Origin of the sequence: Natronomonas sp., assembly GCF_046483325.1 — an archaeon.
Lineage (GTDB): Archaea > Halobacteriota > Halobacteria > Halobacteriales > Haloarculaceae > Natronomonas.
The window spans coordinates 1-111,770 of record NZ_JAWODL010000016.1; the positions used below are offsets into that span (position 1 = coordinate 1).

117 protein-coding genes and 3 tRNA genes (1 of these 120 running past the window's edge) are annotated in these 111,770 nt (G+C 64.6%); 68 read left to right on the top strand and 52 right to left on the bottom strand.

The window, feature by feature from the left end; all coding sequences use genetic code 11:
- The 6 genes from R6U53_RS05415 to R6U53_RS05440 form a co-directional block, all read left to right on the top strand.
- The coding region (locus R6U53_RS05415) for a pyridoxal-phosphate-dependent aminotransferase family protein (RefSeq protein ID WP_410321343.1) at positions 1–764 on the top strand (764 nt) is incomplete at its 5' end.
- An 82-nt stretch (positions 765–846) separates the two neighbouring features.
- Positions 847–2,919, top strand: coding sequence for an NAD-dependent DNA ligase LigA (gene ligA / locus R6U53_RS05420; protein ID WP_410321344.1), 2,073 nt, complete (start codon positions 847–849; stop codon positions 2,917–2,919).
- Between the two features lie 218 nt (positions 2,920–3,137).
- Positions 3,138–3,740 carry a PspA-associated protein PspAB gene (gene pspAB / locus R6U53_RS05425; protein ID WP_410321345.1) on the top strand — a complete coding sequence of 201 codons (603 nt, stop codon included), beginning with the start codon at positions 3,138–3,140 and terminating at the stop codon, positions 3,738–3,740.
- A gap of 133 nt (positions 3,741–3,873) precedes the next feature.
- Positions 3,874–4,911 carry a DNA repair and recombination protein RadA gene (radA, locus tag R6U53_RS05430; RefSeq protein WP_410321346.1) on the top strand — a complete coding sequence of 346 codons (1,038 nt, stop codon included), beginning with the start codon at positions 3,874–3,876 and terminating at the stop codon, positions 4,909–4,911.
- A gap of 99 nt (positions 4,912–5,010) precedes the next feature.
- Positions 5,011–5,083: transfer RNA gene (locus tag R6U53_RS05435), tRNA-Asp, on the top strand.
- Between the two features lie 274 nt (positions 5,084–5,357).
- On the top strand, positions 5,358–5,726 hold the full coding sequence (locus R6U53_RS05440; protein ID WP_410321347.1) for a hypothetical protein: 369 nt from the start codon (positions 5,358–5,360) through the stop codon (positions 5,724–5,726).
- A 381-nt stretch (positions 5,727–6,107) separates the two neighbouring features.
- Here R6U53_RS05440 and R6U53_RS05445 read toward each other — a convergent pair whose 3' ends face one another.
- The 3 genes from R6U53_RS05445 to R6U53_RS05455 form a co-directional block, all read right to left on the bottom strand.
- Positions 6,108–7,154, bottom strand: a complete 1,047-nt coding sequence (locus R6U53_RS05445; protein WP_410321348.1) for a sensor histidine kinase — start codon at positions 7,152–7,154, stop codon at positions 6,108–6,110.
- A gap of 128 nt (positions 7,155–7,282) precedes the next feature.
- Positions 7,283–8,104 carry a YihY/virulence factor BrkB family protein gene (locus R6U53_RS05450; protein WP_410321349.1) on the bottom strand — a complete coding sequence of 274 codons (822 nt, stop codon included), beginning with the start codon at positions 8,102–8,104 and terminating at the stop codon, positions 7,283–7,285.
- A gap of 324 nt (positions 8,105–8,428) precedes the next feature.
- Positions 8,429–9,595, bottom strand: a complete 1,167-nt coding sequence (locus tag R6U53_RS05455; RefSeq protein ID WP_410321350.1) for a Gfo/Idh/MocA family protein — start codon at positions 9,593–9,595, stop codon at positions 8,429–8,431.
- Positions 9,596–9,728: 133 nt separating this feature from the next.
- On the opposite strand from R6U53_RS05455, the gene R6U53_RS05460 reads away from it, so the two are divergent.
- Entirely contained in the window at positions 9,729–10,178 is a 450-nt protein-coding gene (locus R6U53_RS05460) for a pyridoxamine 5'-phosphate oxidase family protein (RefSeq protein WP_410321351.1), read from the top strand.
- A 19-nt stretch (positions 10,179–10,197) separates the two neighbouring features.
- Here R6U53_RS05460 and R6U53_RS05465 read toward each other — a convergent pair whose 3' ends face one another.
- Positions 10,198–11,502, bottom strand: a complete 1,305-nt coding sequence (locus R6U53_RS05465) for a ribonuclease catalytic domain-containing protein (RefSeq protein WP_410321352.1) — start codon at positions 11,500–11,502, stop codon at positions 10,198–10,200.
- Positions 11,503–11,559: 57 nt separating this feature from the next.
- On the bottom strand, positions 11,560–11,865 hold the full coding sequence (locus tag R6U53_RS05470; RefSeq protein ID WP_410321353.1) for a hypothetical protein: 306 nt from the start codon (positions 11,863–11,865) through the stop codon (positions 11,560–11,562).
- Between the two features lie 109 nt (positions 11,866–11,974).
- Between R6U53_RS05470 and R6U53_RS05475 the strand changes: the two genes are divergently transcribed.
- On the top strand, positions 11,975–13,066 hold the full coding sequence (locus tag R6U53_RS05475) for an aminopeptidase (protein WP_410321354.1): 1,092 nt from the start codon (positions 11,975–11,977) through the stop codon (positions 13,064–13,066).
- A gap of 583 nt (positions 13,067–13,649) precedes the next feature.
- Here R6U53_RS05475 and R6U53_RS05480 read toward each other — a convergent pair.
- From R6U53_RS05480 to R6U53_RS05490, 3 genes are all read right to left on the bottom strand, one after another.
- Positions 13,650–14,204: a DedA family protein gene (locus tag R6U53_RS05480; RefSeq protein ID WP_410321355.1), complete on the bottom strand. Its 555-nt coding sequence runs from the start codon at positions 14,202–14,204 to the stop codon at positions 13,650–13,652.
- Positions 14,205–14,348: 144 nt separating this feature from the next.
- Positions 14,349–15,092 carry an SDR family oxidoreductase gene (locus R6U53_RS05485; protein WP_410321356.1) on the bottom strand — a complete coding sequence of 248 codons (744 nt, stop codon included), beginning with the start codon at positions 15,090–15,092 and terminating at the stop codon, positions 14,349–14,351.
- 51 nt (positions 15,093–15,143) lie between these two features.
- A complete protein-coding gene (locus tag R6U53_RS05490; RefSeq protein WP_410321357.1) occupies positions 15,144–16,010 on the bottom strand; it encodes an alpha/beta fold hydrolase in 867 nt (288 codons plus the stop codon).
- Between the two features lie 233 nt (positions 16,011–16,243).
- Here R6U53_RS05490 and R6U53_RS05495 point away from each other — a divergent pair, with 233 nt between their 5' ends.
- The 6 genes from R6U53_RS05495 (at position 16,244) to R6U53_RS05520 (ending at position 23,914) form a co-directional block, all read left to right on the top strand.
- Positions 16,244–17,317, top strand: a complete 1,074-nt coding sequence (locus R6U53_RS05495; RefSeq protein WP_410321358.1) for a phytoene/squalene synthase family protein — start codon at positions 16,244–16,246, stop codon at positions 17,315–17,317.
- An 83-nt stretch (positions 17,318–17,400) separates the two neighbouring features.
- The gene (locus tag R6U53_RS05500) at positions 17,401–18,255 is read left to right on the top strand and encodes an MOSC domain-containing protein (RefSeq protein ID WP_410321359.1); all 855 of its coding nucleotides are present in this window, start codon (positions 17,401–17,403) and stop codon (positions 18,253–18,255) included.
- Between the two features lie 105 nt (positions 18,256–18,360).
- Positions 18,361–19,014 carry an HVO_2922 family protein gene (locus R6U53_RS05505; protein ID WP_410321360.1) on the top strand — a complete coding sequence of 218 codons (654 nt, stop codon included), beginning with the start codon at positions 18,361–18,363 and terminating at the stop codon, positions 19,012–19,014.
- Positions 19,015–19,166: 152 nt separating this feature from the next.
- Positions 19,167–19,640 carry an Lrp/AsnC family transcriptional regulator gene (locus R6U53_RS05510; protein WP_410321361.1) on the top strand — a complete coding sequence of 158 codons (474 nt, stop codon included), beginning with the start codon at positions 19,167–19,169 and terminating at the stop codon, positions 19,638–19,640.
- 388 nt (positions 19,641–20,028) lie between these two features.
- Positions 20,029–21,516, top strand: a complete 1,488-nt coding sequence (locus R6U53_RS05515) for a proton-conducting transporter membrane subunit (protein ID WP_410321362.1) — start codon at positions 20,029–20,031, stop codon at positions 21,514–21,516.
- Positions 21,506–23,914, top strand: coding sequence for a DUF2309 domain-containing protein (locus R6U53_RS05520; protein WP_410321363.1), 2,409 nt, complete (start codon positions 21,506–21,508; stop codon positions 23,912–23,914). The genes R6U53_RS05515 and R6U53_RS05520 overlap by 11 nt, the downstream gene beginning before the upstream one ends.
- Positions 23,915–23,960: 46 nt before the next feature.
- On the opposite strand, the gene R6U53_RS05525 is transcribed toward R6U53_RS05520, so the two are convergent.
- A tRNA-Arg gene (locus R6U53_RS05525) sits at positions 23,961–24,064 on the bottom strand.
- A gap of 105 nt (positions 24,065–24,169) precedes the next feature.
- Between R6U53_RS05525 and R6U53_RS05530 the strand changes: the two genes are divergently transcribed.
- The 4 genes from R6U53_RS05530 to R6U53_RS05545 all read left to right on the top strand — a co-directional run bounded on the left by R6U53_RS05530 (position 24,170) and on the right by R6U53_RS05545 (position 26,994).
- Positions 24,170–24,706, top strand: coding sequence for an AAA family ATPase (locus R6U53_RS05530; RefSeq protein ID WP_410321364.1), 537 nt, complete (start codon positions 24,170–24,172; stop codon positions 24,704–24,706).
- A complete protein-coding gene (locus R6U53_RS05535) occupies positions 24,703–25,107 on the top strand; it encodes an RNA-binding domain-containing protein (RefSeq protein WP_410321365.1) in 405 nt (134 codons plus the stop codon). Before R6U53_RS05530 ends, R6U53_RS05535 begins: the two co-directional genes overlap by 4 nt.
- Positions 25,108–25,170: 63 nt before the next feature.
- Positions 25,171–26,328, top strand: coding sequence for an SPFH domain-containing protein (locus R6U53_RS05540; RefSeq protein WP_410321366.1), 1,158 nt, complete (start codon positions 25,171–25,173; stop codon positions 26,326–26,328).
- Between the two features lie 66 nt (positions 26,329–26,394).
- Complete coding sequence (locus R6U53_RS05545; protein ID WP_410321367.1) at positions 26,395–26,994, top strand: winged helix-turn-helix transcriptional regulator; 600 nt, start codon at positions 26,395–26,397, stop codon at positions 26,992–26,994.
- Here the strand turns inward: R6U53_RS05545 and R6U53_RS05550 are convergent.
- Together R6U53_RS05550 and R6U53_RS05555 are read right to left on the bottom strand one after the other, a co-directional pair.
- A complete protein-coding gene (locus R6U53_RS05550; protein WP_410321368.1) occupies positions 26,991–27,233 on the bottom strand; it encodes a hypothetical protein in 243 nt (80 codons plus the stop codon). The two genes, R6U53_RS05545 and R6U53_RS05550, sit on opposite strands and share 4 nt — an antisense overlap.
- Positions 27,234–27,385: 152 nt before the next feature.
- Entirely contained in the window at positions 27,386–27,799 is a 414-nt protein-coding gene (locus tag R6U53_RS05555; RefSeq protein ID WP_410321369.1) for a hypothetical protein, read from the bottom strand.
- Between the two features lie 184 nt (positions 27,800–27,983).
- Between R6U53_RS05555 and R6U53_RS05560 the strand changes: the two genes are divergently transcribed.
- Positions 27,984–29,009 (top strand): helix-turn-helix transcriptional regulator, encoded by a 1,026-nt coding sequence (locus tag R6U53_RS05560; protein WP_410321370.1) that lies wholly within the window; start codon positions 27,984–27,986, stop codon positions 29,007–29,009.
- Between the two features lie 42 nt (positions 29,010–29,051).
- Here R6U53_RS05560 and R6U53_RS05565 read toward each other — a convergent pair whose 3' ends face one another.
- The 3 genes from R6U53_RS05565 to R6U53_RS05575 all read right to left on the bottom strand — a co-directional run bounded on the left by R6U53_RS05565 (position 29,052) and on the right by R6U53_RS05575 (position 31,203).
- Positions 29,052–29,714: a hypothetical protein gene (locus R6U53_RS05565; protein ID WP_410321371.1), complete on the bottom strand. Its 663-nt coding sequence runs from the start codon at positions 29,712–29,714 to the stop codon at positions 29,052–29,054.
- 217 nt (positions 29,715–29,931) lie between these two features.
- Entirely contained in the window at positions 29,932–30,324 is a 393-nt protein-coding gene (locus R6U53_RS05570; RefSeq protein ID WP_410321372.1) for a TRAM domain-containing protein, read from the bottom strand.
- A 165-nt stretch (positions 30,325–30,489) separates the two neighbouring features.
- Complete coding sequence (locus R6U53_RS05575; protein ID WP_410321373.1) at positions 30,490–31,203, bottom strand: YkgJ family cysteine cluster protein; 714 nt, start codon at positions 31,201–31,203, stop codon at positions 30,490–30,492.
- Positions 31,204–31,343: 140 nt separating this feature from the next.
- On the opposite strand from R6U53_RS05575, the gene R6U53_RS05580 reads away from it, so the two are divergent.
- The 4 genes from R6U53_RS05580 (at position 31,344) to R6U53_RS05595 (ending at position 35,045) form a co-directional block, all read left to right on the top strand.
- The gene (locus R6U53_RS05580; RefSeq protein ID WP_410321374.1) at positions 31,344–32,003 is read left to right on the top strand and encodes a helix-hairpin-helix domain-containing protein; all 660 of its coding nucleotides are present in this window, start codon (positions 31,344–31,346) and stop codon (positions 32,001–32,003) included.
- A gap of 81 nt (positions 32,004–32,084) precedes the next feature.
- Positions 32,085–33,602 (top strand): anthranilate synthase component I family protein, encoded by a 1,518-nt coding sequence (locus R6U53_RS05585; RefSeq protein WP_410321375.1) that lies wholly within the window; start codon positions 32,085–32,087, stop codon positions 33,600–33,602.
- Positions 33,599–34,180, top strand: a complete 582-nt coding sequence (locus R6U53_RS05590) for an anthranilate synthase component II (protein ID WP_410321376.1) — start codon at positions 33,599–33,601, stop codon at positions 34,178–34,180. Before R6U53_RS05585 ends, R6U53_RS05590 begins: the two co-directional genes overlap by 4 nt.
- A gap of 1 nt (position 34,181) precedes the next feature.
- Positions 34,182–35,045: an aminotransferase class IV gene (locus tag R6U53_RS05595; RefSeq protein ID WP_410321377.1), complete on the top strand. Its 864-nt coding sequence runs from the start codon at positions 34,182–34,184 to the stop codon at positions 35,043–35,045.
- Between the two features lie 30 nt (positions 35,046–35,075).
- Here the strand turns inward: R6U53_RS05595 and R6U53_RS05600 are convergent, their stop codons facing one another.
- Both R6U53_RS05600 and R6U53_RS05605 read right to left on the bottom strand, forming a co-directional pair.
- A complete protein-coding gene (locus R6U53_RS05600; protein ID WP_410321378.1) occupies positions 35,076–35,558 on the bottom strand; it encodes a nuclear transport factor 2 family protein in 483 nt (160 codons plus the stop codon).
- 60 nt (positions 35,559–35,618) lie between these two features.
- Complete coding sequence (locus R6U53_RS05605) at positions 35,619–36,038, bottom strand: Rieske (2Fe-2S) protein (RefSeq protein ID WP_410321379.1); 420 nt, start codon at positions 36,036–36,038, stop codon at positions 35,619–35,621.
- A gap of 121 nt (positions 36,039–36,159) precedes the next feature.
- On the opposite strand from R6U53_RS05605, the gene R6U53_RS05610 reads away from it, so the two are divergent.
- Entirely contained in the window at positions 36,160–36,531 is a 372-nt protein-coding gene (locus R6U53_RS05610) for a cyclophilin-like family protein (RefSeq protein WP_410321380.1), read from the top strand.
- Positions 36,532–36,659: 128 nt separating this feature from the next.
- Here the strand turns inward: R6U53_RS05610 and R6U53_RS05615 are convergent, their stop codons facing one another.
- Positions 36,660–38,249, bottom strand: a complete 1,590-nt coding sequence (locus tag R6U53_RS05615; protein ID WP_410321381.1) for a bacterio-opsin activator domain-containing protein — start codon at positions 38,247–38,249, stop codon at positions 36,660–36,662.
- Between the two features lie 225 nt (positions 38,250–38,474).
- On the bottom strand, positions 38,475–39,173 hold the full coding sequence (locus R6U53_RS05620; protein ID WP_410321382.1) for an AMP-binding protein: 699 nt from the start codon (positions 39,171–39,173) through the stop codon (positions 38,475–38,477).
- Positions 39,174–39,267: 94 nt separating this feature from the next.
- Here R6U53_RS05620 and R6U53_RS05625 point away from each other — a divergent pair, with 94 nt between their 5' ends.
- Both R6U53_RS05625 and prs read left to right on the top strand, forming a co-directional pair.
- Positions 39,268–40,161, top strand: a complete 894-nt coding sequence (locus R6U53_RS05625; protein ID WP_410321383.1) for a polyprenyl synthetase family protein — start codon at positions 39,268–39,270, stop codon at positions 40,159–40,161.
- 69 nt (positions 40,162–40,230) lie between these two features.
- The gene (gene prs, locus R6U53_RS05630; protein WP_410321384.1) at positions 40,231–41,064 is read left to right on the top strand and encodes a ribose-phosphate diphosphokinase; all 834 of its coding nucleotides are present in this window, start codon (positions 40,231–40,233) and stop codon (positions 41,062–41,064) included.
- A gap of 16 nt (positions 41,065–41,080) precedes the next feature.
- Here prs and R6U53_RS05635 read toward each other — a convergent pair whose 3' ends face one another.
- Positions 41,081–42,994, bottom strand: a complete 1,914-nt coding sequence (locus tag R6U53_RS05635; RefSeq protein WP_410321385.1) for a hypothetical protein — start codon at positions 42,992–42,994, stop codon at positions 41,081–41,083.
- Positions 42,994–46,242, bottom strand: coding sequence for an isoleucine--tRNA ligase (ileS, locus tag R6U53_RS05640; protein WP_410321386.1), 3,249 nt, complete (start codon positions 46,240–46,242; stop codon positions 42,994–42,996). The genes R6U53_RS05635 and ileS overlap by 1 nt, the downstream gene beginning before the upstream one ends.
- 203 nt (positions 46,243–46,445) lie before the next feature.
- On the opposite strand from ileS, the gene R6U53_RS05645 reads away from it, so the two are divergent.
- The 9 genes from R6U53_RS05645 to R6U53_RS05685 all read left to right on the top strand — a co-directional run bounded on the left by R6U53_RS05645 (position 46,446) and on the right by R6U53_RS05685 (position 53,590).
- Positions 46,446–46,814 (top strand): hypothetical protein, encoded by a 369-nt coding sequence (locus tag R6U53_RS05645; protein WP_410321387.1) that lies wholly within the window; start codon positions 46,446–46,448, stop codon positions 46,812–46,814.
- 108 nt (positions 46,815–46,922) lie between these two features.
- Entirely contained in the window at positions 46,923–47,327 is a 405-nt protein-coding gene (locus tag R6U53_RS05650; protein ID WP_410321388.1) for a prefoldin subunit beta, read from the top strand.
- Positions 47,328–47,340: 13 nt separating this feature from the next.
- Positions 47,341–47,595 (top strand): DUF3194 domain-containing protein, encoded by a 255-nt coding sequence (locus R6U53_RS05655; RefSeq protein ID WP_410321389.1) that lies wholly within the window; start codon positions 47,341–47,343, stop codon positions 47,593–47,595.
- Between the two features lie 381 nt (positions 47,596–47,976).
- Positions 47,977–49,059 carry a PstS family phosphate ABC transporter substrate-binding protein gene (locus R6U53_RS05660; protein WP_410321390.1) on the top strand — a complete coding sequence of 361 codons (1,083 nt, stop codon included), beginning with the start codon at positions 47,977–47,979 and terminating at the stop codon, positions 49,057–49,059.
- Positions 49,060–49,104: 45 nt separating this feature from the next.
- Complete coding sequence (pstC, locus tag R6U53_RS05665) at positions 49,105–50,061, top strand: phosphate ABC transporter permease subunit PstC (RefSeq protein WP_410321391.1); 957 nt, start codon at positions 49,105–49,107, stop codon at positions 50,059–50,061.
- 44 nt (positions 50,062–50,105) lie between these two features.
- A complete protein-coding gene (gene pstA / locus R6U53_RS05670; RefSeq protein ID WP_410321392.1) occupies positions 50,106–51,770 on the top strand; it encodes a phosphate ABC transporter permease PstA in 1,665 nt (554 codons plus the stop codon).
- A gap of 2 nt (positions 51,771–51,772) precedes the next feature.
- Entirely contained in the window at positions 51,773–52,648 is an 876-nt protein-coding gene (gene pstB / locus R6U53_RS05675) for a phosphate ABC transporter ATP-binding protein PstB (RefSeq protein ID WP_410321393.1), read from the top strand.
- 319 nt (positions 52,649–52,967) lie between these two features.
- Positions 52,968–53,249, top strand: coding sequence for a DUF433 domain-containing protein (locus tag R6U53_RS05680; RefSeq protein ID WP_410321394.1), 282 nt, complete (start codon positions 52,968–52,970; stop codon positions 53,247–53,249).
- Entirely contained in the window at positions 53,249–53,590 is a 342-nt protein-coding gene (locus tag R6U53_RS05685) for a DUF5615 family PIN-like protein (protein ID WP_410321395.1), read from the top strand. The genes R6U53_RS05680 and R6U53_RS05685 overlap by 1 nt, the downstream gene beginning before the upstream one ends.
- A gap of 131 nt (positions 53,591–53,721) precedes the next feature.
- Here R6U53_RS05685 and fer read toward each other — a convergent pair whose 3' ends face one another.
- Positions 53,722–54,111, bottom strand: coding sequence for a ferredoxin Fer (fer, locus tag R6U53_RS05690; protein ID WP_410321396.1), 390 nt, complete (start codon positions 54,109–54,111; stop codon positions 53,722–53,724).
- A 171-nt stretch (positions 54,112–54,282) separates the two neighbouring features.
- On the opposite strand from fer, the gene hisA reads away from it, so the two are divergent.
- Positions 54,283–54,999: a 1-(5-phosphoribosyl)-5-[(5-phosphoribosylamino)methylideneamino]imidazole-4-carboxamide isomerase gene (gene hisA, locus R6U53_RS05695; protein ID WP_410321397.1), complete on the top strand. Its 717-nt coding sequence runs from the start codon at positions 54,283–54,285 to the stop codon at positions 54,997–54,999.
- A 35-nt stretch (positions 55,000–55,034) separates the two neighbouring features.
- Here hisA and R6U53_RS05700 read toward each other — a convergent pair whose 3' ends face one another.
- The 8 genes from R6U53_RS05700 to R6U53_RS05735 all read right to left on the bottom strand — a co-directional run bounded on the left by R6U53_RS05700 (position 55,035) and on the right by R6U53_RS05735 (position 59,735).
- A complete protein-coding gene (locus R6U53_RS05700) occupies positions 55,035–55,421 on the bottom strand; it encodes an OsmC family protein (RefSeq protein ID WP_410321398.1) in 387 nt (128 codons plus the stop codon).
- A gap of 6 nt (positions 55,422–55,427) precedes the next feature.
- The gene (locus tag R6U53_RS05705) at positions 55,428–55,637 is read right to left on the bottom strand and encodes a hypothetical protein (RefSeq protein ID WP_410321399.1); all 210 of its coding nucleotides are present in this window, start codon (positions 55,635–55,637) and stop codon (positions 55,428–55,430) included.
- A 201-nt stretch (positions 55,638–55,838) separates the two neighbouring features.
- Complete coding sequence (locus tag R6U53_RS05710) at positions 55,839–56,021, bottom strand: hypothetical protein (protein WP_410321400.1); 183 nt, start codon at positions 56,019–56,021, stop codon at positions 55,839–55,841.
- 208 nt (positions 56,022–56,229) lie between these two features.
- A complete protein-coding gene (locus R6U53_RS05715) occupies positions 56,230–56,640 on the bottom strand; it encodes a hypothetical protein (protein WP_410321401.1) in 411 nt (136 codons plus the stop codon).
- A gap of 79 nt (positions 56,641–56,719) precedes the next feature.
- The gene (locus R6U53_RS05720; protein WP_410321402.1) at positions 56,720–56,968 is read right to left on the bottom strand and encodes a hypothetical protein; all 249 of its coding nucleotides are present in this window, start codon (positions 56,966–56,968) and stop codon (positions 56,720–56,722) included.
- A 73-nt stretch (positions 56,969–57,041) separates the two neighbouring features.
- The gene (locus tag R6U53_RS05725) at positions 57,042–57,215 is read right to left on the bottom strand and encodes a hypothetical protein (protein ID WP_410321403.1); all 174 of its coding nucleotides are present in this window, start codon (positions 57,213–57,215) and stop codon (positions 57,042–57,044) included.
- A gap of 178 nt (positions 57,216–57,393) precedes the next feature.
- Complete coding sequence (locus R6U53_RS05730; RefSeq protein WP_410321404.1) at positions 57,394–58,689, bottom strand: cobyrinic acid a,c-diamide synthase; 1,296 nt, start codon at positions 58,687–58,689, stop codon at positions 57,394–57,396.
- Positions 58,686–59,735, bottom strand: coding sequence for a nicotinate-nucleotide--dimethylbenzimidazole phosphoribosyltransferase (locus tag R6U53_RS05735; RefSeq protein ID WP_410321405.1), 1,050 nt, complete (start codon positions 59,733–59,735; stop codon positions 58,686–58,688). The genes R6U53_RS05730 and R6U53_RS05735 overlap by 4 nt, the downstream gene beginning before the upstream one ends.
- Before the next feature lie 123 nt (positions 59,736–59,858).
- Between R6U53_RS05735 and R6U53_RS05740 the strand changes: the two genes are divergently transcribed.
- The gene (locus R6U53_RS05740) at positions 59,859–60,596 is read left to right on the top strand and encodes a CbiX/SirB N-terminal domain-containing protein (RefSeq protein ID WP_410321406.1); all 738 of its coding nucleotides are present in this window, start codon (positions 59,859–59,861) and stop codon (positions 60,594–60,596) included.
- A 7-nt stretch (positions 60,597–60,603) separates the two neighbouring features.
- On the opposite strand, the gene R6U53_RS05745 is transcribed toward R6U53_RS05740, so the two are convergent.
- The 5 genes from R6U53_RS05745 to cobN all read right to left on the bottom strand — a co-directional run bounded on the left by R6U53_RS05745 (position 60,604) and on the right by cobN (position 66,672).
- Positions 60,604–61,023 (bottom strand): hypothetical protein, encoded by a 420-nt coding sequence (locus R6U53_RS05745; protein ID WP_410321407.1) that lies wholly within the window; start codon positions 61,021–61,023, stop codon positions 60,604–60,606.
- A 100-nt stretch (positions 61,024–61,123) separates the two neighbouring features.
- On the bottom strand, positions 61,124–61,264 hold the full coding sequence (locus R6U53_RS05750; protein ID WP_410321408.1) for a hypothetical protein: 141 nt from the start codon (positions 61,262–61,264) through the stop codon (positions 61,124–61,126).
- A gap of 77 nt (positions 61,265–61,341) precedes the next feature.
- On the bottom strand, positions 61,342–62,082 hold the full coding sequence (locus R6U53_RS05755; RefSeq protein ID WP_410321409.1) for a cobalt-precorrin-7 (C(5))-methyltransferase: 741 nt from the start codon (positions 62,080–62,082) through the stop codon (positions 61,342–61,344).
- Positions 62,079–62,804: a precorrin-8X methylmutase gene (locus R6U53_RS05760; RefSeq protein ID WP_410321410.1), complete on the bottom strand. Its 726-nt coding sequence runs from the start codon at positions 62,802–62,804 to the stop codon at positions 62,079–62,081. The genes R6U53_RS05755 and R6U53_RS05760 overlap by 4 nt, the downstream gene beginning before the upstream one ends.
- Positions 62,797–66,672: a cobaltochelatase subunit CobN gene (gene cobN / locus R6U53_RS05765; protein WP_410321411.1), complete on the bottom strand. Its 3,876-nt coding sequence runs from the start codon at positions 66,670–66,672 to the stop codon at positions 62,797–62,799. The genes R6U53_RS05760 and cobN overlap by 8 nt, the downstream gene beginning before the upstream one ends.
- 31 nt (positions 66,673–66,703) lie before the next feature.
- On the opposite strand from cobN, the gene R6U53_RS05770 reads away from it, so the two are divergent.
- From R6U53_RS05770 to R6U53_RS05785, 4 genes are all read left to right on the top strand, one after another.
- Complete coding sequence (locus R6U53_RS05770; RefSeq protein ID WP_410321585.1) at positions 66,704–68,755, top strand: VWA domain-containing protein; 2,052 nt, start codon at positions 66,704–66,706, stop codon at positions 68,753–68,755.
- Positions 68,756–68,819: 64 nt separating this feature from the next.
- Complete coding sequence (locus R6U53_RS05775) at positions 68,820–69,005, top strand: CbtB domain-containing protein (protein ID WP_410321412.1); 186 nt, start codon at positions 68,820–68,822, stop codon at positions 69,003–69,005.
- A gap of 3 nt (positions 69,006–69,008) precedes the next feature.
- On the top strand, positions 69,009–69,731 hold the full coding sequence (locus R6U53_RS05780) for a CbtA family protein (RefSeq protein WP_410321413.1): 723 nt from the start codon (positions 69,009–69,011) through the stop codon (positions 69,729–69,731).
- 3 nt (positions 69,732–69,734) lie between these two features.
- Complete coding sequence (locus tag R6U53_RS05785; RefSeq protein ID WP_410321414.1) at positions 69,735–70,061, top strand: (2Fe-2S) ferredoxin domain-containing protein; 327 nt, start codon at positions 69,735–69,737, stop codon at positions 70,059–70,061.
- Here R6U53_RS05785 and R6U53_RS05790 read toward each other — a convergent pair.
- The 12 genes from R6U53_RS05790 to cbiT form a co-directional block, all read right to left on the bottom strand.
- Positions 70,058–70,870: a hypothetical protein gene (locus R6U53_RS05790; protein ID WP_410321415.1), complete on the bottom strand. Its 813-nt coding sequence runs from the start codon at positions 70,868–70,870 to the stop codon at positions 70,058–70,060. The two genes, R6U53_RS05785 and R6U53_RS05790, sit on opposite strands and share 4 nt — an antisense overlap.
- A 66-nt stretch (positions 70,871–70,936) precedes the next feature.
- Positions 70,937–72,139: a PQQ-binding-like beta-propeller repeat protein gene (locus tag R6U53_RS05795; RefSeq protein ID WP_410321416.1), complete on the bottom strand. Its 1,203-nt coding sequence runs from the start codon at positions 72,137–72,139 to the stop codon at positions 70,937–70,939.
- Positions 72,132–72,503, bottom strand: coding sequence for a DUF3209 family protein (locus R6U53_RS05800; RefSeq protein WP_410321417.1), 372 nt, complete (start codon positions 72,501–72,503; stop codon positions 72,132–72,134). Before R6U53_RS05800 ends, R6U53_RS05795 begins: the two co-directional genes overlap by 8 nt.
- A gap of 23 nt (positions 72,504–72,526) precedes the next feature.
- Positions 72,527–73,714 (bottom strand): CbiX/SirB N-terminal domain-containing protein, encoded by a 1,188-nt coding sequence (locus tag R6U53_RS05805; protein WP_410321418.1) that lies wholly within the window; start codon positions 73,712–73,714, stop codon positions 72,527–72,529.
- Positions 73,714–74,487: a cobalamin biosynthesis protein gene (locus tag R6U53_RS05810; protein ID WP_410321419.1), complete on the bottom strand. Its 774-nt coding sequence runs from the start codon at positions 74,485–74,487 to the stop codon at positions 73,714–73,716. The genes R6U53_RS05805 and R6U53_RS05810 overlap by 1 nt, the downstream gene beginning before the upstream one ends.
- Complete coding sequence (locus tag R6U53_RS05815; RefSeq protein WP_410321420.1) at positions 74,484–74,717, bottom strand: ferredoxin; 234 nt, start codon at positions 74,715–74,717, stop codon at positions 74,484–74,486. The genes R6U53_RS05810 and R6U53_RS05815 overlap by 4 nt, the downstream gene beginning before the upstream one ends.
- Before the next feature lies 1 nt (position 74,718).
- Positions 74,719–75,687, bottom strand: coding sequence for a precorrin-3B C(17)-methyltransferase (gene cobJ, locus R6U53_RS05820; RefSeq protein WP_410321421.1), 969 nt, complete (start codon positions 75,685–75,687; stop codon positions 74,719–74,721).
- 1 nt (position 75,688) lies between these two features.
- Complete coding sequence (locus R6U53_RS05825; RefSeq protein ID WP_410321422.1) at positions 75,689–76,654, bottom strand: precorrin-3B C(17)-methyltransferase; 966 nt, start codon at positions 76,652–76,654, stop codon at positions 75,689–75,691.
- Positions 76,651–77,634, bottom strand: a complete 984-nt coding sequence (gene cbiG, locus R6U53_RS05830) for a cobalt-precorrin 5A hydrolase (protein WP_410321423.1) — start codon at positions 77,632–77,634, stop codon at positions 76,651–76,653. Before cbiG ends, R6U53_RS05825 begins: the two co-directional genes overlap by 4 nt.
- Positions 77,635–77,636: 2 nt before the next feature.
- Positions 77,637–78,524 carry a cobalt-precorrin-4/precorrin-4 C(11)-methyltransferase gene (locus R6U53_RS05835; RefSeq protein ID WP_410321424.1) on the bottom strand — a complete coding sequence of 296 codons (888 nt, stop codon included), beginning with the start codon at positions 78,522–78,524 and terminating at the stop codon, positions 77,637–77,639.
- Positions 78,521–79,402 (bottom strand): cobalt-factor II C(20)-methyltransferase, encoded by an 882-nt coding sequence (locus R6U53_RS05840; RefSeq protein WP_410321425.1) that lies wholly within the window; start codon positions 79,400–79,402, stop codon positions 78,521–78,523. The genes R6U53_RS05835 and R6U53_RS05840 overlap by 4 nt, the downstream gene beginning before the upstream one ends.
- Positions 79,399–79,938: a precorrin-6Y C5,15-methyltransferase (decarboxylating) subunit CbiT gene (gene cbiT / locus R6U53_RS05845; RefSeq protein WP_410321426.1), complete on the bottom strand. Its 540-nt coding sequence runs from the start codon at positions 79,936–79,938 to the stop codon at positions 79,399–79,401. The genes R6U53_RS05840 and cbiT overlap by 4 nt, the downstream gene beginning before the upstream one ends.
- A gap of 220 nt (positions 79,939–80,158) precedes the next feature.
- On the opposite strand from cbiT, the gene R6U53_RS05850 reads away from it, so the two are divergent.
- From R6U53_RS05850 to R6U53_RS05870, 5 genes are all read left to right on the top strand, one after another.
- The gene (locus tag R6U53_RS05850) at positions 80,159–80,947 is read left to right on the top strand and encodes a DUF4397 domain-containing protein (protein ID WP_410321427.1); all 789 of its coding nucleotides are present in this window, start codon (positions 80,159–80,161) and stop codon (positions 80,945–80,947) included.
- A 93-nt stretch (positions 80,948–81,040) separates the two neighbouring features.
- The gene (locus R6U53_RS05855; RefSeq protein WP_410321428.1) at positions 81,041–81,319 is read left to right on the top strand and encodes a winged helix-turn-helix domain-containing protein; all 279 of its coding nucleotides are present in this window, start codon (positions 81,041–81,043) and stop codon (positions 81,317–81,319) included.
- A gap of 31 nt (positions 81,320–81,350) precedes the next feature.
- Complete coding sequence (locus R6U53_RS05860) at positions 81,351–81,662, top strand: hypothetical protein (RefSeq protein ID WP_410321429.1); 312 nt, start codon at positions 81,351–81,353, stop codon at positions 81,660–81,662.
- Between the two features lie 121 nt (positions 81,663–81,783).
- Positions 81,784–82,557, top strand: a complete 774-nt coding sequence (locus R6U53_RS05865; RefSeq protein ID WP_410321430.1) for a hypothetical protein — start codon at positions 81,784–81,786, stop codon at positions 82,555–82,557.
- Positions 82,558–82,639: 82 nt separating this feature from the next.
- A complete protein-coding gene (locus tag R6U53_RS05870; RefSeq protein ID WP_410321431.1) occupies positions 82,640–83,095 on the top strand; it encodes a hypothetical protein in 456 nt (151 codons plus the stop codon).
- Here the strand turns inward: R6U53_RS05870 and R6U53_RS05875 are convergent.
- Positions 83,002–84,150, bottom strand: a complete 1,149-nt coding sequence (locus R6U53_RS05875) for a pyridoxal phosphate-dependent aminotransferase (RefSeq protein WP_410321432.1) — start codon at positions 84,148–84,150, stop codon at positions 83,002–83,004. The genes R6U53_RS05870 and R6U53_RS05875 overlap by 94 nt on opposite strands.
- Positions 84,151–84,249: 99 nt before the next feature.
- Between R6U53_RS05875 and R6U53_RS05880 the strand changes: the two genes are divergently transcribed.
- From R6U53_RS05880 to R6U53_RS05915, 8 genes are all read left to right on the top strand, one after another.
- Positions 84,250–84,522, top strand: a complete 273-nt coding sequence (locus tag R6U53_RS05880) for a hypothetical protein (protein ID WP_410321433.1) — start codon at positions 84,250–84,252, stop codon at positions 84,520–84,522.
- Positions 84,523–84,569: 47 nt separating this feature from the next.
- Positions 84,570–84,764 (top strand): hypothetical protein, encoded by a 195-nt coding sequence (locus R6U53_RS05885; protein ID WP_410321434.1) that lies wholly within the window; start codon positions 84,570–84,572, stop codon positions 84,762–84,764.
- A gap of 29 nt (positions 84,765–84,793) precedes the next feature.
- Complete coding sequence (locus R6U53_RS05890) at positions 84,794–86,101, top strand: glycosyltransferase (RefSeq protein ID WP_410321435.1); 1,308 nt, start codon at positions 84,794–84,796, stop codon at positions 86,099–86,101.
- Positions 86,102–86,146: 45 nt separating this feature from the next.
- Entirely contained in the window at positions 86,147–87,175 is a 1,029-nt protein-coding gene (locus tag R6U53_RS05895; protein ID WP_410321436.1) for a YbhN family protein, read from the top strand.
- 72 nt (positions 87,176–87,247) lie between these two features.
- A complete protein-coding gene (locus tag R6U53_RS05900; protein WP_410321437.1) occupies positions 87,248–88,201 on the top strand; it encodes an ATP-binding cassette domain-containing protein in 954 nt (317 codons plus the stop codon).
- Between the two features lie 77 nt (positions 88,202–88,278).
- On the top strand, positions 88,279–89,040 hold the full coding sequence (locus R6U53_RS05905) for an ABC transporter permease (protein WP_410321586.1): 762 nt from the start codon (positions 88,279–88,281) through the stop codon (positions 89,038–89,040).
- 84 nt (positions 89,041–89,124) lie between these two features.
- Complete coding sequence (locus tag R6U53_RS05910) at positions 89,125–89,793, top strand: MFS transporter (RefSeq protein WP_410321438.1); 669 nt, start codon at positions 89,125–89,127, stop codon at positions 89,791–89,793.
- Entirely contained in the window at positions 89,790–90,398 is a 609-nt protein-coding gene (locus tag R6U53_RS05915) for an MFS transporter (protein ID WP_410321439.1), read from the top strand. The genes R6U53_RS05910 and R6U53_RS05915 overlap by 4 nt, the downstream gene beginning before the upstream one ends.
- Positions 90,399–90,476: 78 nt before the next feature.
- Here R6U53_RS05915 and R6U53_RS05920 read toward each other — a convergent pair whose 3' ends face one another.
- Both R6U53_RS05920 and R6U53_RS05925 read right to left on the bottom strand, forming a co-directional pair.
- Entirely contained in the window at positions 90,477–91,061 is a 585-nt protein-coding gene (locus R6U53_RS05920) for a hypothetical protein (protein WP_410321440.1), read from the bottom strand.
- On the bottom strand, positions 91,058–92,314 hold the full coding sequence (locus tag R6U53_RS05925) for an NRAMP family divalent metal transporter (protein ID WP_410321587.1): 1,257 nt from the start codon (positions 92,312–92,314) through the stop codon (positions 91,058–91,060). The genes R6U53_RS05920 and R6U53_RS05925 overlap by 4 nt, the downstream gene beginning before the upstream one ends.
- Before the next feature lie 343 nt (positions 92,315–92,657).
- On the opposite strand from R6U53_RS05925, the gene thiD reads away from it, so the two are divergent.
- The 5 genes from thiD (at position 92,658) to R6U53_RS05950 (ending at position 99,880) form a co-directional block, all read left to right on the top strand.
- On the top strand, positions 92,658–94,025 hold the full coding sequence (gene thiD / locus R6U53_RS05930; RefSeq protein ID WP_410321441.1) for a bifunctional hydroxymethylpyrimidine kinase/phosphomethylpyrimidine kinase: 1,368 nt from the start codon (positions 92,658–92,660) through the stop codon (positions 94,023–94,025).
- Between the two features lie 110 nt (positions 94,026–94,135).
- Positions 94,136–94,867, top strand: coding sequence for an SDR family NAD(P)-dependent oxidoreductase (locus R6U53_RS05935; protein WP_410321442.1), 732 nt, complete (start codon positions 94,136–94,138; stop codon positions 94,865–94,867).
- 74 nt (positions 94,868–94,941) lie between these two features.
- A complete protein-coding gene (gene uvrB / locus R6U53_RS05940; protein ID WP_410321443.1) occupies positions 94,942–96,993 on the top strand; it encodes an excinuclease ABC subunit UvrB in 2,052 nt (683 codons plus the stop codon).
- Positions 96,994–97,028: 35 nt separating this feature from the next.
- Positions 97,029–97,775 (top strand): hypothetical protein, encoded by a 747-nt coding sequence (locus R6U53_RS05945; protein WP_410321444.1) that lies wholly within the window; start codon positions 97,029–97,031, stop codon positions 97,773–97,775.
- A 74-nt stretch (positions 97,776–97,849) separates the two neighbouring features.
- Positions 97,850–99,880, top strand: a complete 2,031-nt coding sequence (locus R6U53_RS05950; RefSeq protein ID WP_410321446.1) for a DEAD/DEAH box helicase — start codon at positions 97,850–97,852, stop codon at positions 99,878–99,880.
- 33 nt (positions 99,881–99,913) lie between these two features.
- Here R6U53_RS05950 and R6U53_RS05955 read toward each other — a convergent pair whose 3' ends face one another.
- Positions 99,914–100,201 (bottom strand): pro-sigmaK processing inhibitor BofA family protein, encoded by a 288-nt coding sequence (locus R6U53_RS05955; protein ID WP_410321447.1) that lies wholly within the window; start codon positions 100,199–100,201, stop codon positions 99,914–99,916.
- An 84-nt stretch (positions 100,202–100,285) separates the two neighbouring features.
- Between R6U53_RS05955 and R6U53_RS05960 the strand changes: the two genes are divergently transcribed.
- From R6U53_RS05960 to R6U53_RS05990, 7 genes are all read left to right on the top strand, one after another.
- Positions 100,286–100,358 (top strand) — tRNA-Pro (locus R6U53_RS05960).
- A 79-nt stretch (positions 100,359–100,437) separates the two neighbouring features.
- Entirely contained in the window at positions 100,438–102,951 is a 2,514-nt protein-coding gene (locus tag R6U53_RS05965; RefSeq protein ID WP_410321448.1) for a heavy metal translocating P-type ATPase, read from the top strand.
- A gap of 120 nt (positions 102,952–103,071) precedes the next feature.
- On the top strand, positions 103,072–106,755 hold the full coding sequence (locus R6U53_RS05970) for an LAGLIDADG family homing endonuclease (RefSeq protein WP_410321449.1): 3,684 nt from the start codon (positions 103,072–103,074) through the stop codon (positions 106,753–106,755).
- Positions 106,756–107,010 (top strand): hypothetical protein, encoded by a 255-nt coding sequence (locus tag R6U53_RS05975; protein WP_410321450.1) that lies wholly within the window; start codon positions 106,756–106,758, stop codon positions 107,008–107,010.
- A gap of 40 nt (positions 107,011–107,050) precedes the next feature.
- Complete coding sequence (locus R6U53_RS05980) at positions 107,051–107,389, top strand: hypothetical protein (protein WP_410321451.1); 339 nt, start codon at positions 107,051–107,053, stop codon at positions 107,387–107,389.
- Positions 107,386–108,123 (top strand): hypothetical protein, encoded by a 738-nt coding sequence (locus R6U53_RS05985; protein ID WP_410321452.1) that lies wholly within the window; start codon positions 107,386–107,388, stop codon positions 108,121–108,123. Before R6U53_RS05980 ends, R6U53_RS05985 begins: the two co-directional genes overlap by 4 nt.
- Positions 108,089–108,640: a hypothetical protein gene (locus R6U53_RS05990; RefSeq protein WP_410321453.1), complete on the top strand. Its 552-nt coding sequence runs from the start codon at positions 108,089–108,091 to the stop codon at positions 108,638–108,640. Before R6U53_RS05985 ends, R6U53_RS05990 begins: the two co-directional genes overlap by 35 nt.
- 64 nt (positions 108,641–108,704) lie before the next feature.
- On the opposite strand, the gene R6U53_RS05995 is transcribed toward R6U53_RS05990, so the two are convergent.
- Both R6U53_RS05995 and R6U53_RS06000 read right to left on the bottom strand, forming a co-directional pair.
- A complete protein-coding gene (locus R6U53_RS05995) occupies positions 108,705–110,261 on the bottom strand; it encodes a flippase (protein WP_410321454.1) in 1,557 nt (518 codons plus the stop codon).
- A gap of 1 nt (position 110,262) precedes the next feature.
- Positions 110,263–110,664 carry a hypothetical protein gene (locus R6U53_RS06000; protein ID WP_410321455.1) on the bottom strand — a complete coding sequence of 134 codons (402 nt, stop codon included), beginning with the start codon at positions 110,662–110,664 and terminating at the stop codon, positions 110,263–110,265.
- A 128-nt stretch (positions 110,665–110,792) separates the two neighbouring features.
- Between R6U53_RS06000 and R6U53_RS06005 the strand changes: the two genes are divergently transcribed.
- Together R6U53_RS06005 and R6U53_RS06010 are read left to right on the top strand one after the other, a co-directional pair.
- On the top strand, positions 110,793–111,275 hold the full coding sequence (locus R6U53_RS06005) for a metal-dependent hydrolase (protein WP_410321456.1): 483 nt from the start codon (positions 110,793–110,795) through the stop codon (positions 111,273–111,275).
- Between the two features lie 120 nt (positions 111,276–111,395).
- Positions 111,396–111,770, top strand: the 5' end (the start) of a protein-coding gene (locus R6U53_RS06010) for a sulfide-dependent adenosine diphosphate thiazole synthase (protein WP_410321457.1). Its footprint extends 555 nt past the window's final position; only the first 375 of its 930 coding nucleotides appear in the window; its start codon is at positions 111,396–111,398; its stop codon lies beyond the right edge, outside the window.

Sequence of the window (111,770 nt, forward strand, 5' to 3'; positions counted from 1 at the left end):
AATGGGGGCGGGCGGTCAAGCCCGAGGATATCCGCGACGCGCTAGAGACGAGCGACAACCACTACGACGTCGTCGCGTGCGTGATGAACGAGAGTTCGACTGGCGTCCGGAATCCGGTCGAAGAGATCGGTGACGTCATTGCCGAGTACCCGGACACCTACTTCGTCGTCGACGCGGTGTCGGCGCTGGGCGGCGACTACGTCGACATCGACCAACACGACATCGACGTCATCTTCGCGTCCTCCCAGAAGGCCTTCGCTATGCCGCCGGGACTGGCGATCTGCGTCGTTAGCGACGACGCCTACGAGCGCGAAGTCGACAAGGAGTCCGCGTCGTGGTACGGCGGCTTCCAGCGCTGTCTGGACTACTACGACCGGAAGGGGCAGACTCACTCGACGCCGGCGATTCCCATCATGTTGGCCTACCGAAAGCAAATGAAGTACATGCTCGAGGAGAGTCACGAGGCGCGTTCGGAACGCCACCGCGAGATGGCCGAGTACACCCGTGAGTGGGCCGACGAACACTTCGATATGTTCCCGGAAACGGGCTACGAGTCCCAGACCGTGGCCTGTATCGAGAACACGCAAGGGATCGACGTCGCCGGGACCATCGAAACCGTCAACGAGCGATACGACATGGCCTTCTCGAACGGCTACGGCTCCCAACTCGGTGAGAAGACGTTCCGCATCGGCCACATGGGCGAACACACCGTCGAGAGTGTCAAGGCTTTGACCGACGCGATCGAAGACGTCGCGGGGCTGTAATCGACGTTCCGGCTGACTCGGCGGGTCCAATCGACGATCGAATTGCCGCTGGTTTTTCAACACCGCTTTCGAATCACCACCAATGGACGAACTCGAGGGGAACCCCTACACTCGTGATCCGCCGCGTTCGTTCGATCCCGTGGCAGATCTCGACCGCGAGACCGCCGAACGGCAGGTCGAACAGCTCAGAGAGGCGATCCGGTATCACGACTACCGCTATTACCAACTCGCGGATCCCGTGATCTCCGACCGAACATACGATGCGCTGTTTACCCGCCTCCTCGAACTCGAAGACGCGTTCGACCTGCGCTCGGAGACGAGTCCTACACAGCGGGTGGGTGGGCAACCGCTCGACGAACTCGAAACAGTCGAGCACGTCGCCCCAATGTTGTCGATCGATTCGTCGGTCGAGGAATCCGACGTTCGGGAGTTCGATCGGCGCGTTCGGGGTCGATTGGCCGACATCGGCTACGGGGGACCGATCGAGTACCTCTGTGAGCCGAAGTTCGACGGGCTGTCGATCGAACTCGTCTACGAGAACGGTCGGCTGGAGCGGGCCGCAACGCGTGGAGACGGATTCGAAGGCGATGACGTGACCCAGAACGTCCGAACCATTCGGTCAGTCCCGCTGGAGCTTCAGGGCGATCCACCGGATTTCCTTGCCGTCAGGGGCGAGGTGTTGATGCCGAAGGCGGCGTTCCAGGCGCACAACCGCGAACGGATCGAGCGCGGCGACGATCCGTTCGCCAACCCGCGAAACGCCGCCGCGGGGACGATCAGGCAGCTCGATCCGTCAGTTACCGCCGAGCGACCGTTGACGTGTTTCGTCTTCGATATTCTCGACGACGGCCGGCGCGAGTTCGGAACGCGTCTCGGGGAACGCAAGGCCATCGGTCGATGGGGATTTCTGACCGACGACCACACGCGGTTGGTCGAGAACATCGACGAAGCGGTCTCGTTCCGCGAGGAGATGCTCGATCGTCGCAACGAACTCGGCTACGAGATCGATGGGACGGTAATCAAACTCGATCGAACCGAAGCCTGCGAGTTGCTTGGTGCGACCGCCAGAGCGCCCCGATGGGCGTACGCGTACAAGTTCCCGGCCAGGACCGAGGTGACGACGGTTCGGGATATCGTCGTTCAGGTCGGTCGGACAGGACGCCTGACACCGGTCGCCCTGCTCGATCCCGTCGAAGTGGCGGGGGTCGAGGTGTCCCGGGCGACGCTTCACAACCCGAAACAGATCGCCGAGTTAGGCGTCGATATCGGGGATACCGTTCGGATCAAGCGGGCAGGCGACGTTATCCCGTACGTCGAGGAGGTCGTCGACGGTGACGACGAGGGATTCGAGTTTCCAGAGACCTGTCCGGTTTGTGGGAGTCCGGTCGAGCGGGACGGCCCGATCGCGTTCTGTACGGGCGGCGTTAGCTGTCCGGCACAGCTCCGACGCGCGGTCCAGCACTACGCCTCCCGGTCGGGGCTCGATATCGAGGGGCTCGGAGCGAAGGCGGTCGATCAACTGATCGACGAGGGGTTGGTCGAGCGTCTACCGGATCTCCATTCGCTGTCTGTCGACGATCTCGCGTCGCTCGATGGCTGGGGGCGAACGAGCGCCGAGAACCTCCGTCGAGAGCTCGAGGCGAGTCGAGAGCCGACGCTGGCCGAGTTTCTCTCCGCGCTCGGACTGCCGGGCGTGGGGCAGACGACGGCGGCCGACATCGCCCGCCACTTCGGAACGCTGGACGCGGTGCTGGCGGCCTCCGAAGAAGAACTCCAGGCGGTCGATGGGGTCGGATCGACCGTTGCGCGCGACGTCGCTGAGTTCTTCGAGAACGAACGGAACCGCGCGGTCATCGACGATCTACGCGCGGCGGGCGTCGAACCGCAGCCGACCGAAACCGCGGGCGACGAACTCGAGGGATTGACGTTCGTATTCACCGGGTCGCTCGACGGGATGACCCGTGAGGAGGCCCAGGAGTTGATCGAACGACACGGCGGATCGGCGACGTCCAGCGTATCGGGCAACACGGAATATCTCGTCGTCGGTGATAATCCCGGCCGAAATAAACGCGACGCAGCGGACGAACACGGAGTCGATACGCTGGATCAATCAGCGTTCGAGACGTTGCTCGCCGATCGTGGCGTCGAACGGTAGGTGGCGAACAGGCGGAACACGTCGATCAGTGATCCGTGCTCCGCGATAGCGCTTCGCGCTCTCCCGCCTCGGCGGATCATCGGCAGTCACTCAGGACATACGGGCGCTGGCTTCGTGTTCGTATATAAATTGCCGGGCGTCGGCTTTCGTCGCGTGCGGAAGTCATCCCCGGGTGGTGACAATAACGCCTATGCGGTTCGCGCCCCCGGTACTCGACGATGGGGCTCTTCGATGCGGTTCGACAGGCGCTCGGACTGAGTGCGGAGGCGGACGCAACCCGTGATGCGGATCCGGAGGATCTCTTCGGGATGTCGACGGCGTACGTGACGATGGAAGCGGATTTAGATTTCGTTCCGACCGGTGACGCCGCACTCTGCTTTGCGAACGTCGATAGCACCGCGTTCCGCGCCGCGCGCCGGGAGGTCGAAGCGGTGCTCGAACTCGGCGAGGAGGAAACGGGGACGACCGCGTCATTTATCGAGGACAGCCACGGGTACAACTGGGTCGTACTCAGGGATTCGGACTTCGAGAACCTCGTCACGAGCATCCACTTCGCCGCCGATACGCTCATCGAGGAGGGGTTTGGCTCCCGACTGCTTGCGGCGCTGTTTTCCTTCGCGCGAGACGAAAAAACGGCGTACTGGATCTACTCGTTCCGGCGCGGGTCGTACTATCCGTTCGTACCGACGGGCGGACGCGAGCGGGACGGCACGCTCGAGTTCAAACTCGAGAGCAATCTCGACGGCGAACTCGACGTCGAGGACGACACGTCGTACTGGTATCCCATGTGGCCCGAAGGGGACAATCATCCCTGGGGTTGAGTTTCGTTCCGGCTCGCGGAATCGTATCTAAACGTTCGCACGTCGAATCGAACTGACCTGCCGTCTCCTCGGGTTTTCACTTACACTTAGCTGTTAACGAGACTTTATGTATCGGGCGGTCCCAGGACCGAGTATGGCAGCAAGCACGGAAAATCTAGAGGAACTTCCGGGTGTCGGTCCCGCAACGGCGGACAAACTGCGCGAGAACGGATACGACTCCTATCAGAGCATCGCCGTCGCCGGACCGGCGGAGCTTTCGAACACCGCGGACATCGGCGAATCGAACGCGAACGACATCATCCAAGCAGCCAGAAGCGCGGCCGACATCGGCGGCTTCGAGACGGGAACGGACGTGCTCGAACGTCGTGAGCAGATCGGGAAGCTCGAGTGGCTCGTCCCGGAGATCGACGAGATGCTCGGCGGCGGTGTCGAGACCCAATCGATCACCGAGGTGTACGGCGAGTTCGGGGCCGGTAAATCCCAGATCACCCACCAGCTCGCGATCAACGTCCAACTGCCGAACGATGCCGGTGGCCTCCACGGACGCTGTATCTTCATCGATAGCGAAGACACGTTCCGTCCGGAGCGAATCGAGGAGATGGTTCGCGGACTCTCCGACGAGGTCATCGAGGCCGCAATGGAGGATCAAGAGATCGAGGGCGGCCCGAACGATGACGACGCGATGGACGAACTGATCCAAGCGTTCCTCGACAAGATCCACGTCGCCAAGGCGTTCAACTCGAACCACCAGATCCTGCTCGCCGAGAAGGCCAAAGAGATCGCCGCGGAGTACGAGGACGACGAGTATCCCGTTCGGCTCGTCTGTATCGACTCGCTGACCGCTCACTTCCGCGCAGAGTACGTCGGCCGCGGCGAGCTCGCGAACCGACAGCAGAAGCTCAACAAACACCTCCACGACATCGACCGCGTCGGCAACCTCTATAACGCCGCGACGGTCGTCACGAACCAGGTACAGTCGAACCCCGACGCCTTCTTCGGCGACCCGACGAAGCCGATCGGTGGCAACATCCTCGGACACAAGTCGACGTTCCGGATGTACCTGAAGAAGTCCAAGGGGAACAAGCGGATCGTCAAACTCGTCGACGCACCGAACCTCCCGGACGGGGAAGCGGTCATGCGCGTCGAAGGCGCAGGGCTCAAACCCGAGTAATCGGGGCCACCCGACGGCCGTCAGTGTGTGAGAACGAACCGCGGCGCCGCCCTTTGGAAAGTCTTAAGGTACAAACCCGGCTACCTGGGAGTGCAGGGAGCCCGGGTGGTGTAGTGGCCCATCATACGACCCTGTCACGGTCGTGACGCGGGTTCAAATCCCGCCTCGGGCGCTTAGGCGTTTCACGCCTTCTACCGCTATTTTACTGGTGCTTATAGGTGTGAAAGAACGTATGCACCCTGTCGTGCGATCCAGCATCATAGAAGCGGTGATCGACAACGGACATCCCAACAGGGGACGCCGACATCTCCTATATTTTTTCAGCTGACGCGTCAATTTCCGACTCGTTTACTGGTCCGACGCGCGATCAACCCAAGACGATCAGTCCACACCATCTGCGAGATTACGAAGCCTGCAAAACGGACTACGTCTGCTGGTTCCGGAGCGTGGCGAAAACCCCAAACAAGCGAGAGGGATACGCCGATTCCACCGTCCAGCGGATCAGTATGAAAACCGGTCGGCTGTTTCGCCACTCCTGGAAGGTCGAAGGCAACTACGTGCCCCCGATCCACAAAGACGACGCTGACGAACTAGCGGGATCAATCGAGCGTGGCGATTGGAGCAACGCTAATACTCCGATCTTCAAAAAGACGGTCAAGCGGTACTTCGAGTGGCTCGAAGATGAGAAAGTGACGGACTACACCGATGGGACTGGCCGATCAAAGTCTCTGAAAAGGAGCGCACACGACGGGACTACTTCCGTCGCCATGAGTTCTGTAGACGCTACAACGCGACTCTCCCCTACTGATCTGTGACACCGACGAGCCGTATACACTCGCGGTATCGTATGGATTTGCTAACGAAACGGATCGATGGTTCTACGGCTTTTCTTCGGCCGAGAGCGTCAAGGAGCGAGATCGTGTTGAAAGGAGTGATGCGGTTTCGTTAGTTCTTTACAGGCGGTTCGAAGCGAATGCCACGGAGCTTGACCCCGAGACGATTTAAGAGTGGAATGCTGTAATTGACTGGCGTCTTTTCAGCACCGTTAGGAAATGTAGAAATTAAATGGTACGAATCAGAGATCACGTCCCTCGCCGGAGGAGCTCCGTCGGTGGATATGCTTTGACCAAATCAAATCGAGTATGTGCTGTGTATCGTCGTCGAGGCCGTTCCGCTGAAGAGAGAACACGTGATAATTACTGGCTGAATTTGACATTCGTGATTTCGAATCGGGTCCCACCGTCAGATCCGTCCGTGATACAGATACGCCAGTCATGGGCTTCGACGACCTGTTTGACGATACTCAATCCCAGTCCAGTCCCTTCGTGTGTCGTTGAGTTGCCCGTTTTGAATACCAGTTCGCGTTCGTTTGTCGGGATACCGGACCCATCGTCTTCAACGTAGAACCCCGTGTCGACCTCTCCAATCGTTACAGTCACATTCTCTCCCGCATGTTCCACGGCGTTTCGAAGGAGGTTCTCCAAGAGCTGTCGAAGACGATTCCGGTCCGCCAGTAGGCGCCGGTCGGTGCCGGTGTCGGTCACGAGGGTTGCATTAGCTGTCGGAACCGTTTGCCAGCAGATTTTGCTGAAATTTCCGAGGGAAACTGGTTCTGCTTCAGACACGTGGTTACCGATTCGTGCAAGCGTCAAGAGGTCCTGTATCAGTGTTTCCATCCGATCATGGGCGTTTCCCACGTCGGCGAGATGTTTGCTAGTACATTCTTCTTTTGCCAGTTGCAACCGTCCCTGAGCAATGCTGAGGGGATTTCGAAGATCGTGGCTGACGATACTGACGAACTCTTCGAGATGTTCGTTCATCTCCTCCAGTTTTTGTTCGCGCTCTTGACGGTCCGAAATATCGCGCGTGTTGACGACGTAATTTCCGTTTGGCGTGGGGTTTGCTGAGGCGATGGATTCGACCCACAGGTACGTCCCGTCAGCCTGTTTATGTCGGTAATCGACCGCCTCAACGGTGTGCTCTTCGCTGGTGACAACGGTCTGAAATGCGGTGATAACTTCTTTACGATCCTCCGGATGAAAGTACTCAGCAACCTGTTCACCCACAAGTTCGTCCGGTTCATATCCGTAGACGCGTTCGATTGAGGGGCTCTCGTACTGGATAATACCGTTCTCATCGAGGACGGTCAGAAGGTTCGTCGAGTGTAGTGGCAAAATATCAAGCGGTACTTCGGTTTCGGAACTGGTATCCGTCGGTGGTTCCGACCGCTTGTTGCTTTCCATATAGTATTGTTCAAGTAACCGTATATGGGTTTTACTCCGGTTTTTATCCGACACCCTGTACTCTAACCAAGGTGGCCTTGTCGAACTCCTCGATCAGTGGTCGTTCTTCGAACACCGAGAGGGATCCCTTAGATCGAATCGGATCCGTGATCGTCTTCGATCCCTTCGTGATAATCGCTCAACTCATCCGTATCGGCAAACACGGTGTTCACGATTGCTCCGATCATGAGCACAGTAGCGCCCAGATAAAAGCCCGTAAGGATGATAATGATCCCACTGAGAACGCCATAGAGCGCATATTGAGCGGCATCAGCGGCGTAAGAGGTGATGGCTGTCAGCAAGACGGTCCACCCAACCGCGGCTGTCAGAGCACCCGGAAGCGCCCCTGTAAGTGAAGTCACCACTCGCGATGGGGCATAATAGAGTGGAACGAACGCGATCGTCAGCGTCCCAAATTGAACGAAAGGCTCGCTGTAGGAAAGAACTCGACCGATCGGTAGGAGGGTAAAGATCAAGTTGGTGAGGATAATCGCGACAATGACCAGACCGAAGGAACCGATAATGCTACTCGCATCATGAAGCTGCGTGCGAAGTGATTCTCGAGGAGTGTGTTCAACCCGGTTAACGACAGTCTGAAAGCCGATCACGATGTTTGCCGCGCTCCAAGCAAGCACGCCGACTGCGAGCAATGCCGCCCAAGCTCGCCCCGATGCAGTAATCAATGCCTCGGAGAGTAGCCTCTGAGCACCAGGGGTGAGAAAATCGGGTGTGATTGTTTGAACCTGTCTGACGAGTTGGTCGCTGATGAGGGCCAATACCAATATCAAAAGCGGGATTTGGGAGACAAAGGCATAATACGCGAGCGCGGCCGCCGGATACTTGACGTCATGTTCCTTGGCGATCTGACCGACGGTCAACGCGAGTTCAAAGGCGTGGCTCAGGCGTTTCATACCTCGTCTACGGAACGCAAACAAAAAGTGCTGTCTTGCTCGTGCATTTCGGGAGAACCTCCTCGTGGAAGGAAACCAACCACTCAGAGAGAGTTGCTGAAGTCTTCAATCTCCCAGACGGTGGTGAACGGGCGTGTTCTATTCAGCACGGGAGTCCTGTCAGGTTTTGAGGGTTTCAACGAGGCCGGAGATATTCGATAGCAGAACACGAGTTTGATCGAATCCGCACTCTTAGTTGGCACGTCAATTCACCGACGAGCGGGCAGCGAATCGCTTCAACGTAGTGTTGAGTTTCCCCCACGGTGGCCGGGGAACGGTCGTTCGTCACGACGTACTCGAACGACCGCTATCGAGCGGTTGCAGGGGTAGCGGAGACGAAGCGATGGCTGAAGAACCACGTTCAACGATAGCCTCGAGCGGATTGTCGTCGATCACGAGCGGCAGTTCGACTCGTTCGCCTCGCCGAGCGGATTCCCAGCAGGCGAAGATGATCTCAGTCGTCTGGAGGGCGTGGTCGGCGGCGAGTGCGGACGGACGGTTCGTGTCGAGGGACTCGACGACATCCGCGATCGCACGGTCGACGTACGTAGGATCGCTGAACCATCGATCGTCACCGACAGGTACCCATCGCAATACCTTATCGAGCGGATGGAGACGCGAGCGCCAGATGCCGTCCATGCCCGTCCGTACCGACATCCACGCGGAACCACTGTCTCGAACCCGAAGCGTAGGACCGCCTTCCGAACCGACTTCGATAGCGCCGTCGTCGCCGACGAGCCGTAGTTCGCAGTCGATAAACCCGTCGTCGCCGGTCGAAGCGAGTCCCTCGACGCCCGACTCGTAGCGCCACCTCGCCAACGCCTGCGTCTCCTGATACAGGCCGTAGACGACCGCCGGATCGCGGGGATCGATCTGTCCGAAGACCCACTCGACTGGACACTGATCGGTCAAATAACCGCACATATCGAACAGGTGTGTGCCGTAGTCGTAGAGGTCGTGCCCGCCAAGTTCGATGCGTCGGAGTTCACCGATCAATCCCACGTCGAGCGCCGCTTTCGCCTTCCGGTACGGCGTCGCGAACCGCCGTTGATGATTGAACGTCAGTTGGACCCCGTGTTCTTCGCAGGCCGCGACCATCTCGCGGCACTCCTTCCACGTTGCGGCCATCGGCTTTTCGCAGTGAACAGCCCCCACGGCGTCGCTCGCGGCACACTCCATGACGATCTCCGCGTGCGTATTCGTCGGTGTACAGACGCTCACGATATCCGGCTGTGTCTCTACGACCATCCGCTCGTACTCCTCGTAGACGCCGGTTTGCTCGATATCGAACGTGCGTGAGAATTTGCGGGCCTTCGTTCCGGTCGTGTCGACACAGGCGATCAGTTCACAATCGTCGCGTCGCTCGTAGCCCCGGGCGTGCCGGTACGCCATCGCGTATCCGTCCGATTGCTCGGGATCACCGGTTCCGACGACAGCGACCGAGTAGCTCATCTGGGGGAGAAAGACAGCGTTGCCCCATGAGTATGCTCTCGGTTCTCGCCGACAACGAAAGATTGTAACGGAGCACATGGACGCCCGTTGTGGTATCCGCCACCTAATTAGCGCCCCGCCACGTATCCAGCGTATGCCAACGTGGACTGGAGCGTGGTCGGAGGACGAAGCGGAATCGTATTTGGCGGAGGCGACGGTCCCGATCCGACTCGCCTGTCGGACGCCGTCCGGTGGGCCGTGGATGCTGTCGCTTTGGTATCGGTACGACGACGGGGCGTTCCACTGTGCGACGGGAGCGAACGCGGACGTCGTCGAGTATCTGCGCGCCGACTCGAAGGTCGCCTTCGAAGTATCGGATAACGAGCCACCGTATCGCGGCGTTCGGGGTGCGGGCACGGCGACCATCGAACTGGACGACGACAAAGCGCTGTTAGCGGAGTTACTGGTTCGGTATCTCGGCGGGACGGACAACGATCTCGCGACACGACTCCTGAATTCGGATCGACAAGAGGTCCGCATCCGAATCGAGCCGTCGAAGCTCTACACGTGGGATTTCTCCGAGCGGATGGCCGATATTACGTGATCGGGCCGAAGAACCGAGATCAGGCCGTATACTGCGCGTCTTCGGGGTCCTCGACGATCTCGGTGCCGCGGTTGTTGACCGCGTGTGGATCGAGACCGACCTCCTCTAGGAAGTCCTTGTAGATGCGTTCGCACGTCTCCGCATCCTTTTGTTTGTCGCTGGCGTGATCGCACAGATCCGCGACCCCTTCTGGAACGTCGTTCGTGTAGATTATCCAGTGATTGACGAGATCCGAAAGTCGGCGAATAGGTGAGGTGAAGTGGCCGTAGATCTCGAAGTTCAGTGCGTGGTGCCCGCCGAACGGATCGGACATGTACTTCGCGCGCGGCATCACTTTCATCACGGCCCACTGGATCTTGTTGAGCTGTCGGCCGGGCGCTTCCTCCAGGGTGGCGTTGACGGCCTTTCGCGGGTCGTCCCACGCGTCGCCGGGGATCGAAACGCCGTCCAGTTCCTGAATCTCCTTGAGCGCCTCGTCCCACTCTTGGGGCGTCGGCTGGGGGTGAACGCGGAACATCGCCTCGAGGCCGCGATTCCACTGGAGTTCGTGCGTGACGGCCTTGTTCGCTTTAAGCATGCACTCCTCGATGATCGTGTGGGCGCGGTCCCGCTTGGGATTGAGCACGAGCGAGCCGTCCTCTTTGCGCTGTTCGTGCAGCTTTTCGGCGAATTCGTACGCCAAGGTGTTCTCAGCGTGTAACGGGGCGTCGGGATCGTCGAGGCGTTCCTCGCAGTCGTTGTATGTCTGGCGAGCGTCGGAGTGGATAACCGATTTGTAGATATCGATCGACTCGTGAGAGAGCGTCTCGCCGTTGATGTGCATCTCCACGGTGTGGGCGAGCCGGTCCTGGTTGGGGACGAGAGAACAGACGGTTTCGGCGAGCACGGGCGGCAGCATGTGGATCGTGTAGTCGGGGAGATAGACGGTGTTCCCCCGCTTCGTCGCCTCCTCCCACATGGCCGTCTCCGGCGTCACGTAGTGGGTCACGTCGGCGATGTGAACCCACAACCGATACCCTTGCTCGGTACGTTCGATCGAGATAGCGTCGTCGAAGTCCTGTGCATCGGCGGGATCCGTCGTCCACGTCGTCAACTCGCGGAGGTCGCGGCGCTCGTCGAGTTCGGATTCGATGTCACCTTCGGGGTCGGCAGCCCGAGTGTCAGCTTCCTCGATCACCTCGTTCGGAAACTCGTCGCGGATCTCGAACTCCTCGAAGAGTTCCTCGCGTTTGTTCGCGAGGTGGCGGGCGAGTTCCTCGTCGATTCGGACGGGACCTTGGCCCTCCGCGGTGCCGGCGTACGCCTGTTCGTCGCGGTCGGTCATACCGAACCTTGAGCGGTCGGACAGTTAGGCGTTGCGAGGCCGTCGACGGGAGCCACGTCAGGAGTTTCGCTCGCGTTCGTCGCCCCCGTCGGCGTCGAGCGACCGATCGAGAGCGTCGTAGTAGCGCTCGACGAAGCGTCGGGCGGAACTGGATTCCCCGTCGAGCTCGACGAGGAGGGACTCGAGGCCGCGCCGGGGGTGGTGGCAAAGGTCGCGGTGACAGGGCTTACAGAGGTACTCGAACTCCTTGTCGATGCGGTCCCATCGGTCGCCGTGTTTGTCGTACTCGCGGGCGTCAGTGCGGTCGAGCGTGTCGCCGCACGCGATACAGACGATTTCGGTTCGGTCGCGCCGACCCCACATACGATCGGCTTCGTACAGCAATCACTTAGGCGTAGCTCTCACCCTTCGAAAATCGAGAACGTCATTCGTTATCACAAGCGTATAGATGTATGCGTGACGACGATAGTGTATGGACCCGCGAATCAGAGAACACGCCGAGATCGTCGTCGACCACTCGACGAACGTCGAATCGGGCGACAACGTCGTCATCAGCGCGCCGACCGTCGCCGAAGACTTGGCTGTAGCCCTCCACGAGGTCGTCGGGGACCGGGGCGCGACGCCGATCTACCTCGCGAGCGACAGCCGCGCCCAGCGAGGGTACCTCCAGTCAGTCGACGCCGAGAATCTCGAGACGCCCACTCACACAAAGGCGCTCTACGAGGAAAGCGACGTGCTCATCCGCATCCGCGCGGAGGCGAACGCGACCGAACAGAGCGACGTTCCACCCGAAAAACAGGCCGTACACGCGAAGGCCCGCCAACCGGTTCAGGAGGTCGCCCTCTCGAAGCGGTGGTGTCTCACGCAGTTTCCCTCACAGGCGAACGCCCAGTTGGCCGGGATGAGCACGGAGGGCTACGAGAACTTCGTCTGGGACGCGATCAACAAAGACTGGGACGCCCAACGAGAGCATCAAGCGCGGATGGTCGACGTCCTCGATCCGGCGAGCGAGGTTCGGATCAAAAGCGGCGAAACGACCGACGTGACGATGTCCGTCGATGGGATGAAAACGCTCAACGATTACGCGGAAAAGAACCTCCCCGGTGGCGAGGTGTTCACCGCCCCGGTTCCCGACAGCGTCGAGGGCGAAGTGCTGTTCGATATGCCGCTGTATCACCAGGGACGCGAGATCACGGGGGCACATCTCGTCTTCGAGGACGGGGAGGTCGTCGAGCACGCGGCTGACCAGAACGAGGACCTCCTGACGGAGGTGTTGAACACCGATCCGGGCGCGCGACGACTCGGCGAGTTGGGGATCGGGATGAACCGGGACATCGACCGATTCACGTACAACATGCTCTTCGACGAGAAGATGGGTGACACGGTTCATATGGCCATCGGTCGTGCCTACGACGAGTGCGTCGGCGAAGGACGGGAAGCCAACGAATCGGCGGTGCACGTCGACATGATCGTCGATATGTCCGAGGAATCGTTCATCGAGATCGACGGCGAGATCGTCCAACGAGACGGGACGTTCCGGTTCGAAGACGGGTTCGAACCGTAGTTTTCGTGAGTGGTTTCGGCAGGTGAGTGTAGCGAGACCGTCCGAAACGGTTCCTACAGGTGGACCGACGGGAGACGGCACGTTCCGATTCGTGGACGGAGTAGACCGACAGCGTGGCTGACGGGCGAAAAGCGCGGTGGACCGCCCAAACGGGGCGGTCCGGCCGATCCGAATGACAGAGTCGTGAGACCCCAACGCCCGGGTATGTCTGAGCCGGGGGCGTCGGCGTTCACCGTCGAAAAAGCTCGCGGCCGGCACACATGCCAATGGATGCCGGTTCGGTACGGAGCCGGCCGCGAAGTCGCAGTGTCTGAGTCGATTCTGTGTTAGGCGCTGTGATTGAACCCCCCCTTTCGACCGGCAGTTGCGGGAATCGTCCGCGCGCCGTACCGTCCAGTTTTCTTTGGACGGAGTGAACGCGCGTCATTGGTTCCGGACATTACAACCGCAGGTATAGTTCGGAGGGTTATAAAACCTTCTTATGTTGAAATATATGCCTGGTGGGTCGGACGGATGATCAGATGTGGGTCGTGCTACTGGTCGTTCGTCCACTGTCGTGGCCGAAGTGGCCGTCACGAGTCGTTTAGAGCCACGGCAGAATCCGAGCGACGTCGACGATACCCCACGCGACCGCAGTCAACAAGGCGACATACAGCGCGTTACCGACCGTCGAGACGACGAGGAATCGCCGGGGGGGATACTGACTCAGCCCCGCGGGGATACTCATTAGCGACCGAATCCCGGGCATCGCGTTCGTAACGGCGAGTGCGGTCCCGCCGAACCGATCGAACAGCCGGTTGGTGATCTGCATCCGGCGTCTTCCGATCCGAGCGCGGATGAACGGCGGGAGCCGATCGACGTACGGGAGTCTCCGTCGAATGCCGATGAATTCGGGACTGTCGGTGTTGAAGCCACGATACAACGTGAACTGCCCGAGCGTGGATGCGAGCGTCGAGCAGATCGCGACCACGATCAGGACCGTCAGTTCGGGACTGAGAAACGCGACGTAGCCGAGATACAGGGCGGCGGGAGGTGTGATCTTTCCGATCACCAAGCCATCGACGTAGAACAGCACGAGGATTGCGGGGACGACGAGCGCCTGAAGCAAGGTGACGGTGGTTTCGACGCTTGGGATCATCGGTTGGAGCCGCACGTGCCATCGGTTCGGACGAACTGGATCGTCCCGATCGATCGATCGGATGACTGTGCAGAGGGAACGTCACACCGGATGATAATAAGACTGCGCGGACGCCGCACCGACGAACGCTATCGATCCGACGGATTAAAACGCGGAGAACTTGTCACGGCGGTACAAGTCGAGTTCGCTCACCATCGCGTTCTCCTGACTGACGGCGAAGAGGACTGCCTCGGCGACGTCCTCCGGTTCGATGGCTTCGCCCTCCTCGAAGCGCTCCGCGAAGCTCTTCCCGGTTTCGGCGGCGATTTCGGTGCGGACTTCGGAGGGGTTGATCGTCGTCACCGCGATGTCGCCGTCGGTCTGGGCGGCGACGCTCTGGGCGAAACCGCGTGCCCACCACTTCGTCGCGGCGTACGCGGGGTTGTACGAACGGGCGTACTGGCCCGCGAAACTCCCGATGAAGACGAGCGTCCCGCCGGACTCACGGAGGTGTGGAAGCGCCGCCCGCGTCGCGAAGAACATCCCGTCGGCGTTCGTCTCCATCATCAGCCGATACTTCTCGGTCGACAGTTCCTCGATGTCACCGCCGACGACCACCCCCGCGTTGTTGAGGAGGATGTCGAGTCCTCCGAACCGGTCGACTGCGGCCTCGACGAGCGCCTCGACGGCGTCTTCATCGCGGACGTTCGTCGGAACGACGAGCGCCTCGGCGTCGGTTTCGGCCTCGATCCGGTCGGCGAGGGCGTCGAGTCGCTCCTCGCGCCGTGCGGCCAGCGTCACGTCCACGCCCTCGCGAGCGAGCGCGAGCGCCGTCTCGCGACCGATCCCCGAACTCGCGCCGGTGACGATCGCCGCGTCACCCGCCAGCGTCGAAGTCGTCTCTGCCATGTTATCAGCGTATCCCCCGATCGGGTTAAGGGTTGATGTGGGAGGGACGGATCATAGAAAGTCCTCCAGCGCCGCGAGCGTCTCCTCAGGTGCTTCCTCCGGCAGGAAGTGTCCGCAGTCGATCCCGCGACCGCGTACGTCCGTCGCCCACCGGTTCCAGACTTCGAGCGGATCGAAGGCGACGGTTCCAGAGCCGGCCCCCCAAAGCGCCAACATCGGGCACTCGATCCGTTCGCCCGCTTTGCGGGATTCGCGATCGTGAACCGTATCCACGTGAAAGCCGGCACGATAGTCCGCACAGCTCGCGCGGATCACGCCCGGCTCCGCGAAACACCGACGGTACTCGGCGATCGCCTCCTCGGTGAACCCGTCCATCGAGAGGCTCCACCGATCCAGCAGGTGTTCGAGGTAGAACTCCGGGTCGGCGCGGATGAGCGTTTCCGGAAGCGGATACGCCTGCGCGAGGAACAGCCAGTGATACATCGACTCGGCGTACTGGTAATCCATCGCCTCGAACGTCTCTAGCGTCGGAATGATGTCGAGCGCGGCGAAGCGCTCGACGCGATCAGGCGAGTCGAGCGTCAGCCGGTAGCCGACGCGAGCCCCCCGGTCGTGCCCGACGAGCCGAAAGGTGTCGTAGCCGAGTTCGGACATCAGCGCAGTCATGTCGCCCGCCATCGATCGGTTCGAGTAGTCATCGGTCACGGGGTCGTCGGGGCCGCGACTGTCGCCGTAGCCGCGCAGATCCGGACAGACGACCGCGAACCGCTCCGCGAGATCGGGCGCGATCCCGTGCCACATCGCGTGCGTCTCCGGATAGCCGTGTAAGAGCAACAGCGGCGGCCCGTCGCCGTGACGCCGTACCCGTAACTCCGCGTCGTCGACGTCGATCCGCTCGTCAGTGAAATCGGAGAACATATTCCATGCTAGAGTCCCCCGCGCATCAACGTTGGGACGGCAAGCCCCACCGCAAGCACGGCGGACATCTGCACGGGTTATTTGGTGATCGAACACCTACCGAGCCGATAGAAGCCGATTCGCCCGCGTGTAGCAATGAGTACCACCAGATTTGATCAGCGACCGAGGAACCGACCGAACCGAACGGGACCGACGTGCCCCCAGCAACGTGATGACGAGTCGGACGGGATCCAATGAGTCACACGTCGCCACAGCCGCAGGAACCGCCGGAGCCGGATTACGAGTGGTGTTACAAGTCGGTCCAGCGCGTCTCCCGAACGTTCGCGCTGACGGTGGACGTGCTCGAAGAGCCGATGTCGAGACACATCTGTCTCGGCTATCTGCTCTGTCGGGTCGCGGACACCATCGAGGACGCCGCACACATCGATACGCGGCGGCAAGCCGACCTCCTCCGGTTGTACGAGGCCGCGCTCGACCCGAGCGCGGAGACGACCATCGGGGAGTTCCGCGCGTCCGTCGACCCGTGGGTTCCCCCGGCCGAGGAGCGAACCGCGGACTGGGACGTCGTTGCAGGCTCGCCGACCGTCTTCGCGACGTTCGCGGAGCTGCCGGAGGACGTTCAGGAGGCAGTTCGACCGCCCGTCCAGGAGATGGTCGGTGGGATGGCGATGTTCGTCGAGCGATACGCCGAACAGGGCGGACTCCGGATCCGCGACCGCGACGAACTCGAGGAGTACTGCTATTATGCCGCCGGCACGGTCGGGACGCTGATCACGAACCTGCTCACGCGAGACGACGTCGCCGATCGCCGCGCCGAGACGATGCACGACACCGCCGAGGCGTTTGGGCTGCTCCTCCAACTGGTGAACGTCTCGAAAGACGTCTACGACGACTACAGCGAGGAGAACAACGTCTACCTGCCCGCCGAGTGGCTGGCCGCCGAGGGCGTCCCACAGGAGGCGGTCACGGCCCCCGAACACCGGACCGAATCGGCGCGCGTCGTCTCGCGGACGGCCGACCTCGCCCGCTCGTGTCTCGACGAGGCACAGGCGTATTTGGAGGCGATGCCGTTGCACGACGGGAACACCCTCTCGGCGTGGCTCGTCCCGTACGTCCTCGCGGTCGGCACGCTGCGCGAACTCGACGAGCGACCCGAGGACGCGCTGACCCAAGCCGACGTGAAGGTGTCGCGATCGGAAGTGTTCGCGGTGCTCGAAGCCGCCTCCTCGGCCAGTCGAGAGACGGTCGCGGATCTCCGTGAAACCATCGCCCGTGGGCCGTTTCACCGTGTCAGCGGTAGGGATTGAGAGGCGCACCGGCGACGGAACGGCGGCGACCAGCGGGAGAGCGCGGAAACGTCTATATACTGGCTTCGTGAATACGGCCGAATATGGCGACGATTTCGAACATTTCGGTGTATCCGATCAAAGGGCTAAACGCCGAAGGACCCGACGTTGTCGAGGTCGCGGAGGCCGGCTCGTTGAACTACGATCGCAAATACGCGCTGTTCAGCGAGGACAACGAGTACGTGAACGGACGACGGAATCCGGAGATCCAACGGGTCCGATCGGCGTTCGACTTCGGCGAGGAGATCATCACCCTATGGACGGACATGGACGAAACGAAAGCGCGGTTTCACCTCGGTGACGAAGCGGAACTGATAGAGGCGTGGTTCAGCGACTTCTTCGACGAGCAGGTCAGATTGGAGGAGGCGAACACCAACTACACCGACAACGCCGGCGCGCTCTCGCGAAAGATGATCACCACGGCGGGGCCGTCGATAATGAGCCGGGCGACGCTCGAAGCGGTCGCCTCGTGGTTTCCCGATCTGATCGACGGTCCCGAGGAGATGCGTCGCCGGGCGCGCCCGAACATCGTTGTCGACGGCGTCGAGCCGTTCTGGGAGGACCGGCTCTACGCCGACGAGGACCACCTCGTCACCTTCGAGATCGGCGACGTATCGATGCAGGGGCTCAGACCGCTGCCTCGGTGTTCGGTCCCCGCCCAGAACCCCGACAGCGGCGAGTTACTGAATCCGTTCGTCAAGGAGTTCACGCGAAGACGAAGGGAGACGTTCCCCCCCTGGGGAGACCCGGAGTTGCTTGGCGTCCACGACGAGTTGGACGTCGGCGACTACTATCTCGCGGTGGTGACGCGCATCCCGACCTCCGAGTGGGGCAAGCGAATCTCGGTTGGCGATCCGGTCTCGATCGACGGCGAGGCGCCGCTCATCACGGCGCTTTGAGGCGGGGCGTTCTCCGAGGGGGAACGTCTCGGAATCGAGTTTTTCCGGGTGAGTGCAAAGAGGTGGGGAGTACCACTATATGTGTTCCATCCGATCGTCCACCGTATGCCCGACGAGGAGACCATCTACGAATCGGAGACGAAGCGGAGCCGACGGGGGATCGCGTCATATCTGCGACGGCTGGCCAACGCTCTTAGCCGCGCCGAACCCGTCCCGGTCAACGAGGAACAGACGGTGACCGTGACGCCGCCGGCCGACCCCGAGTTGGAAATCGAACTCGAGCGGACGGACGACGAACTCACCCTCGAACTCGAACTGGCGTGGACGGAGGGCGAGGGCGACGTCGACCTCGATGCGAAGGCCAGCAAGGCGACCTTCGAACTCTTCGAGGACGCGGGCGGGAAGTGGCGCTGGCGGCTCGTCCACGACAACGGCAACATCATCGCCGATTCGGGCGAGGGGTACGCCTCCAAACAAAAGGCCAACCAGGGGCTCGACAGCGTCAGATCGAACGCACCCGGCGCGTACGTGGTCGATCGATCGAAAGACGACGACGAAGCCACCCCGGAGGGCGGTAGCGACGCCACGTTCGAACTCTTCGAGGACGCGGGCGGGAAGTGGCGCTGGCGGCTCGTCCACGACAACGGCAACATCATCGCCGACAGCGGGCAGGGATACGCGTCGAAGCAGAAGGCAAAGCAAGGGATGCGGAGCGTGCAGTTGAACGTTCGAGGGGCGGGGGTAGAGCAAAAGTCATAGTCTTTGTCCCACCAAGCATTTCGAGCCGGAAGTTGGGGCTGGCGTTCTCAACGGATCGGTCTTCTGTCAGCCAGGATCTTCGGTCGTAGCGAACTCGGTGGAGCATTCAAACAACGTACAGATGTAAGTGCCTTTGTCGCGGACACACCAGTATGGCTGACGAGGAGATCGACGACGTGGATAGAGCGATTCTATATGCATTGCAGGAAGACGCCCGAAACATGTCGTCCGGGGAGATCGCGAAGCGAACCGGTACCTCGGACAGCACCGTCCGCAAACGGATTCAGCGCCTCGAATCCGACGGCGTGATCAAGGGGTACAGCGCGAGCGTCGATTATCAAAAAGCCGGGTATCCGCTCCGAATGTTGCTCTATTGTACCGCGTCGATACCCGAGCGGGGTGACCTGATCCCCGAGGTTCTACAGATAGACGGCGTCGTGTCGGTCCAAGAACTGGTCACCGGTGAACGGAACCTCCTCGTCACTGCTGTCGGCGAGTCGGATAGCGACATTACCCCCATCGCACAGGAACTCCTCGATATGGGACTCACCGTTGCCGACGAAGTGCTCGTCCGGAGTCACGAGATGACGCCATTCAGCAAGTTCGACACCGGGACGGATCGGTAAGTGGTCAGCGGCTGACTCGCCGGGGGTTCGAACTATCGAGCGGTGCCGCCGTCTCGTCGAGCGACAACCCAACCGCCGCTCGTTTTGTGCGTCCCGAAAGGCGTAATGAGCGTTTTCGAACGCCGCCAGTACAGGTCGGTCGATGTTGACCTCGTCGCCCCGACAGCCTCGATCGGACGATCCCCGATGACGACACGACCACGAACCGGCTCGAACCCGATCACGCGGCTCAAAAAACATAATGTTCTATCATGCGAGTATTTCGAACGCTTTGTGAAAATAGATAGATTTAATAACCGATCTGTTCGTATATATCGTCGAAGACGACCAGTATCGGCATACCGATTTCGTTTCGGCTGCCGGGATGGGTCACCGAATGGGTTGAACGATGTCAGGACATAGCTCGAAAACGACGGTCGGAGCGCTCCCGGACACGACGGTGAAATCGCCGTACGTGCCCGTCGCACTAACGTGGCTCGTGTGGTCGCTGTTCGCCGCGAGCATCGCCGTGCTTGCCGCCCGAATCCGGGTCGGTGGGTCGTGGGAGATTCCCGGCGTGATCGCCATCGACGGACTGACCGTCCTGATGTGGGTTGTCGTTACTTTCTTCAGTGGCATCGTCCACAGCTACTCGCGCCGGTACATGACCGGCAGCGCTCACGAAACGCGCTTTTTTGTCACCGTGTTCGGATTCACCGCGGCCGTGATGGGCCTCGTCGCGGCCGACCACGTCGCCCTGTTCGGGCTCCTGTGGCTTGCGATGGGGCTGCTGATGTCGAAGCTCATCGGTACCGCCCGCGGCTGGAGACAGGCGCAGGCGGCCGCGAGGGTCGCCCGTAACTACTTTTTCGCCAGCAGCGCGCTCCTCGGCGTCGCACTGACGGCGCTGTGGTGGACGACGGGCGCGACGACGGTCTCCGGAATCGCCGCGGCCGACGACGCGCTCGGCGGTCCGGTGTGGCTCATCGCGGCCGGCGCGCTCGTCCTGGCGGCGATGATCCAGTCCGCGCTCGTTCCGTTCCACGGCTGGCTGCTCTCCTCGATGACCGCGCCGACGCCGGCATCGGCGCTGATGCACGCCGGCTTCGTCAACGCGGGCGGGATCCTGTTGGCTCGATTCGCATCCGTCATCACCGTCGACGCAACGTTCATGCTCGCGGTGGTCGCCGTCGGGGGGGCCAGCGCGATCGGGGGGAAGCTGCTGAAATCGGTGCAAACGGACATCAAGGGCAAGCTCGGCTGTTCGACGATCGGCCAGATGGGATTCATGATCATGCAGGCCGGCCTGGGCTTCTTCGGGGCCGCCATCACCCATCTCATTTTACACGGCTTCTACAAGGCCTACCAGTTCCTCAGTTCGGGCGAGCGGATCGAACACATCGGCCCCAGTCGAGCGGGCACACGCACGGGGGGACCCGTGACGAGCGTCGTCGGCGTCGTCGTGACGCTACTGACCGGCCTCGGCGGCGGCGCCCTGTTCGCGGTGCTCACCGGTAAGGGTCTGAACGCCGACAGCGGCCTGCTGTTGACGTTCTTCGTGGTCATCGCCACGCTCCACGCCGCTCGGAACGCGATACAGCACACCTCGCTTTCGACGACGGCTCGCTACGGGGCCGTCCCGCTGGTCTTCTTTCCCGCCATCGTCATCTATGCCGCGGTCTACGAGGGCGTCTCGGCGCTCCTGATGATCGACACGGCAGCGACCGAACTGACCATTCTCCACGGCATCATCGCCGCGGTCTTCGTCGGCATCTACATCGGCATCGAGACCGGCGTCCACGAGAACAGTCAGCGACTCTACGTGGCACTGCTGAACGCCAGCCAACCGTCGTCTGAGACCCTGCTGACCTCCACGGAGGACTACAATGAGTACTGAAAACACCATCCACGAAAGAATCGACAAAGCAGCGAGTACCGTCGGATCCCTCTGGCCGATCCACTCGTTCGTGACGGCAAACCCCCTTTCGGGGTTCGAGAACCAACCGTTCGGCGAGGCGGTCGAGCAGGCGGCAAACCTGCTGGGTGGCCGCGGCTATCCCAGCGTCGAGACGTTCCGTGAGGCGCTGGAACGCGGCCAGATAGATCCGGGGATACTCGACGGGAAACTCGCCGAGGCCGGCTACGAGGACGACCCCGATGTGCTGCTCGATCGCATGGCAGAAGCCGGCGATGCCGGCGAGACCGCCGCGGACACCGCCGCGGACCGCGTCGATCGGGTGTTGAGCAAGTGGCTGTCGGCCTTCCTCGACGAAGGGAGCGCCAATTGGTCGATGCCGAACCGCGAAGCGGGGTTCTACACCGCCTTCAGCGAGGTCGCGCGGTACGATGCGGAGGTCCCCGATAAGGGAGTCGTCTCCGACCTGCCGGAGACGCCGACCGAGGCCATCGGGGCCGTGCTGGAACCCCACGCCGAGAGTCAGTGGGTTCCGATATTCGAGGAGCAACTGGCCGCGCTCCCCGGTTGGGCCGGATTCATCAAACAGCGCGCGGAGGACGAGGGGCCGTGGCAGTCCGCGTGTCCGATCACGCTGGCGGGGTATCTCGCGGTCCGACTCGCGCTGCTCGACGGCTTCGGTGCCGATATCGAGCCGTCCACGGGGCCCGACAGCCCTGGCCCCGGCGCTGTCGATGAACTCGCCGAAACGTTCCTGAGCGCCTGGGAAGCGAGCTACCGAACCGGCCTCGTCGAGAGCGTCGCCACCGAGGGCCGATCGCTCGACGATAACGAGCCGTCGGGTCGCCCGGACGCACAGCTGGTCTTCTGTATCGACACCCGTTCGGAGATCATCCGCCGCCACATCGAAGCCGCGGGCGACTACGAGACTCACGGCTACGCCGGCTTCTTCGGCATCCCGATGGAGTACCGGGGCTACGATGCCGACGTGTCGGTCGATGCCTGCCCGCCGATCCTCGAACCGAAACATCACGTCACCGAGATCCCGACTGATCGGGACACGCAGACCAGACACGACCGCTGGTCGAGCATCCGCGAAGCGACCGGCCAACTCATCGAGACGCTGGAAGCCAACGCCGCCACGGCCTACGGCTACGTCGAAGCCGCCGGGAGCGGGTACGGCCTCGCGCTCGCGGGTCGCACGCTCGTCCCCGGGCGCCTCCGCGACCTGTTCGGCGCCGCCGACGCCGCGGTACCGGACGACCACGAGTTTTGCGACCAGATCGTTCGTCATCAACACACGTACGCTGGCGATCTCCCGGTCGGACTCACGCTCGAGGAGCGAGTCGAGTACGCCGCAACGGCCTTCGAACTGATGGGATGGGAGACGTTCGGTCGACTCGTCGTGTTCGCCGGTCACGCCAGCGAAACGGCCAACAACCCCTACGATGCGAGTCTGGACTGTGGCGCCTGCGCCGGCAATCCCGGAGGGCCGAACGCCCGCGTCCTCGCGTCGATCTGCAACGACGGGGCCGTTCGGGACGGACTCCGAGACCGCGGGATCGACGTGCCCGAAGACACCGTGTTCGTCGCCGGCCAGCACAACACGACCACCGACGAGGTCGAGCTGTACGACGGTCACGTTCCCGAGAGCCACGCGGAGGGCCTCGAACGGCTCCGTGTCGATCTCGAGACCGCTCGCGCCAACGCGGCCCCAGAGCGCGCCGCGGACATGAACGGGACGGGATCGGGCGTTCGCGAGACGGAGCGCCGCGCCGCGGACTGGGCCCAGACGCGTCCCGAATGGGGGCTTGCTGGCAACGCCGCGTTCGTCATCGGCCCGCGGGCGCTCACCGAGGACCTCAACCTCGACGGGCGCTCGTTCCTCCACTCCTACGACTGGTCGACCGATCTCGACGGCGACGCACTCGAAGCGATCATGACCGGACCGATGGTCGTCACGCAGTGGATCAACGCCCAGTACTACTTTTCCACGGTCGATAACTCGGTGTACGGGAGCGGATCGAAGGTGACGCAAAACCCGGTCGGCAACATCGGTGTCTACCAGGGAAACGGCGGCGACCTGATGACCGGCCTCCCGCTCCAGTCGCTGATGGCCGACGCCGACGTACCCTACCACCAGCCACTCCGCCTCTCGACGGTCGTTCACGCACCCGTCGGGCGCGTCACCGACGTCCTGGTCGATCACGAGAAGCTGGCCGAACTGCTGGACAACGGCTGGCTCTCGCTAACGGTCGTTGACCCGATCCAAAATCACCGCGCGTTCCACTACGAGCAGGACCTGGAGTGGTCGTCGGCATCGGTGGAGCCCGAGGTCCAACCGGAGACGCCGAACGCTCCCGTGGTCGCGGACGACTGACTCAGCCCGAATCCGGCGCTCGCTTTGCTCGTGTTACTCGCAGAAGCGAGCACGGTGGGATTCGAACCCACGACCATCGGATATCCCCCCACACCGGAACACCGGCGCGGTTAGAAGTCCGACGCTCTGTCCTAGCTGAGCTACGTGCCCTCGGAGTCGGATAGTCGTGGGCCCCTCAAAAACGGCACGGGTTGGGCCGGCGGCTTCGGACGCACAACAAAGCCTTCAAACGCGCGCTCGTCGTATCACGGTCGAATGCGAGTCATCGCAACCGTGGGACTGGCGGGCAGCGGCAAGGGCGAGTTCGCAGCCGTCGCCGAGCGCGCCGACGTCCCGGTCGTGACGATGGGCGACGTGATTCGCGCCGAGTGCCGCGAGCGCGGGCTGGATCCGGCCGAACACCACGGCGAGGTCGCAAGCGCGCTGCGGGAAGAACGCGGCCCCACCGCGATCGCCGAGGCCTCGTTGCCACACATCGAGACGGCGCTCGAGGAGAGCGAGACGGTCGTCGTCGACGGCGTTCGATCCGACGCAGAAGTCGAGGTGTTCGAGGAGCGCTTTGGCGAGTCGTTCACACTCGTCGGGGTCGAAGCGCCGTTCGAAATCAGACGGACGCGAATCGACGAGCGCAGCCGCGACAACGTCGAGGACGGGGAGTCGCTCGCCGCCCGCGACGAACGCGAACTGGGTTTCGGGCTGGGCGAGGCGCTGGAGCGCGCCGACGTGACGATCGAGAACACCGGGACGCTGGAGGCGTTCCGCGATCGGGTACGGGAGGTGCTCGACGCGTGATCTACAGCATCGACGTCCAGATCACCGCGCCGGTCAACGACACGGAGGTCACCGAGAGGGTCGCCGACGCGATCTCGAATCTCTTTCCGGAGGCGGAGGTCGAGACGCATCCGGGCGAACTGCTGGCCACGTGTCACTCGCTGGATCGCTTTTCCGAACGCCTCCACGAGCAGGCGATCCTCGACACCGCCCGCGGAGCGTTCTTCTCCGGGCAAGAGGGGAACACGTTCAGTTTCGACCTCAAAAAGCAGGCGGCCTTTCGCGGCGTCGTCAACTTCGCCGTCGGTGGCGAGAGCGAACTCGGTGCCCTGCACGTCCGCGTGCGGGTGAACGACCCCGACGTCGAGTCGTTCATCGACCACATCGCGCCGGAGACGAAGGACGGACGGCCCATCCAATAGTCCGAGCGTCGGCCGGTAGTTCTCCAGCCGAACGCTTATTGACACGTCGCCCCAAATTGGGGTATGTTCGCTCCGCTCCAACTGGGTGGAACGGTCCTCCCGGTCGTCGCTCTCCTACTGCTCGCGATCGCGATCGTCGCGGTGTATCAGGCCGTCGAGATCGTCAACGCGTACGAGAAGCGCGCGCTGACGGTGTTCGGCGAGTATCGTAAGTTGCTCGAACCCGGCATCAATTTCATTCCGCCGTTCGTCTCGCGTACGTACACCTTCGACATGCGGACGCAGACGCTCGACGTGCCCCGCCAGGAGGCGATCACCCGCGACAACTCCCCAGTGACCGCCGACGCCGTCGTCTACATCAAAGTCATGGACGCCAGGAAGGCGTTTCTGGAGGTCGACGACTACAAGAAGGCCGTCTCGAATCTCGCACAGACCACGCTTCGGGCCGTGTTGGGCGACATGGAACTCGACGACACGCTGAACAAGCGCCAGCAGATCAACTCGAAGATCCGAAAGGAACTCGACGAACCCACCGACGAGTGGGGGATCAGAGTCGAGAGCGTCGAGGTTCGGGAGGTCAACCCCAGCCAGGAAGTGCAGCAGGCGATGGAGCAACAGACCTCCGCCGAACGCCGCCGCCGCGCGATGATTCTGGAAGCCCAAGGAGAACGCCGGAGTGCGGTCGAGAAGGCCGAAGGTGACAAACAGTCCAACATCATCCGCGCACAGGGTGAAAAACAGAGCCAGATCCTCGAAGCGCAGGGTGACGCGATCTCGACCGTCCTTCGCGCGAAATCCGCCGAGTCGATGGGCGAACGCGCCATCATCGAACGCGGGATGGAAACGCTCGAAGCGATCGGTCAGGGCGAATCGACGACGTTCGTCCTCCCGCAGGAACTCACCTCCCTCGTCGGCCGCTACGGCAAACACCTCACCGGCAGCGACGTGGCGACCGAGGGGCAGTTGCTCGAAGGGCTCGACTTCGACGCGGAGACGCGCGAGATGCTCGGATTGGACGACATCGAGGAGATCCTCGGTCAGATCGACGAGGAGGCCGAAATGAACGTCGAGGAGATGGAAGCCGAGGCGGAGGCGATCAAGGCCGGCGCGGATCCCGCGAATATCAAAGATCCCGACGAGGTCATCGCCGAGATGGACAGGGACGTATCGGAGGCGAACGGCGACGAGAGCGCCGACGACCTCGAAACCGAGACGAGCTGACCGTCACGTCGACGGACGGTTCGCCGTCCCGAAGCTGTTTTATCGCGTTCCCGCCTACCACCGGCAATGACCGACGGGGGTGTCGACGAGGGAAAGCGGGCAACGCTCAAGCGGTTCGCCGCCTTGGGAGCGGCGACCCCGCTCGTCCGCCTCTCGACCGACGACGCGAGCGAGGTCCGCGAGGCGATCGTCGGCTACCTCGCGGCGACACCCGGCGCACACTTCTCGAAGCTTCGCGACGACCTCAAACTCGGGACCGGCGAGACCCAACACCACCTCCGGCGGCTCGAACGCGACGACGCGATCGAGCACCGGAAGGACGGCGAGTACAAGCGCTACTTCCCCGCCGGGCGGTTTTCCGCGTTCGAGCAGCGCGCGCTCGGCTACCTCCGCCGGGAGACGCCTCGACGGATGCTCGTCGCGTTGCTCCGCGATCCGGAGGTGACGGGAAGCGAGATCGCGGCGGCGGCGGACGTGTCGCGATCCTCGGTCTCGAAGTACGCGGCGAAGCTCGAATCCGCTGGGCTCCTCTCTCGAACGGACGGGTACGCCGTCGAGCGGCCCGAGACGCTTTTGATCCTCGTCGTGCGGTACGCGGATTCGTTCGGCCCCGAGGCGGTCGAGCTCGCCGACGCGGCCGACGAGTTCGTCAGCTACGACCCCTAGACGCTGACCTTCCAGGTCGTCCCCGACGAGTAGCCCCACTTTTCGACGTCGACGTCGAACGCCCCCTCGCAGATGGCGCTCATGTTCGCGCCGACCTCCTTGGCCGACAGTCCGAGATCCTCGCCGATGAGCCGGGATTTGAAGTACGTCTTGGTTCGACCCTCGCGTCGCAGGTACGCGAGAATCCGACGCTGTTTGTCCGTGAGTTCGGTCGCCGCGGCCGATGCCGTCGCGCTCATATCACATCCGACGGGAGCGACCACAAAAGGCGGTTTGGTACAGTCGGTCAACACACCGTAGTCGTGCGGTTTTGCGGTTCTATCGGGGACAGCAGCTGAAAAAACGAGCGTTGGTTGGTACGGATCGAAAACGAACGGTGCTCGAGGCGTGGTTAGGCGTCGCTGTCGTCGTCGGTAGGCTCGTCGCTGTCTGCGTCGTCGGTTTCCTCCTCGCCGGTATCGGGCGACTCGCCGTCAGCGTCCCCAGCAGGCGTATCGTCGCCGAGGAGCTCACTGAGCGACTCGCCGAGGTGGTCGATCGAGCCGTTCGAGAACGCGTCGATTCGATCGTGGATGTCACCCACGTGATCGGGGACCTGCTCGGGGAGGCCGTCACTTGGACCAACGCCGTCGGCGTTGCCAGCGCGCTCGTTCGCAGCGGCGTCCGACTCGGCTGCCGCACCGTCGTGGGCGTCCGTGGCGTTCTCGTTCGCCTGATCGACCGGAGCGGCGCCACCGAGCGCCGCCATCCCGCCGAGCAGGAGCGTCGTTACGACCGCAATCGTGACCAGTTGTTTCGCTCTCATCGCACTCGCCCCTTCTTTCCGGACTCCCTTAATACGGGAACGCCGTGAAGTCGAATGTTGCCGTTTTAAGCGCCTCTGAGCCCGGATTAAGCCGAATTAAGTCGAGTTAATCGGGGGAATATCGGCCCGAGGGGGCGAGCGATCGGCAACAATTCATTTATACGCCGGCGCCATCCCAACGACCGTGCATCGAGGACACGCTGCCGCACTGTTCGCCTGCTTTTTGCTGGTCTCGGTCGGGACGACGATGGGTGCGCCATCGGATTCCGCCTTCGCCCAGGAGGGTATCGATCCCGACGACATCTTGCTGTCGATAGCCGTCGAGGAGAACGGGGACGCCGTCTGGACCATCGAGTACCGGACGCGGCTCGAAACCGACGAGGACGAGCAGGCGTTCGAGGACCTCGAAGGCGATATCGACGCCGATCCCGAGCCGTACGCTCAGCGATTCCAAGACCGGATGGAGGGGACGGCCGGGAGCGCCGAGAACGCCACCGGCCGGGAGATGGCGATCACGGAGATGACCGTCGCCGCGGAGCGACGCGACCTTCCACAGGCGTACGGCGTCCTCACCTACCGCTTCCGGTGGTCGAGCTTCGCCGCGATCGAGGGCGATCGCCTGCTCGTCGGCGACGCGATCGCCGGGTTGTTCTTCGAGGAGGAGACGTCCCTGCTGCTCTCGTGGCCCGATGGCTACGAACTCGCGGGAGCGTCACCCACGCCGGATGAGACACGGGAGAGCTCCGTCGTCTACAACGGTCCGGTCGAGTTCGGTGGGGACGAACCGCGAGTCGAACTCGGGCCGGTGGGAGGATCGACGGCCGACGACGGGGACCAGTCGAACCTCCCGACGCTCGTGGGCGCGCTCGCTGTGGTGGTTCTCGGTGGAGCGGGCGTGTTCCTCGCGTACCGACGCCACGAGAAACCGACGGGGGAGGACGACGCGGAGTCAGAGAACGAGACAGTCGGCGCCCAACCGGCCGCGAAACCGGACCCAGAGCTACTGAGCAACGAGGAGCAAGTCCTTCAGCTCATCGAGCGTGAGGGGGGCCGGATGAAACAAAAAGCGGTCGCCGAACAGCTCGGATGGACCGATGCGAAGACGAGTCAGATCACGAAGAAACTCCGCGAGAGTGGGGAGTTAGAGGGGTTCAGGCTGGGTCGTGAAAACGTGCTCTCGCTGCCGGAGGAGGATCCGCGTTCGGAATGACCCGCCGCCGTTCTCGGCTATTGGGAGACTGGCTACTCGGAGCTACGGTCGGTCCGCTCCGCTGACGTTGGAGCCGTCAGTTCCACGGTCACCGTTCCGAGTGTCGTCTACGCCCCGATCACCGACACCTCGATCGGCCATCCCGCGATCGCCGGCGATACCCCGCGCGATCTCGGCGACCTCGCCGCCGCGCAGTTCGCTGGCGTTCTTCGAGAGCGTTTGGATAGCGGTCACGTTCACACCGTTCGCTTCGAGTACCTCAGGGGGCAGTTCCGCGGCGGTCGCGTTACTCCGGTTCAGTTGGCGTTCGGTCGTGTCGAGCTCGGTCGCCAGCGTCGCGATCCGAGCGCGATACCGGCCTTCGGTGATCTCGCCGCGTTCGCGTTGGGTGTCGAGTTCGGCTTTTCGCTCGTCCAGTTCGGCCAGTCGAACCTGCATTTCGTCGAGTTTCTCGGCGATGCGATTGGCCTTGGTGGCGTTATCGTCCGCGCGTTCGAGCGCGATCGAAAACGCGTTCCGCTCGATCTCGCCGTCGAACTCCGCGCGCTGGACGCCGACGACACCGGAGAGGCGTTCGCCGGGCGCCGGTTCGTCGGTCGTCTCGTCCGCCTCGGCGTCGGTCTCCTGTGCGACGGCACCGACCGCCGGGGTGGCAACCATCGCGACGACGACGAGCACCGCGAGGAGTGTGCTGGTTCGTTTCATCGTGTTCCCTTCTTGCGTCGAGAGCGGTATATAAATGAACGATCGTGAGGCCGAATCTGCCACGATCAACCGGGATTAAGCCGGGTTAAAACCGCAAGGCTGCGCCGTAAGAATCGAAAGTTCGCTGTTTGTCGCCTGATAAATGGTCGAAAGTTATAAATCGTATTTTCACGGTGCGGAAAACCGACGGGCGAAACCGACCCTCCGAAAGGTATCGCTACTCGATGATCTCGCCGACCGCGAAGTTGGATTTGACCTCGGAGACCTCGATCTTGACGCGCTCGCCGACCTCCGCACCGGGGACGATAATGACGTAACCGCGCTCGACGCGCGCGATGCCGTCGCCCTGTTTTCCGAGGTCCTCGATCTCGACGTAGCGGATCTCGCCGGCCTCGACGGGTGGTTGCGGTTCGTCGGACGGGACGTCCGAGACCTCCGAATCGGTAGAGGCGACCTCACCGTCAGCCGAGATGAGCGCAACGCGGTAGGTCTCGCCGCCACCGATGGAGCCGGTCTCGATCTCGCGGCGGGGTACTTCGACGACAAAGCGGTCGTCGGCTTCTTCGACCTCCGCGCTAAACAGACACAGGAGCTTTTCAGAGATTTCCATAGAGCTTCTGGTTCGACATATCGGCCCCGGGTATAGAAGGTATCGGCTATCGGGACGAGAACGTAGGCCTTCGAAGGGACGAAACTGACGGCCGCCCGTCCGCTGCTCGACGCAGGCGGCGCGCCCGGCGACTTAAATAGCTCTCGCATCGTATTCGGCGCGTATTTATATCGTCTCGTCGAGTGGCGTTCCGTCCGGACGCTTCTGCCCCTCCGAGTCGTGGACCACGACGCCGTCGGCGTCCGTGGGTCGGTAGTTGTCCCGGACCCCGATGGCCTCCTCGAGTTCACGAACGGCCCGTTCTTTGAGAGCGGCGGCCAGTTCCTCCGCGTCCTCGCGCGGGATGTCGCGGCCGAGCCCTTCGCACTCGTGCGCGCGAACCGCGCCAGCCCGATCGACGACGCCGCCCATCGGCTCCGTGGTCCCGAGACCGTCGCCGCCGGAGCCGCCGACCGAGAACGGATACGTCCGGCAGACGAGCGGCCGGTCGTCGTGGACGGTACACGCGCCGGTCCCGTCGTCGGATTCGGTATAAAAAGTGCAGTCGCCGCAGTCGTCCGTCTGAATCGCCCACTCGAAGGTCTCGCCCGCGTGGTCGCCGTCGTCCGTCTCCGCGAGGCCGTACGGCATCGGGCGAGCCACGTCGCGCCAGTCGTACTCGCGGTCGCGGGCTTCCTCGGACGCCCGTAATCGGCGGATCTCGTCCGGGAACACCGTGGCGGTGTGCGGTTCGCGGTCACCGTCGCCGTCGACCGGCTCGGCGGCCTTACAGCAGGCCCCACACCGAGTGCACTCGAAACCGATCGACTCGATGGCGTCGGCGAGTTCCGCGACCGAGAGCGCGCGCGCGTGATCGAGTTCGGCTTCGAGGGACTCCATACCCGTCCGTTCGGGCGCTCGGGTATAACAGATGCGTTCGGAAAGGCGAGGCGTCACACGCCCGATAGGTGGCGCCGGTGGCTATGATGCACGTTCGCTCGGCGATTGTTTTTAAGTACACGCCCCCGCATCTAAGACGTATGAGCGTTTTCGACATTATCCGAGCGATGCTGGGTCTCGACCGCTCCGACGATTCGGAGGGGACGAACGTCACAGTAGGGCGTGAACGAGGGGGCGACGATGAGACGGCGGACGCCGAGGAGGCCGCGGCCGCGGGAACCGACGCGACCGCCTCGACGGATTCGATGACCGAGGAGCCGGAGCCGGAGCCGGAGCCGGAGACGGCCGCGGAGCCGGCCGAAGCCGGAGCAGGCGTGACCGAACACAGCGGGACCGACACGCCGGCCGCCGAACCCGCCGAGGCGGCCGGGCCGGTACCGGACGAACCGGACGCGTCGATCGACGAGGACGACGAATCCGAAACCGAGGTCGAACTCGAAGAACCGGAATCGGAGGACGACGACGAGGGACCCGATACCGAAGCAGAAGCCGAAGCGGAAGCCGAACCGGACGAGGACGGCGAGGACGAGGAAACGGACGACGAACCCGTCGACGACGAAACGGACGATGAACCCGTCGACACAGTCAGCGGGATCGGCCCGGCGTACGCCGAACGGCTGGCCGCCACCGGCGTCGAAACGGTCGCCGACCTCGCCGACGCCGACGCCGACGCCGTCGCCGATGCGACGGACATCTCCGAAAAGCGGATTATCCGCTGGCAGGAGAGCGCGGCCGAGTAACGCCGGACGGATCGCCACTGACCGCTCGGATAACCGCCCCGACCGCAAAGGCATTATTCCTCGACCTCCCCCGATAGACCAATGCGGGTGATCACCGACCGGGATGCGTTCCGTGCAGTGGCCGCCGCCGCGGCCGAAACCGCACGGGTGCCGGTCGAACTGCGAATTCAGGTCGCGGATCCCTTCGAAGCGTATCGCCGCGCTCGACGCGGTGACGGCGGCGACGCCTTCTTGGAGACGAGCGGCGGCCAATCCGGTTGGGGCTACTTCGCGACCGACCCGATCGAACGGGTGACGGTCTCGTCGGACGCGGTTTCCCGGATGGACGGGAGAAACGACGGCGATCGGGCGGGATCGGCGTCACCGTCACTCGCGGCGCTCGAGGCCGTAATGGAGGCCGAGACGCTCGCGCGCGGCGACTGTGAGACGCCCTATCCCTGCGGGCTCGTCGGCTGGCTCTCCTACGACATCGCCCGGGAACTCGAAGCGATCCCGAACGGGACCGACGACGACCGCGGGCTTCCCCGACTCCAACTGGCGAAATACGACAGGATCGTCGCCTGGAAGGCGCCACACACGAAGGAGGCGGAACTCCGAATCACGGCCTGTTCGCGACTCGACGAGCACGATTCGGTCGATGCAGCCTACGAGTGGGCGCTCGGGCACGCCCGCGAACTCGTCGCCAGAATCGTCGCCGGGGATCGGTCCGTCGGACGCGCGCCGGCCGAGGGCGAGCGGGCGACCTTCGAGAGCGAGTGCGGACGGGCGGACTTCGCCGACCGCGTCCGGACGGTCCAAGAATCGATCCGCGACGGCGACACGTTCCAGGCGAACGTATCCCAGCGGCTGTCGGCCCCGGCGGCCGTCCATCCGGTCGGGGCTTACGCCGCTTTGCGCCGCGTCAATCCGGCCCCTTACTCCGCCCTCCTCGAATTTCCGGGCATCGACCTCGTCAGCGCGAGTCCGGAACTCCTCCTCGACGTCGAGGACGACCGGCTCCTGACCGAACCGATCGCCGGCACCCGCCCGCGGGGGAAGACACCCGAGGCCGACCGGGAACTCGAAGCCGAACTGCTGGCCGACGACAAAGAGCGCGCAGAGCACGCGATGTTGGTCGATCTCGAACGCAACGACCTCGGCAAGGTGAGCGAGTACGGCAGCGTCGAGGTCGCGGAGTACCGCCGGATCGACCGCTACTCCGAGGTGATGCACCTGGTGAGCCTCGTCGAGGGACGGCTACGTTCGGACCGGTCGGTCGCGGACGCCGTCGGGGCGATGTTCCCCGGCGGGACGATCACGGGCGCACCGAAGCCCGAGACGATGGCAATCATCGACGACGTCGAACTGACGCGACGCGGCCCCTACACCGGGAGCGTCGGTATCTTCGGCTTCGACGACCGGGCGACGCTGAACATCGTCATCCGGACGCTCGTGCGCTACGGGGATCGCTACGATCTCCGAGTCGGGGCGGGGATCGTCCACGACTCAGATCCCGACGGCGAGTACGAGGAGACGCTCGCGAAGGGCCGGGCGCTCGTCAACGCGATCGACGCCGCGCTCGTAGACAGGACGGCGTTCACGCTGGAGGCGACGCGATGAGCCGACCGACGGTGCTCGTCGTCGACAACTACGACTCGTTCGTCTACAACCTCGTCCAGTACGTCGGTACCCACGCCGAAGTCGTCGTCCGGCGCAACGACTCGATCACGGTCGAGGGGATCGAACGGCTCGCTCCGGACGGGATCGTCGTCTCGCCCGGTCCCGGAAACCCGGCGGATGCGGGCGTCTCGATCGCGATCTTCGAGTCGCTATCGTTCCCGACACTCGGCGTCTGTCTCGGCCATCAGGCGCTCTGTGCGGCCCACGGCGTGCCGGTCGGCCACGCTTCCGAGGTCGTTCACGGGAAACCCTCGACCGTCACCCACGACAGATCGGGCGTCTTCGAGGGACTCCCCGAGCGCTTCGAGGTGGGCAGATATCACTCTCTGGCCGCGGAGACGGGCGCGCTGCCGGCGGAACTGGTCGAGACGGCCCGAACAGAGGACGACAGCGCCGTCCTCATGGGCGTTCGTCACCGCAAGAAACCACACGAGGGCGTTCAATTCCATCCCGAGAGTATCCTCACGGACGTGGGCGAACGGATGATCGAGACGTTCTGTCGGGGCTGTCGAACGTAACATGTCGCTTATATACCACCTGGACGGCGAGTTGGTCGAACGGGCGGAGGCGACAGTCCACGTCGACGACCGCGGCTTTCGGTACGGCGACGCCGCCTTCGAGACCTGCCGCGCCTACGGCGGGACGGTGTTCGAGTGGGATCGGCACCTCGATCGGCTCGGCGCGACCTGCGAGACGCTCGGGATGGCAGAGGCGGTCCCCGACGATCTGAAAGCCCGCGTCGACGAGACGCTCGCGGCGAACGATCTCGGGGACGCATACGTCCGCGTGTCGATCAGCCGGGGGGTCCAACCGGGGAAACTGACGCCGTCCGTCGAGGTCGACCCGACGGTCGTCGTCTACGTCAAATCGCTGTCCAGAGGCGGCGTCGACGGCGACCCGGTCTGGGACGGTTCGGCGACCGTCGAAACCGTCGACACCCGACGGATTCCCGACGCCGCCGTCCCCGTCGACGCGAAGACGCACAACTATCTCAACGGGATCCTCGCGAGGCTGGAACTGCGGGGTTCGACGGCGGAAGAGGTGGTCATGCGCGATACCGACGGCTTCCTCGCCGAGGGCGCGACGAGCAATCTGTTCTTCGTCGACGACGGCACACTGAAGACGCCGGCGCCGGGGACGATCCTGCCGGGCATCACCCGCCGACTCGTCGTCGAACTGGCCGACTCGGTCGGCGTAGCCGTCGAGACGGGGCGATATCGCCAGGCGGACCTGCGAGAAGCCGACGAGGCGTTCCTCACGAACACGACGTGGGAACTGCGCCCGATCGGCCGAGCCGATGGGGCAGTGGTCGGCGGGGGGGCGATCACGAACCGGCTTCGGACGGCATACGACGAACTGGTCGAAGCGCGCTGTTACCGCTGACGGCACGCGAGGGGCGAAAAAGCGGCGAACCTACCGGGGATCGCCGTACTCGATGATCTCGCCGTACCGCTCGTCCTCGACGTGCTCGTACTCGAATCGCTGTCTGGCGAAGATCGTGTGCGACACCGACGAGAACCGCCACTCGCCGTCGACTCGCTCGTACTCGTCGAAGTACCGTCCCTGTCGCCAGCCGGCGGCACCGTCGGCGAGCGCGTAGTGGATCTCGAGATACCACTCGCCGCGGGCGGTGTCGCCGTCGAGGTCGATCATCGGGTGATGCATCACGTGCGCCGTGTACTCGAAGGCGTCCGCGAGCGTCGTCTCGACGAACGCCGCGATCTCCTCGCGGCCCTCGTGCGTCCCCCAGCCCTCGAGGGCGTAGATCGCATCGGGGGCGAACAACTCGACGACGCCGTCGAACTCGTCGTCGTCGATTCGGCGGGCGTACTCGTATTTTAGCCGCTCGATCTCGTGTCGGTCTTCGAGCGCCCGCGCCCTGTCTTCGAGTTCCATGCGTGGTGGGCACGCAGGCCGGGCTTAACAGTTGCGGCAGGAGGATATCGGATCGACCGCTCAGAACTCGTAGTTCGACTTCGACTCCAGGTCGGCGTCATCACCCTCGATCGGCCCCTCGCGGACGAACTCGTAGTCGTCCTCGGCCAGATACACGTCGCCGTCCTCGATCTCGATCTCGATCCCGTTCAGATACGCGCCCTCACACGGGCCGAAGTTACAGAAACCGGTGTCGGACTCGAAGTACGCGCCGTGGTTCTCGCAGATGAGTTCGTCGTCTCGCATCTCCGCCCCCGAACCCTTGTCGATCTTGATGTGGGTGTAGTGTTGGCAGTAGTTGAACCACGCGTGGAGGTCGCCGTCGGTTCGGACGAGGATCCCCTCCCGTTCGTCGCCCGACTCGACCTCCCGAAGCGTGAACAGGAGCGTCGTCTCCGCGGGCACGTCGTCGGTCGCGGCAATCTGTCGCGCTGTAGCCATCGCCCGTCCGTAGCGGCGGGGGCTACAAACCGTTTCTGACAGCGGACGACGCCGGACCGAGATGGTGAACCGGGGGGCGAAAATATATACTGACCGCTTGAAAACACCGTCGGACGAACATATGAGCGACCTCCGTGTCACCGTCGGCGACGAGGAACTGACCGCCGAGTGGGCCGAGGAGAATCCGGATACGCGAGCCGCCGTCGCCGAGTCGTTGCCGATCGGGGGGAACGCGACCCGGTGGGGCGAGGAGCTGTACGTCATGAGCGGCGTCGACGTGCCCGCGGAATCGACGCGCTCGAACGTCGAGCCCGGCGCGCTCGCCTACTGGCCGCAGGGGAACGCGATCTGTCTGTTCTGGGGACCGACGCCCGCGAGCGCGGGAGAGAAGCCGCGGGCGGCCTCACCGGTGAACGTCTTCGCTCACGCCGACCTCTCGGGGTTCGAACCGGGATCAGGTGGGGCGCGGCTTCGGCTCGAAGTCGGGGACTGATAGGGGTTATCGTAAGAGATCATGGTGTTCCCGCGAAGAATCGAGACGCAGTGTCGAATGCGGGGGTCGAAACCTCCGACTGGCTACGATAATCCCTATGAGCGAGCGCGACGGGACGCTCGTCGCGATCACTCGTTCGGACAGTCCCAGATCGCCGACAGGAGGTTTCGCTGGGCGGCGCGCATGTGCGCCGAGAAGGTCGGCTGGGCGATTCCGAGCGCGTCGGCGATCTCGGCCCCGGTCAGCTTTCGGTTCCCGTCGAAGTAGCCGGCGTGGTAGGCCGCCTTCAGTACGGTTCGCTGTCGCTCCGTGAGCGTGTCCGCCAGTAGGCCCGTCCACGGCATGGGCTCCGGCGGCGTCGCGGCGCGCTCGGCGATCAGGTCCGCGCCGCCGAAGAGCGCGTCCACCTGTCCGACGAAGCGCCGTTGGTCGCGCTCACGGCGGACGGAGACGACGAGTTCGCAGGTGCGCTCGGAGATTCGAAGCGACTGAAGTCGTGCGCCGAGGGCGATCACCTTCGATGCAACGCACGGTTCGGCCGGGAAGACCTCGTAGATCGGCGCGTCCCCGTTCGAGAGGGCTTCGGTCGATTCGAGCCCACCGACGGCGTCCGCGGCATCGACGGCTCGCTCGGGATCGACGTCCGGTAGTAGGCAGTACAGGAGCAGATCGTCCTGCTTCCACTGACTCACGCTTCGCACGTCAACGGTGTTCGACAATCGACTCGCGAGCGAGCGGAGCGGATCGTCGTCGTCGATCGCCACCTCGAGGACGAGATCCCGACTGCCGTCCCCGTGGAGCGCGTTCTGGCGCTCGACGGCCGTGACGGCGTAGCCGACGAGCGTACCGAGTTCCATCAGGATCTCTCGGATCCGGGTATCGAACGTGTCCGATCCGGTTCCGTAGACGGTCAGGACGCCGTAATGCAGTTCGCGGTGACGGATCGGAACGGCGAAGGCCGATCTGAATCCATTCGCGAGCGCCGCCTCGCGCCACGTCTCGTCCGGGGCCTGGTCGGAAACGCAGTGTTCGCCGGTATCGGAACGGTTCGCCCCGACGCGAACGGCCGGAACCGGTGAATCCTCGTCGAGAGAACGCGGTATCGAGCCGAGGTAGGCGTCGGGAACCCGAGCGCGCGCGGCCACGGCCAATTCGTCGGCCGACGAATCGGCGGTGCCGATCCAACAGCCGGCGAAACCATCGAGTTCGACGGGCGCATCGCAGACGTTCTCGTATATCTCCGCCCGCGAGTCGGCGTCGATCAGCACCTCGTGAAGCGACCGGATCACCGCGTTAAGAGCGTTGGCGTATTCGATCTTCGCTCTGCGTTCCGTGATGTCGACGAGGTATCCCGTATAGCCCGTGATTGCGCCGTCATCGCGGAGAATCGTCGTGTAATCGAGCACCCAGCGTGCAGCACCGTCCCTCGTCACGAGCCGGTAGGGTTCGTGGTGGAACCGCTCGGCGCCCGCGTCGCCGCTCTCTCTGACCTCGCGGATCACCCGGTCGAGGTCGTCGTCGTGGACCAACTCGGCGTACGGCGGATCGCCGTCGTAGAGTTCGGCCGCCGAATAGCCGAAGAGTCGCTCGACGTTCGGTGAGACGTACTCGACGGGCCAGCCGGCCTCGTTTCGCCACCTGAAGACGACGACCGGACCGTCGACGAACAGTTTCCGCTCGGGGACCGTCCCGACGCCTTCGACCGACCGATCCGTCATGACATGGATTCCCTTCTATCCAGTTGTGGCCCCGAGCGTAATAAATCCGAGTCCGCCGACCGGGACGAGCACCGATATCAGGCTATTATAATAGCGTTCGTTCTTTTGTCCTATCGGGGGCAATCTTCTACCGCGAGAGGCCGGGTATGCGGTGATCTCGGTTCCCCGGGGGCGCTTCAGGTGTGGGGATGCACCGTTCTATTGCAGATCGAGAATTACCGACCGCTACGTGATTTCGACGGCGTCGATGTCCTCTCCGTCGCCGCCGACCACGCGCTCGCCGGTAGCCTCCGGTCCGATAACGACCTGTGCACCGGCCACGATAGGCGCTATGAGCCCCGCGACGACGACACTCGGGTCCGCGAAGGAGCCACGCACGGCGACGGTGCTATCGACGTCGAGGCCGGCTTCGTCCACGACACGCTGTGCGGCCGCCAGAATCTCACCGTGCGTGTAGGTTTCGCCGGAGGTCCAGAGCAGCGGGTCGTCCGAATCGACGTGATCCGGCGGTTCCGTGGGATTCTCACTCCAGACGTCGCGTTCGAAGTACGAGATCGTCGGATCGCCGGGCGGGTCGCCATAGACGACCCGTTTCGTCGCCGGGCCGACCTCGTAGTCGTCGACCGCCGCCGCGGGTACGACCAGCGCACGCGTCCCGTCGTCGATCGTCTCCGGTGGACCGAAGCGCACGACGGCCCCGAGCGCGGCCGCACCGAAGAGCGTCAACACCGGTTCGGGAATCGGGTCGTCTGCGATCCCGACGGTGACACCGCCACGTACGCCGAGCAGTCTGAGGAAGTTACCCGCCTTCCAGGCGGTCGTACAGAACCGGCGGTAATCGTACTCCCTGCCGACGGCCGGTGCCGACAGCGCGGTCGCGTCGGACCGTCGATCGCGGGCGATCGCGTCCCCGAGAACGTCCATACGGGCGGTACGTCGGCCGGCGATTTATACCCATCCCGATCGAATCGTCCCCCGTATTCGTCACGTACTTCCGAGCACCGCACCTAAGGCGGTCATGGAGTATCTCGAGCGCCGTCGGGCGCTTGTCGAGTCGCGGCTATCGGTCGTGCTCGACGCCACCGAGCCGGATGCGATGCGAGACCGGCTAAAACACGTCTCGCTTTCGGGTGGCAAACGCGTCCGGCCGATGGTGACGCTGCTCGCCTTCGAGGCGGCGGGCGGCCGACTCGTCGACGAGACCGGCACTCTCGTCGGCGATCACGACGGAGCGACGCCGGCCGTCGAAGCCCTCGATTTCGCCGTCGGGATCGAGTTGGTGCACAACGCCTCGCTCGTCGTCGACGACATCATCGACGAATCGGCGCTCCGACGCGGCGTCGATAGCGCCTGGACGGCGTTCGGGCACGGCCCGGCGATCGCGATGAGCGACGGACTGCTTGGGGAGGCGTTTTCGCTGTTCGGCAGCGACGATCGGGCGATGCGAGCCGTCGCCGAGGCGATGGTCGAACTCGGCGAGGGCGAGGCGACCGAACTCGTCGCAGAGCCGACGACCGAGGAGGAATACATGGAACTCGCCCGCCGGAAGACCGGGGCGCTGTTTCGGGCCGCGGCCGAACTCGGCGCGATCGCCGCGAACGCGGACACCTACACGGTCGAATCCTTCGGCGGGTACGCAGAACGCGTCGGGATCGCCTTTCAGATCCGCGACGACGTGCTCGACGCGACGGCAGACGCCGACGCGCTCGGGAAGCCGGCCGGCCGCGACGAGGCGATGGATCGCCCCTCGCTGGTCCAGATCACGGATTTAACGCCCGAGGAGATCAACGATCGCGCCCGCGGGGAATCGGACGCGGCGCTGTCGGCGCTGGCAGCGGCCGATCCCGGCGATTCACCCGCAGTCGGCTATCTGGAGGATCTCGCGGAGTTCGTCGTCGTTCGCGAGCGCTGAGTCGAGCGTCGAGGAAGCGACGAGTCTCGAACGAAAACGCGTTTACCCCCGGCGGTCACAGATCCGCCAATGATAATACCGGGGTCCACATCACAGGAGGTCGCAGCGGAACTCGCGGCCGAACTCGGCGAGCCGCTGTCCGCCGTCGAGTACGACTGGTTCGCCGACGGGGAGACGCTGGTTCGCGTTCCGGAGACCGACGATCTGGCGATCGTGGTCGCCTCGACGGTCTCTTCGGACGCGCACGTCGAGTTGCTACAGCTACAGGACGCCGCCGGACAGCGGGCCGACGAGGTGATCACCGTCCTGCCGTACATGGGCTACGGCAGACAGGACGAGGCGTTCGAACCCGGCCAACCGGTCTCCGCGCGGGCGATGGCGCGGGCGATCTCCACCGGAACCGATCGGGTGCTCACCGTCAATCCCCACGAGGAAGCGGTCACGGACTTTTTCGACGTGCCGTGTGCGAGCGTCGACGCCGCCGGTCGACTGGCGGACCCCCTTCCGGCCCTTTCGGACCCCCTGTTTTTGTCGCCCGACGCCGGGGCGATCGGACTCGCCGAGACGGTTCGAGACGCCTACGGTGGCGGCGAGGCCGATTACTTCGAGAAGGTTCGTCACTCCGACACGGAGGTCGAAATTAAGCCGAGCGACGCGTCGACGACGGACCGTGACGTGGTGTTGATCGACGACATCATCGCGACCGGCTCGACCATGAGCACGGCGATCGCGCAGTTGTCCGAGCCGAATCGCATCTTCGCCACCTGCGTCCACCCCATGCTCGCCGCGAACGCCCGGACGAAACTGGCGAACGCCGGCGTGAACGCGGTGTACGGCACGGATACGATCGAGCGCGCGGTCTCGTCGGTCAGCGTGGCACCGGTGATCGCCGAGAAGCTGTAACGATCCTCTCTGGAGATCAGCGGCGCCGAACCCCGAGCGTCGCGGCGAACGACAGCGCGACGACCGCGACCGCCGGACCGAAGCCGGACTGGTCGTCGATCACCGCGGGATCTGGGACGGTTGGCTCGGAAGCTTCGACAGTAACAGTCGCCGTTCGTCCGCCAGCGGAGACGGTGTAGGTCCCCGGCTCGTCGAACTCGATCGTCGTCTCGACGGTCGCCGTTCCCTCACCGACTCGAACCGACTCGGTCGCCACGGGACCCCCGTCAGCTTCGAAAACGACCTCGCCGGCCCCGGGGCGATCCGCGGCTGACGCGACGGTCGCTCGAACCGTGATGGGATCACCGGGAGCGACGGTCGTCGGCTCCGCCTCGAGTCCCGCCACCTCGATATCGGACGGTTCCTCGACGGGTACCGTCAGCCGTTCGGTGCCGGCTGCGATCTCGTACTTGCCGGGCGAGTCGAACGCATTCGAAAAGCGAAGCGTCGTCGATTCGTCCGGTTCGAGCCGCCCGGTTTCGGAGGCGACGAGATCGCCATCGCTGCGGAATTCGGCCTCGAACGAACCGGCGTCGTCGCCGACGTTTTCGGCAACCACCGCGACTTCGAGGGTTTCGTCGACGACGAGGCGCGGATCGTCGACCGACGCCGTCCGGTACGGCCCCGAGATCGTGATCGACTCGATCGCGTACCTGATATCGGGACCGCCGAAGGCGTCGACGCGTTCTCGCTGTGTCGCGACCGGCGGAACCGCCGTCGTCTCGGTGTATCGTTCGACGTCGGCCCCCATCTCGTCGCCGCCGGCCGATTCGATCGCGTCGAGAAAGCGTCGCTGTGTCAGCTCCGAGTCGGGGTCGTTGACCCGTGCGGCGACGGCGTCGAGCGTGGTTTCGGCGTCCGCGCGAAGCCGTCCGTCGAGGTACGCGAACACGAGCGCGCCGCGCTCGTAGTCGGCGTCGGTTCCGGCCCACGTTTCGGGCTCGACAAGGCGGATGTCTTCGTACTCGTTGTCGGCCCCCTCCTCGAGTTTGTTTCGGAACCTCTCGTAGGAGATGTCGCCGGCCTCGTAGGGGAGGAGGGCGGCGTAGTAGTCCGCTATCCCCTCGATCGTCCAGCGGGTTTTGTCGGTCGTCCGGTAGCGCTGGCGCGTGTGGACGTACTCGTGGACCCACGTATCGCGGTCCGTCCCGAGCCGTTCGTCGTCGCGGACCCATATGTCGCCGCCGTTTCCGCGCTGGAGGCCGGCGGGGGCCCACGCGTGCTCGGCGGTCGGGGCCGCGACGACCAATACCTCGTCGGTCGGCTCTCCGATCGAGAGCCGTTCTGCGGCGGTCTCGAGCGCGGCGACGATCTCCTCGGGGTCCTCGCGCAACTCGGCCGATTCGGGGACGACGAGGCGGAACTCCTGACCCGCGGCCGCGCCCGTGTACTCGTCGTAGGGGCCGAGATACGCCATGTGCGTGCTAGCGACGCCCTCGCCGTCGACGGTGTTCGTCCGATCGAGTTCGGAGCCTGTCCCGCGCCACGAGACGTCGATCCCCGGCGTCCGGACGAGTGCCCATTCGTTGGCGGCGACGAAGAAGTGGCCCTCCCGATCGCCGCGGGACCCATACACCGTTCCCTCGTACTCGTAGGTCACGCTGGGCGTCCGCGTCGCTTGCGTCCACTCGTAGGTCCGGTCGCCAACCCGTCTGAAGCCGTCGGTCTCGAGCAGCTCGACGCCTTCGGGGAGCGTGATCTCGAGTTCGGCGGTCGACGAGGGGATCGACAGGCGCGTCTCGACGTCGATAGCGCCCTCGGTCGTCGACCGCGACAGCGCGTTTTCGAGTTCGACTGCCCCGTCAGTAGCGGCTGCCGGCCCGGCGACCGGGGCCGAGCCTACCAGACAGCCGACGAGGATGAAAAAGAGAACGACCGTCGGACGGTTCATTACTGATCGCCAACTGGTTCGATCGAAATGAATATGTCCACAGACTCGACGTCCCACACGCGTTCGTGTCCGTCCTCGACGGGGGCGAACTCGCTCGCTCTGACTTCACCGGCGATGAGGTCGCGGTGCTCGTCCACGAGGGCGGCGACGCGGTCGTCGCGAACGTCCAACTCGACTCGGATCTCGGCCTCGATGTCGAGGTCGAGTTCCTTTCGCATCTCCTGAATCCGGCGGACGACCTCGCGGGCGTATCCCTCGCTCTCGATGTCCTCGGTGAGCGTCGTGTCGACGTAGACGACGCCCAAGTCCTCGCCGTCGACGCCGAAGGCTGTCCCCTCGACGCCCTCGGGCGTCTCGGTGTTGAACGAGATCATCTCCTCGGTCAACTCGACCTCGCGGCCGAGTTCGTCGGCGACGGCCGCCGACAGCGACTCGATCGTCGGGTCGGTGACCGAGACGGCGTTGATCGCGTTCATAACTACGCCGGCCTGGTCGCCGAAGGTCGGACCGAGGATCGACATGTCCGCGCGGGCGCTGTAGGAGAGTTCCTCCCAGTCCGCATCGGGGGCGATCAGCTCGATCTCCCGGGCGTTGAGCCGATCACAGAGCAGGTCGCGGTGGCGATCGACCGCCTCGGCGGTTCGGGCGTCGTCCGCGGCGACGACGACCCGCGTGACGGGCCATCTGAGCTTCCGTTCGGCCTGCTGGCGGGCGTTCGAGCCGGCCTCCTCGACGGCGTCGACGATCCCGATATCGGTCTCGAGTTCGGGGTCGTGGAACCGCTCGTCGACGGCCGGCCACTCGCACATGTGGACCGTCGGGTGACCCGAGTCGCCGGTCAAGGTGTCGTAGATCTCCTCGGAGACGAACGGCGCGTAGGGTGCGAGCAGTTTCGTCGTCTCGACGAGAACGTGATACAGCGTCGCGTACGCGGCGCGTTTGCTCGCCGAATCGGATTCGTCCCACATCCGCTCGCGGACGACCTGGATGTAAAACCGCGAGACGTCCTCGACGACGAAGCCGAGCAGTTCCTCGAGCGCCTTGTCCTGTCGGTACGCCTCCCAGTGGTCGGTCATTTCGGCCGTGACGGACTGCAACCGCGAGAGGATCCACTCGTCGACGGTTTCGAGGTCGGCGTCGTCGATCGAGACCGATTCGGGGTCGAAGTCGTCGAGTCGCATGTACGGCAGCGGGAACCGGAAGACGTTCCAGAGGATGTTCAGATCGCGCTCGCGGTTGCCCATCTCGTCCCACGAGAATCGCATGTCGTCGGCCTGGGGGTTCTGGCTGAGCAGGAACAACCGCATCGGATCGGCGCCGTGACGGTCGATCGCCTCCTGCGGCGCGACGATGTTGCCGATCGATTTCGACATCTTGCGGCCGTCCTCGGCCAGCGCCCACCCGTGCATGAGCACGCGCTTGTACGGCACTTCACCGAGCGCGGCGCTGCCCATCCCGAGTTGGGACCAGAACCACCCGCGAGTCTGGTCGTGCGCCTCCATGATCAGGTCGGCGGGCCACAGCTCCTCGAAGGCGTCCTCGTTGTTCGGGTAGCCGATCGTCCCCCACGTGGCGACCGAAGAGTCGAGCCAGACGTCGAACACGTCGGGGACGCGCGCGTAGGTGACGCCGCCCTCGGTGATCGTGAGGTCGTCGACGGTGTCCTTGTGGATGTCGACCGTCTCGGGGTCGATCTCCTGATCGACGCGGTCGGCGAGTTCCTCGCGTGTGCTGACGACGATGGCGTCCGCGACGTCTCCGCTCCATCCCTCCGCTGCGTCTTCTCGCGGGCGTTGCCCGCTCGAATGGTTCGAGGCAGTAGCCTCGCTATCCGGTACCCAGATCGGGATCGGAATCCCCCAGTAGCGCTGTCTGGAAACGTTCCAGTCCGGCGAATCCTGGATGAAGTCCTTGAACCGAACGTCGCGGGCCTCCTGGGGGTACCACTCGCTGTCGTCGACGTTCGCGAGCAACTCGTCTTTGATGTCCGTGACGGTGATGAACCACTGGTCGGTGACCATCTGGATGATGGGCGTGTCACAGCGCCAGCAGTGACCGTAGTCGTGGTGGTGTTCCTCGCTGGCCAACAGCAGGCCGTTCTCCTCGAGGTCGGCGATGATCTCGTCGTCGGCCTCTTTGACGAACTGGCCGGCGTACGCGCCCGCGGCGTCCTCGAAGACGCCGTCGGGACCGACCGGACAGAAGACGTCCAATCCGAGTTCCTGCCCGCGCTCGAAGTCGACCTCACCGTGGCCGGGTGCGGAGTGGACTAACCCGGTTCGGTCGGCCTCGACGTAATCCGCACCGTACACCACCAGGGCCCCCTCGAAGTCGGGGGCGTCCGGGACCTCCTCGCGCAGGGGATGTTCGTAGCGCCGGCCGACGAGCGCCTCGCCGGACAGTTCCTCGCGGATCGCGTAGCTCTCGTCGTAGCCGCCGCGTTCGAGCACGTCCTCGACGCAGGATTCTTCCAGGTACAGGACCTCCGTCTCGCCGTTTCGCGTGGCTTCGACGGCCACGTAGGTCGCCTCGGGGTCCACCGCGACGAAGGTGTTCGCCGGGATCGTCCACGGCGTCGTCGTCCAGATGACGAGGTAGCCGTCGCGATCTTCGAGCGCGAACTTGACGTAGATCGAGGGGTCGTCGACGTGTTCGTACTCGACCTCGTTGTTCGCGATCGCGGTCTCACACCGGGGACACTGGCTGATCGAGCGTTTGCCCTGCTCGACCAGACCGCGGTCGTGCGCCTTCGAGAAACCCCACCATGCGGCCTCCATGTACTCGGGATCGACCGTCTTGTACGGGTCGTCCCAGTCCATCCAGACACCGAACGACTTGAAGTCGCTCTGGAGGCCCTCGAGTTGCTCGTCGGCGAACTGCTTGCACTCGTCGATGAAGTTCTCCTCGCCGAAGGCCTCGATGTCCTTTTTGTTCTCGAAGCCGAGGCGCTCCTCGACTTTCGTCTCGATCGGCAGCCCGTGCATGTCGTAGCCGGGGCGGTCTGTCACGTCGTAGCCGCACATCCGCTTGTAGCGGATGTAGGCGTCCTTCAGCGTTTTGTTCCACGTCGTCCCCATGTGCGCGGCACCGGAGGTGTACGGCGGGCCGTCGACGAAAAAGAAGTTCTCGCCGTCGGCGCGGTGGCGTTTCGTTTGCTCGTAGGCGTCGACGTCGTCCCAGTACTCGAAGATCCGATCCTCGACCTCGTGGGGGTCGTACTGGTCGTCGACCTCGGCGAACCTGCTCATACCGGGACAATTACTCGCCGCTGTTAAATGGGAATCGGTACCGTTCGGATCGACCCTGGCGGGATCGCGGCCGCGGGGGACTACCGGTCGAATACCGTTATATTCTCTTACAAACTAATTTTTGAAGCGGGTATTCGGACGTTCAAACCGGTTTTTTCCGACATACGCCATTTTTATGTATACCGGCACCTGCGATGGAGAGGATGAAATCGATCGACGACATCTTCTCGCTGTTCGGCTCGGAACGGCGACGGTTCGCACTGTATTATCTGAAGCACGCGAACGGATCGGTATCGATCGACGAACTCGCCGAGGAGATCTACACGTGGGAAGAAAGCGAATCCAACGAGGAGATCCCTTCCGACGAGTTTCGGAGGGTGATACTCACGCTGGAACACAACCATCTCCCGAAGATCGAGGGCGCGACTCACGTCGAGTACGATCGCACGAACGATCGGCTCCGTATCACGGGGTTGTCGGCCGAGGCCGACGTGCTACTCTCGGTGACGGAAGCCATGGAGCAGCCGTCGAGAGCGGACGATTTCGTGCTCGGTAGACTCGGTAAGCCGTAGATACGGCAGATATCCGGTGGCGGGCGGTGTACAACGTATGGAGCTCCATCGCGTCGCGATCTCGATCGAAATGTGGGGGTTTTTCCGTCGTGAAACCGACGTTCGGGTATGCAAGGCAATCTTCCCCCGGAAGCCCAGGAGAAAATCGAGGAGCTTCAGGACCTTCAGGAGACCGCACAGCAGGTCGCACAGCAAAAACAGCAGGCAGAGAGCCAGTTGCAGTCGTCGAAGACGGCCCTCGAAACCCTCGACGGTATCGAGGGCGAGACCGAGATGTACCGCGAAGTCGGCGAACTCCTCATCGAGACCGACTACGACGAGGCCTACGAGGATCTCGAAGAGAAAGTCGACAGCCTCGAAGTCCGCGTCGGGACGCTCAAAAAACAAGAAGAGCGCGTCCGAACGCAGTTCGAGAGCCTCCAAGAGGAGCTCCAGCAGATGCTGCAGGGCGGCGCGGGCGGCCCCGGCGGCAGCCCGATGGGACCGGGCGGTCCCGGTGCCGGCGGCGCGTGAGGACGTGACGGAGATGTCCGAGACGCGCGAGTCGGAGCCGACCGACGAGGCGGTCGTCGAGGCCGCCTCCGACGCCGCGGAGGGGGTCGTCCTCTCGCGGTACAAACAGTCCGAGGTGACGGATCTGGACGTGACCGTCCGGTTCGAAGACGGGGTGTTGGAGGTCGACGTGTATCTCAACGCGCCCGACGATCCCGACCCCGAAGAAGTCGCGCAGGAAGCCGTCGAAGCCGCCGAAGCGGCCGTCGACGACCTGTTCGGGCGCTGACCGCGACCCGTTGATATCCGTGGGACGGAAACGAGCAGAATCAGCGTTGTCGCCGTACCGGCGGTGACGGGCAGCGGCGCTCCGCTCGTGCCGGCCAGACGGCGATCAACCGCACGTCCGTTCGACCCCAAAAATATATAGATTCGGCCATCGGCGAGAGATAGGTTCGGTGTGCTGCGCGAAAGGGGGGCGAACGCTCACACGTCCATATGACATCACTGCTCATACGCGCAGCAAACCGCAGTCGTTCACGGGGGTGAGCTAGTTTGAAAACGTCGGTCGTGGTGGATCTGCTCGGACGCCGAGGACACTATAGAAATATAGTGAAATATATAGTTATCATAGCATCGTTCTTATGTTCCCCTCTGCTTTCCCCGCTTGATGCCCGAAAGGACACCCGATCGCGACGGAGCCTCGAACAGAAGCAGCCGCCGGCAATTTCTCCTCGCCAGCGCGGCCCTCAGTGGCGCGGCCATCGCCGGCTGTACGGAGAACGAAGGGAACGGTAACGGCAACGGTGGCGGCAACGGTGGCGGCAACGGTGGCGGTAACGGTGGCGGTAACGGTGGCGGCAACGGTGGCGGCAACGGTAACGGAAACGGTAATGGCGGGTCCGAGATTTCCGGAGAGCTCAGTATCACTGGGAGCAGTACGGTGTTCCCAATAAACGAAGCGATGGCTGAAGAGTTCCAGGCGGAGTATGCGGAGGTCAACATTTCGCTGGAGTCGACGGGGTCCGGCGGCGGGTTCGAGAACTTCTTTTCGCTCGGCGACTCCGACATCAACGGAGCATCGCGCCCGATCAAGGACGAGGAGCTCGAAAAGTGCCGCGAGAACGGTGTCGAACCGATCGAGTTCCAAGTCGGTGGCGACGCGCTCACCATGGCGGTCAACAACGAGGCCGACTGGGTCGACTGCATGACCGTCGAGCAGATGGCCGAGATCTGGCAACCGGACGGCGCGGAGACGTGGGCGGACGTCGATCCCGACTGGCCCGACGAGGAGTTCGAGTTGGGCGGTCCCGCCGACACCTCCGGTACGTTCGACTGGTTCACCGAGAACATCATCGGCGAGTCGGGATCGATCCGCAGCGACTACGAGCCGACCGAAGACGACAACACGATCGTCCAGCTCATCCAGGGCAACGAGTACGCGATGGGCTTTTTCGGCTACGCGTACTATCAAGAAAGCCAGGACACAATCAAAGGCCTCGAAGTCGACGGCGGGAACGGTTGCACGCCGCCGGGACTCGAAGAGGCCGCCGATGGTAGTTACCCGATGTCACGGCCGCTTTTCATCTACGTAAACGAGGAGTATCTTCAAGAAAAGCCGCAGGTTGAAGAGTTCCTGCGGTTCTATATGGACCGGGTCAACACGTCATTGATTTCGGATATCGGCTACGTCCCTGCCAGCGACGAACTCCAATCCGAAAACGTCTCGAAGATCGACGAAGCAGTCAACTGAATCGAAACCCACATCTATTTTTGTAAACGGAAGATTCCATACATCATGGCCTTCGACTCATCCCCGGAGCTGACCGGAACCGAGATCCGTTCGACCAGAGAGCGGGTCTATGGGACGGTGTTCTTTTTATGCGCGTCGTTATCAGTCCTAATAACGCTCGCGATAATTGGGACGTTGCTTTTTGACGCGCTCCGGTTTTTCAGTGAATATTCTATTATCGCGTTTCTCACTGGAACGCGATGGAGTCCATCGATCAATCCGATCGAGTTCGGAGTCCTTCCCCTCGTCACGGGGACGCTCGCCGTTACCGTTATCGCTGCTGCGATCGCCATGCCGATCGGCGTGTCTGCGGCAGTATATTTGAGCGAGTACGCCAGCGATCGAACCCGCTCGGTTCTCAAACCAGCGCTCGAAGTACTCGCCGGGATCCCGACGGTCGTGTACGGTTACTTCGCGCTCGTTTATATCACGCCCGCGCTGGAGGTCGTCGGGATTGAACTCAGCACGTTCAACGTTCTCAGCGCATCGATCATGGTCGGGATCATGATCATCCCGATGGTATCGAGTCTCTCGGAGGATGCGATGAGTTCTGTCCCCGACTCGCTGCGAGAGGCGGGATATGGTATGGGCGCGACGAAGTTCGAAGTGTCGACCGGAATCGTGATCCCTGCAGCCGTCTCTGGAATCTTTGCGTCGTTCATTCTCGCGCTCTCGCGAGCGATCGGCGAAACGATGATCGTTACTGTCGCGATGGGAATGCGTGCTCGTATGTTCGCGCCGGAGAACATCGCTGACCTCCCCGCAGAGATCGCCTATATTGCCTCGAATTCAGGATCAACGATGACCGCCGCGATAATCAATCTCGGGCTTAGCGACCTCGCGGGCGGAACGACGGCGTTTTATTCTCTCTTTGCGATCGGATTGACTCTATTTACCATGACGTTCCTGATGAATTTGGCGAGCGATATAATTGCGAATCGCTTCCGGGAAGAGTATCAATGAACCGTCATCCGATGACGAGAGCGAATGAAATGGAGGGGATGTAGATGGCGACAGAAGACAAAACGAGTTGGTGGGGCGAGGGGTCGAGCGTCAGCCGGGTACGCGGCGTAATATTTGAATACGGTACGTTCTTCGCAACACTGTTCGGCATCCTCATGGTCGCGGTTCTCCTGGTCTACGTTTCGATCGACGCTTTCCGGCCGTTTACGGCCGATCCGATGTGGCATTTGACGTACCTATTCGCCTTCGTTATCCCGTCCGTGGTAACCTGGCTGTATCTCGGGCGGAAAAATCCGCCCGCACAAGCGGTTGGGCAAAACACCCTCAGCATGCTGATCGGCGGACTGTTCGTCGCAGCTGGACTCGTGATCGTCCTCGTCAACGTGTACGGACCGATCTCGTGGTTTGCGGTATCGGTTTCCACCACGATCGGGATAGGTGCGTTCTACGCATATCTGAAAAAGCGGCCTCGAATGAACATCGTCGAACAGGCGGCGGTCTTCGTCGCGATCGCGATAGTGACCGTCACCGGCGTTCCGGCGATTCCCCAACTGGGCGTCCCGAAACTGTTGTCGCCGCTTTGGGAGTTCATCCTGGGCGCGCCGTTTATTCCCACCGAATGGGCCGCGCTCGCGGTAACGCTTGGCCCGATTGCGGGAGCCATATTCGCACCCCGTATCGGTTCGTACCGCAAAACCGAAACGCCGTGGACGCCCGTGATCGGAACCGTCGTCATCGCAGCAGCGGCGGTTGGTGCGCTGGCTGCTACGATCGGCTGGAACGCGAACGCGGCGGTCGTCGTCTTTCTTGCGACCGCTGTGCCGATTGGTCAGTACCTCTACGGGGTCTCGATCCGCGATTCGAAATCGCTCATTGGACTCGCATTGCCCGTTGTGGTTATCGGAGCATTAGCGGTCGGAATTGTCCTAACCGAAACGTTAGGCTTCACACCTCCGAACGCGTGGCTCGATTGGGACTTTCTAACCTCGGTCCACTCTCGAACGGCAGTCGATGCGGGAATCTATCCCGCGCTCGTGGGGTCCGTCCTCATGATCCTCGTCATCGCCGTCTCGGCGTTTCCCGTGGGGGTCGGTGCGGCGATTTATCTTGAAGAATATGCACCGAGCACCGGCTGGCTCGGTAAGTTCGTTCGTCTGATTAAGATCAACATCGGAAACCTAGCTGGCGTTCCTTCTGTCGTATACGGTATGCTGGGATTAGCGCTTATCGTTCGGGCGATCGGCCTTCCGCTCGGAACGGTTATTGTCGGTGGGTTCACCGTCGGACTGTTGATATTACCGATCATTATTATTTCCGCACAGGAGGCGATTCGAGCGGTTCCGGACTCAATGCGCCAAGCGTCCTACGGGATGGGTGCAACGAGATGGCAGACGACGAAAAACGTCGTACTTCCGGAAGCGATGCCGGGAATCCTGACCGGCACAATCCTTGCGCTTGGCCGGGCGATCGGCGAAACCGCGCCGCTGATCCTCATCGGCGCTGCGACCACAATCTATCGATCGCCGGATGGAATCTTTTCGAGCTTTAGCGCGATGCCGAAGCAGATCCATTCGTGGGTTGTCAATTACCCACAAGCGGATTTCAGATACGGCGTCATGGCTGCCGGCGTCGTTACCCTTCTCGTCGTGCTTCTCGGGATGAACGCAGCCGCGATCATCATCCGGAATAAATACCAACGGAGACAATAATCATGCCACAAGATTCAATAGACGCGTCCGATACTGAGTCGAGCAGTTCAGACGATGTTCTGATTTCCCCGAGCCCGGGAAGAGAAGTGCTCGACGCAGGTCGACTCTCGGACGAGACCGCGGGTACCGAGCCAGTCATACGGGCGCAGGGCGTCACCGTTCACTACGGCGATGACCGGGCACTCAGTGATGTCACAATGAATATCCCGAAAAATCGAGTGACTGCGATGGTTGGTCCGTCCGGTTGCGGCAAGTCGACGTTCCTTCGGTGTATCAACCGAATGAATGATCTCATCGACACCGCCCACGTCAGTGGTGAACTCCATTTTGAAGAAAAGAACGTCTACGACGACGACGTTGATCCAGTCGCTCTCCGCCGCCGTATCGGGATTGTTTTTCAGGCTCCGAACCCGTTCCCGAAGAGCATCTACGACAACGTCGCCTACGGGCTTCGATTACAGGGCGATACCGAAAACTTAGATGAGCGCGTCGAGAAGTCGCTCCGCAGGGCGGCGCTGTGGGACGAGGTGAAAGACCAACTGGACTCGTCGGGACTGGATCTCTCCGGTGGCCAACAACAGCGACTCTGCATCGCCCGGGCGATCGCCCCCGACCCGGAAGTCATCCTCATGGACGAGCCCACGTCGGCGCTCGACCCGGTCGCCGCCTCGAAGATCGAGGATCTCATCGACGACCTCGTCGAGGAGTACACCGTCGTCATCGTCACCCACAACATGCAGCAGGCCGCGCGCATCTCCGATAAGACCGCGGTCTTTCTCACCGGCGGCGAACTCGTCGAGTTCGACGACACCGCGACGATCTTCGAGAACCCGAGCGACAGCCGCGTCGAGGACTACATCACCGGTAAGTTCGGATAGAGCGGCTCGACCGGCCGATCCGCGGCAGGTGGTCGTATTCATTGCCCCTTTCGAATCCCGCTGAACCGAAGGGTAGACAGACCAACCCGAGTACCACCGCTTTCGAAGCGATCGGCGGCGCTACGTCGGTGCTCACACGGAAAGCGCGGAGAGAAAAGCGCAAACGAATAGTCGATGCGTCCGGAAGCCGCGGAGACGTCGAACGCGTCGCGTCGATCCTCAGATGATGCGGGACTGATCGCAGTCGTGTCTCCATCCCGAACACTGGACGATCCTTCCCGAACCGGGTGTTCAAGTACGATGGTGGCATAGAAATCGTATGAGCCAAGTGACGAGGCGGATCGTGCGGGAACTACACGACGAGCCACATCTCGAAGGCCGACGGATCACCGTTCAGTTCATCAAGACGCAGGTCGAGGACCGCGGCCTCGAACCGCGGACCGTCGCCGACCGTCACGACATCGACGTGGCCGATGTCTATCGAGCGCTCACGTACTACCACGATCACCCGGGAGAGATGCGCGCCGTCGAACGCCAGCGCGAGTCGGTAGTCGAGGATCACGAGCACCTGACCACCGACCCTGACGACGTCCGCGACTGATGGCGTACCGAATCCTCACCGACGAGAACGTCGAGCGAGCGACGATTAACTACCTGCGAAAACTCGGCCACGATGTCGAGCGTCTCGACGATGTCACAGAGCTCGGACTCGGGAGTGAAGACGAGTCGATCGCCCAGTACGCCCGCGAACACGGTCGTCTGATTCTCACGCAGGACGACGATTTCTTCACCGAACTAGACGTCAAGGACACCGCTGACGTTCTCTTTCAGCGGGACCAGACCCTGTCTACGCGCGAGGTTGGAGACGCAGTTCACGAAATGTCACAGTATCTCGACCAGTCCGACATCGTCCTCGAATACGTCAGCAGGAACTGGCTGTGATTCTGTTCGCAGTCCCAATTCGGACACAGAACCGTCACTAGAGCGCCTTATCGTGGAGAATGTCCGGTGGACATCGTACGACAGTACCCGGAAGACGGTGCGTCTGTGAAACGCACGTTTCACGCCGCCAATTAGATGACGCGGTTCTGCAGGTAATCGAGGTGTTTCGCGTTGTAGACGATCCTGACCTCATCGGCGGCGGGGCTTCCGATGCACGTCAGTCGGACCATCTTCTCTTCGACTTCCTCGTCGGAGAGAATCTGCTGCATGTCCATGTCGATCTCGCCCTCTTTGACGATGGCGGCGCAGTTCGCACACGCACCGGCGCGGCACGAGAACGGCCAATCGTAGCCCTGCGCTTCGGCGGCTTCCAGAATGTACTCGCCTTCAGCGACGTCGAGAGAGCCGTAATCCTCGCCATCGAGCCCGGCGTCGGCGGCGTTCTCGAAGAGGTCGTCGTCGTCCATGTCCCAGCCGTTGTCGTCCAGCACTTCGTAATTGAGGTATTCTACAGTGGGCATCACTACGAAGTTTCACGCTCGGGTATGTTGAACCTTGCTGTTATTTCCGGGGATGCGGACAGACACACACGGTTGTCCGGTTCGTGTGGGCGTACGATGGAACGCCGAGGCGAGCCGAGACCGCCGCGACCGACGGGTACGCTTTTGTTCCCTCGGCGCGCCCGCGTAGCTGTGTTTCCCTCATTCGAAGTCGTCCCGGCGGTCGACGTGCAGGACGGGCAGGTCGTCCAGCTCGTCGGCGGCGAGCGCGGGACCGGTAAGGCGTACGGCGATCCGGTCGAGGCGGCCGAGCGGTGGGTCGAAGCGGGTGCGAACACCCTCCATCTCGTCGACCTCGACGGGGCCTTCGAGGGCGAGCGGGCGAACGCCGCCGCCGTCGAGGCGATCGTCGAGTCGGTCGACGTCGATCTCCAACTCGGGGGAGGCATTCGAACCGCCGACGACGCGATCGAAATTGTAGATGCGGGCGTCGACCGCGTCATCCTCGGGACGGCGGCCGTCGAGCACCCTGAGATCGTCGCCGAAATCAGCGAGACGCACCCGGGAACCGTGATGGTGAGCCTCGACGCGAAGGGGGGCGAGGTCGTCGTCTCGGGATGGACCGAGGGGACTGGACTCGACCCCGCCGAGGCCGCCGCGCGCTACGAGGACGAAGGTGCGGGGGCGATCCTCTTTACCGACGTGGACGTCGAAGGCCAACTCGAGGGGATCCGACGCGAGCCGGTCGAACGCGTCGTCGAGGCGGTCGACATTCCGTTCGTCGCGAGCGGAGGCGTCTCGACGCTCGACGACGTGCGGACGCTCCGGGAGGTCGGGGCGTCCGCTGTCGTCGTCGGGACGGCGCTGTACGAGGGTCGATTCACGCTCGAAGCGGCGATGGACGCGTGAGGGCGGGAGAAAGAGCCGGGGACGGCAGAATGCGCCTACCGTACGCTCGCGATCAGCGCCATGTCGTGCGCGAGGCGCAGCAGGTTCCACACCGGTGAACGCCGGGCACCAGCGGCCAGGATGTCGGCCTCCTCGTCCGTGAGGGTCGCTCCGCCGACTTCGATCTCGACGCGGATGTCGTCGAACGTTCCGTCTGATCGGTCGACGTCGTGGATCATGAGGACCACGCGCGGATCGAACTCGAGTGTGACGGTCGTTTCGAGGTCGTCGACGTCCATGTCGTTGGCGATCGCGGTGGTTTCGACGGCCACGTTCAGACAGCCGGTTAACGCGGCGATGGCCACCTCGATCGGTTCCATGCGATCGGTGGGGTCGACGAATCCGGCCGCATCCTCGACCTCCTTCCACGCACCGAGCGGCAACGTGTATTAGCGGGTCTCGCGGTGGATCTCGTCGTCGCCGAGCCCGTAGGCGTCGATCTTCGCGAGGCTGTGAAAGAGCCGCCCCTCGTAGAGAGCGCGAGCACCGAGTTCGAACGGTACGTCTCCGGGATTTCCCGTCACGTACTCGACGAACTCGTGAAATTTCTGCGTATCGACACCGTGTGTTACCATCGCTTCCGATTCTGCTTTTGCCATGGTGATCACCTGCGGACGATTCCGAGACTGGTCTGCGTCGCGTCACGTCCACCGGTGCAGGTACGGATCCGAGGATACGGTAGCTATCTCGCGATGGTTTTGCAGTCCGTGCCGACCCTGCGCGTCCCGGGAACGAAGCAGCGACTACACGCCGGGGCGGTCGTGACGGGACGGCAACTCATGACACGCCACGACCGGCCCTCATTCGAGTGGCCTGGCGTCGGGGCGATACCGCTCGCAGACCGAGTCGACCAAGTCGCGGACGGCCGAGACGCCGGTGTCGATCAACGCGTTGACCGTCCCGCTTTCTCGTTCATAGCGGCTGATCGTAACGCGGTCGTCCGGCAGTCCGGTCCCGTACGGGGGACGGTCGTCGTGTTCCAAGAGGGTGGAACTGTTTCGTTACAACATCCCCGAACCGCGATTCGGGTACATCGAAATGAAGCACACGTGATAGGTCAGTCGATCAACGTCACGTCCACGCCGTCGTCGCGCGATCGGTGCAGCGAATCGAAACGGGCTTCCACCAGGGTGACGTCCGGTCGCAGAAACCGTACGGTCGTCGTCTTTCGGAGGGGCGACTCGAACCGGTTCACCGGACGACACGGGGGGCGAAATCGGCGACGGTGACGATCAGCCCAGACCACGTTTCGAGCGGGAGTTCCCTGAACTCGTCGGGGAGCCAGTGCCGGACGTCGCGCAAGCGCCGTTCGGCTTCGACCCGGGCGAGCAGATCCTCGATCCCGGCGGCGACCGTCTTCCCGAGCCGGGTCGCCACGTACTGATGTCCGTCCTTACGGCTCCAGCTCCGATCCTCGAACTGGTCCAACGTCCGCCGCATCGTGGACGAGGAGACGCCGGTCAGCTCGCAGAGTTCGGCGCGACGCCAGGGGCGCTCCGTCAGGACGGCGAGCGTCGGAGTGCGGTGTCCGGAGCGCGAGAGATGCGCGAGATCACCGATCGACGAGTCGGCCGGTGAACGGCTCGTATTACCTGGATCCATGGTAAGATACGCGACATCGCATCGAAGCCATTCGCACCGTCCGGGCGCGAGCGAGAGCACGACCCGCTTGGAGGGTCCGCTAACAGTAGCACACCCAGGAGGTGTGCCCCCGCGAGCACCGACGTTTGGTGTGCTCTCCGAACGCGGCGACGGTCGTCCTGATCTTCAGTTCCACGTCCTCCGCTGGGGCCGGTACGAGCTCGAACTCCCCGCAGTCCGGACACGCCACCCGCGTCGTCTCGACAGTGGGCGTCTGTTCCGTCCCCTGGAGCGCTGTCTTGGAGATAGCGTTATCTGCTCTCGGTTCAGCTGTGTCAAGCTGTACCATATCGGCATCCCGGGGGCAGTTTGCAGGTGGCGGAACTCGCAGAAAGTGACCCATCACTCGCACAGCGACGGGATCACGTCGCCTTCTCGACGGCGTTTCCGAGCTTCGGGTAGTGTTCTTTTAAATAGTCGCGGAGGAAGACGAACCCCACGACGGCGACCACCGCGAACAGCGTACCCCCGACTGGGCCGAGTCGCTTCGCGCTGAGTTTCCACGCCGACCACGCGATACCGAGCAGTTCGAGCATACCGTGGCGTTCGGGGCGACGGGATAAAAATAACGGCGACGGTGAAACGAACAGTCCGGTTATCGTGCACGTTCGAGCAGTTATAGGCGGATCCGGCGTACGTCGGCGGCACTTATCCTTCGGAGCGCCCGACACTCCGGGGTATTTGTGCGGACGGACGACCGCAGCCCCACCCCGTTTATAACCGATCGACGAACCGATCGAACGCGCCCGAATCGGCGTGGACGTGCGCGTAGGTGCCGAGCGTCCGGTACTCGGTGAGACCCTCTTTTCGGTCGACGATCCCGTCGCCGCGCTCGACGTCGAAGGCGAAGGTCGCGTCCGGGGCCACGTCGGCCTCCGAGTAGTGGAACTCGTGGCCGCGGATCGTCTCGGCCGCGGCGGCGGTGAGCGTGTCGCCGCGCGCGCGCAACTCGACGTGATCGAGCGCCTGGTATCGGTCGTGCATCCGCACGTCGGCCGGGAGGACGCCGGCCATCCGATGCGTCTCGCCGTCGGCGTCCGTCAGCGTCTCCGAGAGGGCCATCAAGCCGCCGCACTCGCCGAGGACGGGCAGGCCCCCGGCGGCGCGATCGCCGAGTTCGGCGAGCGTACCACCGGCCGCCAGTCCGGGGCCGTGGAGTTCGGGGTAGCCGCCGGGGAGGTAGACGCCGTCGCAGTCCGGCACGGGATCGCCCGCGACGGGCGAGAAGGTCACGACCGAAGCGCGCTCTGCGAGCCGTTCGACGGTCGCGGGGTATTTGAAGCAGAACGCGCCGTCGTCGGCGACTGCGACCGTCGCGTCCGTATCCGGTCCCGAGGGTTCGGGCACCGGATGCGGTGGCTCGCGGGCGAGGTCGACCAGCCGTTCGATCTCGACGCCCTCGCTCGCTTCCCGGAGCGTCTCGGAGTCGATCGGGGCCTCCTCGCCCATGTGGAGCCCGAGGTGGCGGTCGGGGATTTCGAGCCCCGACAGCGGCGGGATTCGGCCGAGGTACGCCAGGCCGTCCGGCAGCGCCTCGCGGATTCCGGCTTCGTGGCGGCCGCCGTGGGCGCGCTGGGCGAGGACGCCGACGACGTTGATGTCACGGCCCGCCACCGTGGCGTACTCCCGAAAACCGAGCGCGGACGCGGCGACGCTCTCCATACCCGCCTTCGCGTCGACGACGAGCACCACCGGGAGGTCGAGCGTCTCGGCGACGTAGGCGGTCGAGTTCGTCCCGTCGTACAGCCCCATCATTCCCTCGACGACGCAGACGTCGCCCGACCCGCGCCAGTAGTTGCGCAGACAGCCGTCCTCGCCCGAAAGCCACGGGTCGAGGCTCCGGGAGGGTCGGTCGCAGACGGTGGCGTGGTGGCTCGGGTCGATGAAGTCCGGGCCGCCCTTCGCCGGCTGTGGCTCGTACCCTGCGGTTTTCAGGCCCTCCAAAACGGTGAGGGAGGCGACCGTCTTGCCGACGCCGGAGGCGGTGCCGGCGAGGACGACGCCCTTCACGGGGCCAGAACCTCCCGGTCGGCGTCGGCGAGCAGTCGGGTGTACACCTCGCGAACCCCCTCGCGGATCTCCGCCATCGGCACCGAGGCCCGCTCGGCGAGTGCGAGCGCGCCGCCCATTCCGACGCCCTCCTTGGCTTCGCCCGCGTTGTAGGCGGCCATCGCGGGGTGGTCGTCGGTGAATCCGGGATCGGTGACGGTGACGGAGAGACCGATCGCCGACGCGGCCCGGTCGAGGTCGATCGAGGGGTCGTCGGCGACGAACGAGGTGGTGGCGAGCGACAGCGATCCCTCGTAGCCGCCGTGTCGGAGGCAGGCGGCGGCCGCGACGAGCTGGGTGCCGCCGGCGAGGGTCACGGCGGTGTCGGTTTCGAGCGCGCCGGCGGCGATCCCGGCGACGACGGCCAAAGCTGGGTCGCCGGCCCGTCGCAGCGCAACGGTCGGTTCGCCGGCCGCCTCACCGGGCGAGAGCGCCGACGAGCCGAGCGCCTCGGCGACGACTTCCCGTTTCAACTCGAGTGGATTCTCCGGAAGCGACGAGGAGACTGCACCCTCGCCGTCGTGTCCGCCAACGGGATCCAGCACGTCGGCCTCGCCCAGTGCGGTCAACACGCCGAGTGCGGTGGTCGTGCCGCCGGGGACCGTCTCGGCGAGAAACAGTTCGTCGTCCGGGAGCTGACGACCGAACTGCCGCGCCGCGGCGAACGCGCCGGGCGCGGAGGGGACGGGGTCGTGCTCTCTGATGTCGCCGCCGGGGTGTGCGCCGACGGTGACGGTCGGTGCGCCGGTCGGCTCCGCCAATCCGGCGTCGACGACCGTCGTGTCGAGGCCGAGCCGTTCGACGACGGCGCGCGCGATGACGGCTGGCGTCGGACAACCGGTCGGCGAGACGGGAACGACCGGCGAGCGAACCACTCGACCGTAGGTAAGAACCTCGCTGTCGGCGCTCGGCGTGTGGACCATCAGATCGGGGTCGGCGCCGGCCGCGCTGATCCCGTCTATCTCGGCGGTCCGGGTCGTCCCGGCGCAGAGCACGAATCGAGTCATTGAAATTGCTTTCGTACAAGCGGACTTGAATCCACGGAATCTCCCGAAAGCTATTTGTCCGATGGCTCCACACGGTTGGACAAGCATAGTTGTGCTAAATAAAGCTGAGTTGATTAAAACCCAATGACAGACACACTCTTGCTCGTCGGCAGACGACACACCGAGCGCGCGGCGAAACGACACGCCGCTCGGCTTCGACGCCGCGGGGTCGCCGATCGCGTGATCGCCGCGACATACGAAAACGAGCCGGCGGAACTCGTCGAGAAGGGGCCGATCCGGGGATCGGGAGTCGGCGCTGGGGACGACACCTACGTCGTGCCGATGGCGCCCGCGCCCGATCACGACACGACGCGCGCGATACCCGGGGCACTTTCCGGGGCGCACCACTGCGAGCCGGTCGGGACCAGCCCGGCCGTCGTTCGAGGCCTCGCCGACAGGGCCGAAGCCGTGATCGAGCCCGGCGACGGGGCGTCGCTCGCGCTCGTCGCCTTCGGCGAGACGGCCGGATCGAAGTCGTACGCGACGACCGAACAACAGGCGACCAGACTGCGCGAGACGACCGCGTACGGCGAGGTCACGACGGCGTATCTGGTGCAAAACCCGGCCGTCGAGTGTCTCCGCTACAACCTCTCGGGAGACCGGGCCGTGGTCGTCCCCTTTTTCATCGCCGACTGCGAGGAGAGCGAGCGCGCGATCCCCGAAAAGCTGGAACTCGACCGCGGCGGCCTCGAGTACACGGACCCGCTCGGGACCCACGAGGCGGTTACCGACGCCATCGAAGCGGAGTTCGCAAAGGCCCGGGCGCTGGGCTCCGGGACCGCCGCGGTTCGCCCCGTCGCGACCGACGGGCGTGGCTACTGAGTCGGGCTCAGCCGCCGCCGAGTGTGACCGAGACGCGTCTGCCCTCGTGCTCGAAATAGTATCCCGGTGGATTGCCGGCGTAGTGCCGTTCGACGTCGGCCGTGAGATCCTCGAACGCCGCCGCGTCCTCGGCCGAAATCGATCGGTAGACGACCTCGAACGACTCCGTAACCTCGACGATTAGCTCCACGAGCGCGTCGAGCGCTGCGACGGCCGACTCGTCGGTCGAAAGAACCGCCTCGAGGTCGTCGGCCTCGACGGGGGCGGCCCGCAGATGATAGCTCGGCGCCTCGGCCGTGCTCGATTCGTCCGCCGGATCGTTCCGCTCGTCGGTTCCGCCGTCGTCGGAATCGCCGGAACCGACACAGCCGGCAGTCGCCGTCAGCGCGCTCACCGCACCGAGCAGGAGTCGCCGTCTCGTTACCATGCGCGTTCGGACGGTGCTTGGAAACCCGTAGTCTTGACGTTGCCGTTCGGTGCAGGCAGCGTGTCCCCCTTCTCGACAGGGCGTGTCGAAGTAACAACCGTCAGTACGCTTCGCTCGGGATCGGTGCGTTCCGGTGCTCGTCGAGGTGGGCTTCGAGTTCGTACCGGTCGAGCGGTCCCGACCCGTCCAGCGCCGCGAGCAACTCCGTCGTGTCGTCCGACCCCCACAGGAAGCCGAGCACCTCCTCGATAGCGCCCCTGTGTCTCGCACGTACCGCCGAGAGAAAAGTATCAGGTGGAAGGTGACTCCCGATATCGATTACCGCCGGACGACGAGCACCGACAGATCCGAGAAGGCGGTTTCGTCCTCGGCATCGACGTCGGCCGCCAGCTCCGACAGGGAAGTCCGCGTGATCGCCTCGTCGTCGTGAGTCAGTCGTTCACAGACGAGCGCTTCACGATCCGGTGTGCCTGATTCGAGCAATCGGTGGGCGATTCGCTCGGGCATCCAGTCGAACGGCCGCGGCAGGACGAGTAGGTGCCGATCGCCGGCGTCGCGCTCGAGGCGTTCGAGGTCGGCCTCGATCGGCCCGCTCTTGTGGAGGGTGACGAACGTCGTCTCCTCCATCGGCGTCCGGGCGCGGGAGGCGGCGATCTGTAGCGAAGAGATACCCGGAATCACCCGGACGGGCGCGTCGACGGCGGATTCGACCTTGCCGACGAACTGATAGCCCGAGTGGTTCGGATCGCCCATCAGGACGGCCGTCCCGCGCGCGCCCTCGGCGACGCGGTCGGCGAACACGGCGAGTACCTCGGGTTCGTCTCTGTAGCCGCAGGTCAACGCCTCGCCCGTCACTTCGTCGCGAACGAAGTCGACGACCGTCTCGAAGCCGACGACGACGTCCGCCTCGCGGATCGCGCGCGCGCCGCGCCGAGTGAGGTACTCGACGTTGCCGGGGCCGATTCCGACGGCGTGAACGGGCGGATCGTCGGTCGGGCCGGGTTCGGGCCGGCGCGCGGCGAACGCTCCGGGATCGTCCGGGAAGTCGATCGGTGTCATTGGTCCAGTTTCAACTCACCGTTTCGGGCGTCGCTCGCGACGTGGATCAACTCGTTGGTCAGCCCGGCCGCTAGCCCGCTACCGCCGCGGCGACCGACGTTCGTGATCGCTGGGATGGCGTGGGCCGCACAGACCTCCCGGACGCGCTCGCGGCTCTCCGCGGCCTTGACGAAGCCGACCGGCGTGGCGACGACGACGGCCGGACGGGTTCCCTGTTCGATACAGTCGGCGAGCGCCAACGCGGCCGTCGGGGCGTTCCCGATCGTCGCGATCGCGCCGTCGTAGGCGCCATCGCGGTCGAGTTCGAGCACCGAGGCCGCGGTTCGCGTCATCCCCGTCTCGGCGGCCAGTTCGGCGCCGTTTCCGATCGCCTTCCGAACCGGGCAGTCGTGGCCTCGACCCGTGATGCCGGCTTTGACCATCGTGATATCCGTGACGATCGGGCGCTCGTCGAGGACGGCGCGGGCTCCGGTCCGGACCGGCTCGGAGTCGTCGGTGCCGGTAAAGCGCATCAGGTACTGGAACTCCGAGTCGCCGGTCGCGTGGACCGATTTCGCCCGGACTCGATCGGCGAGCGTCTCCTGGGGAACCAGTTCGTGAACCCGATCCATGCTCGTCTCGGCGATCTCCATCGCTTTGGCGGTCGTCGCGCCGAGATCTGCGTAGGCCTCGAACTCCCTTTCTGTTCCGGATTCGGACCCGTCGTCGGTCGCGTCAGTCATCGCTCGTCACCTCCCCGACCACGCCGGGGTTCGACGTTCGCTCCTCCAGGTCGCCGTCGACGGAGAGGTTCAGGTCAGTCAACCGTTCCTCGATCTCGTTGTCGGCATCCCAGAGTCCGCGTTCGATCGCCTCCAACAGCGTGTCGGTGATCGATTCGAGCGCCCACGGATTTACCTCGCGCATCCACGCCTGTCTGTCCTCATCGAAGGCGTATCGTTCGGCCACGTCTTCCCACAGCGTGTCGCTCACGACGCCGGTCGTCGCGTCCCAGCCGAGCGTTACGTCGACCGTCGTCGAGAGGTCGCCCGCGCCCTTGTAACCGTGCTCCTCCATCGAGTCGAGCCACTCGGGGTTCAGGACGCGAGCGCGCATCGCCTTGCGGACCTTCTCCTCGTTGGTGTAGACGGAGACGTTGTCCGGATCCGAGGAATCGCCCACGTAGGAGGCCGGCTCTTCGCCGGAGACCTCCGCGACGGCGGTGATGAAGCCGCCGTGGAAGGCGTACCAATCGGAGGAGTCGAACTCGTCCTGTTCCATCGTGTCCTCGATTTTGACGGTCGCGTCGACGCTGCCGAGCCGCCGCCGGAACGCGTCGTGGCTCTCGCTGACGCGACCCCGTGAGCCGAGCGCGTAGCCGCCCCACTGGACGTACACCTCGGCGAGGTCCGAGCGATCCTCCCAGTTCCCCTCGTCGACGGCCTTGTTGGTGCCGGCACCGTAGCCTCCCGGCCGGATCGTGAACACCCGCGGGAGGGCGGCCTCGCGCGCGTCGTCCTCATCCATCCCCTCCGCCGTCAGTTCCTCGGCCTCTTCGTCGACGTGTTTTTTCACGTAGTTCATCTCGTGGGGTTCGTCCAGAGCGACGACGGCCTCGACGGCGTCGTGAATGACGCCCGCCGCCTGCGGGAAGGCGTCCCGGAAGAGCCCCGAAACGCGCGTCGTCGCGTCGATCCGAGGCCGTCCGAGGTCGTCGAGGTCGATCGGTTCGACGTCGTCGATCCGGCCCGCGTCGGTCCAGACCGGCTCGACGCCCATCAGCGCGAGCACCTGCGCGATCGTCTCCCCGCGCGTTCTGACGGTCGGGGTGCCCCACGCGACGACGCCGACCTCCTCGGGGTACGCACCCTCCTCGTCGTGGTGTCTGCCCAACGTGCTTTCGGCGACCTCGCGGCCGACTTCCCACGCCGACCGCGCAGGAACCTTTCGGGGATCGAGCGTGTAGAAATTCCGTCCCGTCGGCAACAGATCGACGCCACCGCGCGTCGGTGCACCCGACCCGCCCGGCGGGACGTACTCGCCTGCGAGCGCGTCCACCGTCCGCGGAATCTCGGCCTCGGCTTCCAACACCCGCGGGGCGGCCTCCTCGCAGATGTACGCGAGCGCCGCCCGCAGGTCGTCGTGTGCGCCGCCCTTCACGCGGGCGTCGCCGAGGGCGTCGACGTCGACGACGAGCAGGTTCATCGTCGTCTCATCGTCCGGTCCGGCGTCGGGTTCGGCCTCGGGCACGTCGAAGTCGTGTTCGGCGAGCGCCCTGACCAGTTCGACGCTCAGTTCGTGGACCTCGTCTGCCGCCTGCGAGTACGTCATTCCGAGCGTCTCGTCGTACTCGCCCGGCGCGTCGAGCATCCGCCCGTAATCGACGCCCAACACGCCGGCGACCGACTCCCGAAGCGACGGCGCACCGGCGTTTTCGAGCCGCGTCAGCGCGACGAGGTACTCGACGAGCCGATCGCTTTCGGGCGGTTCACCCATCGTGTGCAGCCCCATCCGGATCTGGGTCGTCTTCACGTCCGTCAGGTAGGCGTGGACGCGTTCGACCAGTTCGTCGGTGTCGATGTCGTCGCCGGAGACCGTCCCCTCTGCGAGCGTCGATCCGGCCTCGTCGGGCCCACGAACGTCCGCTCGCTCCGAAATGTCGCCCGCGATTCCCAACTCGACGGCGAGGTCTAACTCGTCGACCGCCTCCCGGAGCAGTCGTTCAACGGTCTCACCGGTCTCGCCGCCCGCCTCGCGGTAACGATCCGCCAGCTCCTCCAGTTCCGCGAGGTCGTCGTACGTCCCGGCGTTCGCCATCGGTGGTGTGAGGTAGTCGACTACGGCGGCGTAGGAGCGCCGCTTCGCTTGAGTTCCCTCGCCGGGGTTGTTGATGATGTAGGGATAGACGTTCGGCAGGTCCGCGACGAGCGCATCGGGGGCGCTCTCGGCGTCGAGCCCGACCGTCTTGCCCGGCAGCCACTCCAGGGAGCCGTGCGTGCCGAGGTGGACGACGGCGTCCGCGTCGAACTCCTCGCGAAGCCACGCGTAGAACGCGTGGTAGTCGTGCGGCGGCTGGAGATCCGAGTCGTGGTACACCTTCGAGGGATCCATTCCGAAGCCGCGGGGGGGCTGGACCGTGACGAGGACGTTGCCGAACTCGACACCGGGGATCGCGAAGGGGCGTTCGGGCGGGTCGCCCCACTCCTCCGCGACGTTCTCGCGGAAGCCGGAATCGGCGTCGGCCCACCACTCGGCGTACCGATCGGTCGAAACCACGTCGACGGAGAGCTCCCGAACGTCCTCGGGGGCGACCCATCGGTCGTCCAGCGTTAGTTGGGAGGTGAGCGTCTCGATGAGGTCCTGTCCGGAGTCGGGAAATCGCTCCCCCAAATCGTATCCGCGCGTCCGCAACTCCTCCAGCAGGTTCACCGTCGATTCGGGCGAGTCCAGGCCGAACGCGGTCCCGATCCCGTCGTCGCTCGGCGGGTAGTTATGCAGGACGACGGCCACTTGCTTGTCGTCGTTCGAGGTGTGCCGAAGCGTCGCCCAGTTGACGGCGAGGGAGGCGACGTGCTCGATGCGATCCTCGATCGGGAAGTGTTGTTTCGGCGCGCTCCCGATTCCGGCCTCGTCGTCGGTGCGCTCCTTCCCGGAGATCGGGTGGGTGATGACGTTGCCGTCGAACTCCGGCAGCGCCACGGAGAGCGCCAACTCGAAGCCCATCACGCCCGTGTCGCTGGTCGCATAGCGCGACCGCGAGCGCATCGTCGTCACGGTCTGGATGACGGGGACGCCGAGGCGTTTCAAGAACACCTCCTCGGCGTCGCCCCCCTCGTCGGCGGCCTCGCGGCCGCGCTCGGCCATCGACAGCGAGAACATGAACGACGAACAGACGGCGTCGACGAGCGGTTCGCCCGACGCGTCGGTGAGCCAGTTGTCGACGACCCATTCGGCGTCTTCTTGGCTCTCGGAGTCGGTAACGGGGTTGCAGAAGACGGGGAGAGCGTTCGCGCCCTCGCGTTCGATCGCCCGGACGAGCGCGTCGACGTATCGGGTGTTCTCGTGGGTCCAGTGGGACTCGTAGAACCAGACGGCGACGGTCGGCTTGGCGTCGTCGAGGGTCGCGTAGAGTTCCTCGACGGACGCCCCCGGATGATCGGGGTGATACACACCCTCGGTCGGCAGGGTCACGGGGGCGTCGTATGTCGGTTCGGCCGGCGTGAACCGATCGACGAGATATCGAACGCAGTTCGCCAAGTTGGCGCTCCCGCCGCGTTCGAGGTACTCGGAGGCGGTGTCGCGGACCTCGGTCGGGACAGTCGTGTCCTCGACGGCGAAGGCGTCGCCGGTCGCCTTCACGACGACGGGCACGCCCGCCTCGTAACAACGATCGATCGCCAGATAGTAGCCCGGCATGCTGTCCTCGGCGCCGTGGAGCCACAGGACGACGACGTCGCAGTCGGTCAGTTCCTCGCAGAACGCCTCGACGTCCTCGGGGTCGTCGAGGTCGCTCTCGGAGCGGACGACGAGGTCGGCGTCGACCTCGCCCGCGGCGCGGGCGAGCGCGCCCAGTTCGTTTTCGGTCGCGGTGTAGAGTCCAACGGTTGGCATAAGGTTGATAAACTCCGTTTGTGTTAATCCAATTGTGTTTGATTTCGCCGTCGACAAAAGCGTTTCCACGCCGTTCGGTGCGGTCGTCGGACAGAAGCGGCTGAAGCGGGCGCTGTTATGTGTCGCGACCGACGACGCCCTCGACGGGGTGTTGGTGACCGGCGAGAAGGGAACGGCGAAGTCGACGCTCGTGCGGGGGCTCGCCGACTTGCTCCCCGAACAGCGCGCGATCGCCGACTGTCCGTACGGCTGTCCGCCGGCCGATCGACGACGACAGTGCGAGGAGTGCCGCGAGCGGGCGACGTTTCCCGTGGAGACGCGGCCGGTTCCGCTGGTGACGCTGCCGCTTGGGGCGACGAGGGAGCGCGTCGTGGGAACGCTCTCGGTCTCCGATGCGCTCGCGGGGGAAGCGACGTTCGAGCCCGGACTGCTGGCGCGGGCGAACCGCGGCGTCCTCTACGTCGACGAGGTGAACCTGCTGGACGACCACCTCGTCGACGTGCTCCTCGACGCCGCCGCCTCGGGGTACAATCGAGTCGAGCGCGACGGCGTGAGCCGAATCCACCCCGCCGAGTTCACGCTCGTGGGGACGATGAACCCCGAGGAGGGCGATCTCCGGCCGCAGTTGCGGGATCGGTTCGCGCTCTCGGTCGAGGTCGAGGGCGAACGCGATATCGAGAACCGGGTCGCCATCATCGACGGCGACCTCGGCGAAGCCACGCCGGACGACGACACCGAAGCGCACCGACGACGCCTCCGCGATGCTCGCGATCTCCTCACAGCGGTCGAGTTGACGGACGAACAAAAACGCGGGATCGCCGAACTCTGTCTCGAGGCGGGCGTGGACGGCCACCGCGCCGACATCGCAACCGCACGTGCGGCGCGCGCACTCGCCGCCCTCGACGGTCGGCCGACGGTCACCGACGGCGACGTTCGAACGGCCGCGTCGTTCGCGCTCGGCCACCGGATGCGGTCGACGCCGTTCGAGGACGCACCCGACTCCGAGGACGTGATCGACGAACACTTCGACGGCGAGGAGACCGACGACGAGGACGCCGAAGGGGAGTCCACGCCGGAATCGGAGTCGGAGTCGTCCCCCACGGACGCGGACGACGGGGAGGCCGGCGAGCCGAGTCCGGACGCCGAACCCGGGGGTGAGGGGACCGGTGAATCGGCGGACGACTCGTCGCCCGGGGAACGCGACGGTGGCGAACCGCGCTCGGCGGAAGCGGGGAGAGACGCCGACACCGATACGAACGAGTCGAACGATCGCGATTCCGATGACACCGAGCGAGCGACCCCGCTCGTCCCCGGACAGCCGGCGGAGCCGATCGAACGCGCGGCGTCACCCGAGATCGACGAACCGAACGCTGAAGACGCCGCCGGATCCGGACGCGCCGCTTCGGCGTTCTCCACCCGAAACGACGGCGTCCGAGTCCGAACCGAGCCGGCCGACGCGGGGGACGGCGTCGACGCCGCAGCGTCGGTTCGCGCCGCCGCCGCGCGTGGCCGTGACCGCGTCGAGACGCGCGACCTCCGACGATCGGTTCGGTCGGGGGCCGGCGAAGCGCTCGTCGTCTTCGCCGTCGACGCATCGGCGTCGATGCGCCCCGCGATAGCGGCGGCGAAGGGGGTCGTGCTCGAACTGCTCGAAGAGTCCTACACCGAACGCGACAGCGTCGCCGTCGTCGCGTTCGCGGGCGAGGACGCGGAGGTACTGCTTCCACCGACCGACTCCGTGACGCTCGCGGCCCGCCACCTGAAGGAACTACCGACTGGCGATCGGACGCCGCTTCCGGCGGGACTTCGGACGGCCGCGGACGTGATCGATCGCGCCGAACCCGACGCAGCGGTCGCCGTCGTCGTCTCCGACGGGCGGGCAAACGCCGCCGAGAATCCGACGGCCGACACCCGTGCTGCCGCGGCCGCGCTCGCCTCGACGGACGCCCGCGTCGTCTGCGTCGATTCCGGAGAGGGACGCGGTCTCCTCGCGGACGTCGTCTCGACGACGAACGGAACGCTCCTCGATCTCGACGCGCTCACGCCCGAGCGCGTCGAGGCTGAACTCGCGCGGTCGCGGTAACGCTCGGCGTCGGACCCCGACCCGAAGTTTTACAACCTAGCTTGTGGAAAGACAAGTATAATTTATGAACGCGAACGAAACCGTCGCGGATCGACTCGAACTGGCTCGCACGGAACTGACGCCGCTACAGATCGCCACCGGGCTCGCTTTCGGCGCGGCGATCGTCTTCACGCTCATGTTCCTCCAGGAGCCGATGGTCCACGACTCGATGCACAACTTCCGACACGCCGCCGGCATCACCTGCCACTGATCGATGCTTTCGAGATACTTCCAGCGCGGCGTGGCCGCCGGCTTCGTCGCCGGACTCGCCTACGCGACGTACATGCTCCTCGTTGGGAACCCGCTCAGCGAATACGTCGACGGCGCTGGCCACGCTCACGAGCACGCCGGCGCGGTCTCAGAACTGACGACGGCCGCCGTCAGCGTGGGCAGCGGTCTCCTGTGGACGATCCTGCTCGGTGGCGTCCTCGCGCTCGCGCTGTACGCTCTCGAACCCGCGCTCCCGGGTCCGGAAGCCGCGAAGCCGTACATCCTGGCCGGGGCCGGTTTCCTGACCGTCTCGGGCTTCCCGTGGCTCGTGCTTCCACCCGCCGCCCCCGGAGCGGTACACGCGTACCCGGTCGACGTTCGGATCCGACTCTACGTCGGTCTCGTCGTCTTGGGTGCGCTCACCGTCGCCGCGAGCGTCGCGGCGTACGACCGGGGAGTGCGCCGTCACGTCGGGATCGGCCTCGTCGCTGGAGCCACACCGCTTCTGGCCGTCGCGGCAGCCCTCTCGCTCGTCGCACCCACGGTGACGACCCATCCGGACCTCCCCGCCGAACTCGTGGCGACGTACCAGGGGCTCGCCGTCCTCAGCCAGGCGGCGCTGTGGCTGCTCATCGCCGCGACGTTCGACGCCCTCGGACGATGGGCGTCGATCCGGACCGACGAACCGGAACCGACAGCCCCGAGCGACGACGCGCTCGTTGGGTGAGCGATGAAACGACGCACCGATCAACAGACGACTCGCCTCGCCGCCCACGTCTTCGTCTGCGTCAACGACCGCGACTCGGAGTACGCCTGCTGTGCGGACGCCGGCGGTGAGGAGACTGCACAAGCGGTGAAGGCGTGGCTCCGCGAGCGAAACGCCTTCTGGTCGCCCGTCGGCGTCTCGACGACCGACTGCCTCGGACTCTGTAGCGAGGCCGGCACCGCGATCACGATCCAACCGCAAAACGAGTGGTACGCCGAGGTCCACCCCGAGGATGTCCCCGACCTCCTGACCGAGGCGTTCGGTCCGGACGCCGGGGGAGTTCGAAACTAGATCCCGCTGACCGCCAGCGTGAGTCCTCCCGCGAGCAACAGCCCCGCCCCGATTCCGGCTCGGCCGAGAACCCCCCTGCGCAGCCCGGACAGCCTCGACTCTGGATCGCCGAACACGAGCACGAGCGGCGCGTCGTCGTTCCCGCGGAGGACTGGTTCCTCGCCCGTCTCGTCGAGATCACCGTAGGCCGCGACGTGGTCGCCCTCTCGCAGGACTGTCGCCTGATACCGATCCGGCGTCATCGATCCGCGGTCGGGGCGGCTGAACCCGATCTCGTTCAGCACGCCGTCCTCGCCCGCGATCGCCCACCGCTCTAACCGCTGTGTCATCGGATCGAGTCTGCCGAGCGGGAGGCTCACGTCCGGCTTACCGACGCACACGAAGGGCGTTTCGAACGGATCGACCAGCCCGTCGAGTTCACCGCCCTCGGCGGTGAGCCAGCTGTGATCGATTCGGATGCGATCTACCCCCTGCCAGACAGCGATCTCACCGACCGCGAGACCGCCGTTCGCCGTCGTCCACCTCGATGGCGTCCGCTGGCCGGCGGCTCGAACCTTCCGGCGGACGCGCCACGCCCAGAGTCCGGGGGATGCGCCGTCGGCGAATTCGGGCGGCGGCGACTGTTCGGGAACCGCGGAGTCATCGACCTCGACAGTGCCGCTGACTGTCGGGTCGTCCCCGATCGCCTCCGAACCGGCGAGAGCGTCCCGAAACGCCGCGTATCGCAGCTGTCGCTCGCGGGCACTGAGCAGGCCCGCGAACCCGACGACGCCGAGGACGGCAGCGAGAAAGAGGAGTGCTGGTTGCATCGTATGCTACGTCCGCGTTCCCGGCCGTCAAATATCCCGCGGGAGCGCGCTCGGGGACGGTCGAACTCACCCGACGGCGAGGGCGTACGAGCCGAGCGTCTTCCCGTCGCCGTCGTGGTATCGGACCGGCTCCTCGACGACGGCGACCCGATCGCCGTCGAGGGCGGCCGCCGTGCAGACGCCCTCGGTATCGCAGGTGGCGACGAGTCCATCGGTCGCGTCGAACAGCCGAACGCCGTGCACTTCGGGGTCCCGATCCCGAAAGTGCTGGGCAACGGGCGCGAGCACCCGATCGGCGTCGGTCGCGATCTCGTGAGGGAAGCCGCCGACGGGGGCGCGCCAGCGTCGCTCGCCCTCGGCAGTGTAGCCGAACGCCGACTGTTCGTTCGGGTGTCGGCCGTCCGTCTCGCGACCCTCCTTCGGGAAGGAGTTGCCGGTGAGGAAGACGACACCGGCTTCGCCGGCATCGACGTGGTTCGGATAGGTGTACACTTCGTCGCCGTCCGATTGGGGCCGCCCGAGGTCGACGCGCCACGCGACCTCGCCGTCGGTGAGGCGGTAGCCGCGATAATCGGCGTGGCTCGCCACAGCGAGTCCGTCGTCGAACGCCGCAACGTCGCCGACGCGTCGGGTCGACGTCCGATCGGGATCCCACGTCCAGCGCTCGCGGCCGTCGACGTCGAGGACGACGAGCCCGTCGTCGTGGATGCCCGGACAGCGGTTGTACGCGACGGCGAGCCCGTCGTCGATCGGAGCCAAAGAGACCGGCGAGGCGTCGGCGTCGTATCGCCACCGTATGTGTCCGTCCGGACCGAGCGCGTACACCGCGCTCTCGAAGTGCCGTCCGTCGCGGCGCTCGTAGCGTCTGGCGGCGACGTAGGCGGTCCCCTCGGAAACGACCGCGTCGACGATCATCGGCAGGAAGAATCGCGTTTCCCTCGTCGGGTCGCCGAGGTCGGCGGCCGCCTCGATCCGCCAGCGTTCCTCGCCGCTTTCGAGAAACCGGACCGCACCGCGGGCGGAGCGCTCGCCGACGAGGACGCCATCCGCGAAGGGACAGAGCGTGATCGCGCTGCCATCTCCGGCGGTGCGCCAGCGTTCTGTACCCGCATCGTCGAACGACCGAACCGAGCCGTCAGCCAACCCGACGACCGGGCCGTCGTCCGTCAGCGCGATTCCGGATCTACGGCCCGCCTGTCGGGAGCCGCATGGGTCGAGATCCCCGAGGTCGATTCGACGTGCGTGGTCGACGACGGTGGCGTCACGCATCGGCCGGGAAGATCTCGTGGAGCGCGTGGTGCGTCTCACCGAGGTCGTCGAGAAAGCCCTCGCCGTGACCGAGCAGGCGACCGAGTGCGGCTTCCGCGTCCCGAACCGCGACGAGTCGTCCTCGGTGATAGTCGTAGTCGGGCTCGTCGCCGTCGGTCGCGGCGACCTCCGATTCCAGTTCGACGAGGGCGGTATCGAGATGGCGTTTACAGGCCGCGAGCGTGTCGGCCTCGGCGAGCGCCTCGATGTGCGGTTCCGGCGAGTCACCCAGTTCGTCGCGGGCGTGTTTCTTCGCGGCATCGTCGCCGACGCCGAGACAGTTCATCAAGCCGAGTCGGAGTGCTTCGAGTTCGTGGCAGGTCATGGTGATCGTGCGGTCGTGGGTGATTACAGCGTTTGGTCGACGAGGTCGGACACGATGCGATCCTCAACGAGGGAAGCCGCAAGCCGGTCGGCGTCCTCGGGCGAGACGGAGCCGTACCAGACGTTGTCCGGATAGACCGCGACGTTCGGCCCCTCACCGCAGCGGTCGAGACACGACGACCGGGTGATCGTCGCATCGATATCGCGTCGCTTTGCGGCCTGTCGAAGGCGTTCGATCACCGCGGTCGAACCGCCTTCGGCGCAGGTCCGATTCGTACAGACGGCGACGTGCTTGTCGGGTGCATCGTGGACGTGCGGCTCCGAGTCGACGTTCGAGCGGTCCTCGTGGCTCGCCCGATGAGTCATCGCACGCAACATCGCTCGCGCGCCGCCAGCATCGCCCTCGAAGCCGTCCATGTCGACTTTGTACTTGCAGGTGTCACACGACATCGACACGTCGCCGGTTCGGGCCTCCTCGAACCGGTCGGCGAGCACGTCGAGCAGCCGATCGTCCGTGCCGAGCGGATCGCCGCATCCAGCGACGGCGTAAGGGTAGTCGGCGTCGAATTCGGCGGTTCGCTCGCGGATGCGTTCGGTCAACACGCCGTCGCCGAGCATGTACGGGAGGACGACGACGGCGTCGGGTCGGCGCTTCGAGACGGCGTGCAGCGCGTCTTCCAAGCGGGGTTCGGTCACGCCGATGAATGCCGCCTCGACGGAGAGAAAATCGCGACCCTCGTACAGCAGTCGGGCGAGTTTGTGGACGTCGCCGTTCGAATCCGGATCCGAGGAGCCACGAGCACAGAGGACGACCAATACGTCGTCGTCGGTTCGGTCGACGCCGAGATCGGCCTCGACCGCGGCCGTCCGGTCGTCGAGCAACTCGACGATTGCCGGGTGGACGCCGAGATGGCGGCCGCTGTGGACGGCGATATCGTGCTCGGCTCGCGCCTCGTTGACGACGAGCGGCACGTCGGCTTTGACGTGGCTGGCGGCGAACAGCGACAGCGGGATCACGGTCACGTCCGAGACCGAGGGGGCGAGCGACTCGATCGCCTCGGTGATCGACGGCTCCGCGAGTTCGATGAAGCCGGCGTCGGTCGGGAGGCCGAGGCGGGCTTCGAGACCGGCAGCGAGCTCGCAAACCTGTTCATTCGACCGCTCGCGACGGGATCCGTGTCCCGCAAGCACGACTGCCTCGGCGTCCAACATTAGTACGCCTCGGCCTCCTCGATGCTTCGTTGCAGTTTTCGACGGCGACTCGGCGCGAACAGCCCGGTCTCTTCGGAGCCCCGATACAGCCACGCACCGACGTCGGGAGCGGCCTCATCGTCGATCCCGAACCAGTAGCCGCCCGAGGACGTCTCCGAAATCTCGCCGAAGGGGGCGTCCACGTCGGCCGCATCGAGCAGACCGGCAATCCGTTCGAGCAGTCTGCGGTCGTCAGCGACGAAGGAGATGCCGACGGTCCCCGACGAGGACTTGAAACAGACGGTACCGCAGCCCTCGAGGAGCCCGCGGAGGAGCTGTCTGTCGTATCCGGCGAGGGTGTCGAGCCGATAGCCGCCCGGATCGCCCTCGAACGGCAGTCCGAGCGCGGCCGCGGCCCGGTCACCGACCGGCCCGTGAATCCGCACCGTGTATGCGTCCTCACGGCGGGTGATCGAGGCGTCGTGAGCGTACTCACGTTCGGTGATTCGGTGGTCGACGGACGTGCTGCTCGCGGCGTCGCCGCTCGCGTTCTCCGAGGCCTCCCTCTGGTCGTCCTCGCCCCCCGCGATCGCCGCCAGCCGTTCGGCCGCGATCCCGTCCGTCGTGCGGACCGTGACGCTCTCGGCGGTGACCTCGCCGTCGCCGATGACGCGACCCCAAAAGTACGCCGTCTCGGGGTGAGCGTCGAGGAGGTCACTCGGCGCGCCCTCGCGGCTCGCGGCTCCACCGCTCGCACCTACCGAGGTCTCGCTTCGCTCGCCCTCGCGGCTCACGCGTCTGACACCTCCCGGACTTCGATGGCGTTCACGGGACAGGCGGCGGCGGCGTCGCGCGCCTCGTCGATTCGGTCGTCCTCGAACGTCGCGGTCAACCGGGTGCCATCCCTGTCGCTTCCAGGAAGGTCGACCAGCCCGTCGTCGGCCTCCCGAAACCGACCGTCCCGGACGAGACACGCGAAGATCCCGTCGCAGGACTCCAGATCGACCGTGATTTCGTATCTCATATCAGTAGTCGTACTTCGTCTCGTAGCCACGGGGAGTCACCATCCGATCCTCGAAGACGTAGGTGTCCTCGTTGCCGACGATTATCGTCGTCGTCATGTCGATGATCTCGTCTTCGCCCAACTCGGGTAGGGTTTCGAGATCCGTGATCATCGTCGCCTCGTCCTCGCGGGACGCGCCGTGGACGATCCCGACGGGCGTGTCGGGGGCGCGGTGTTCCAGTAAAATGTCACAGCAGGTCCGGAAGTTCTCCCGACGCTTCCGGCTCCAGGGGTTGTAAATCGCGATGGTGAACCCCTCGGCGGCGACCGCATGCAGCCGCGATTCGATCTCCGCCATCGGCGTGAGGTGATCCGACAGCGACACCGAGACGGTGTCGTTGACGAGCGGCGCGCCGAGACGCGCGCCGCAGGATTGGGCTGCCGGGACGCCCGGGACGACCTCGAACTCGACCGCGTCCGCGCTGCCACCCTTCGATTCGAGGATCTCCAGTGCAAGCCCCGAGAGCGCGTAGACGTTCGGGTCGCCCGAGCCGATGATCGCCACGTCGTTACCCGCGAGCGTACGATCGATCGCCTCCTCGGTGCGCGAGACCTCCCCGCACATCGGCGTCGAGTAAATGTCCTCGGCGTCGTCGGTGATCTCGTCGGGCAACAGATCGACGTAGGTCCGGTAGCCGACGATGTGCTCGGCGTCGGCGAGGGCAGCCTTCGCGCGGGCGGTCATCCCCTCGGGTTTGCCGGGACCGAGTCCGACGGTGACGAGCTTTCCGGGGTCGGTCTCGAAGTCGTCGGCTCGCGCCCCGACCTCGTTTTCGTCGTTGCTCGATGCGCCGCATGTCGAGCCCGAAGCCGACGACGAATCCGAGGACGCGCCGCATGCGCTCTCCGTCTCGGTGTTGGCAGCCGTCGCGCCGCCGCAGTTCGATGTCGATGCCTCAGCGTTCGTCTCGGTGGTGTCGTCAGTGCTCATGTCAGAAGTCCTTTATTTCGCGGCCGCCGCGTGGCGTCACGAGGTGCGTTCCGTAGTCGTTTTCCCACTCGTGGCTGTCGGTGGTTCCCACGAGGATCGAGGTCCCCATGCCGCCGACTTCGTCGGCGTGTTCGTCCGTCTCGCCGAGGGTGGTGATCGTGTGCGTCTCGTTTTCGAGGTTGCGGCCGGCCTCGCCGCGGCCGGCGTCGTTGAAGATGGCGACCGGCACGTCGTCCGATCGGTGTTCGCGGATCACGTCGATCGCACGCTCGTGGTCGCGCCAGCAGTTGTACAGGACGATGACGAATCCCGAGATCGCCGCCGCCCGCAGTTTCTCCTCGATCTCGTCCCAGCCGCGCCACTTGTCCGAAAGCGAAATCGTACAGAAATCGTTCGACAGCGGTGCGCCGAGGTTCGCCGCCCCGCCGAGCGCCGCCGTCACGCCGGGGACGATCTCGATCGGGACGTCCCCGGCTTCCTCCTCCTCGGCCATCAAGAAGACGAGATCGCTCTTGCCGTAGACGTTCGGATCGCCGCCCGAGACGTGGGCGACCGTCTGGCCTGCCCGGACGCGCTCGAAGGCCTCACGCGTCAACTCGACCTGTCGCCCCATCGACGATCGGACGATCTCCTGTTCGGTGCCGTCGGGTCTGGTGGCGACCGTCCCGTCCGTCCAGCTTTCGGGACGGGAGGTCGCCGCGACGCTCCCGCCGTCAGCCGCGGCTTCCGGCGGAATGGTTCCGTCCTGTCTGAGGAACTCCTGATAGAGGTTCGAGGCGATCACGCAGTCGGCGGTCTCGATCACGTCTTTCGCCCGCTGAGTCATCACGTGCGGGAGACCGGGACCGATCCCGACGACGTAGAGGGTGCCGTAGTCGTCGGGGGGCGTCCGACGAGGATCTCGCGCCGCCCGCTCCTCGCTGCTCGCGGCACCACCGCTCGCATTCTCCGAGGATTCACTCCTCATCGGCCTACCGCCACCGTCACCGCATCGTCGAAGCGCTCTTTCTCTCGAATCAGCTCGTGATCGTGACCGCCCGCGATCGCCGACGCCTCGGCGATTCCCGGCCAGCCGATCAACTCCTTCGCACGTGAGGGCGTCGGCCCCTCATGCTCGAGCAGCGTCTCCTTCTCGAAGAGGACGACGCCAGCCCCGATCTCCTGGGCGGCCTCGTAGAGGCCCTCTTCGCCCTCCTTTCTGGTCGCGGTGGCGACGAACTCCACGTCCGCGGATTCGAGATCGAGATCGTCGAGGACGGTCCGCCACGCGTCGAGCACCTGTTCTTTGCGAACGCCGCTGACCGTGCCCGTTCCGAGGACGACGCCCGCGTCGTTTCGTTTCAGGACGGTCACGTCGTCGCCCACCAACACGGCGCGGGGGCCGTCGAGGCGTTCGACCGTTTCGAGGTCGTCGTTCAGAACGGCGAGGTTCGTCGCCACCGTCGAGTCGCCGTTGACCACGTGGGCGTCGAGCGCCTTCGCCTTCGACTCGATGCCCTGCTTGCCCGCCGCCTCCGAGGCGGTCGTCATCGCCGGCACCGCCCCCAGTTTCGAGAGGTCGTAGGCGACCTGATTCGCGCCGTGGTGGCCGCCGGTCAACGGGATCGCCCACGTCAGCTCCTCGTCGACCACGACGACCGCGGGGTCGTCCCACTTGTCGTCGAGCAGGCCCGCCGTCTTGCGCATCGCGATCCCAGAGGCCATGAGGCCGACGAAGCAGTCGTACTCGCCCCAGTGCTCTTCGAACACGTCGCCGTGGTACTCGAGGATCTCGATGGATTCGTAGTCGTCCGCCAGTTCGTCTCGGATGTCCTCGGCGACTGGGAGCTTCCGCTCGAAGCTCACGATCGCGATCTCCTCGGCGACCTCGCCGTCAGAGTCGGGCGTCGAACAGTGGCCCCCGGAGTCGTCGGTTCCGCTCTCGTCGGAGTTCGTGTCAGTGCTCATTGTCAGTCGTCGGATGCGCTTTCGTTCTCGTTCTCGCCGCGATTCGCCCAGCCGCCGTACAGATACGAGCGCTCGTACCCCGCCCCGGCGGCGGCGTCGCCGATCAAGACCATCGCGGAGGCGCGATAGCCGGCGTCGTCGACCTTCGCGCCGACGTCGGCGATCGTCCCTTCGATGATGTCCTCGTCCGGCCAGGAAGCGTGATAGACGACGGTGACTGGGGTGTCGGGGTCCGCGCCCCCCTCCAGCAGTCGATCCATCGTGTCGGCGACCGCGTGGGTGCCGAGGTAGATGCAGGTCGTCACGTCGCCCATGTCGACGAACTCGGCGATGTGGTCGTCCTCGCTGTCGAGCGTTTTGCCCTGCGGCCGCGTGAACGCGACGTGGTTCGCGGTCTCGTTGAGCGTCAGTTGAGTCCGGAGCGTCGCGCTCGCGGCGAACGCGGAGGTAACGCCGGGGACGAGGTAGGTCGGCACGCCCTCGTGTTCTAAGGCGTCCATCTGTTCGAGGGCGGCCCCGTAGATCGCGGGGTCGCCGCTGTGGAGTCGGACGACCGCCCGATCCTCCTCGTAGGCGTCGCCCATGAGCGGGACGAGCTCTTCGAGGTCCTTGCCGACGCTGTTGACCAACTCGGCGTCGTCACAGTACGCGTCGAGCAGTTCGCTGTTGACGAGCGAGCCCGCGTGGACGACCAGATCAGCGCCCTCAAGGGCTTCCTTCCCGGCGACGGTCAAAAGACGCGGGTGTCCCGGTCCCGCGCCGACGAAGGGGATTCCCGCCTGCTCGTCGCCCGCCGTGTGTTCGTAGACGCGCTCGTCGCGATCGTGAGCGTGTTTCTCGCGCTGGGCGTCGATGGCGGCCTGCGGGTCGGTTTCGGGAGTCTCAGTCATCGGTCACCCTCGCTTCTGTACGCTTCGCCGTCGCCCGCGGATTCGGCGGTGGCGAGCTGGTCGGCGATCCGACCGCCGTCGGGCCCGACCGCATCCGGGGAGGTTCGCTCACCACCGGCTGACTCGATCGAGTCAGCCGAGGATCGCGAACCTGTCTGACGGCACGTTCGCTCGCCACCGTCGGCGGTCGTCTCCTCGCCGAAGGCAGCCGTCGCCGGCGTCCCGCCCGCGCCCGGCTTTTCCGCGTAGGCGACGGTGTAGTAGTCGCGCTCCGTGAGTTCCGTGGGATCGTCGGTGATCACCGTCTCGTGGTCGTCCATGAACAGCCGGCGACCGTAGGTCACCCCGTAGCCGGCCTCGATCAGCTGTTCGTGGGTCGTCGGCACGTCGGTCACCTTGAACAGGACGAGCCGATCGGGACCGACGGGGGCGGCCCCGCGCGCCGCCTCCCGGAGGACGAGCTCGGAACCGGCCGTGATCTCGACGCCGAAGGCCGTCGCAAAGGCGGTGACCGTCGAGACGCCGGGGATCGTCTCCACATCGACGTCGGAGTGAAAGCGATCGAGCGTCCTGCGAAGGTGGCCGAACGTCGAATAGACGTTCGGATCGCCCAGCGTGACGAAGGCGGCGGTGCCGTCGATCGCCGTGGGTGCGATCTCGCTCGCTGCTTCCTTCCACGCCCGACGGAGTTCGTCCTCGTCGCGCGTCATCGGGAAATCGAGATCGCCCAACTGGTCGTCGTCGACGTACTCTGACGCGACCGCTCGCGAGAGTCGACCGGGGGTGTAGATCACGTCCGCGCGCTCGAGCGTCTCGCGGCCGCTGACGGTGATGAGCCCTGCGTCGCCGGGGCCGAGACCGACGCCGTACAGCGTCATTTCGCCCCTCCCGAGATGACGTAAACGGGGTTGTCGGCGTCGAAGCTCGTCGCGCCCGCGAGTTCGTAGCCCGTCGAGACCTGCACCTGCAGGACCTCCTCGAAGAGGTCGCGTGTTTTGAACGCCCGGACGGCGTCGCCGGCGACTTCGAGCCGCGAGACGTTCATAACGACGCGGTCGATCCCGATCTCGGCCGCGCGGTCGAGCACCGCCTCGTAGTTCCGCGAGCCGCCCAAGAACAGGGCGTCGGCGTCGTCTCCGATCCCGTCGGGAGCCTCCGTTTCGACCAACTCGACGCCGTCGATCCCGTTGGCCGCGAGATTCTTTCGGGTCGTTTCGAGCCGTTCGGGCTTGCGCTCGATCGCCGTCACGCGACCGGCGCGGCGGGCGGCCTCGATCGTCACCGCACCCGTACAGGAGCCGACCTCGACGAAGTGATCCCCGGCGCCGAGATCGAGCTTCCCGAGCGTGACCGACCGGACCTCCGGCTTCGTCGGCCCGGCCTTCGCGTCGTGTGGAAGCGCTATGCGTGCCATGGGCGTACAACCGCAGCGAGCTTCAAAACAATTTTGGTTGTTCTATAACAATTTTATTTTGATAGCGTGAAATTCAAAACGACGACGGCGACACGAGAGCGGTGGCGATTCAGGACGAATTTTGGAGAGAGTTCGGTGTGACACCGGACGCATCCCGGACACATCCCGGATACATTTCGGAAATCCTTCATGTATCCCGCGGGTGACCGTTCGCCCGTAGATGTCAAACCACAAACGACGGACGGTACTCAAGACAGTGGGCGGTGTCGCGGTCGTCGGAACGCTCGCGGGGTGTGCGGGGAACGGCGATGGCTCGGAGTCGACGCCGGAATCCACACCGGAGCCGATGGACGAACCGACGCCGGAACCGACGGATGAGCCCGAAGAGACGCCGGAGGCCGACGCTGCGCTGCGAGTGGCGCACCTGTCGCCCGACGCGCCCAACGTCGACGTCTACGTCGACGGCGACGCGGTGCTCGAGGACGTCCCGTTCCGCGCGGTGAGCGACTACCTCGACCTCCCGGCCGACGAATACGACGTGATGATCACCGCCGCGGGCGATATGGACACGATCGTCTTCGACGAGACGCTCGAAGTGCCGGCGGGCGAGTTTACCGCGGCGGCGCTCGGCGAGTTGGCCGAGGAGAATCAACCGTTCGCCGTCGAGGTGTACGAGGACGACGTATCGAGCCCCGAGGGGATGTCCAGAGTTCGCCTCGTTCACGCCTCACCGGACGCGCCGAACGTCGACGTGACGGTCGACGGTGAACCGCTGTTCGAGGACGTCCCCTTCGGTGGGGCCGGTACGGTCGAGGTCCCCGCTGACGAATACGAACTCGAGGTTCGGCCGGCGACGGAGAACAACGACGGCGACGTCGTCGCCACCTTCGATCTCGCGCCCGAGGCAGCCACGGTGTACACCGCCTTTGCCGTCGGCTATCTCGCGCCGGACGACGCCCCCGCCGACGAGCCCTTCGACCTCGAAGTCGTCGTGGATTCGGAGGCGTAGTCGAAGCGACGGTTCGGCCCTCCGTCGGACGCTCGACCGATTTCGATTCGTCGCAGCGATACTTTTAGGCGAGTACGCGGAGTGTGTGCGGATATGGAGGCCGTCCTGTGGTACGTTTTGACCGGTACTCGGGGCGGCCCCAACCGGGTCCGCATCCTCCGGGCGGTCGACGATCGCCCGCGGAACGCGAACCAGTTGGCGGCGCATCTGGATCTCGACTACACGACGGTGAGACACCACCTCGAGGTGCTCAGAGAGCACGACATCGTCGACCGGACGGGCGACGACTACGGTACGGTGTACTACCCGACGGATTACACACAACGGAACTGGGGTCTCGTCGAGGAGATCGCCGAGGAACTACCACTATGACCGACACGACGCACACGGGAGCGAACCGAGCATGACCACGATCGACTGGATAGACGTCGCGCGCGTCAGCGTCGCGGTGAACACCGGGATGTTGCTCGCGCTCGTGTGGATCTGGGGTCGCAACTACGCGACCTTCCGCTCGAAGCACTCGCTCGGACTGGCGGCCTTCGGCGGGCTCCTGCTCGCACAGAACGCGCTATCGCTGTATTTTTATCTGTTCCACCCGGTGCTCGCGGGCTGGTTCGCCACCGACATGCCGCCGCTGGCGTGGCAGGCGAACATCGCCATTCACGTCTTCCAGACCGTCGCGCTCGTCTTCTTGCTGTGGGTGACGTGGGACTGAGCGACCAGTCCTCTGCTCGTTCGCTTTATCAAAGATCGTCTCCCAACGCGCTTGCTCTCGCGTACGCACCGTCCACGTCACACGAATCCGCGATCCGGAGACGTACGAACCGACGGATCGGATGCTCCAGCGCGCCGAATCCGCCCGGACGCCCTTATATACGGAGGCTGCAGCACTCCTCCGGTCGTACCGGCGAAGTCTCGACGCCGACCGCGACGCGATGGTCGGGCTGCTCGAGGAAACGGCGATCACGCCGGACGACGAGGAGACGCTGTTGGAACTACACGTCCTCTTTCGATTCATTTCCGCGATCGAATCGTTGCGCGAGGATTCGTTCACTCTCTCAACGATCGCTTCGGACTCGCAGGCGGTCGCTCGAATGGTCGACGACGACGTCGAGATCACGCTGTACCACGACAACTCGGCGAGCGATCGGGGCCTCTCGTTCGTTCCCGAGAACTTCGAGAAAGACCGAGGCGATCTCACTCGAAGCGAGCTGGTTCAGCGCGAAACCCGAGAGGTGCTGTCGACGTACTTCGAGGCGGGGGAATTTCGCCGGGTAACGGGTCGGCCGGACGTGATCGTCCTCGAGATCGACGCCGACGATCGACGGGAGTATCTCATCACCGAGATCAAAAATTCGACCAACCCACAGACGATCCGGTCGGGGATCAAAGAGACGCTCGAATACCTCGCCTTTCTCCGGCAGGGCGACGAGTTCGTCTTCGAGGACGACGCGGCGTATTTCGGCTCCGGGTGGAACGGTCTACTCGTGATTCAGGACATCGAAGAGAGCCGGACCGCACCGCTCGAAGAACAGCGTTCGATTCGGATTCTACAGGCATCGGAAGTGGAGTCGAAACTGCGGACGGTGTTGAAATCCGTCGTCGGATAATCGAGCAGTTCGCCCCCACGCCGTCTCGGAGGCCGGCGGCGTCGCGGGCTTTCGGGAGACGGCGACGAAGACGCACTCGCTGGTGGATCGCCTCGAAGCGTTGACGCTGCCGCGGCTGTCGGAAGTGGAGGAAGCCTTATATAGGTATATAAATGCGGTCGAGCGCGCCGAGGAGCCAGCGGCGAAGATCGCAGAGACCGATCGGCTGATCGACGAGATAGTCTGCGAGCTGTATGGGCTGACCGAGGCGGAGATCGCGATCGTGGAGGAAGCCGTGGACGACTGGCATCCGCGCGAGCGGGGCGAGCGCGGTTTGGTTCGAGAGACGCCGTGGCGTCTCTCGTCATTGCGGGACTGCGTCCGGCAAGCAGCCAGAACGCTTTGCGTTCTGGCCACATCACGAAAGACAGCGCGATGGGCTGTCTTTCGAAAGACCCGAACGAATCACACCACACCGTACGTCGAAAGCACCGCGTCGATCCGATCGATCGCCTCCTCGATCGCCTCGATGTCGGTCGCGTACGACAGCCGAAGGTAGTCGGCGGCCCGCTCGCCGAAGTCTACGCCGGGCGTGACCGCGACGCCGGCCTCTTCGAGCAGGAAGTCGGCGACCTCGAGGGCGGCTCCCGGAAGCTCAGACACGTCGACAAGCAGGTAGTACGCCCCCTGCGGCGTGTATCCGAGGTCGAGTCCCCACTCGGCGACGGCGTCGACGAGCAGGTCACGGCGCTCGCGGTACGTCTCGCGGATCTCGGCCAGCCGATCCGGCGGCGTCTCGAGGGCGGCGACGCCGGCGTCTTGGACGAAGTTCGGCGCGCAGATGAGGAGGTTCTGTGCCAGCCGGTTCACGGCGCCGACGTATTCGGGCGGGACGACCATCCAGCCGAGCCGCCACCCGGTCATCGCAAAGCGCTTCGAGAAGCCGTTCAACACGAACGCGTCGTCGGTGTACTCGAGCATCGTGTGCTCGTCGACGTCGTAGGAGAGCCCGTGGTACACCTCGTCGACGATCGGCGTCGTATCGGTGAGCTCGGCGAGGGCGGTCAGGTCGGCTAGCGTCTCGCCGTCCAACACCGCGCCGGTCGGGTTCGCCGGCGAGTTGAGAAGCATCGCCCGCGTCGACGCCGAGAGCGCCGCCTCGAACTCGGCGACGCGCGGCTGGAACCCGTCTTCGGCCCGCAACGCGACGGACCGAACGGTCCCCCCCACAGTCCGCACGAAGTTCGGATAACAGGCGTAGTGGGGATCCGTGAGGACGACCTCCTCGCCGGGGTCGACGAGCGCTGCCAACGCGAGGAGCAAGCCCGGCGAGGTTCCCGGGGTAGCGACGATGCGGTCGGGGCCGACCTCGACGCCGTACTCGCGGTCGTAGTGGGCGGCGATGGCGCGCCGGAGTTCGGGTTTTCCCCTCGCGGCGGTGTAGTTCGTGTTCCCGTCGCGCAACGACGAGATCGCCGTCTCGAACACCGAATCCGGCGGCTCGAAGTCCGGCTCGCCGACTTCGAGATGCACCACGTCCTCCAGTTCGTTCGCCCGTTCGAGCACGTCCATCGCGATGAAGGGCGTCACGTCCTGCGCGCGCTGTGAGATCATCGGTAGCGTCCCGGGATAGGGATGGGCGCAGTATATACGTCCGGATCCCGCCCCGAGGACAACGCATTACCCGTGGCAGCGCGAATACGCGAAACGAGCATGACGCCCGCCCAAAATCCTGCGGACCCCTACGACGTCGGCGATCGCGTTCGAGTCGAACTCGCGGACGACGACGCCGAGAGCCCGTTCGATGGAGCGGTCTGCCGCGTCGTTCACGTCTTCGTGGACGATCCGGAACGCGACCTCGACGAGAAGGACGAGCGAGAGCGGGAGACGGATCGGGCGGCGTATCGGCTGGAGCGCGTCGAAAGCGGCGAGGTGCTGCCGGTCGTCCTTCGGCACCGGGACGTGGTTCCGGCCGCGGACCCGTAGCCATCTCGCGAACGCACGTCGTATCGCAACTCGACGGTCCCGCCGCCGTGTCGGATCGCCTCGAGCAATCGGGGGTCGCGGCGGTCGCCGCCCGAGTCGTCGAACGCCTCGAACCACTCGACGCCGCCGTCCATGTCGGCGGTGAAGCCGTCGACGCCCACGGCGATGTGGCGGGTGATTCGGCCGCGGCTCATGCGGGCGTCTGGGTGCCGAGGATACCGGGCGCGGTCATCAGTGGTTGACATGCCAAGCCTCGTATAATAATATTGAAATGCCATCGGGGTTCAAACCCGACGTGATGCTGCAGGGGATCACCCACGTCGCTGAGAAATCCGGGACGGGAATCGGGATCGTCGGACTGCTGTTTCTCGGGGTCGTTAGCTTTGCGGACACGTGGACCATCCGGATCGGCTGGGTCGTCATCTCGGTGCTCGAAGCGCTGTTGTCGGTCGGCGCGTTCAGCGTCGCCGTCGCCGCGACCGGACTGCTGTTGATGTGCGAGGTCTGGCGGAGCGGCACCGACGACGACGAGCGGATCACCGCCGGCCGGCCCGTCGATGCGATCGTCCCCGCCTACCGGGACGGCGACGTCGTCGACGAGAGCGTGGCGAGCCTCCTCGAGAACGACTACGATCCGCTCTCGATCACGATCGTCGTCGAACCGGACGACGACCTGACGCGCGAGCGAGCCGCCGAGTTGGCCCGCCGCAACGACGCTATCGAGTGGCTCACGAACGCGATCCCCGGCTCGAAGGCGAACGCGATCAACACCGCGGTCGAGGCCAGCGACGCCGATCACTTCGTCGTCTTCGACGCCGACGAACGCGCCTCGCCCGGATTCATCTCCACGGCGATGTGCGATCTCACCGCCGGCGCGGACGTGTTTCAGGGGCGGCGCGTTCCCCGACCAACCGACGCGATCGGTACGATCGCCTACTGCGAGCGCGCTATCGTCCAGGCCGGCTACCTCGTCGGCGAGTTGATCGGATTCACCCACTGCCAGAGTTCGGCGACCGGCTTCACCCGCGAGGCGTTCGACGCGGTCGGCGGCTACGCGGACATGCTGACCGAAGACATCTACTTCTCCCACCAGTGTCACCGCGCCGATCTGACCGTCTCGCGGAACAGCCGTTGTACGAGTTCGATGGAGACGCCGCACACGCTCCGCGATCTATGGGGCCAGCGAAAACGCTGGCGGATCGGGCACGTGCAGGTCGTCCACAGGCGGATTCTGGAGGCACTGGAGGGGGACCTCAGCACCAACGACCTCGTGACGATAGGCCGATCGGTCGGCGCGGTCCTCGCGGGGGGCATCTTACTCGTCCTCTCCGCGCAGGTGCTGTTGTTGTTCGTATTCGGTTTCGAGGCGGCGTTCGTGCCCTTCGCGAGTATATTCGGGACGATACTCGGGGTCTGGGCTCGCGACGCCATCGACGGGCGCGTCGGGAGACCGTCGTGGGCGATCGCGCTCGCCCCGGTGATCTATTTCGGCCACGGCGTGCTCACCGTCAAGGCGCTGTTCGAGTACGCGCTCACGTGGGACGGCGAGTGGTATCAGGTGGCGAAGACCGGAAACTGACCGGACCCCGGTCCCGGTTGGGCGATTCAACATGGAACACAGAGCGTGACCGATCATAGCGGACTCGGTGCCGGACTGATCGATCGACGGACAGCGCTCAAAACCCTGCTCGGGTTCGGCGTCGCCGTGTTGCTCGTCTACCTTCTCGGTGCAGTCATCGGGTGGGACCGGGCGATCGAGCGGTTGCGCGAGGCGCAGGTGGGGTGGGTGCTCGTCGCCTGCGTCTCGACGCTCCTGTGTCTGTTCGCCTGGGCGAAGACGTGGCAGGTCGTCCTCCGACAGATCGGCGTATTCGTCCCCTACCGACGGCTCGTCGTGACGTTCTTCGCCGCGACGTTCGCGAACTACGTGACACCGATGGGGCAAGCCGGCGGCGAGCCGTTCATCGCGTACATCCTCTCGCGAGATACCGAGGCCACCTTCGAGCAGGCGCTCGCGAGCGTTGTGACCGCCGATCTCATCCGAATGCTCCCGTTTTTCACCGTCGGCGGCGCGGGGCTCGGCTATCTGCTTGCCACCGCCGGGGTCACAGCACGGATCCGACCGCTCGCAATCGCGCTCGTCGTCCTCGCGGTTGCGTTGCCGCTTCTCGCCGTCGTCGGGTGGCGGTTTCGCGACCGTGTTAAGCGGGGGCTGTTGTACTGTCTCGCCCCGATTGCCCGGGGCACGGATCGCCTCTCGATCGAGTCGGCCCGCGACCGGATCGATCGACTGTACGCGTCGATCGGCCTGATCGCAGGATCGCCGCGAGGAATCCTCGTCGCGATCGCTTTCGCGTACGTCGGCTGGATCTTCTTCGCGCTGCCGCTGTACTTTTCGGGCGTGGCCCTCGGGGTGGTCGTGTCGATCCCGCTCGTCTGCTTCGTCGTCCCGGTGACCGTGATCGCCGGCTCTGTCCCTCTACCGGGCGGGATCGGCGCGATCGAGGGGACGCTCGTCGTCCTCCTGCCAGTCCTCGCCGGACTCACGGCGACCGACGCGCTCGCCGTGACGACGATCTATCGGCTGACGAGCTACTGGTTCGTGATCGCCGTCGGCGGGATCGCGATGCTGGGGGTGATCCGGCGGGTGTGACGATCCGGGAGAGTGACTCCCGAACGCGCGGCTTTCACGCGACTTAACCGCCTCGCGATCCGATCGTGTCACATGGAATCCGAACCCGCGATACGCGCCGACGGCCTCCGGAAGGCCTACGGCGACGTGCAGGCGCTCGATGGGCTGACATTCGAAGTCGACCGCGGGGAGTTTTTCGGACTGCTCGGCCCGAACGGGGCCGGGAAGACGACGTTTATCAACATCCTCGTCGGCCTCGTCCGCAAGGGCCGCGGCACGGCGGAGGTGTTCGGCTTCGACGTCGAGTCCGACTACCGACAGGCCCGCGACCGAATCGGGATCGCCCCACAGGAGTTCAACGTCGATCGGTTCTTCCCGATCCACGAGGTACTCGAACACAAGGCGGGCTACCACGGCGTCCCGCCAGCCGAAGCCGAACGCCGCGCCGAGAGAGCGCTGCAGACGGTCGGCATCTGGGACAAACGCGACACGCGGTTCGATTGGCTATCCGGCGGGATGAAACGCCGGTTCCTGCTCGCACGGGCGCTCGTGACCGATCCCGAACTACTCATCCTCGACGAGCCGACCGCGGGCGTCGACGTGCAGCTCCGCCGGGATCTGTGGCGCGTCATCGAGCGGCTCAACGCCGAGGGAACCACGATCTTGCTCACGACCCACTACATCGAGGAGGCCGAACGGCTCTGTGACCGGGTCGCGATCGTCGATTCGGGGCGAATCGTCGAGGTGTCGACGCCGGACGAACTCCGCTCGCGCGGCACCGATCGGGTGCATCTGACCCTCGCTGATCGACCGGCGAGCGTCCCGGATCTCGACGTCGACGGCGTCGTCGAGACCCGCCTCGACGGCTCGACGCTCGTCGTCACCGCACAGGGCGGCGGCGCGGTCGCTCCGGACCTGCTCCGGGCGCTCGAATACGAGGGCTACGAGGTACTCGATCTCGACATCCAGCGGGCCTCGCTCGAAGAGGTGTTCGTCGACATGACCCGGACGGACGAGAAGGCGGAACCGCTGGGGGCGATCCAGTGAGCGCCGACGCCGAAACGGGACCGGGAACCGAACGACGCACCGACACTCGACCCTCCGACTCGGCGACCGGAAACGGGGTGTTCGGCGTCGGATTCCGCTCCCTGCTCCGCCGGGAAATCCTCCGGTTCGTCCGGCGGCCGACGAACACCTTCTTACCGCCGGCGATCACGAACGTCCTCTACTTCGCCGTCTTCGGCGTCGTGTTGGGCCAGCGTATCGACAACGTCGCGGGTTTCGACTATATCGTCTTCTTATTGCCGGGGCTCGTCGTGTTGGGCGCGATCTCGAACGCCTTCGAGAACGCCTCGTTTTCGATCTTCCACGGGCGCTGGAACGAGTACATTCACGAGACGCTCACCTCGCCGCTGTCGTACACTTCGATGGTACTTGCGTACATCCTCGCGGCCGCCCTCCGGGGAGTCATCGTCGGGATCATCATCGTCGTGATCGGATTGATCTTCACCCCAGTGCCGATCGCCGAACCGGTCTACCTCGCCGCGTTCATGCTCGTCGTGCCCCTGCTTTTCGCCTCGTTGGGCGTCATCGGCGGGCTGGTCGCCAACGACTTCGACGACCTGACGGTTATGAGTCAGTTCATCCTCCGGCCGCTGGTCTTCTTCGGCGCGGTGTTTTACTCGCTCGACATCCTGCCGCCGTTATACCGGACGCTCTCGCTTCTCAATCCGATGGTGTACATGGTCAACGGCGTTCGGTTCGGGTTCCTCGGTTACCAAGAGGTCGATCCGCTCGTCTCGTTGGCCGTCCTGAGCGGCTTCACGGCTGCCGTCATCGCGCTCGACGTGTACCTGTTCAAACGGGGCTACGGCCTGATCGATTGAGCGCGACCCGCTTGGCTGGCCCCGTCCGGCCGCTCGCTATAATCAAGTGATCGACACGCAACCCGACGAACGCTTCCCACGAGCATGAACGGCAACGATCGATCGATCCTCTCGATCACGATGTTGGGACACGGGATGGTGCACATGTACGAGTTGGCCATCCCGATCTTCATTACCGTCTGGATCGCCGATCTCGGAGTCGGCTCCGCGACCCTCGGGATCGCCGTCACCGTCGGGTACGCCCTCTACGGCGTCGGGGCAGCACCGAGCGGTATCGTGACGGACGCGTACGGCTCTAAGCGGTTACTCGTGGTCTGTCTACTCGGAATGGGAGCGTCGTTCGGCCTGCTCGCGCTGGTCGACGACCTCCCGGGCGTGACGACCGCGTTGGCGGGTTGGGGTCTCGCGGCGAGCATCTACCACCCGGCCGGACTCCGGCTCATCAGTACCGGCGTCACCGAGCGGGGGGCGGGCTTCGGCTACCACGGCATCGCGGGCAACGTCGGCATCGCGCTCGGACCGCTGGTCGCGACGACGCTGTTGATCGTCTTCGAGTGGCGGTTCGTGGCGGCGGCCATGGCGGTGCCGGCGTTCGCCGCCGCGGTCTACACGGGTTACGCCTCCGTCGACGAGTTAGCCGCCGTCGAGCCGGCTACCGGAATCGGGGCGACCGACGGGGGAGGCGACGAATCGACCGCGGGCGACCCGGACGGTACACCGGAAGGCCCCCCCCCTCGCTCCGAGGGGTTTTGAGTGACACGCGAGCGATCTTCGCCGGCGGCTTCCTCATCGCCTTCCCGATGTTGATCCTCGAGGGGTTCTTTTATCGCGGCGTGTTGACGGTTCTCCCCGACATGCTGGCGGGCTACGAGAGCCTCGCGACCGTGACGGTCGCGGGCGAGTCGGTCGAGCCGTCGGGCTACGTGTTCGTCGGCCTCTTGATCGTCGGCATGGCCGGCCAGTACGTCGGCGGCCGATTGAGCGACGCGATGGCCCCGGAAAAAGCCGCCATCGGCGCGTTTCTCACGCTGGCGACGGTCAGCGTCCTGTTCGTGCCCGCCGCCAGCAGCGGGCTACTCGCGCTGTTGGCCGTGAGCGCGCTGTTGGGCTTCGTCCTCTTCGGCGAACAGCCCCTCCTGCAGGCGGTCGTCGCCGATTACTCGACCTCCGACGTTCGCGGGCTCTCCTACGGATACATGTTCGTCGGCGTCTTCGGCGTCGGATCGTTCGGAGCGGCGTTCAGTGGCGCGATGCTCGCGTACACGACCCAACGGGTTCTGTTTTTGCTCTTGGCGGTCGTCCCGTTCACGGCCGCGCTCATCTCGGCGGCGCTGTGGCGGTCGAACCGAACCGAATGAAGGGCGCGCGTTCGACCGGAAGCGGCGCGCTCGGAGACCCCGTCGCGAAAAGCCAACGAGCCCAACAGCGTCGATTGCCTATTCGAGACGCAGTACGCGATCCGCCCACGTTCGTAGCCGTTTTAATACGGCTCGCTCCCGACGTGAGACGGCCCCGTCGGTGCCGAACCCGTCCCCCTCGTAGGCGTTGACGACGGCGCAGTCCGCCCGATCACAGTATCGCACCAGCACATCCGGTTCGCCCGACTCGTGTTGAAACGGGATGGTGGCGTCGTTGACGAAGACCGCAGTCGGATCGGGGGGTATCGAATCGAGGATCCCTCTGGCCCGCTCGGCGTTGCGTCGAGCCAACGCCCGCACCTCGGCTTCGTCGCTCCCCTGCAACCGTGGCGCGTGGGCTTCGAGCACGCCGTGCCAGACGTCCTCGGGAACGTCGACGAATCGATCGATCCTTCCCCCGACGATGTCGCCGTCTCGGACGATCGAAGGGCCGAACTCCAACACCACGACACCCGCTGGGCCCCTCGTGTCGAGCCAAGCCTCGAGAGCGCGGGCGGTACGTCTCGTTTTTCCGACGCCCGACGGACCGACGATCAGGGTGGTACCCGAGAGCGGGACGGTGGATCGGTCGTCGGAGTCGTCGGCCCCCCGATCGCCGTTCACGCCAGCACCTCCTCGCGGCCGTACTTCGTCAGCAAGCCGGCAGTCGCGATCGTGAGCACGACGGCGAAGGCGAAGACGAACCCAAAGAGCGGATCGAGACCGGAGGCCAGTTCCTCTCGGATGAAGTTCGCGGCCAGCGTCCCGGACGTGACGAACAGCGCGATGCCGCCGAGGTTCGCCAGCGTCGAGTTGGCTTCCGGTACCGCATCGCTGTTCAGAAGGTAGAGGACGATCGCGATGGCGAACGGCGTCCCGACCGTCCCCAGGGCCAACACCAAAACGAGCTGGCCGAGTACTGCGCCGCCGATGAACGCACCGGCGCCCGACGACAGTGCGAAGACCGCGAGCAGGAGACGATATCGTGCGTCTGTAATCGAGGTACCCCAGCCGAGTTTGTCCGCGACGAGAAACGGCGGAACGATCGTGTTACCGCCCAGCGTCGACACTGCGGCACCGCCCAGGCCGAGCAGGAACAGCAATCGAGCGTGCTCGCCGACGAGGGGACCGAGCGCCTGGGCCGCACCGATCGTGGTCAGATCGGGGTCGGAGAGGACGCTCGCGGCGACGAGGAATATCGCGACGCTGTAGGTGCCGAACGCCACGAGCATGGATGCGCCGACGTCGAAGCTCGCGAGGTCGTAGTCGCTTGCGGTCCACTCGCGAGCGCGCATCGTGTAGGAGTGCATCGTTATCAGGGTGATGTGGACCGCGCCGCCGAGGACGCCGGCGGCGACGAGCGCACCGCCCGAGGGGAGCGTCGGCACCAGCCCGGTTGCCGCTGCCCCCGGGTCGATAGGGACGACCAAGAGGGACGCGACGAAGGCGATGACGACGGCCATCACGAGGAACTTCGCAACCGACTCCAACAGCCCGTATCCGCGTCCGGCAAGGCCGACTGCGAGGAGCGTCGCCCAGACGAGTCCCCAAAGTCGGGCGTCGATCCCCGTCAACGTCGCGGAGACGCTGGCCACCGTGTTCATAATCACCAGTTGTGCGACGCCGGCGGCGATCACGACGTCGGCGACGAGTATCCACGCCCACAGGTCACCGAGGTGTGATTCGGTGACGCTGACGATGCCGCGCTCGGTCAACAGACCCAGGCGCATGGAGAGATACTGTGCGAGCGAACCCGCGATGGCGGAAAGCGCGACGACCCACAGCAGATCGTAACCGAAGAGCGCCCCGGCGGTGATGAGACTCGCCATCGTCGCCGGACCGGCCGCGATGGCACCAGCGACCCACGATGGACCCATCTCCCGCAAATAAATCCGCACGGTTCCCCGCGTGACGGTCGGCGCGTCGATCGTCGAGTCCTCGGCGTCGGCGTTGCTTGCGGTCATGTCGGTTCCCCCTCCCGTCGCGAGGCGGGATCGGCCGTTCCGGTATCCCGATCCGTCAGATGAGGACGTTCGACGCCTCCACCGTACGCTCGAGTGGGATGGAGGCCGATGCACACGGTCGGATCGGCACGTGTCTTCGAATCGTTGGGGCGGGTCATGCGTGGGGCTGGTCGCTCGTCGGTAATATAATCTAGAGATACAACTAAGTTATGACGCGAGGAGTAGGTGTATGTATTCGCCACGAGGGACCAAAACCATGGAAGATCCGAGACGCAGCGCGCCAGCGGACCCGCCCGTCGTGCTCACGATCGCGGGAAGCGATTCCGGCGGCGGCGCGGGGATCCAGGCCGATATCAAGACCATAGAAGCCCTCGGTGCGTTCGCGACGAGCGCGATCACAAACGTCACCGCACAGAACACCCTCGGCGTGGCGTCGACACATCCGATCCCGATCGAGGAGATCGAAGGCCAGATCGACGCTGTCGTGGACGACTTCGACGTCCGAGCCATCAAAACGGGGATGCTCGGCACCCGTCCGATCGTCGAAACGGTGACCGAGTACGCCGCCGATCTCGCCGTTCCGTTGGTCGTCGATCCCGTGATGGTCGCCGCCTCCGGTGATCGGTTGCTGGACGCCGACGCCGAGGCGGCCTACGAGGGACTGATCGCGGAATCGACGCTCGTGACGCCGAACGCGGACGAGGCGGCCGTGTTGACGGGGACGAAACCGGACTCCACGGAGAGTGCTCACACGGCGGGGCGGGCGATCGTCGCTCTCGGGGCGGACGCCGTGCTCGTCAAGGGGGGCCACATCCCCGGTGATCGGGTGGTCGACGTTCTGACCACCCCGGAGGAGGAGTTCGTCTTCGAGCACCCCCGTATCGACACCGAAGCGACCCACGGCTCCGGCTGCACCCTATCGAGCGCGATCGCGACGCGATTCGCTCACGGGGACGGGATCCGGGACGCCGTCGAGTACGGTATCGAATTCATCGAAAGGGCCGTCAGATATCCACTCGACGTCGGATCCGGACCGGGATCGGTACACCACATGGTCGACGTCCGAGAACGCGCATCGCGACATAGCACGTCGGAGGCCGTCGAAACGGTCGTGGAGGCACTCGTCGACGCGGACGCCGGAGCGCTCGTGCCGGAAGTTGGGCTGAACGTCGTCGGTGCGACGCCGTACGCCGAAACGGTCGCCCAGACGGCCGCCGTCGAAGGGCGGATCACCCGGACGGAGAGCGGTATCAGGCCGAACCGCGGCGTCCGGTTCGGGGCGTCGAGCCACGTCGCGCGATTTCTCCTCGCGGCGCGAGAACACGATCCGTCGCTGCGATTTGCGGCCAACGTCCGGTTCGGTGCCGACGTGGAGGATGCACTGTCAGTCCTGGACGACGTCGTCGAGATAGACCGATCGAACGAGCCCCGGCCCGACGAGGAAGCTTCGACGATGGGCTGGGCCGCGAGTACGGCGTTTCGGTCGGCATCGGGAACGCCGACCGCCGTCTTCGATCGGGGAGACATCGGAAAGGAAGCTATGACGAGGGTCCTCGCACCCGAGATGGAAACGCTCATTCGTCGACTTCGAGCGCTACTGTTCGCGCTCGATGAGGAGCGCTGAACGGCGCGCGCGCGACGACGCCACTTCTCGCTCGTCGCCCACCGTGAGGTCGTAGGTCCGAACGCGTGAACCGGAGAGTTGATCATCTAGTGTTACAACCGAGTTATACAATGCGCATACTAGTTACCGGTGCGAGCCGAGGGATCGGTCGATCGATCGCGCTCACGCTTGGCGGCGATCACGATATCGCGGTGAACTATCTGAGTTCACGACAAGAGGCGACTCGAGTCGTCGAAGCCGTCGCGGAGCAGGGCAGTGATGCGGTCGCTCTGAAGGCCGACGTCAGCGACTCCAGCGCGGTCGACTCGATGATCGAGGAGGTGGTCGATACCTTCGGCACGCTCGATGCGGTCGTGAACAATGCGGGCATCGTGGAACCAGATCTCGCGACGGATATCGACGACGAACAGTGGTCTCGCGTCCTCGATACGAACCTCACCGGAGCGTTCAACGTCGCCCGCGCCGCCCTCCCACACGTCGAGCCCGGCGGGGACATCGTGTTCGTTTCCAGCATCGGCGGCACCGGTGGAACGGTCGACGCCAGCTACGCTGCGAGTAAGGCGGGGCTCCACGGATTGACCCGCTCGCTGGCGCGCGAATACGGCGATAGCGGTGTTCAAGTCAACGCCGTTGCCCCCGGTCCCGTCGAGACAGAGCTGAACGGTGCGATTCTCGGGTATCTCGAATCCATCGATTTCCGTGGTCACGAGAACGTCGACACGCATCTCCCAGAATACGCCTGCCAGCCGGAGGACGTCGCCCACACCGTGGCCTACCTGCTCGAAAACGACTACGTGCAGGGTGAGATCGTCAACGTAAACGGCGGGATGCAGTTCCGGTAGGCGAGGAACCCCCACGGTGGTCGACGGTCGCCCCGAACGCACGGCTCAAGTGTCTCAACCCCCACAACCAGACAATGAGCGACACCGGACCCCTCCAGCCCGACCGCCCTGATCTGGACCGACCGTTTCGGGTCGACGCACCGTTCGAGCCGGCGGGCGACCAACCCGAGGCGATCGAGGAGTTGGTCGCCGGCTACGAAGCCGGAGCGGACAAACAGACCCTCCTCGGGGTGACCGGTTCGGGGAAGACGAACACCGTCTCGTGGGTGATCGAGGAGCTCCAGCAGCCGACGCTCGTGCTCGCGCACAACAAGACGCTCGCCGCACAGCTGTACGAGGAGTTTCGAAATCTCTTCGCGGACAACGCCGTCGAGTACTTTGTCTCCTACTACGACTACTATCAGCCCGAAGCGTACGTCGAGCGCACCGACACCTACATCGACAAGGACATGTCGATCAACGAAGAGATCGATCGTCTGCGACACTCCGCGACCCGGTCGCTTTTGACGCGCGACGACGTGATCGTCGTCGCCTCCGTCTCGGCGATCTACGGCCTCGGCGACCCCGCGAACTACGAGGGGATGGCGATGCGGCTCGAACCCGGCGAGGAGGTGGGCCGCGAGGGCCTTCTCAAACGCCTCGTCGATCTGAACTATGAGCGCAACGACGTCGACTTCCAGCAGGGGACGTTCAGGGTCCGCGGCGACACCGTCGAGATCTACCCGATGTATGGTCGCCACGCCCTCCGCGTCGAGTTCTGGGGCGACGAGATCGACCGGATCATGAAAGTCGACGTGTTGAACGGCGAGGTCGTCTCGACGGAGCCGGCCGCGTTGGTTCACCCCGCGGAGCACTACTCGATGCCCGAGGAGACGCTGCGGGAGGCGATCGAGGAGATCGAGGAGCTGATGGATCGGCGGGTGCGCTACTTCGAGCGACAGGGCGATCTCGTCGCGGCCCAGCGAATCGAGGAGCGGACCACCTTCGACATCGAGATGCTCGAGGAGACCGGCTACTGTTCGGGCATCGAGAACTACTCGGTTCACATGTCCGACCGCGAGTCCGGGGAGGCACCGTACACCCTGCTCGATTACTTCCCCGACGACTTCCTCACCGTCGTCGACGAGTCACACCAGACGATCCCGCAGATCAAAGGCCAGTTCGCGGGCGACAAATCCCGCAAGGAGTCACTCGTCGACAACGGGTTTCGGCTGCCGACCGCCTACGACAACCGGCCGCTGACGTTCGAGGAGTTCGAAGAGAAGACGGATCGGACGCTGTACGTCTCGGCGACCCCGAGCGACTACGAGCGCGAGCACTCCGCAGGGATCGTCGAACAGATCGTTCGGCCGACTCATCTCGTCGATCCGGAGGTAGAAATCGCCTCCGCAGACGGTCAAATAGAGGATTTGATGGAGCGGATCGAGGCCGTCCCGGAGGGCGAGCGCGTCCTCGTGACGACCCTGACAAAGCGGATGGCCGAGGACCTCACGGAGTATCTCGAAGGTGCGGGCGTCGACGTCGCCTACATGCACGACGAGACCGACACGCTCGAGCGCCACGAGTTGATCCGATCGCTGCGGCTCGGCGAGATTCAGGTACTCGTGGGGATCAACCTCCTGCGTGAGGGGCTCGACATCCCGGAAGTGAGCCTCGTCGCCATCCTCGACGCCGATCAAGAGGGCTTTCTCCGCTCGGCGACGACGCTGGTACAGACGATGGGCCGGGCGGCGAGAAACGTCAACGGGCGCGTCGTCCTCTACGCGAACGAGACGACGGATTCGATGCAGTCTGCGATCGAGGAGACCCGCCGTCGTCGTGAGATCCAGACCGAGTTCAACGCCGAACACGGCAACGAGCCGCGGACGATCGAGAAAGCCGTCGGCGAGACGAACCTCCCCGGTTCCAAGATGGATACAGACGGCGTCTCCGGGCTGGAGGCTGACTCTGCCGAGGAAGCCGAGGAACTCATCGAGCGGCTCGAACGCCGGATGAACGAGGCGGCCGAAAACCTCGAGTTCGAACTCGCCGCGGACATCCGGGATCGGATCCGAGGCCTCCGAGAGACCTTCGACGAACTCGACGCGCCCGACGATGGCGTGCCGACACCCGACGACGAGTTCTGACACCCTTTTTGTTCGCTCGGATAGAGTCTCCGACAATGAGCGTCCGTGCGTATCTCCGGTCCCCAGTTGCGCTCGCGTGGACGCTCATCGGATCGATTGCCGTCGGGGGAGTCATCGCGGGAGGCTGGCGATTCGCCCGGTTCGTCGCGTCGCGGACGATGATCGCCGATCCGGCGTTCCTCGGAGGGCTGGGGTTGATCCTCGCGTTCGGTCTCATCGCCGTCGCCGTCATCGGCGTCCTTTGGGCCGTTTGGCTCCCGTGTAGCGCGGCCATCGCCTACGCCGTCGGGCGTCGGCTTCGAGGCCGACCGGCGACGGGGGCCGAAACGATCGGCGTCGTCGATTCCCGGATCGAACCGTTGTATCGGTGGTCGAAAACCCGCGTGGCGATCGGGCCGATCGCCGACGGGGCCCTCACCGACAAGGACGTCTCGCCCGCGGAGGTCGCGGTCGGCTGTGACGCGTTCGTCATCCCGGCGCTCGTGCTCGATACGCCGACGCTCCCGTCCGCCGTCGAACGGGCCAATAGGGTCGTTCCACGCCCCGGACGCCGGCGGCTCCAACTGGCCGGACTCGCCGGCACGGCGCTGCTCGCAGCCCTCGGGTGGGGTGTCGATACCCTCGTGTACCCGACGATTCCGTTCTCCACGGCGGAACCGGCCGTCCCGCCGATCGTCGCCGCCGCGCTCGTCGGCGGCGTCGTGGTGACGGCCGCGATCGATACCGCCTGGCGAGTCGGCGTGTACGTCGCGTCGGACCTCGACGAGGGCTTTTCGCGCTGACGTGTGGCATGCGTGCGATCCCCGTCGAATCGGGAGCCGAACCCCTGAAATACCCCGATAAACTACGGGAATACGTGTCGAAACAGGTCGCCGAGGTGGGAACGCTGTTCTTCCACGGCCGCGACGGCGAGTACACCGTCGTCGTCCGTCGTGACGGCGAGCGACTGCTCCACGGGCGGCTCGACCTGAAGGAGACGGACGCCGGACCGCGACCGGGGCGGTTTCGCATCAAAGAGGGCGACGACGAGATCCCACGGCGGCCCGAGCAGTTCGTCGAGATGGCTCGCCGAGCCTCTCGGATTCGGATCTCCGAGCAGACCCCGCGGGCGGGCCGCGAGGAGATCGAAGCGATGCTCGCCGGCTACCAACTCGAGGCCAAGCAGGTCCGGACGTGTCGGTACTGTTCGGGCAAGGGCCGGTACTCGCCGCTGACCTCGGAGACGGCGATCAAGGCCGACGACGAGTACATCTGTCCGGACTGTGCGAAACGGGAACTCGAACGGGAGGCGAACTACCGCGGGCTTCGCTCCGGCGCTCGTGACCGACTCGAAGAGCTGTTGGTAGAGGTCGGCGACCTCGAACGGGTCGCGAACCTCCTGTCCGGCCAGCTCGATCCCGACCTGACGAAGTTCGACGAGATCAGCGCGACGACCGACGAGATAGATCTCGTTTCCACCCGGGACCTCGACGTTCACGGCGAGTTGAAATCGCGGCTCCAGCGATTCGACGAACTGCTTCCGGTGCAGAGTCTCGCCGTCAGGAACGGACTCCTCGACGGCCGCGATCAACTCGTCGTGAGCGCGACGGCGACCGGGAAGACGCTCGTCGGCGAACTCGCCGGGATCGACCGCGCGTTGAAAGGCGAGGGGAAGCTCCTGTTTCTCGTCCCGCTCGTCGCGCTCGCGAACCAGAAACACGAGGACTTCGAAGCTGAGTACGGCGACGTGCTCGACGTGACGATCCGCGTCGGGGCGTCGCGCATCCGCGACGACGGCAACCGGTTCGATCCGAACGCCGACGTGATCGTCGGGACGTACGAGGGCATCGATCACGCCCTTCGGACCGGCAAGGACCTCAGCGACATCGGGAGCGTCGTCATCGATGAGATCCACACCCTCGGCGAGGAGGAGCGCGGCCACCGTCTCGACGGGCTCATCTCCCGGCTGAAACACTACTGCGAGACGGCCGACTCGGACACCCAGTGGGTGTACCTGTCAGCGACCGTCGGCAACGCGACCGAACTCGCCGGGCAGCTCGACGCCCAGTTGATCGAGTTCGAGGAGCGGCCGGTCCCGATCGAACGCCACGTCACCTTCGCCGACGGAAGCGAGAAGGTCGACATCGAGAACAAACTCGTCCGCCGGGCGTTCGACGCGAAGTCCTCGAAGGGGTATCGGGGGCAGACGATCATCTTCACGAACTCACGCCGGCGCTGTCACGAGATCTCGCGGCGGCTCGACTACGAGTCAGCGCCGTATCACGCGGGGCTCGATTACGGCCAACGAAAGCGCGTCGAGCGACAGTTTGGCGAGCAGGAACTCGCCGCCGTCGTCACGACCGCGGCGCTCGCGGCCGGCGTCGACTTCCCCGCCTCGCAGGTGATCTTCGACTCGCTCGCGATGGGTATCGAGTGGCTCAACGTCCAGGAGTTCGAGCAGATGCTCGGCCGCGCCGGGCGCCCGGACTACCACGACCAGGGGACGGTGTACCTCCTCGTCGATCCCGACGGGACGTACCACAACTCGATGGAGATGTCCGAGGACGAGGTGGCGTTCAAGCTCCTGAAAGGCGAGATGGAGCCGGTGATCACCCGCTACGACGAGACGGCGGCGATCGAGGAGACGCTCGCCAACATCACCGTCGCCGGCAAAGGCGCGAAACGGCTGAACGACCGGATGGTCGGCGAGGTGCCGACGAAACACGCTCTCGGAAAGCTCATCGAGTACGAGTTCATCGACGGCTTCGATCCGACGCCGCTGGGTCGAGCGATCACCGAGCACTTCCTCGAACCCGCCGAGGCATTCTTCATTCTCGATGCGATCCGGTCCGGGGAGGGACCCGACGAGATCGTCGCCGGGGTCGAGTTACGCGGCGAGGATCGATAGCGAGTTACCGAGCGCCAACGCGCCGACCGATCATTACACCAGCGTCAACACACCGACCGGCACCGCCATCCCGGCGAAGGCGATCCCGAGGTACGCAAGGAGGATCACAAGAATCGCACCCGGGATCCCGCCGACGGCGCAGATCAACACCGCGATCGGCGTGATCTCGACGCCGATACCGAGGAAACTCGCGATCACCAACACGATCAGGCCGAACACCGCGTTGACGATGAACGGTTTGACCGCCTTGATAATCGTGTACGTGCCGAACAACAGCGCCAACGCAGCGACGAGCAGGGCGATCTCGATCGTTGTGACCATACGGGGACGTTCACAAAGGGACGCTAAATCCCTTGGGGCCGAGAACGAAACGTTTTCACGGTGTCGGCGGCTACGAGTTGTTGCGGGACCGTGGGGTAGTTTGGTATCCTTCAGCGTTTGGGACGCTGTAACCCCGATTCAAATTCGGGCGGTCCCATCGTTTCGATCGGTTCGGTCGGTTCGTCTCCGAAGTGCCGACGCCAGTCTTTTTGCGCCCACTCCACGATTCGGACACCGTGGCCGACGACATCGACGTGGAGACCTGCGAGTTCTGCGGTGAGCGACTCGCTTCGACGGCCACAGAGGCGGACGACGGCGGCGTATTCTGCGGAACGCCCTGCGAGGAGATCGCCCGCACGCTCGGTGGGCGAACGAGCATGCGGTCGGAAGGCGCGCCCTCCCTGGATAGCGACAACGATGGCAACGAGGGGGTCGTCGGCACGTTCCTCCGGATCGACGGGATGTATTCGGCGACGTGCGAGGCGTTTCTCGAAGCCGTCGCCACGAAGCGAGACGGCGTCGTCGCCGCCGAAGCGAGCTACGTCACCGAGACGGTTCGCGTCGATCACGATCCCGACCTGATCTCGCCGGTCGAACTCGAGGACGTCCTGACGACGCTCGGATACACGGCGTACCGACGGGTGAACGCGACGGAGTCCTCGGACGGATCCGGCGGCGACGGGACGACCCGATGGGCCCGCGAAGTCAGCGGAATGAAAAAGCGGCGGGACGAGACGTTTCTCGGCCTCCGGTACGCCGCCGGGATCCTCTTCGGCGCGTTCATCTTCGTCCCCTACGTCGCGATCATCTATCCCGTTCAACTGGCCTCGATATTCGATTGGTGGTTCCTCAGCCAGTTCGAGGGCGCCTTTCGACTCGACGGCGCCGGCGGGTTCCTCTTCTTGCGGACCTACTTTGTCATGACCGGCATCGTGCTCTTTTTCACCGGTATGCCAGTGCTTCGCGGCGCGTACGTGAGCCTGCGGATGCGACGGATGACGACCGACGTGCTCGTCGCCGCGACCGCACTCGGCGCGTACGCATACAGCACGCTCGCGGTGCTCGTCGGACGGATCGACATCTATTACGACCTCACGATCCTCGTCGCGGCGTCGGTGACGGCGGTGGCGTTCTACGAGTCCGCGGTCAAGCGGCGGGCGCTCGGGAAACTGACCGATCTCACGGTGTCGCAGGTCGACACCGCCCGATTGTACGGGCCGGATGAGAACCCAAACGGGACGACCGAGATACCGGTCGAGGACGTTCGTCGCGGTGACGAGCTCCTCGTCCGCGAGGGCGAGCGAATCCCGGTCGGCGGGACGCTCCGAGAGGGTGAGTGCGTTCTCAACGAGGCCGTCGTGACCGGCGAGTCACACCCGGTGCGGAAACGCGAGGGAGACGCGGTCGTGGCCGGCTCGGTTGTCACAGACGGGTCGGCGCTGGTTCGGGCGGACGAGGGCCCGATCGGCGGCGTCGACCGACTCACCGCGACCGTATGGAACCTCCAGAGTGCGACCCACGGCGGCCGCCGGTACGCCGACCGCCGCGCCGCGTGGGTCGTTCCGGCCGTCTTCGCCGTCAGCATCGTCGCAGGGGTCGTCGGGTTCGCGCTCGAGTGGGGGGCGCTGGGGAGCGTTCTCGCCGCGTTGCTCGCTCTGATAGTCGTCAGTCCCTGGGCGATCGGCCTCGCGACGCCGCTTTCGGTCGCGACCAGCATCGAAGCGGCGCTCGAACGGGGGATCGTCGTCTTCGACGAGACGGTGTTCGAACGGCTCCGTAGGATCGACATCGTCGTCTTCGACAAGACGGGGACGCTGACCACCGGACGGATGGACGTCATCGACGCCGAAGCGCCGGACTCGACGCTTGCGGCCGCGGTCGCCGTGGAGCGCCGGGCGTCACATCCGGTGGCGCGTGCGATCGTCGACGCGTTCGAAACGCCTTCGAATGGAGAGGGGTCGGCTGCCGACGGGGGATCGTCGGCGGCGGGCGGGCGGATAACCGTCGAGGCGTTCGAGAGCCACGGCACCGGCGTCGAGGGAACTGTCGACGACGATTCGGTGCTCGTGGGCACACCGGAGCTCTTCGCCAACCGCGGGTGGTCCGTCGACGAGACGATCGAACGACGGACGGACGAAGCCCGCGAGACGGGTCACGTGCCGGTCGTACTCGGCCGAAACGGGAGAGCCGAGGGGTTCGTGATCGTCGGTGATACGCCACGGGATGAGTGGCGGGATACGGTGAGAGGGTTGTCCGACCGAGGGCTCGAAGTCGTCGTGTTGACCGGCGATCGTGGCAGCTCCACCGGATTTCTCCGAGACGAAGGGGCGATCGATCACGTTTTCGCTGGCGTATCTCCGGCGGCGAAAGCCGAGACGATACGGCGGCTGGGAGACGGCCGACGGGTCGCGATGGTCGGCGACGGGACCAACGACGCGATGGCGCTGGCCGTCGCCGACCTCGGGCTATCGCTCGGGAGCGGGACCGCCATGGCGGCCGACGCCGCGGACGTAGCGATCCTCGACGACGAGATTCGATCCGTGGGTGAAGCTTTCGATCTCGCCCGCGCCGCGAAGCGGCGGCTCGAACGGAACGTCCGTCTCGCCGCATCGTACAACTTCGTCGCCCTTGCGCTCGTAGGCGTGGCGGCGCTGGTTCCGGTGTTCGTGGTTGGTGCCGTCCTCTTGACCGGTGGGCTGTTGGCCGCGAACTCGGTGACGGCGTTAGGTCCCGCCGACCCGGAGCCGTAGTGAGACGCTACGCGTTTCGAACTCGATGACGACGGACAGAGGGTGTATCGAGTCAGGCGTCCGTCGACGACGCGACGAGGCAAGGTTCTTATTCGGTCGCGCGCGAAAAGAGTATACTAAATGGCTCGCGCGGAAAACACGGAAGTCATCGACAAGTTCGAGGGGTTCTATCGCGACTACTACCGAAACGAGATCGGCCAGCTCGCTCAGAAGTACCCGAACGAGAAGCGGTCGCTGTACATCGGCTGGGACGATCTGTATCGGTTCGATCCGGACCTCGCCGACGACTTCATCGCTCAACCCGACCAGATGCGCGATTACGCCGAGGAGGCGCTCAGACTCTACGATCTGCCGGTCGACGTGAAACTGGGGCAAGCGCACGTCCGGATCAAGAACCTCCAGAAGACGACCGGCATCCGCGACATTCGCGCGCGCCACCGCGGCCAACTCGTCGAGGTGACGGGAATCATCCGAAAGGCGACCGACGTCCGCCCGAAGATAACGGAGGCCGCCTTCGAGTGTCAGCGTTGTGGCACCCTCACGCGCATTCCGCAGACCTCCGGCGACTTCTACGAACCACACGAGTGTCAGGGCTGTGAGCGACAGGGACCGTTCGACATCAACTTCGACCAATCGGAGTTCGTCGACGCACAGAAGCTCCGGGTACAGGAATCCCCGGAGGGACTCCGCGGCGGCGAAACGCCACAGAGCATCGACGTCCACATCGATGACGACATCACGGGACGGGTGACCGCCGGCGATCACGTCCGCGTGACAGGCGTTCTCCACCTCGACCAACAGGGGTCGAACCAGGAGAAATCACCCATCTTCGACGTCTACATGGACGGGATGTCCGTCGAGATCGAGGACGAGCAGTTCGAGGACATGGACATCACCGACGAGGACAAAAAGCGGATCATCGAACTCTCGAACGAATCGGACATCTACGAGAAGATGATCGCGTCGATGGCCCCCTCGATCTACGGCTACGATCAGGAGAAACTTGCCATCATCATGCAGTTGTTCTCGGGCGTCACGAAACACCTCCCGGACGGGTCACGGACGCGTGGAGATTTGCACATGCTCCTGATCGGCGATCCCGGTACGGGTAAGTGCGCGAGGGGGGAGACGAAAGTCACCCTTTCGGATGGAAGCGAGGTTCCGCTCGAAGAGCTCGTCGAATCGAACCTTGACGATCCGAAACCGATAGACGACGGAGTCTACGACGAGGTTGATTTTGAGGTCCCATCGATGAGCCATGACGGCGTTCTCACCCGTCAACGGGCGACGAAAGTCTGGAAACGCGAGTCACCGGAACGGATGTATCGGGTCGAAACGGCAACCGGTCGAACGTTGGAAGTGACGCCGAGCCACCCGTTATTCGTGAGCTCTGGCGGATGTCTTCGAGCCCGTCAGACGAAAGCTCTGGAAGAGGGGGAGTTCATTGCCGCCCCGCGCTCGTTACCGGTAGAAGGCGATGACACCCTCGACGTTTCCTATCGCAGATCGAAAGCGAACAACGCCGTTCGGCTGGAGGCACCCGATAGACTGACACCCGGACTCGCCAGATTGATCGGTTACATCGTCGCGGAAGGGTACGTCGAGCATCGCGACGACAACACAGACAGCGTCTGGCTGACGAACAACGACAGAGAGATACTCGATGATGCGGCATCGGTCTTCGATCGGCTCGGAGTGAACTATTTCGAACGGAAGCCACATCGCCGAAAAACTGCGAACGGGCTGGTTTGCTCGTCCGAAGAGTTCGTTCGATTCCTCGAAAACCTCGAGCCGGCAATGCTCGAGAGATCCGCCGAACAGCGTGTACCATCGGTGTTATTCCGTGCCACGCGTCCGTGTAAGGCAGGGTTCTTGAGAGCGTACATCGATGGCGAGTGCACGGTTTCGGATACGGAACGTGAACTCTCGATCGCGTCGATGAGTCGGGAGTTGCTAGAGGGCGTTCGAACTTTGTTGCTTTCGTTCGAGATTCAAGCGCAGTTACAACCGGGGACCAACGGGAGCTATCGACTCGGGATCAGCGGTCGAGATTTCGAGCGATACAGAAATCAGATAGGATTCGTTACCCACCCGAAACCCGATGCAGCCACGGAGTGCGAAGGGATCTCCGCGAACACAGATGCGGACATCGTTCCGAACATCGGAAACGAGCTTCGAGAGATCCGAGAGCGGCTCGAATTGTCGCAGTTCGACTGTGGGCTTCCACGAACCACGTACCGACATTACGAGCGGGGTGACAGAGATCCGAGCCGTTCCAGCCTCCGCACGGTCCTGAGCGTCTTTTCGAACAGGCTAGACGAGTTATCCGAGCTTCGCGAGTCCGTTTCCGCCGGTGATTGGAACACCATCGTCGAGGTGCGCGACGAGCTGAACATCTCTCAGGCTTCGTTAGCCAGTAAGATGGGCGTAGAGCAGACCGCCGTGAGTTACTGCGAACGAAACGAAGTCGTTCCGGACGGTGGACGCGCGGCTGGTGCGGAAGAAGTCGTATTGGAGAGGATTGACGCGGCGTTGTCGGTGGAGGCCGATATCGAACGGCTTCGAGCGCTCGTCGATAGCGATATCGTCTGGGATCGGATCGACTCGATCGAAGCTGTCGTACCCGATTACGAGTGGGTTTACGACCTCGAAGTCGAGGGAACTCACAGCTACGTCTCGAACAACGTCATCTCGCATAACTCCCAGCTTTTGCAGTACGTCCGAAATCTGGCACCTCGATCGGTTTACACGTCCGGTAAAGGTTCGTCTAGCGCCGGCCTGACTGCCGCCGCGGTCCGCGACGACTTCGGTGACGGCCAACAGTGGACGCTGGAAGCCGGCGCGCTCGTATTGGCGGATCAGGGAATCGCCGCTGTCGACGAGCTCGATAAGATGCGCCCGGAAGATCGCTCCGCAATGCACGAAGCGCTCGAACAGCAGAGCATAAGCGTCAGCAAGGCAGGAATCAACGCCACTCTCAAGTCCAGGTGCTCCCTTTTGGGCGCTGCGAACCCCAAATACGGTCGATTCGACCAGTACGAATCCATCGGAGAACAGATAGATCTGGAACCCGCGCTCATCTCGCGGTTCGATCTGATATTCACCGTCACCGATCAACCCGACGCCGAGAAGGACGCGAACCTCGCGGATCACATCATCAACACGAACTACGCGGGCGAGCTGTTCACCCACCGCGAGAACACGACGACCTCGAACGTCTCCAAGGAGGAAGTCGAGAACGTCACCGAGAACGTCGAACCGGAGATCGACGCCGAGTTGTTGCGCAAGTACATCGCCTACGCCAAGCGGAACTGCTACCCGATGATGACCGAGGAGGCGAAGGTCGGCATCCGGGATTTCTACGTCGATCTGCGCTCGAAGGGCCAAGGCGACGACGCGCCGGTACCGGTGACCGCACGGAAGTTGGAGGCGTTGGTTCGGCTCTCGGAGGCCTCGGCGCGGATGCGGCTCTCGGATACGGTCGAACGCGAGGACGCCGAGCGCGTCATCGAGATCGTCCGGTCGTGTCTGAAGGATATCGGTGTCGATCCCGAAACCGGTGAGTTCGACGCCGACGTGGTCGAAACCGGCCGGAGCAAGAGCCAGCGCGACCGCATCAAGAACATCAAGTCGCTGATAAGCGAGATCGAAACCGAGTACGACGAAGGTGCGCCGATCGAGACGATTCTCGATCGCGCCGAGGAGATAGGCATGGATCGATCCCAGGCCGAACACGAGATCGAGAAGCTTCGGCGTCAGGGCGACGTGTACGAACCGTCGACGGATCATTTGAGGACGGTGTAGATGGATCGGATCGCAACCCTCCGCCGGATAGAGGGTGCGCTGTCGGCGTTCGAAGCCGGTGAAGCCGACCTCGATGCCTGCGAGCGACGGATTCGAGCGGCTGTTCGGACGTTCGCGACCGAGTTCGACGGCGAGCTTTCGGCGTATCGGTCCGACGACGGAACCGTTGTAGTTGCCGCGTCCGAGCGGGAGGCTCGCGAGCGGATCCGACGGTTGACGGACGCCGACGCGCCGACGGTTCGACGGATCGAATGAGGGCGTACGTTTAAGACCGAAACGTGTCGAGAGATCACCAGTGTTGTTGGTCGTGACGTATTCGCAGGCCGCTCGAACGTCGCTTCGAAACGCGTGTCGGACACACGCGACGAGCGTCGTCCGTCGACTCGGACGGGCGGCGCTGTTCGACGACACCGAACACGGCGCGTTTCTCGCATTGCGCTTGCGCGAAAAGCATCCGGACGACGTCCAGATAGAGCGGACCGAGCCGTTCAACGAGTTTCGGGACGTTCCCGAAGCGATTCGCGAGGCCGCGAGGGCGTACCAGCGTCGATCGAACCGAAACGTCGCGTACGCGAAGTTCGCGGTCGACTCCGTACATCCGAATCCGGCGACGATGAAGCGACGAGAGCTGTGACATTATACGATCACGTCCGCGTCATCGCACCGGGACTCCCGCTTCGCCGAGCGGACGCGCTCGCGGCAGCGGCCCGCTCGCTCGACATCGAGACGAGCGTCGATGCGGAACGACGGGAGCTACGCGCGAAGTTGGAAACGTGTCCGGATTCGGTGCCATCTCGGACGGACGTGTGGCGCCGGGTCGCGGAGAGTATCACCGAACTCGACGCGAAACGCGAGCGCGTCGCGACGCTCCGCGGGCGGCTGCAGGAGGCGGGCGACGAGCAGCTCGAAGGCGAGTATCGGGACGCCATCCGGGAGCTCTCGGAAGCGGAAACCGAACACGTCGCCGCGAAGGAGGCGCTCGCCGACGTTCGGAGCCGGGCCCGAACCGTCCGAGACACGAGAGAGCGGCGGCTTCGGCTTGAGGATCGACTCGAAAACCTGCGACGGACAGCACGCCGGGAACGACGCGACACGGTCGAACCGATGGCCGATGCCGCCGTGGCAGCCGTCCCAGGCTGCGAGGTGGGCCGGTACGCGGATGCGGATCCGATCTCGGCCGCGCTCGCTCTCGTTCGTATCGGTCGCATCGAACTACCGATCGTACTGGCCTGCAGCCGGTTCGAGACTCGGCGTGCAGCCGAGCGGTGGCTCGACGCGTCGGTCCACCGGGTGGACCCGTCGGTTTATAATCAAAAGGGCAACCAGACGGCGCATGCCGACGTTGACGGTCGACACGGTCGAGGGTGAACGGGTGACGTTCGTCGAGGCGGTGATCGAAGCCGATCGCCCCCACCTAATCCGGCTCGAGCCGTCGTTCGACGGGCCGGTCTGGCCCCCACGGATCGACGGGACGCCACGCTGTGGGTGGGGTGTCCGGAGCCTGACGACGACGATCGACGCCGGGCGAACGCCGGTCGGGTTCGCGACGCCGGTTCGACCGGAGCCGCCGGTGGTCGAACTGACCAGCGTCGAGCCGTGTTCGGACGGTGTACCGGACGGGATGGCCGTGTGGTTCGATCGGATCGAGACCCGTCTCGAGAACGCAGAACGGCTCGAACGCGCGGATTGCCTCGCGTCTGCGACCGAGGTGGTCGCCGAGATCGGCGGGTTACCAGGCGTCGAGCGGCTGGCGGCCGATATCGCCAGGGATCGACGGCTTGCAGCCAGAGTTTCGATCGTTCCGGACGGCCTCCGTGAACGACTCGACGCGGTCGACGTGCCGGCGACCACGCTAGCGCGAATCGCACCGTCGGCGGGACGGTAATACGAGGGGCCGCCGAGATACGTCGCCATCGAATCGGCGGTTGGCGCGACCGACCGGTCACCGATCACCGGTCGGCGGCGGTTGCGACCAGCTCCTCGGCAGTTGGACCGAACTGTGCCGCAAAGGCGACGTCGGCGTCGGTGAGCGCACCGGTCGTGATGACCGCGACCGCGTACACGACGGCGACGACGATCGGAAGGACGACGGCGACGACGATCGGCGGCAGCACGAAGACGACGAGCAGTCCCGCGAGAGCGGCGGGGACGGCAGACAGGAACAGTTTCAACAGGCTCGGCGTGATCGGGTGAATCCCGCGAACGAGGTACACCTCGGAGATCGCGGCGACACCGGCGATGACGAGTGCCGAGGCGGTTCCGATCGCCGCGCCCGTAATCCCGAACCGTGGGACCAACAGCGCGCTCCCGACCGCGTTAGTGCCCAAAAGCAGCGACGTGTTCAAAAAGACGAGTCGGGAGTAGCCGAGTCCCTGCAGCAACGCTCCGTCGGGGCCGCCACAGGTGACGTTGATCAGGTAGCCGGTAGCGAGGATCACGACGGCGAGACTGGCGGCGGCGTACTGGGCGGTGAAGATGAGCGATAGATACGCGCCGGCACCGAGAGACAACGTGAGTGCGAGCGGAAGCGTCAGGCCAGCGACCCACCGCGTCGCCGTCCGGTACTGGCGTTGGACGCTGTCGTCGTCGTCTCTGACCTCCGCGATGAGCGGTTTGAACACGGGGGAGACGGCGGTGAAGATTATGAGCATGTTCGCCGCGAGCATGTATCCGACGCGATAGATCCCGACGCCTTCCGCGGAGCCCAACAGGCCGATGATGAAGTAATCGATCTGGCCCATGATCACGTAGATTAGCCCCGCAACGGCCAGCGGTGCGGCGTATGAGAGCATCGAGCGCGGCGACGCGGCGCTCACCGGACCGCGGAGGAGTTCCGGGGCGTTCCACCACAGCAGGAGCACGCCGACGCAGACCGAAGCGAACAGACCGATGACGTAGCCGGCAACGATTCCGATGAGGCCCACGCCGGCCAAAAGCAGCCCCGCAGTCGAGAGTAGCCGGACCGTCGGGCGGACGAAATCCCGCATGTAGACGCGATACTTCAGTCGCTTGATCGCGTTGAAACTCGCGAGCAGAAGGTTGTAGATCGCCAAAAACGGCAGCGTCACCGCCAACAGCAAGAGCGCGAACGCGAGCGCCGGTTCGCCAAACAGTGCAGCGATCCGAAACCGGACGCTGACGAGCGCGACCGCGACGATCGTCGAGGAAACGAGGACGATCGTCGCGGCGGTGTAGATGACGCCACGTGCGGTCGCGTCGTCATCGTCGTTGAGGTGTTGGGGGACGAAGTAATCGATGGCTTTCGGAAGCCCGAGCCCCGCGATCGTCTGAATGAACAGAACCAACGAAACGGCGATGGTGAAGAGCCCGTAGACACCGGGGCTGACGAGACGGGTGATGACCGCGATGATGAGGAACCCGAAGAGCTTCTTTATCACGTCGCCGGCGAACGTGATGCTTCCCTGCTTTGCGAGGATCTCGGTCCTGTCGATCTCTGTGGGAATGTCCGGTAATTCGTCCTCGAGGAGGCTGTTCGGCTCGGACACGCTAGATGACCGTCGTTATCTCGATCTCGTACCCGTCGACCGCGGCGGCGGCGGGACCGATTTCGGGGTACTGGATCTCGAAGGGCTGCGTTCCGACCTCGATCTCTTGGAGCCGTTCGAACGTCGTATCGAGCGGCTCGCCCTCGGGATCGAAAAAACGGCCCCGGAGCTCGACGTGTTGGAGTCCCTCCTCGTGTATACGAACCGCCCCTTCGATGGCGACCGTCTCCTCGTCGGTTCCGGCGCCTTCGCGGACGAGTTCGTGGTCGACGATCTCCGCTCGGCCGTCCGGTGTGGCCTCCGAGCCTTGATCCGGCCCGTTCATCGGGTCGGCGTCGTTACAGCCGGCGACCGACACAGAAAGTGAGGGGACGAGCGCCCAGAGCAGCCTGCGCCTATACATCGATACACATCCGTATCTCGCTACAGTATCGGTATAGATAAAATCCATCGTCAAAGCGCGACGAGCGCCGTGATGCTCGACCGTTTTCGTCCCGGAGCGTTGATACGGTTCGACACGAAACGATAGGTATGTACCGGTGGGGCCACGTCGGGGCAGCGCTCTTTCTCTACGGGCCGGTCGGGGCGGCGCTGAGCCGCGGCGGCGAACCGTGGCTCGCCGCGTTCGGTGCCGTCGTCGCAGTGGCGTGTTCGACCCTCCCCGACGCCGACGAACTGTTGCCGATCGACCACCGAGGACCGACGCACACGATCTGGTTCGTCATCGTCGGCGCGCTCGTCGGCGCGCTCGTCGGCGCGCTCGTCGGCGCACCGATCGACCGACCGATGGCGATGGCCGCGACAGCGGGAATCGCGACGGCGCTCTCGCTCGGATCGCATCTACTCGCCGACAGCATCACACCGATGGGGATCCGACCGTTCTATCCGCTCTCGATGTGGCATCACAGCTTCGAAATCACGCCGGCAGCGAATCCACGCGCAAACACGACCATGCTCGGGGTCGGAGCGTCGTTCGCGCTGCTGTGTCAGGCGATCGCTGTCGGTTTTCCGTGACATACACGGCTCCCACAGTGGTCTTTCTCTCCGAGGTTCCGTCCGATCGCCTTCTCCGGAGGACCGTCGTCCGAACGGGGCACAGCATATTAGTATCTGCGACTAATATTATCCAGTTGTATGACCCAGTTTAACCGATTCAGCGACGTCAGTGAAGCCGAAGTAACCCGCGCGATCGGCGCGGAGTGGTCCGAGGAGTTCCTCGACTTTTCCGAGTCGGACGTGATCGTCGTCGGCGGGGGTCCCTCGGGGCTCGTCGCGGCCAAAGAGCTCTCCGAACGGAGCGTGAAAACGATGGTCGTAGAAAAGAACAACTACCTGGGAGGGGGGTTTTGGCTCGGTGGCTTTCTGATGAACAAGGTGACCGTCCGCGACCCCGCCCAGAGAATCCTGGATGGACTCGACGTTGATTACACGGAGAGCGACGAGGCGGACGGTCTCTACGTCGCGAACGGGCCGGAGGCCTGTTCGGGACTCATCAAAGCCGCCTGCGAT

What these genes read in the sequence shown, in the direction of transcription:
- ligA (WP_410321344.1), top strand. Translation starts at nt 847, where the DNA reads ATGGACGAACTCGAGGGGAACCCCTACACTCGTGATCCGCCGCGTTCG.
- pspAB (WP_410321345.1), top strand. Translation starts at nt 3,138, where the DNA reads ATGGGGCTCTTCGATGCGGTTCGACAGGCGCTCGGACTGAGTGCGGAG.
- radA (WP_410321346.1), top strand. Translation starts at nt 3,874, where the DNA reads ATGGCAGCAAGCACGGAAAATCTAGAGGAACTTCCGGGTGTCGGTCCC.
- R6U53_RS05445 (WP_410321348.1), bottom strand. Translation starts at nt 7,154, where the DNA reads ATGGAAAGCAACAAGCGGTCGGAACCACCGACGGATACCAGTTCCGAA.
- R6U53_RS05450 (WP_410321349.1), bottom strand. Translation starts at nt 8,104, where the DNA reads ATGAAACGCCTGAGCCACGCCTTTGAACTCGCGTTGACCGTCGGTCAG.
- R6U53_RS05455 (WP_410321350.1), bottom strand. Translation starts at nt 9,595, where the DNA reads ATGAGCTACTCGGTCGCTGTCGTCGGAACCGGTGATCCCGAGCAATCG.
- R6U53_RS05460 (WP_410321351.1), top strand. Translation starts at nt 9,729, where the DNA reads ATGCCAACGTGGACTGGAGCGTGGTCGGAGGACGAAGCGGAATCGTAT.
- R6U53_RS05465 (WP_410321352.1), bottom strand. Translation starts at nt 11,502, where the DNA reads ATGACCGACCGCGACGAACAGGCGTACGCCGGCACCGCGGAGGGCCAA.
- R6U53_RS05470 (WP_410321353.1), bottom strand. Translation starts at nt 11,865, where the DNA reads ATGTGGGGTCGGCGCGACCGAACCGAAATCGTCTGTATCGCGTGCGGC.
- R6U53_RS05475 (WP_410321354.1), top strand. Translation starts at nt 11,975, where the DNA reads ATGGACCCGCGAATCAGAGAACACGCCGAGATCGTCGTCGACCACTCG.
- R6U53_RS05480 (WP_410321355.1), bottom strand. Translation starts at nt 14,204, where the DNA reads ATGATCCCAAGCGTCGAAACCACCGTCACCTTGCTTCAGGCGCTCGTC.
- R6U53_RS05485 (WP_410321356.1), bottom strand. Translation starts at nt 15,092, where the DNA reads ATGGCAGAGACGACTTCGACGCTGGCGGGTGACGCGGCGATCGTCACC.
- R6U53_RS05490 (WP_410321357.1), bottom strand. Translation starts at nt 16,010, where the DNA reads ATGTTCTCCGATTTCACTGACGAGCGGATCGACGTCGACGACGCGGAG.
- R6U53_RS05495 (WP_410321358.1), top strand. Translation starts at nt 16,244, where the DNA reads ATGAGTCACACGTCGCCACAGCCGCAGGAACCGCCGGAGCCGGATTAC.
- R6U53_RS05500 (WP_410321359.1), top strand. Translation starts at nt 17,401, where the DNA reads ATGGCGACGATTTCGAACATTTCGGTGTATCCGATCAAAGGGCTAAAC.
- R6U53_RS05505 (WP_410321360.1), top strand. Translation starts at nt 18,361, where the DNA reads ATGCCCGACGAGGAGACCATCTACGAATCGGAGACGAAGCGGAGCCGA.
- R6U53_RS05510 (WP_410321361.1), top strand. Translation starts at nt 19,167, where the DNA reads ATGGCTGACGAGGAGATCGACGACGTGGATAGAGCGATTCTATATGCA.
- R6U53_RS05515 (WP_410321362.1), top strand. Translation starts at nt 20,029, where the DNA reads ATGTCAGGACATAGCTCGAAAACGACGGTCGGAGCGCTCCCGGACACG.
- R6U53_RS05520 (WP_410321363.1), top strand. Translation starts at nt 21,506, where the DNA reads ATGAGTACTGAAAACACCATCCACGAAAGAATCGACAAAGCAGCGAGT.
- R6U53_RS05530 (WP_410321364.1), top strand. Translation starts at nt 24,170, where the DNA reads ATGCGAGTCATCGCAACCGTGGGACTGGCGGGCAGCGGCAAGGGCGAG.
- R6U53_RS05540 (WP_410321366.1), top strand. Translation starts at nt 25,171, where the DNA reads ATGTTCGCTCCGCTCCAACTGGGTGGAACGGTCCTCCCGGTCGTCGCT.
- R6U53_RS05545 (WP_410321367.1), top strand. Translation starts at nt 26,395, where the DNA reads ATGACCGACGGGGGTGTCGACGAGGGAAAGCGGGCAACGCTCAAGCGG.
- R6U53_RS05550 (WP_410321368.1), bottom strand. Translation starts at nt 27,233, where the DNA reads ATGAGCGCGACGGCATCGGCCGCGGCGACCGAACTCACGGACAAACAG.
- R6U53_RS05555 (WP_410321369.1), bottom strand. Translation starts at nt 27,799, where the DNA reads ATGAGAGCGAAACAACTGGTCACGATTGCGGTCGTAACGACGCTCCTG.
- R6U53_RS05565 (WP_410321371.1), bottom strand. Translation starts at nt 29,714, where the DNA reads ATGAAACGAACCAGCACACTCCTCGCGGTGCTCGTCGTCGTCGCGATG.
- R6U53_RS05570 (WP_410321372.1), bottom strand. Translation starts at nt 30,324, where the DNA reads ATGGAAATCTCTGAAAAGCTCCTGTGTCTGTTTAGCGCGGAGGTCGAA.
- R6U53_RS05575 (WP_410321373.1), bottom strand. Translation starts at nt 31,203, where the DNA reads ATGGAGTCCCTCGAAGCCGAACTCGATCACGCGCGCGCGCTCTCGGTC.
- R6U53_RS05580 (WP_410321374.1), top strand. Translation starts at nt 31,344, where the DNA reads ATGAGCGTTTTCGACATTATCCGAGCGATGCTGGGTCTCGACCGCTCC.
- R6U53_RS05585 (WP_410321375.1), top strand. Translation starts at nt 32,085, where the DNA reads ATGCGGGTGATCACCGACCGGGATGCGTTCCGTGCAGTGGCCGCCGCC.
- R6U53_RS05590 (WP_410321376.1), top strand. Translation starts at nt 33,599, where the DNA reads ATGAGCCGACCGACGGTGCTCGTCGTCGACAACTACGACTCGTTCGTC.
- R6U53_RS05595 (WP_410321377.1), top strand. Translation starts at nt 34,182, where the DNA reads ATGTCGCTTATATACCACCTGGACGGCGAGTTGGTCGAACGGGCGGAG.
- R6U53_RS05600 (WP_410321378.1), bottom strand. Translation starts at nt 35,558, where the DNA reads ATGGAACTCGAAGACAGGGCGCGGGCGCTCGAAGACCGACACGAGATC.
- R6U53_RS05605 (WP_410321379.1), bottom strand. Translation starts at nt 36,038, where the DNA reads ATGGCTACAGCGCGACAGATTGCCGCGACCGACGACGTGCCCGCGGAG.
- R6U53_RS05610 (WP_410321380.1), top strand. Translation starts at nt 36,160, where the DNA reads ATGAGCGACCTCCGTGTCACCGTCGGCGACGAGGAACTGACCGCCGAG.
- R6U53_RS05615 (WP_410321381.1), bottom strand. Translation starts at nt 38,249, where the DNA reads ATGACGGATCGGTCGGTCGAAGGCGTCGGGACGGTCCCCGAGCGGAAA.
- R6U53_RS05620 (WP_410321382.1), bottom strand. Translation starts at nt 39,173, where the DNA reads ATGGACGTTCTCGGGGACGCGATCGCCCGCGATCGACGGTCCGACGCG.
- R6U53_RS05625 (WP_410321383.1), top strand. Translation starts at nt 39,268, where the DNA reads ATGGAGTATCTCGAGCGCCGTCGGGCGCTTGTCGAGTCGCGGCTATCG.
- prs (WP_410321384.1), top strand. Translation starts at nt 40,231, where the DNA reads ATGATAATACCGGGGTCCACATCACAGGAGGTCGCAGCGGAACTCGCG.
- R6U53_RS05635 (WP_410321385.1), bottom strand. Translation starts at nt 42,994, where the DNA reads ATGAACCGTCCGACGGTCGTTCTCTTTTTCATCCTCGTCGGCTGTCTG.
- ileS (WP_410321386.1), bottom strand. Translation starts at nt 46,242, where the DNA reads ATGAGCAGGTTCGCCGAGGTCGACGACCAGTACGACCCCCACGAGGTC.
- R6U53_RS05645 (WP_410321387.1), top strand. Translation starts at nt 46,446, where the DNA reads ATGAAATCGATCGACGACATCTTCTCGCTGTTCGGCTCGGAACGGCGA.
- R6U53_RS05650 (WP_410321388.1), top strand. Translation starts at nt 46,923, where the DNA reads ATGCAAGGCAATCTTCCCCCGGAAGCCCAGGAGAAAATCGAGGAGCTT.
- R6U53_RS05655 (WP_410321389.1), top strand. Translation starts at nt 47,341, where the DNA reads ATGTCCGAGACGCGCGAGTCGGAGCCGACCGACGAGGCGGTCGTCGAG.
- R6U53_RS05660 (WP_410321390.1), top strand. Translation starts at nt 47,977, where the DNA reads ATGCCCGAAAGGACACCCGATCGCGACGGAGCCTCGAACAGAAGCAGC.
- pstC (WP_410321391.1), top strand. Translation starts at nt 49,105, where the DNA reads ATGGCCTTCGACTCATCCCCGGAGCTGACCGGAACCGAGATCCGTTCG.
- pstA (WP_410321392.1), top strand. Translation starts at nt 50,106, where the DNA reads ATGGCGACAGAAGACAAAACGAGTTGGTGGGGCGAGGGGTCGAGCGTC.
- pstB (WP_410321393.1), top strand. Translation starts at nt 51,773, where the DNA reads ATGCCACAAGATTCAATAGACGCGTCCGATACTGAGTCGAGCAGTTCA.
- R6U53_RS05680 (WP_410321394.1), top strand. Translation starts at nt 52,968, where the DNA reads ATGAGCCAAGTGACGAGGCGGATCGTGCGGGAACTACACGACGAGCCA.
- R6U53_RS05685 (WP_410321395.1), top strand. Translation starts at nt 53,249, where the DNA reads ATGGCGTACCGAATCCTCACCGACGAGAACGTCGAGCGAGCGACGATT.
- fer (WP_410321396.1), bottom strand. Translation starts at nt 54,111, where the DNA reads ATGCCCACTGTAGAATACCTCAATTACGAAGTGCTGGACGACAACGGC.
- R6U53_RS05705 (WP_410321399.1), bottom strand. Translation starts at nt 55,637, where the DNA reads ATGGCAAAAGCAGAATCGGAAGCGATGGTAACACACGGTGTCGATACG.
- R6U53_RS05715 (WP_410321401.1), bottom strand. Translation starts at nt 56,640, where the DNA reads ATGGATCCAGGTAATACGAGCCGTTCACCGGCCGACTCGTCGATCGGT.
- R6U53_RS05720 (WP_410321402.1), bottom strand. Translation starts at nt 56,968, where the DNA reads ATGGTACAGCTTGACACAGCTGAACCGAGAGCAGATAACGCTATCTCC.
- R6U53_RS05725 (WP_410321403.1), bottom strand. Translation starts at nt 57,215, where the DNA reads ATGCTCGAACTGCTCGGTATCGCGTGGTCGGCGTGGAAACTCAGCGCG.
- R6U53_RS05735 (WP_410321405.1), bottom strand. Translation starts at nt 59,735, where the DNA reads ATGACTCGATTCGTGCTCTGCGCCGGGACGACCCGGACCGCCGAGATA.
- R6U53_RS05740 (WP_410321406.1), top strand. Translation starts at nt 59,859, where the DNA reads ATGACAGACACACTCTTGCTCGTCGGCAGACGACACACCGAGCGCGCG.
- R6U53_RS05745 (WP_410321407.1), bottom strand. Translation starts at nt 61,023, where the DNA reads ATGGTAACGAGACGGCGACTCCTGCTCGGTGCGGTGAGCGCGCTGACG.
- R6U53_RS05755 (WP_410321409.1), bottom strand. Translation starts at nt 62,082, where the DNA reads ATGACACCGATCGACTTCCCGGACGATCCCGGAGCGTTCGCCGCGCGC.
- R6U53_RS05760 (WP_410321410.1), bottom strand. Translation starts at nt 62,804, where the DNA reads ATGACTGACGCGACCGACGACGGGTCCGAATCCGGAACAGAAAGGGAG.
- cobN (WP_410321411.1), bottom strand. Translation starts at nt 66,672, where the DNA reads ATGCCAACCGTTGGACTCTACACCGCGACCGAAAACGAACTGGGCGCG.
- R6U53_RS05775 (WP_410321412.1), top strand. Translation starts at nt 68,820, where the DNA reads ATGAACGCGAACGAAACCGTCGCGGATCGACTCGAACTGGCTCGCACG.
- R6U53_RS05780 (WP_410321413.1), top strand. Translation starts at nt 69,009, where the DNA reads ATGCTTTCGAGATACTTCCAGCGCGGCGTGGCCGCCGGCTTCGTCGCC.
- R6U53_RS05785 (WP_410321414.1), top strand. Translation starts at nt 69,735, where the DNA reads ATGAAACGACGCACCGATCAACAGACGACTCGCCTCGCCGCCCACGTC.
- R6U53_RS05790 (WP_410321415.1), bottom strand. Translation starts at nt 70,870, where the DNA reads ATGCAACCAGCACTCCTCTTTCTCGCTGCCGTCCTCGGCGTCGTCGGG.
- R6U53_RS05795 (WP_410321416.1), bottom strand. Translation starts at nt 72,139, where the DNA reads ATGCGTGACGCCACCGTCGTCGACCACGCACGTCGAATCGACCTCGGG.
- R6U53_RS05800 (WP_410321417.1), bottom strand. Translation starts at nt 72,503, where the DNA reads ATGACCTGCCACGAACTCGAAGCACTCCGACTCGGCTTGATGAACTGT.
- R6U53_RS05805 (WP_410321418.1), bottom strand. Translation starts at nt 73,714, where the DNA reads ATGTTGGACGCCGAGGCAGTCGTGCTTGCGGGACACGGATCCCGTCGC.
- R6U53_RS05815 (WP_410321420.1), bottom strand. Translation starts at nt 74,717, where the DNA reads ATGAGATACGAAATCACGGTCGATCTGGAGTCCTGCGACGGGATCTTC.
- cobJ (WP_410321421.1), bottom strand. Translation starts at nt 75,687, where the DNA reads ATGAGCACTGACGACACCACCGAGACGAACGCTGAGGCATCGACATCG.
- R6U53_RS05825 (WP_410321422.1), bottom strand. Translation starts at nt 76,654, where the DNA reads ATGAGGAGTGAATCCTCGGAGAATGCGAGCGGTGGTGCCGCGAGCAGC.
- cbiG (WP_410321423.1), bottom strand. Translation starts at nt 77,634, where the DNA reads ATGAGCACTGACACGAACTCCGACGAGAGCGGAACCGACGACTCCGGG.
- R6U53_RS05835 (WP_410321424.1), bottom strand. Translation starts at nt 78,524, where the DNA reads ATGACTGAGACTCCCGAAACCGACCCGCAGGCCGCCATCGACGCCCAG.
- R6U53_RS05840 (WP_410321425.1), bottom strand. Translation starts at nt 79,402, where the DNA reads ATGACGCTGTACGGCGTCGGTCTCGGCCCCGGCGACGCAGGGCTCATC.
- cbiT (WP_410321426.1), bottom strand. Translation starts at nt 79,938, where the DNA reads ATGGCACGCATAGCGCTTCCACACGACGCGAAGGCCGGGCCGACGAAG.
- R6U53_RS05850 (WP_410321427.1), top strand. Translation starts at nt 80,159, where the DNA reads ATGTCAAACCACAAACGACGGACGGTACTCAAGACAGTGGGCGGTGTC.
- R6U53_RS05855 (WP_410321428.1), top strand. Translation starts at nt 81,041, where the DNA reads ATGGAGGCCGTCCTGTGGTACGTTTTGACCGGTACTCGGGGCGGCCCC.
- R6U53_RS05860 (WP_410321429.1), top strand. Translation starts at nt 81,351, where the DNA reads ATGACCACGATCGACTGGATAGACGTCGCGCGCGTCAGCGTCGCGGTG.
- R6U53_RS05865 (WP_410321430.1), top strand. Translation starts at nt 81,784, where the DNA reads ATGCTCCAGCGCGCCGAATCCGCCCGGACGCCCTTATATACGGAGGCT.
- R6U53_RS05875 (WP_410321432.1), bottom strand. Translation starts at nt 84,150, where the DNA reads ATGATCTCACAGCGCGCGCAGGACGTGACGCCCTTCATCGCGATGGAC.
- R6U53_RS05880 (WP_410321433.1), top strand. Translation starts at nt 84,250, where the DNA reads ATGACGCCCGCCCAAAATCCTGCGGACCCCTACGACGTCGGCGATCGC.
- R6U53_RS05890 (WP_410321435.1), top strand. Translation starts at nt 84,794, where the DNA reads ATGCCATCGGGGTTCAAACCCGACGTGATGCTGCAGGGGATCACCCAC.
- R6U53_RS05900 (WP_410321437.1), top strand. Translation starts at nt 87,248, where the DNA reads ATGGAATCCGAACCCGCGATACGCGCCGACGGCCTCCGGAAGGCCTAC.
- R6U53_RS05910 (WP_410321438.1), top strand. Translation starts at nt 89,125, where the DNA reads ATGAACGGCAACGATCGATCGATCCTCTCGATCACGATGTTGGGACAC.
- R6U53_RS05925 (WP_410321587.1), bottom strand. Translation starts at nt 92,314, where the DNA reads ATGGGTCCATCGTGGGTCGCTGGTGCCATCGCGGCCGGTCCGGCGACG.
- thiD (WP_410321441.1), top strand. Translation starts at nt 92,658, where the DNA reads ATGGAAGATCCGAGACGCAGCGCGCCAGCGGACCCGCCCGTCGTGCTC.
- R6U53_RS05935 (WP_410321442.1), top strand. Translation starts at nt 94,136, where the DNA reads ATGCGCATACTAGTTACCGGTGCGAGCCGAGGGATCGGTCGATCGATC.
- uvrB (WP_410321443.1), top strand. Translation starts at nt 94,942, where the DNA reads ATGAGCGACACCGGACCCCTCCAGCCCGACCGCCCTGATCTGGACCGA.
- R6U53_RS05945 (WP_410321444.1), top strand. Translation starts at nt 97,029, where the DNA reads ATGAGCGTCCGTGCGTATCTCCGGTCCCCAGTTGCGCTCGCGTGGACG.
- R6U53_RS05955 (WP_410321447.1), bottom strand. Translation starts at nt 100,201, where the DNA reads ATGGTCACAACGATCGAGATCGCCCTGCTCGTCGCTGCGTTGGCGCTG.
- R6U53_RS05970 (WP_410321449.1), top strand. Translation starts at nt 103,072, where the DNA reads ATGGCTCGCGCGGAAAACACGGAAGTCATCGACAAGTTCGAGGGGTTC.
- R6U53_RS05975 (WP_410321450.1), top strand. Translation starts at nt 106,756, where the DNA reads ATGGATCGGATCGCAACCCTCCGCCGGATAGAGGGTGCGCTGTCGGCG.
- R6U53_RS05990 (WP_410321453.1), top strand. Translation starts at nt 108,089, where the DNA reads ATGCCGACGTTGACGGTCGACACGGTCGAGGGTGAACGGGTGACGTTC.
- R6U53_RS06000 (WP_410321455.1), bottom strand. Translation starts at nt 110,664, where the DNA reads ATGTATAGGCGCAGGCTGCTCTGGGCGCTCGTCCCCTCACTTTCTGTG.
- R6U53_RS06005 (WP_410321456.1), top strand. Translation starts at nt 110,793, where the DNA reads ATGTACCGGTGGGGCCACGTCGGGGCAGCGCTCTTTCTCTACGGGCCG.